Source organism: Eisenbergiella sp. OF01-20, assembly GCF_003478085.1.
GTDB lineage: Bacteria > Bacillota > Clostridia > Lachnospirales > Lachnospiraceae > Eisenbergiella.
On the sequence record NZ_QUES01000006.1, the window covers coordinates 1 to 115,343 of the forward strand.

Annotated in this window: 94 protein-coding genes and 1 riboswitch (1 of these 95 running past the window's edge); of the genes, 79 read left to right on the plus strand and 15 right to left on the minus strand. The window is 49.8% G+C overall.

Annotated features, from left to right (window positions below; genetic code table 11):
• Positions 1–229 precede the first annotated feature (229 nt).
• From DXA36_RS09705 to DXA36_RS09815, 22 genes are all read left to right on the plus strand, one after another.
• A complete protein-coding gene (locus DXA36_RS09705; RefSeq protein ID WP_118678596.1) occupies positions 230–1,645 on the plus strand; it encodes a family 43 glycosylhydrolase in 1,416 nt (471 codons plus the stop codon).
• Between the two features lie 26 nt (positions 1,646–1,671).
• Positions 1,672–2,766, plus strand: a complete 1,095-nt coding sequence (locus DXA36_RS09710) for an SGNH/GDSL hydrolase family protein (RefSeq protein WP_243114612.1) — start codon at positions 1,672–1,674, stop codon at positions 2,764–2,766.
• A gap of 302 nt (positions 2,767–3,068) precedes the next feature.
• Positions 3,069–4,148: a LacI family DNA-binding transcriptional regulator gene (locus tag DXA36_RS09715; RefSeq protein WP_330425011.1), complete on the plus strand. Its 1,080-nt coding sequence runs from the start codon at positions 3,069–3,071 to the stop codon at positions 4,146–4,148.
• 527 nt (positions 4,149–4,675) lie between these two features.
• Positions 4,676–5,596 carry an ABC transporter permease gene (locus DXA36_RS09725; protein ID WP_118678604.1) on the plus strand — a complete coding sequence of 307 codons (921 nt, stop codon included), beginning with the start codon at positions 4,676–4,678 and terminating at the stop codon, positions 5,594–5,596.
• 20 nt (positions 5,597–5,616) lie between these two features.
• On the plus strand, positions 5,617–6,540 hold the full coding sequence (locus tag DXA36_RS09730; protein ID WP_118678606.1) for a carbohydrate ABC transporter permease: 924 nt from the start codon (positions 5,617–5,619) through the stop codon (positions 6,538–6,540).
• A gap of 134 nt (positions 6,541–6,674) precedes the next feature.
• Entirely contained in the window at positions 6,675–8,474 is a 1,800-nt protein-coding gene (locus DXA36_RS09735; RefSeq protein WP_118678608.1) for an extracellular solute-binding protein, read from the plus strand.
• Positions 8,475–8,628: 154 nt separating this feature from the next.
• Complete coding sequence (locus DXA36_RS09740; protein ID WP_118678610.1) at positions 8,629–11,616, plus strand: endo-1,4-beta-xylanase; 2,988 nt, start codon at positions 8,629–8,631, stop codon at positions 11,614–11,616.
• A gap of 76 nt (positions 11,617–11,692) precedes the next feature.
• Positions 11,693–13,207 carry a glycoside hydrolase family 43 protein gene (locus DXA36_RS09745; RefSeq protein WP_118678612.1) on the plus strand — a complete coding sequence of 505 codons (1,515 nt, stop codon included), beginning with the start codon at positions 11,693–11,695 and terminating at the stop codon, positions 13,205–13,207.
• Positions 13,208–13,270: 63 nt separating this feature from the next.
• A complete protein-coding gene (locus DXA36_RS09750; RefSeq protein WP_118678614.1) occupies positions 13,271–14,791 on the plus strand; it encodes an alpha-N-arabinofuranosidase in 1,521 nt (506 codons plus the stop codon).
• 56 nt (positions 14,792–14,847) lie between these two features.
• Positions 14,848–16,377, plus strand: a complete 1,530-nt coding sequence (locus DXA36_RS09755) for a carboxylesterase/lipase family protein (protein ID WP_118678616.1) — start codon at positions 14,848–14,850, stop codon at positions 16,375–16,377.
• A 28-nt stretch (positions 16,378–16,405) separates the two neighbouring features.
• A complete protein-coding gene (locus tag DXA36_RS09760) occupies positions 16,406–18,406 on the plus strand; it encodes a glycoside hydrolase family 31 protein (protein ID WP_118678618.1) in 2,001 nt (666 codons plus the stop codon).
• Between the two features lie 100 nt (positions 18,407–18,506).
• Positions 18,507–20,231, plus strand: a complete 1,725-nt coding sequence (locus DXA36_RS09765) for a family 43 glycosylhydrolase (protein ID WP_118678620.1) — start codon at positions 18,507–18,509, stop codon at positions 20,229–20,231.
• 125 nt (positions 20,232–20,356) lie between these two features.
• Positions 20,357–21,538: a serine hydrolase domain-containing protein gene (locus tag DXA36_RS09770; RefSeq protein ID WP_207666352.1), complete on the plus strand. Its 1,182-nt coding sequence runs from the start codon at positions 20,357–20,359 to the stop codon at positions 21,536–21,538.
• Between the two features lie 57 nt (positions 21,539–21,595).
• Entirely contained in the window at positions 21,596–23,113 is a 1,518-nt protein-coding gene (locus tag DXA36_RS09775) for a GH39 family glycosyl hydrolase (protein WP_118678622.1), read from the plus strand.
• A 64-nt stretch (positions 23,114–23,177) separates the two neighbouring features.
• Positions 23,178–25,649 carry an alpha-L-arabinofuranosidase C-terminal domain-containing protein gene (locus DXA36_RS09780; RefSeq protein WP_118678964.1) on the plus strand — a complete coding sequence of 824 codons (2,472 nt, stop codon included), beginning with the start codon at positions 23,178–23,180 and terminating at the stop codon, positions 25,647–25,649.
• A 288-nt stretch (positions 25,650–25,937) separates the two neighbouring features.
• On the plus strand, positions 25,938–28,265 hold the full coding sequence (locus tag DXA36_RS09785; protein WP_182478995.1) for a helix-turn-helix transcriptional regulator: 2,328 nt from the start codon (positions 25,938–25,940) through the stop codon (positions 28,263–28,265).
• A gap of 214 nt (positions 28,266–28,479) precedes the next feature.
• On the plus strand, positions 28,480–30,144 hold the full coding sequence (locus DXA36_RS09790; RefSeq protein ID WP_118678626.1) for an extracellular solute-binding protein: 1,665 nt from the start codon (positions 28,480–28,482) through the stop codon (positions 30,142–30,144).
• Positions 30,145–30,233: 89 nt separating this feature from the next.
• Positions 30,234–31,187: an ABC transporter permease gene (locus tag DXA36_RS09795; protein WP_118678628.1), complete on the plus strand. Its 954-nt coding sequence runs from the start codon at positions 30,234–30,236 to the stop codon at positions 31,185–31,187.
• A 22-nt stretch (positions 31,188–31,209) separates the two neighbouring features.
• Entirely contained in the window at positions 31,210–32,076 is an 867-nt protein-coding gene (locus DXA36_RS09800) for a carbohydrate ABC transporter permease (protein ID WP_118678630.1), read from the plus strand.
• 28 nt (positions 32,077–32,104) lie between these two features.
• A complete protein-coding gene (locus DXA36_RS09805) occupies positions 32,105–33,523 on the plus strand; it encodes a sulfatase-like hydrolase/transferase (RefSeq protein WP_118678632.1) in 1,419 nt (472 codons plus the stop codon).
• Positions 33,524–33,534: 11 nt separating this feature from the next.
• Positions 33,535–35,226, plus strand: a complete 1,692-nt coding sequence (locus DXA36_RS09810; RefSeq protein WP_147366565.1) for an alpha-1,3-galactosidase-related protein — start codon at positions 33,535–33,537, stop codon at positions 35,224–35,226.
• Entirely contained in the window at positions 35,213–36,670 is a 1,458-nt protein-coding gene (locus DXA36_RS09815) for a sulfatase family protein (RefSeq protein WP_118678966.1), read from the plus strand. The genes DXA36_RS09810 and DXA36_RS09815 overlap by 14 nt, the downstream gene beginning before the upstream one ends.
• Before the next feature lie 52 nt (positions 36,671–36,722).
• On the opposite strand, the gene DXA36_RS09820 is transcribed toward DXA36_RS09815, so the two are convergent.
• The 3 genes from DXA36_RS09820 to DXA36_RS09830 all read right to left on the minus strand — a co-directional run bounded on the left by DXA36_RS09820 (position 36,723) and on the right by DXA36_RS09830 (position 40,806).
• The gene (locus DXA36_RS09820; RefSeq protein WP_118678968.1) at positions 36,723–37,229 is read right to left on the minus strand and encodes a nitroreductase family protein; all 507 of its coding nucleotides are present in this window, start codon (positions 37,227–37,229) and stop codon (positions 36,723–36,725) included.
• A gap of 121 nt (positions 37,230–37,350) precedes the next feature.
• Positions 37,351–39,540: a hypothetical protein gene (locus tag DXA36_RS09825; RefSeq protein WP_118678636.1), complete on the minus strand. Its 2,190-nt coding sequence runs from the start codon at positions 39,538–39,540 to the stop codon at positions 37,351–37,353.
• 369 nt (positions 39,541–39,909) lie between these two features.
• Positions 39,910–40,806 (minus strand): sensor domain-containing diguanylate cyclase, encoded by an 897-nt coding sequence (locus tag DXA36_RS09830; RefSeq protein WP_118678638.1) that lies wholly within the window; start codon positions 40,804–40,806, stop codon positions 39,910–39,912.
• A 210-nt stretch (positions 40,807–41,016) separates the two neighbouring features.
• Here DXA36_RS09830 and DXA36_RS09835 point away from each other — a divergent pair, with 210 nt between their 5' ends.
• The 6 genes from DXA36_RS09835 (at position 41,017) to DXA36_RS09860 (ending at position 49,529) form a co-directional block, all read left to right on the plus strand.
• Positions 41,017–41,940 carry a carbohydrate ABC transporter permease gene (locus DXA36_RS09835; RefSeq protein WP_118678640.1) on the plus strand — a complete coding sequence of 308 codons (924 nt, stop codon included), beginning with the start codon at positions 41,017–41,019 and terminating at the stop codon, positions 41,938–41,940.
• The gene (locus DXA36_RS09840; RefSeq protein ID WP_118678642.1) at positions 41,930–42,769 is read left to right on the plus strand and encodes a carbohydrate ABC transporter permease; all 840 of its coding nucleotides are present in this window, start codon (positions 41,930–41,932) and stop codon (positions 42,767–42,769) included. The genes DXA36_RS09835 and DXA36_RS09840 overlap by 11 nt, the downstream gene beginning before the upstream one ends.
• A gap of 56 nt (positions 42,770–42,825) precedes the next feature.
• Positions 42,826–44,217, plus strand: coding sequence for an ABC transporter substrate-binding protein (locus tag DXA36_RS09845; protein WP_182478996.1), 1,392 nt, complete (start codon positions 42,826–42,828; stop codon positions 44,215–44,217).
• Between the two features lie 67 nt (positions 44,218–44,284).
• On the plus strand, positions 44,285–45,964 hold the full coding sequence (locus DXA36_RS09850) for a response regulator transcription factor (protein WP_182478997.1): 1,680 nt from the start codon (positions 44,285–44,287) through the stop codon (positions 45,962–45,964).
• Positions 45,939–47,717: a cache domain-containing sensor histidine kinase gene (locus DXA36_RS09855; RefSeq protein WP_118678648.1), complete on the plus strand. Its 1,779-nt coding sequence runs from the start codon at positions 45,939–45,941 to the stop codon at positions 47,715–47,717. The genes DXA36_RS09850 and DXA36_RS09855 overlap by 26 nt, the downstream gene beginning before the upstream one ends.
• A gap of 183 nt (positions 47,718–47,900) precedes the next feature.
• Positions 47,901–49,529: a hypothetical protein gene (locus DXA36_RS09860; RefSeq protein ID WP_118678970.1), complete on the plus strand. Its 1,629-nt coding sequence runs from the start codon at positions 47,901–47,903 to the stop codon at positions 49,527–49,529.
• A 12-nt stretch (positions 49,530–49,541) separates the two neighbouring features.
• Here the strand turns inward: DXA36_RS09860 and DXA36_RS09865 are convergent, their stop codons facing one another.
• The 4 genes from DXA36_RS09865 to DXA36_RS09880 form a co-directional block, all read right to left on the minus strand.
• The gene (locus DXA36_RS09865) at positions 49,542–50,438 is read right to left on the minus strand and encodes a sensor domain-containing diguanylate cyclase (RefSeq protein WP_118678650.1); all 897 of its coding nucleotides are present in this window, start codon (positions 50,436–50,438) and stop codon (positions 49,542–49,544) included.
• A gap of 67 nt (positions 50,439–50,505) precedes the next feature.
• Positions 50,506–50,775 (minus strand): hypothetical protein, encoded by a 270-nt coding sequence (locus tag DXA36_RS09870; RefSeq protein WP_147366566.1) that lies wholly within the window; start codon positions 50,773–50,775, stop codon positions 50,506–50,508.
• Between the two features lie 267 nt (positions 50,776–51,042).
• On the minus strand, positions 51,043–52,806 hold the full coding sequence (locus tag DXA36_RS09875) for a sensor histidine kinase (protein WP_243114602.1): 1,764 nt from the start codon (positions 52,804–52,806) through the stop codon (positions 51,043–51,045).
• Positions 52,807–52,818: 12 nt separating this feature from the next.
• Complete coding sequence (locus tag DXA36_RS09880) at positions 52,819–54,315, minus strand: response regulator transcription factor (RefSeq protein WP_118678654.1); 1,497 nt, start codon at positions 54,313–54,315, stop codon at positions 52,819–52,821.
• 224 nt (positions 54,316–54,539) lie between these two features.
• Here DXA36_RS09880 and DXA36_RS09885 point away from each other — a divergent pair, with 224 nt between their 5' ends.
• The 7 genes from DXA36_RS09885 (at position 54,540) to DXA36_RS09915 (ending at position 63,145) form a co-directional block, all read left to right on the plus strand.
• Positions 54,540–56,267: an extracellular solute-binding protein gene (locus DXA36_RS09885; protein ID WP_118678656.1), complete on the plus strand. Its 1,728-nt coding sequence runs from the start codon at positions 54,540–54,542 to the stop codon at positions 56,265–56,267.
• Between the two features lie 151 nt (positions 56,268–56,418).
• Positions 56,419–57,360, plus strand: coding sequence for an ABC transporter permease (locus DXA36_RS09890; protein ID WP_118678658.1), 942 nt, complete (start codon positions 56,419–56,421; stop codon positions 57,358–57,360).
• Between the two features lie 67 nt (positions 57,361–57,427).
• The gene (locus DXA36_RS09895; RefSeq protein ID WP_118678660.1) at positions 57,428–58,315 is read left to right on the plus strand and encodes a carbohydrate ABC transporter permease; all 888 of its coding nucleotides are present in this window, start codon (positions 57,428–57,430) and stop codon (positions 58,313–58,315) included.
• A 20-nt stretch (positions 58,316–58,335) separates the two neighbouring features.
• Positions 58,336–59,823 (plus strand): alpha-N-arabinofuranosidase, encoded by a 1,488-nt coding sequence (locus tag DXA36_RS09900; protein WP_118678662.1) that lies wholly within the window; start codon positions 58,336–58,338, stop codon positions 59,821–59,823.
• A gap of 184 nt (positions 59,824–60,007) precedes the next feature.
• The gene (locus DXA36_RS09905) at positions 60,008–60,325 is read left to right on the plus strand and encodes a DUF6951 family protein (protein WP_118678664.1); all 318 of its coding nucleotides are present in this window, start codon (positions 60,008–60,010) and stop codon (positions 60,323–60,325) included.
• Between the two features lie 133 nt (positions 60,326–60,458).
• Positions 60,459–62,699, plus strand: a complete 2,241-nt coding sequence (locus tag DXA36_RS09910; protein WP_118678974.1) for an ATP-binding cassette domain-containing protein — start codon at positions 60,459–60,461, stop codon at positions 62,697–62,699.
• 68 nt (positions 62,700–62,767) lie between these two features.
• On the plus strand, positions 62,768–63,145 hold the full coding sequence (locus DXA36_RS09915; RefSeq protein ID WP_118678666.1) for a hypothetical protein: 378 nt from the start codon (positions 62,768–62,770) through the stop codon (positions 63,143–63,145).
• 135 nt (positions 63,146–63,280) lie between these two features.
• On the opposite strand, the gene DXA36_RS09920 is transcribed toward DXA36_RS09915, so the two are convergent.
• Both DXA36_RS09920 and DXA36_RS09925 read right to left on the minus strand, forming a co-directional pair.
• On the minus strand, positions 63,281–63,877 hold the full coding sequence (locus tag DXA36_RS09920; RefSeq protein ID WP_118678668.1) for a uracil-DNA glycosylase family protein: 597 nt from the start codon (positions 63,875–63,877) through the stop codon (positions 63,281–63,283).
• A gap of 181 nt (positions 63,878–64,058) precedes the next feature.
• Complete coding sequence (locus DXA36_RS09925; protein ID WP_118678670.1) at positions 64,059–64,655, minus strand: hypothetical protein; 597 nt, start codon at positions 64,653–64,655, stop codon at positions 64,059–64,061.
• 225 nt (positions 64,656–64,880) lie between these two features.
• Here DXA36_RS09925 and DXA36_RS09930 point away from each other — a divergent pair, with 225 nt between their 5' ends.
• The 10 genes from DXA36_RS09930 (at position 64,881) to DXA36_RS09975 (ending at position 74,001) form a co-directional block, all read left to right on the plus strand.
• The gene (locus DXA36_RS09930) at positions 64,881–65,888 is read left to right on the plus strand and encodes a DnaJ C-terminal domain-containing protein (protein WP_118678976.1); all 1,008 of its coding nucleotides are present in this window, start codon (positions 64,881–64,883) and stop codon (positions 65,886–65,888) included.
• A 222-nt stretch (positions 65,889–66,110) separates the two neighbouring features.
• Complete coding sequence (locus DXA36_RS09935) at positions 66,111–67,511, plus strand: MATE family efflux transporter (protein WP_118678672.1); 1,401 nt, start codon at positions 66,111–66,113, stop codon at positions 67,509–67,511.
• Positions 67,512–67,553: 42 nt separating this feature from the next.
• A complete protein-coding gene (locus DXA36_RS09940; RefSeq protein ID WP_118678674.1) occupies positions 67,554–68,138 on the plus strand; it encodes a nitroreductase family protein in 585 nt (194 codons plus the stop codon).
• A gap of 217 nt (positions 68,139–68,355) precedes the next feature.
• Positions 68,356–68,817: a LytTR family DNA-binding domain-containing protein gene (locus DXA36_RS09945; RefSeq protein WP_118678676.1), complete on the plus strand. Its 462-nt coding sequence runs from the start codon at positions 68,356–68,358 to the stop codon at positions 68,815–68,817.
• Entirely contained in the window at positions 68,817–69,536 is a 720-nt protein-coding gene (locus tag DXA36_RS09950) for a LiaF transmembrane domain-containing protein (protein WP_118678678.1), read from the plus strand. Before DXA36_RS09945 ends, DXA36_RS09950 begins: the two co-directional genes overlap by 1 nt.
• A gap of 159 nt (positions 69,537–69,695) precedes the next feature.
• The gene (locus DXA36_RS09955; protein ID WP_118678680.1) at positions 69,696–71,741 is read left to right on the plus strand and encodes a M56 family metallopeptidase; all 2,046 of its coding nucleotides are present in this window, start codon (positions 69,696–69,698) and stop codon (positions 71,739–71,741) included.
• 98 nt (positions 71,742–71,839) lie between these two features.
• Entirely contained in the window at positions 71,840–72,865 is a 1,026-nt protein-coding gene (locus tag DXA36_RS09960) for an NAD(P)/FAD-dependent oxidoreductase (protein WP_118678682.1), read from the plus strand.
• Between the two features lie 77 nt (positions 72,866–72,942).
• Positions 72,943–73,257, plus strand: coding sequence for a nucleoside triphosphate pyrophosphohydrolase (locus tag DXA36_RS09965; protein WP_118678978.1), 315 nt, complete (start codon positions 72,943–72,945; stop codon positions 73,255–73,257).
• A gap of 13 nt (positions 73,258–73,270) precedes the next feature.
• Positions 73,271–73,555: a hypothetical protein gene (locus tag DXA36_RS09970; protein WP_182478998.1), complete on the plus strand. Its 285-nt coding sequence runs from the start codon at positions 73,271–73,273 to the stop codon at positions 73,553–73,555.
• Positions 73,540–74,001, plus strand: a complete 462-nt coding sequence (locus DXA36_RS09975; protein ID WP_118678684.1) for a GNAT family N-acetyltransferase — start codon at positions 73,540–73,542, stop codon at positions 73,999–74,001. Before DXA36_RS09970 ends, DXA36_RS09975 begins: the two co-directional genes overlap by 16 nt.
• A gap of 252 nt (positions 74,002–74,253) precedes the next feature.
• On the opposite strand, the gene DXA36_RS09980 is transcribed toward DXA36_RS09975, so the two are convergent.
• Positions 74,254–74,688 (minus strand): helix-turn-helix domain-containing protein, encoded by a 435-nt coding sequence (locus DXA36_RS09980; protein WP_118678686.1) that lies wholly within the window; start codon positions 74,686–74,688, stop codon positions 74,254–74,256.
• Between the two features lie 419 nt (positions 74,689–75,107).
• Between DXA36_RS09980 and DXA36_RS09985 the strand changes: the two genes are divergently transcribed.
• The 19 genes from DXA36_RS09985 to hcp all read left to right on the plus strand — a co-directional run bounded on the left by DXA36_RS09985 (position 75,108) and on the right by hcp (position 92,655).
• Entirely contained in the window at positions 75,108–75,521 is a 414-nt protein-coding gene (locus DXA36_RS09985; RefSeq protein ID WP_118678688.1) for a C-GCAxxG-C-C family protein, read from the plus strand.
• A gap of 34 nt (positions 75,522–75,555) precedes the next feature.
• Positions 75,556–76,422, plus strand: a complete 867-nt coding sequence (locus DXA36_RS09990; RefSeq protein WP_182478999.1) for a metallophosphoesterase family protein — start codon at positions 75,556–75,558, stop codon at positions 76,420–76,422.
• Between the two features lie 35 nt (positions 76,423–76,457).
• Positions 76,458–77,489, plus strand: coding sequence for a suppressor of fused domain protein (locus DXA36_RS09995; RefSeq protein WP_118678692.1), 1,032 nt, complete (start codon positions 76,458–76,460; stop codon positions 77,487–77,489).
• Positions 77,490–77,503: 14 nt separating this feature from the next.
• Entirely contained in the window at positions 77,504–78,199 is a 696-nt protein-coding gene (locus tag DXA36_RS10000) for a flavodoxin family protein (protein ID WP_118678694.1), read from the plus strand.
• A 216-nt stretch (positions 78,200–78,415) separates the two neighbouring features.
• Positions 78,416–79,099, plus strand: coding sequence for a class I SAM-dependent methyltransferase (locus DXA36_RS10005; RefSeq protein WP_118678696.1), 684 nt, complete (start codon positions 78,416–78,418; stop codon positions 79,097–79,099).
• A 238-nt stretch (positions 79,100–79,337) separates the two neighbouring features.
• Positions 79,338–80,405, plus strand: coding sequence for a helix-turn-helix domain-containing protein (locus DXA36_RS10010; protein ID WP_118678698.1), 1,068 nt, complete (start codon positions 79,338–79,340; stop codon positions 80,403–80,405).
• Positions 80,406–80,446: 41 nt separating this feature from the next.
• On the plus strand, positions 80,447–81,286 hold the full coding sequence (locus DXA36_RS10015) for an NADAR family protein (protein ID WP_118678700.1): 840 nt from the start codon (positions 80,447–80,449) through the stop codon (positions 81,284–81,286).
• 31 nt (positions 81,287–81,317) lie between these two features.
• Entirely contained in the window at positions 81,318–81,908 is a 591-nt protein-coding gene (locus DXA36_RS10020; protein WP_118678702.1) for a type 1 glutamine amidotransferase family protein, read from the plus strand.
• A gap of 16 nt (positions 81,909–81,924) precedes the next feature.
• Positions 81,925–82,374: a GNAT family N-acetyltransferase gene (locus DXA36_RS10025; RefSeq protein ID WP_243114603.1), complete on the plus strand. Its 450-nt coding sequence runs from the start codon at positions 81,925–81,927 to the stop codon at positions 82,372–82,374.
• Between the two features lie 228 nt (positions 82,375–82,602).
• A complete protein-coding gene (locus tag DXA36_RS10030) occupies positions 82,603–82,824 on the plus strand; it encodes a hypothetical protein (RefSeq protein WP_118678706.1) in 222 nt (73 codons plus the stop codon).
• A gap of 377 nt (positions 82,825–83,201) precedes the next feature.
• Positions 83,202–83,429: a hypothetical protein gene (locus DXA36_RS33990; RefSeq protein ID WP_330425008.1), complete on the plus strand. Its 228-nt coding sequence runs from the start codon at positions 83,202–83,204 to the stop codon at positions 83,427–83,429.
• Positions 83,430–83,474: 45 nt separating this feature from the next.
• Positions 83,475–83,987, plus strand: coding sequence for a hypothetical protein (locus tag DXA36_RS10040; RefSeq protein ID WP_243114604.1), 513 nt, complete (start codon positions 83,475–83,477; stop codon positions 83,985–83,987).
• Between the two features lie 97 nt (positions 83,988–84,084).
• On the plus strand, positions 84,085–84,213 hold the full coding sequence (locus tag DXA36_RS33840; protein ID WP_279221544.1) for a hypothetical protein: 129 nt from the start codon (positions 84,085–84,087) through the stop codon (positions 84,211–84,213).
• Between the two features lie 129 nt (positions 84,214–84,342).
• Positions 84,343–84,669: a PadR family transcriptional regulator gene (locus tag DXA36_RS10045; protein ID WP_118678708.1), complete on the plus strand. Its 327-nt coding sequence runs from the start codon at positions 84,343–84,345 to the stop codon at positions 84,667–84,669.
• Complete coding sequence (locus DXA36_RS10050) at positions 84,666–85,538, plus strand: DUF1700 domain-containing protein (protein WP_182479001.1); 873 nt, start codon at positions 84,666–84,668, stop codon at positions 85,536–85,538. The genes DXA36_RS10045 and DXA36_RS10050 overlap by 4 nt, the downstream gene beginning before the upstream one ends.
• The gene (locus tag DXA36_RS10055; protein WP_118678712.1) at positions 85,531–86,253 is read left to right on the plus strand and encodes a hypothetical protein; all 723 of its coding nucleotides are present in this window, start codon (positions 85,531–85,533) and stop codon (positions 86,251–86,253) included. The genes DXA36_RS10050 and DXA36_RS10055 overlap by 8 nt, the downstream gene beginning before the upstream one ends.
• 237 nt (positions 86,254–86,490) lie before the next feature.
• The gene (locus DXA36_RS10060) at positions 86,491–90,084 is read left to right on the plus strand and encodes a response regulator (RefSeq protein ID WP_118678980.1); all 3,594 of its coding nucleotides are present in this window, start codon (positions 86,491–86,493) and stop codon (positions 90,082–90,084) included.
• Between the two features lie 171 nt (positions 90,085–90,255).
• Positions 90,256–90,942 (plus strand): DUF6070 family protein, encoded by a 687-nt coding sequence (locus tag DXA36_RS10065; RefSeq protein ID WP_118678714.1) that lies wholly within the window; start codon positions 90,256–90,258, stop codon positions 90,940–90,942.
• A gap of 120 nt (positions 90,943–91,062) precedes the next feature.
• Entirely contained in the window at positions 91,063–92,655 is a 1,593-nt protein-coding gene (gene hcp / locus DXA36_RS10070) for a hydroxylamine reductase (protein WP_182479002.1), read from the plus strand.
• Positions 92,656–92,706: 51 nt separating this feature from the next.
• Here hcp and DXA36_RS10075 read toward each other — a convergent pair whose 3' ends face one another.
• Both DXA36_RS10075 and DXA36_RS10080 read right to left on the minus strand, forming a co-directional pair.
• Positions 92,707–94,206, minus strand: a complete 1,500-nt coding sequence (locus DXA36_RS10075; RefSeq protein WP_118678716.1) for a carboxypeptidase M32 — start codon at positions 94,204–94,206, stop codon at positions 92,707–92,709.
• The gene (locus DXA36_RS10080; RefSeq protein ID WP_118678718.1) at positions 94,190–95,695 is read right to left on the minus strand and encodes a GntR family transcriptional regulator; all 1,506 of its coding nucleotides are present in this window, start codon (positions 95,693–95,695) and stop codon (positions 94,190–94,192) included. The genes DXA36_RS10075 and DXA36_RS10080 overlap by 17 nt, the downstream gene beginning before the upstream one ends.
• Positions 95,696–95,921: 226 nt before the next feature.
• On the opposite strand from DXA36_RS10080, the gene DXA36_RS10085 reads away from it, so the two are divergent.
• Entirely contained in the window at positions 95,922–98,708 is a 2,787-nt protein-coding gene (locus tag DXA36_RS10085; RefSeq protein ID WP_118678720.1) for a hybrid sensor histidine kinase/response regulator, read from the plus strand.
• Positions 98,709–98,854: 146 nt separating this feature from the next.
• Here the strand turns inward: DXA36_RS10085 and DXA36_RS10090 are convergent, their stop codons facing one another.
• Positions 98,855–99,874: a LacI family DNA-binding transcriptional regulator gene (locus tag DXA36_RS10090; RefSeq protein ID WP_118678722.1), complete on the minus strand. Its 1,020-nt coding sequence runs from the start codon at positions 99,872–99,874 to the stop codon at positions 98,855–98,857.
• A gap of 231 nt (positions 99,875–100,105) precedes the next feature.
• Between DXA36_RS10090 and DXA36_RS10095 the strand changes: the two genes are divergently transcribed.
• The 8 genes from DXA36_RS10095 (at position 100,106) to DXA36_RS10130 (ending at position 108,293) form a co-directional block, all read left to right on the plus strand.
• Positions 100,106–101,425: an extracellular solute-binding protein gene (locus DXA36_RS10095; RefSeq protein WP_243114605.1), complete on the plus strand. Its 1,320-nt coding sequence runs from the start codon at positions 100,106–100,108 to the stop codon at positions 101,423–101,425.
• A 91-nt stretch (positions 101,426–101,516) separates the two neighbouring features.
• Entirely contained in the window at positions 101,517–102,446 is a 930-nt protein-coding gene (locus tag DXA36_RS10100) for a carbohydrate ABC transporter permease (RefSeq protein WP_243114606.1), read from the plus strand.
• Positions 102,443–103,285, plus strand: coding sequence for a sugar ABC transporter permease (locus tag DXA36_RS10105; protein WP_118678724.1), 843 nt, complete (start codon positions 102,443–102,445; stop codon positions 103,283–103,285). The genes DXA36_RS10100 and DXA36_RS10105 overlap by 4 nt, the downstream gene beginning before the upstream one ends.
• Positions 103,286–103,314: 29 nt before the next feature.
• Entirely contained in the window at positions 103,315–105,063 is a 1,749-nt protein-coding gene (locus DXA36_RS10110) for a glycoside hydrolase family 13 protein (RefSeq protein ID WP_118678726.1), read from the plus strand.
• An 89-nt stretch (positions 105,064–105,152) separates the two neighbouring features.
• Positions 105,153–105,350: riboswitch (cobalamin riboswitch) on the plus strand.
• Between the two features lie 52 nt (positions 105,351–105,402).
• Positions 105,403–106,299: a cobalt ECF transporter T component CbiQ gene (cbiQ, locus tag DXA36_RS10115; RefSeq protein ID WP_147366568.1), complete on the plus strand. Its 897-nt coding sequence runs from the start codon at positions 105,403–105,405 to the stop codon at positions 106,297–106,299.
• A gap of 32 nt (positions 106,300–106,331) precedes the next feature.
• Positions 106,332–107,186 carry an energy-coupling factor ABC transporter ATP-binding protein gene (locus DXA36_RS10120; RefSeq protein WP_118678730.1) on the plus strand — a complete coding sequence of 285 codons (855 nt, stop codon included), beginning with the start codon at positions 106,332–106,334 and terminating at the stop codon, positions 107,184–107,186.
• Entirely contained in the window at positions 107,183–107,926 is a 744-nt protein-coding gene (locus tag DXA36_RS10125) for an energy-coupling factor ABC transporter permease (protein WP_118678732.1), read from the plus strand. The genes DXA36_RS10120 and DXA36_RS10125 overlap by 4 nt, the downstream gene beginning before the upstream one ends.
• Positions 107,927–107,966: 40 nt before the next feature.
• Positions 107,967–108,293 carry an energy-coupling factor ABC transporter substrate-binding protein gene (locus tag DXA36_RS10130; protein WP_118678734.1) on the plus strand — a complete coding sequence of 109 codons (327 nt, stop codon included), beginning with the start codon at positions 107,967–107,969 and terminating at the stop codon, positions 108,291–108,293.
• Between the two features lie 155 nt (positions 108,294–108,448).
• Here DXA36_RS10130 and DXA36_RS10135 read toward each other — a convergent pair whose 3' ends face one another.
• Both DXA36_RS10135 and DXA36_RS10140 read right to left on the minus strand, forming a co-directional pair.
• Positions 108,449–109,114 carry a hypothetical protein gene (locus tag DXA36_RS10135; RefSeq protein ID WP_118678736.1) on the minus strand — a complete coding sequence of 222 codons (666 nt, stop codon included), beginning with the start codon at positions 109,112–109,114 and terminating at the stop codon, positions 108,449–108,451.
• 60 nt (positions 109,115–109,174) lie between these two features.
• The gene (locus DXA36_RS10140; RefSeq protein ID WP_118678738.1) at positions 109,175–109,705 is read right to left on the minus strand and encodes a DUF402 domain-containing protein; all 531 of its coding nucleotides are present in this window, start codon (positions 109,703–109,705) and stop codon (positions 109,175–109,177) included.
• A 389-nt stretch (positions 109,706–110,094) separates the two neighbouring features.
• Between DXA36_RS10140 and DXA36_RS10145 the strand changes: the two genes are divergently transcribed.
• The 6 genes from DXA36_RS10145 to DXA36_RS10175 all read left to right on the plus strand — a co-directional run.
• Positions 110,095–110,652, plus strand: coding sequence for an HAD family hydrolase (locus tag DXA36_RS10145; RefSeq protein WP_279221545.1), 558 nt, complete (start codon positions 110,095–110,097; stop codon positions 110,650–110,652).
• Between the two features lie 107 nt (positions 110,653–110,759).
• Positions 110,760–111,134, plus strand: coding sequence for a hypothetical protein (locus tag DXA36_RS10150; RefSeq protein ID WP_243114607.1), 375 nt, complete (start codon positions 110,760–110,762; stop codon positions 111,132–111,134).
• 131 nt (positions 111,135–111,265) lie between these two features.
• Positions 111,266–111,763, plus strand: coding sequence for an NUDIX hydrolase (locus tag DXA36_RS10155; protein ID WP_118678740.1), 498 nt, complete (start codon positions 111,266–111,268; stop codon positions 111,761–111,763).
• 482 nt (positions 111,764–112,245) lie between these two features.
• Positions 112,246–113,889 carry an ATP-binding cassette domain-containing protein gene (locus DXA36_RS10165; protein WP_118678744.1) on the plus strand — a complete coding sequence of 548 codons (1,644 nt, stop codon included), beginning with the start codon at positions 112,246–112,248 and terminating at the stop codon, positions 113,887–113,889.
• Between the two features lie 60 nt (positions 113,890–113,949).
• Positions 113,950–114,993 carry a nucleotidyltransferase domain-containing protein gene (locus DXA36_RS10170; protein WP_118678746.1) on the plus strand — a complete coding sequence of 348 codons (1,044 nt, stop codon included), beginning with the start codon at positions 113,950–113,952 and terminating at the stop codon, positions 114,991–114,993.
• Positions 114,971–115,343, plus strand: the beginning of a protein-coding gene (locus tag DXA36_RS10175) for an AraC family transcriptional regulator (RefSeq protein ID WP_118678748.1). It continues 557 nt past the right edge of the window; 373 of the gene's 930 nt are visible here — the first part of the coding sequence; its start codon is at positions 114,971–114,973; its stop codon lies off the right edge, out of view. The genes DXA36_RS10170 and DXA36_RS10175 overlap by 23 nt, the downstream gene beginning before the upstream one ends.

A 115,343-nucleotide genomic window follows, 5' to 3' on the forward strand; every position in this document is an offset into this window, starting at 1 on the left:
TGCAGGGCAGCAGGCCGCACAGGGAAGCAGGGCCGGGGGACGCCAAACTTTTTATCTGCACCCAACAAATCGTAGAATAAATCAATTTTATGTGAGAATAAATCATTGCTTTGGGGAATGGGCTGTGAAAAAATAAGGACAAATATACAGGAAAATTTTTGCTGTTTCGGGGATAAGGGACTGCTGCTGCAGTTGCTGAGGCTCCGAAGCTGCGGATGGGAGCGGGAAGATGAAAAAACAAGCATTTAATCCTTATCTGCCGTCCTGGGAATATATCCCTGACGGGGAACCTTACGTGTTTAATAAGAGGGTGTATGTATACGGCTCTCATGATCGTTTCCGGGGGCATGCGTATTGCCTGAACGATTATGTTTGCTGGTCGGCGCCGGAGGATGATCTGGGAGACTGGAGGTATGAGGGAGTGATTTACCGAAAAACCCAGGATCCCTTTAACCCGGACGGGTATATGTGCCTGTACGCGCCGGATGTGACGGTGGGGCCTGACGGCAGATATTATCTGTATTATGTGCTGGATAAGGTGCCGGTAGTGTCCGTTGCGGTCTGTGATACTCCTGCGGGGGCGTATGAATTTTACGGATATGTGCATTATCCGGACGGGACCCGGCTGGGAGAGAGAGAAGGGGACGAGCCGCAGTTTGATCCGGGTGTGCTGACGGAAGGGGATACTACGTATTTGTATACCGGCTTCTGCGCTGTAGGGGATAAGTCAAGAAGCGGTCCCATGGGAACGGTGCTGGAGGCGGACATGCTCACGATAAAGGAAGGGCCGGTGAATATTGCGCCCAGCCAGCCGTACAGCAAAGGCAGCAGCTTCGAGGGGCATGAATTTTTTGAGGCGCCTTCTATCAGGAAGAGGGGAGATACCTATTATTTCATTTATTCATCCGTAGCCATGCATGAGCTTTGCTATGCCGTCAGCAAAAATCCCATGAAGGATTTTGTATACGGAGGAGTGATTGTAAGCAATAACGATCTGCATATCGATTCCTATAAGCCGGCGGGGAAGCCCATGTATTACGGCGGCAATAATCACGGAAGCATTGTGGAGGCCGGGGGACAATGGTATATTTTCTATCATCGCCATACGGACGGAACCAATTTCAGCAGACAGGGATGCGTTGAGCCTGTTTCCTTCCGGGAGGACGGCAGTATTATTCAGGCGGAAATGACCTCCTGCGGCGGGAACGGCGGCCCTCTGGCGGGAAAAGGGGAATATCCCGCATACATTGCCTGCAGTCTGTTTACCGGAGAGGAAGCGTTTACCACCGGAGCGCCGGGAGAGTGGATGGACTGCCGGTTCCCGAAAATTACCCAGGACGGCAGGGACGGGGATGAAGAAACGGGTTACATCGCAAATATGAGAGACGGCGCACATGCAGGATTTAAGTATTTTGCCTGTAAGGATGTCCGCCGGGTTGCCATCCGGGTAAGGGGCTACTGCAAGGGGGCGTTTGGAGTGAAAACCGCATGGGACGGGCCTGTATTGGGCTGGATTCCCGTCGTGTTTTCCAATGAGTGGAAGGAATATTCTGCGGATATTACCATACCGGACGGGGTGCAGTCTCTGTATTTTGTTTACCAGGGAGACGGCGGCGCGAGCCTGGCATCCTTCACGCTGGAATAAAAAAGAGGGGAATAGCTGTGCGGGAAATGAAAAACAGGACGAATTTACATGAAATGCTCAGGCCGGTCTGGAAGGGCGGGCAGATCTTCCGTGAGACTTTTGCCTGCGTGGAGGACGGGGGGCTTTGCAGTGCCCCGTTTCTTCTGGAACCGGAAGAGATAATCAAGGTAGAAAGCTATGATCAGACACAGTACTTTGAGGCGGGACGTGACTGGTATGTGGAGGCGGGCCGGCTGTGCCTTACCGGAGACAGCCGGATTCCCCATACCGGCTGGGAGACTTTTTATTACGCCTCTCTGGAAGAAGCGCAGAAAGGGCAGGATGGCGGAGCCGTAAAGCTGGATTTTGGTCCGGTGGCCGTATCGGACGGCAGGTTCCTGAACCTGAATGCCATAGGGAATCCGGAGTTTGTTACCCGCTGGCAGATTGCGGTTACCTATGAAGCGAAGGAGGAGTGGAAGGGATGGCGGCCCGTTTCCCGGATCGCCCGCCTTCCCCGTGTGTACGGAAAGTTAAAGCGGAAAGAAAAGGTACGCATCGTCCTGTACGGCGACAGTATTTCCTGCGGCTGTGACTGCAGCGGCCTGTATGGGCTGGAACCGGGGCAGCCTCTGTGGCCGGAGCTGCTTATGGAAAGCCTGCGGGACTATTATAAGACGGATATTGAATTCATAAATACATCAGCAGGCGGGAAGGATACCCAATGGGCCATAGAAAATGCCGCAGAGAGAGCGGCTTCCTATAAACCGGATCTGGTTCTTCTGGGCTTCGGGATGAATGACAGGTGCACAGGATCGGAATACCGGGAAAGGACGAAGTGCCTGCTGAATGCGATCCGCAGAGAATCGCCGCAAACGGAATTTGTCCTGATTGCCACCACCCTTCCCAATCCGCTGGCGGATACCGACCCCATGCATTTTTGCGCACACCAGGGAGAATATGCCAGAAGCCTGCGGCTTTTGTGCGGACAGGGTATTGTGCTTGCGGATGTGCAGGATGTCCAGCGGACGATGATGGAACGAAAGCGGTATCTTGATCTGACCGGGAATCTGCTGAACCATCCCAATGACTATCTGGCAAGGGTCCAGGCACAGGTTCTGGATACGGTATTGAAGCCGTGATAACGGTTCAGACCTGCCGGAACTGTTACAAGCCATGAAAGCAGTTCACACCCTGTTTTGGGACACGCAGCCATGACGGCACAGTCCTGAACGGGGTGCGAACTGTTTTTTTGGTTAGAGGTAAACAAATAACACACCTGGTTTAAGACTTAATTACAAAGAAAACAAAATGTTAAAATGAATAACACTTGCGTGCTGTGGTTAACAATGCTATAATTCCTTATAATTTACAGAAAAAGAGGACTGATGTGTAGAAAACTCTTTTTTATTTATGTTTATCGTTAAACGGATTTGCTAATTCCATAAGGAGAAGGTATTGTTTAAAAATGGTTACACTAAAGGAAATTGCCAGAGAATGTAATGTTTCGGCAACCACGGTTTCCAATATCCTCAACGGGAAACCCAAGGTGAGTGAGGAGACCCGTCTGAAGGTGCTGGATGTCGTGAAAAGAAGGGGGTATCAGCCGAATTATATTGCCCAGGGGCTGCGGAACCAGAAAACGAAAATGATCGGTATCATTGCGGAGGATATTTCCCAGTTCAGTACCCCGGGAATGATAGAAAGCATTATGTCATGCTGCGAAGAAAACGGGTATCGGACGATTGTACAGAACCTGCGTCTGTATGCCAGATGGCAGGAGTCCTGGTTCAATAATGAAGAAGCTTACCGTTCCGTGCTGGAGCCGGCTTTGCAGGAGCTTCGTTCCATTAAGGTGGACGGACTGATTTATGTGGCGGGCCATGCCCGGATTATCCATCCTTTTAAGGAGGAGCTTAGAATGCCTGCGGTGATGGCTTACGCGTATACGGATTCTCCCAGAGTACCCTCCGTGGTGATTGAGGACGAAAAGGGAGGGTATGATATGGTGAAATACCTGCTTTCCATGGGACATAAGCAGATAGGCATCATCGGCGGACGGCCGGATAATATCCATACGAAAAAAAGGCTTCTTGGGGCGCAGAAGGCTTTGTTTGAAGCCGGAGTTCCCTATAATCCGGATTGGGTCCGTTACGGTGCCTGGAACCGGGAATCAGGCTACGAACAGGCGGGGGCGATTGTGGATGCCGGGGTTTCGGCGATCTTCTGCATGTCGGATCTGATGGCCGGCGGTGTTTATGATTATCTGGAGGAACAGGGACTGAAGGCCGGCGAGGATATATCGGTTGCCGGATTTGATAATCAGGATGTGGCGGAATATTTCCGGCCGGCCCTGACAACCATGCGTCTGCCTCTGTCTGAAATCGGCCGGAAATCGGCGGAAATGCTTTTGGAGTGCATTGACGGAGAGACGGAAACGGAAGAAGTTTCCGAAAACCGTCCTGTTGAGATTGCGATTCCCTGTTCTCTTGTTGTAAGAAGTTCAGTGAAGAAGAAGCTTTAACAGGCAGGAAAAAAGGGATTGTATACCTACGGGCATACAATCCCTTTTTTGTTTCATAGAAAAGTTCGTCCTATGAAACAAAAACCTCCGGGGGATGCGCCATCCGCGCCGGGGAAATATGGCCGCGGAAGCAACGGCGATCCGTCGTGCGGGTCCGTCGATCCGGACGTTTGGTCCTTTGCAGAAAGAGAGAATGCCGGCCAAAGCGACTTTCCTGTTCCCTGTTTTTGAAAAGGGCAGTCAAAACGGTTACCAAGGAATCACAAAAAAGGGTTTATGTTTTTGGAACAATACAATAATATGTAAAACGATATACAAGTGTAATATGTTGGCGTAATTATAAATATACTACAAAAACAAAGAACTTATGGGTTTTAAAAATAATATATTTTGTGCTAAATGTATAAAAAAATGAAAATTTGAAAAGTTATATTGACATTTGATGGAAAACAGTTATATAATCCAACTAAGCAAAAGGTTTAACGATAAACAAGTATAAATAACTCTTTGGAGGAAGGGAGAGACGTATGCATCTTTTTCAGAATAAGAAAAAATGGAATTCTATCAAAATGTTCCTTTATGTACTGCCCTTTATTGTATTGGTCTTAATATTTTCCTATTACCCTCTGTATGGCTGGGTATATGCCTTTTTCGATTATAAACCGCCCAAGCCGTTCTCCATTCATGATTTTGTCGGACTGAAATGGTTTAAGTCCCTGGTGGAGAACCCGATTAAAATCAACCAGCTTCTGCAGGTTCTCAAGAACACCTTCGCTATGAGCGGCATTACGCTTGCGACTTCCTGGCTGCCAATGATATTCGCCGTATTCATGAATGAGCTGCGCTGCGTACCCTTCCGTAAATTTGTACAGACAGTGACCACGCTGCCTAATTTCATCAGCTGGGTGCTCGTTTATTCCGTAGCTTACAGCCTTTTCAACAGCACAGGTATGGCGAATACCCTGCTGCAGAATCTGGGGATCACCACGGAGCCGATTCTTTTCCTACAGTCCTCCGAGCATGTGTGGCTGACAATGTGGCTGTGGCTGACCTGGAAAAACCTGGGCTGGTCGGCCATCATGTACATAGCGGCAATATCCGGAATCGATGATGAAATGTACCAGGCGGCCAAGGTGGACGGCGCATCGCGGATGCAGATGATATGGTATATCACGATTCCCAGTCTCCTTCCCACTTACTTCGTCCTGCTCATGCTCAACATTGCCAATTTCCTTTCCAACGGAATGGAACAGTACTATGTATTCCAGAATGCTTTTAACAAAGAAACCATTCAGGTACTTGACCTGTACGTATACAATACCGCGATGGGAAGCGGCAGCTATTCCGTATCCGTTGCAATCAGTATGCTTAAGAGCGTAGTCAGCCTTATCCTTCTGTTCTTTGCGAACACCATGTCCAAGCTGATACGCGGCGAAAGCTTCCTGTAAGGAGACTAGGAGGAGAACAGATGAGCAAGGAAATAACCCGCAAAACCAAAATGCACCACAGCTTCGGCGATAATATGCTGGGCGCTGTCTGCTATATCCTGTTTGCACTTTGTGCCGTAGTTTGTATTTATCCGTTTTACTATATTTTTATCAATACCATCAGCGCCAATGATTTGAGCGCCAGGGGCGTGATTCTGTTTTGGCCCAAGGGTCTGCATTTCCAGAATTACATCAGCGCGCTTCGCATTGACGGGCTTTTCCAGGCGGCGAAAATATCCGTGCTGCGTACCGTTATCGGTACGGTGGGTACGGTAGGCGCTTCCGCATTCCTGGGCTTTATGTTCACCCAGGAAAATATGTGGCACAGAAAGCTGTGGTACCGGCTGGTGGTGGCAACCATGTATTTCAACGCAGGGATCATCCCCTGGTACCTGACTATGAGGAACCTGCATCTGACCAATAACTTCTGGGGATATATTTTACCGGCTGTTATTTCCCCGTTTTATATCATCCTGACCAAGACCTTTGTGGAGTCGGTTCCCAAGGAACTGCAGGAGGCGGCGCAGATTGACGGGGCCGGGATTATGAAGATTTTCTTCCGTGTCATGCTGCCGGTCATCAAGCCCATAATGGCAACTGTGGCGATTTTTTCTGCGGTAAACCAGTGGAACTCTTTCCAGGATACGCTGCTTTTGGTAACGGACACCAAGCTGTATCCGCTGCAGTTTATCCTGTACCAGTATCTGAACCAGGCAAGCTCCCTGGCGGGCCTTGCCAACACCAACAACAGCGCGTCCATGGCGGCGGCGGTGGCTACGAGCCAGACGCCCACCAGCGTGCGTATGACCGTAACGATTATCGTGGTTATCCCCATTATCCTGGTATATCCCATTTTCCAGAGATATTTTGTAAAGGGCATCATGATAGGGGCGGTCAAAGGCTAAAACATGTTTGAGAATAGCAGGGGAAAAGCCCTCTGTTATACATAGACCCAAAAGAAAGAAAACAAGGAGGATAAATCCTCTGTCTGCATAAGCGGGCAGACATTTTTCCTTCGGAAAAACAAGGAGGATTCAATATGAGAAGGAAACGTTTAGCATCCCTGGCTCTTGCGGCTGTAATGACGGCATCGGCCATTCTGGCTGGCTGCGGACAGGGCGAAAGCACACAGGCACCGGCAAACAGCGGCACCGAGCCTGCAGCACAGACAAGTGCCGGCGAAGAAGGCGGCACGGAAACAGCGTCCGCACAGGGAGCTGCTCCTGTGGTATCCCATGATACGGAGCTGACAATCGAGATTTATGACAAGGCAGCCAACTATCAGGGAATCCAGGCAGGCTGGTTCGGCAAGGTTCTTAAGGACAAATTCAATATCCAGCTGAACATTATCGCACCGCAGGTATCCGGTGATGCCAATTCTCTTTATCAGACACGTAGTGCGTCCGGAAATCTGGGAGATATCGTTATCATCGACAACTCCGAAATGCAGGACTGTGTGGAAGCCGGCCTGATTATGGATATCGGCGATATCATCGGCAGTTATGAGAACCTGACAAAGTACAAAGAGCAGATCGATCTGTTCAACGGAACCATGAACGGCGTGGAAGCAGGAAGCGTTTTCGCAATTCCCTGTAACATGAACAGCAACGGCCCCACTGCTTTTGTGGGAACGGAAGTTGCAAGTGCACCCAGGGTACCGTGGGATCTGTATGAAGGATTGGGATGCCCGGAACTGAAAACAACCGATGACCTGCTGAACATGCTTAAGGATATGCAGGATAAATATCCCACCAACGCGGCAGGGGACAAAGCCTTTGCGATTACCATGTGGAAGGACTGGGACGGCACAAGTATTGAAAATGCCAATCTGCTTTCAAACTGGTTCGGACAGCAGGTAAAGGAATCTGTCCTTCTCGGCAACGATAACACCATCATGCCTTTGACGGATAAAAACGGCGGCTATTACAAAGCACTGCAGTTTTTCTATAAAGCAAACCAGATGGGACTGGTGGATCCCGACTCCGCAACCCAGGACTGGACGACAGCCTGTGACAGCAAGATGAAGCAGAAGAGAGTATATCTGTTCTGGTATAACTGGCAGAATGGTTTCTGGAATACACCGGAGCATGGCGAGAGCCGTGAAAACTACATGTATACTCCCGTAGAAAAGCTGAACTTCTTCCAGATGGCGGATTCCTATTACGGCGACGGACGTGTATGGGGCGTAGGCTCCCAGGTGGATGAAGAGAAGAAATTACGGATTATGGAGCTGCTTGACTGGCTTGCTTCTCCGGAAGGGCTGACCTATCAGCACAACAGTCTGGAAGGCCTGATTTATACGGTAAATGAGGATGGTACTTATACACTGACCAAAGAAGGACAGGATCGTTTTACAGGAGATCTTCCGGTACCCGAAGAAATGGGCGGCGGCCTTTGGAGCGACGGTAATAACCAGATTAACCAGTGGATCGCAGGAAGTTCGGAAATGAATCCGGTGACCGGAGAGTATTTTGAGCCCAACTTATGGTCCTCTACCATAGAAATGAACCAGACCGCAACTACAAAGGAATGGTCTGAAAAATTCGGCGCTGTGAATGAAGTGGAATATATGAAGAATGCAGGCCAGCTGGGTATGGTTGCTAATGTAAATATCCCTCTCGCCAGCGACGATACCGATACCGCCCTGATCAGAAGCCAGTGTAAGAGCGTGGTATGTGATGCTTCCTGGCGTATGGTATTCGCTGCCAATGATGCGGAATTCGAGCAGATGTGGGATGATATGTGCACACAGCTGGAAGGCTTTGGCTGGAATGACCTGGTTGCCTTCGATACGGAAAAATATCAGGCTGTTATCGATGCGAGAAAAGCAGCGGAATAAGACGACATAACCAATAAGGCATAAGGAATATATAAGCAGTAAACATAAGTGGGGGGCTGGCGGATGTCAGCCCCTTTTTCTCGTTTTTAGAGTCAGTGTAACGGGGAAGGTACAAAACGGTTACGTATCCGCAGAAGCGGAGGGAGGGGTAATTATGAGTTTGAAAACAGTATATCAGCCGTATTTCAAAATAGGAGCGGCAGTTCCGGCAAAGGTGTTTGAAGATCACACAGCGATGGGGGAGCTGTGCCGGCAGTATGATTCCATTACCTGTGAAAATGAGATGAAGCCTCAGTTTCTGCTGGACGAAGAGGAAAACGGAAGCGATCCGGCCCGGTATGACCGCTGTCCTGCCGTATCCTTTCACAGCATTGGTAAATACCTGGATTACGCAAAGGAGCATGGGCTGAAAATGAGAGGCCACACGCTCGTATGGCATAACCAGACGCCGAGATGGTTCTTTGCGGCGGGGTACCGGAAGGAAGCGGACGCGCCGCTTGCGGACAGGGAAACCATGCTGGCGAGGCTGGAGGGATATATCCGGCAGGTGCTGGATTATGTACAGAGCCGGTATCCGGGCGTGATATATGCCTGGGATGTGGTGAACGAAGCGGTGGAGGACGGGGCGCTGCGCCGATCCCTCTGGACGGAAACCGTGGGAGAGGATTTTATCCTGCAGGCGTTCCGGTTTGCCAGAAAATATGCGGATCCATCGGCCGCCCTGTTTTATAATGATTATGATACGTTCCTGCCCTGGAAACGGGAGGTTATCTGTGAGCAGGTGCTTAAACCCCTGCTTTCGGAAGGGCTGGCGGACGGTATGGGAATGCAGTCCCATATGACCATGCAGACCCCATCTTTGGAAGAGTACGAGAAAACCGTCCGGACATTCGGGCGGCTGGGACTGGAGATCCAGGTGACGGAGCTGGATATCCATAACGCGGATCCGTCCCGGCAGTCCATGGAAGCCCTGGCGGAGCGCTACCGGGATATCTTTACCATACTCACACGCGCCAAAAAAGAGGGAATGGCGGATATCACCGGCGTGACCTTCTGGGGCATGCAGGATGATGACAGCTGGCTTACCGGATTCCGTAAAGAAAGAAGCTATCCGCTTTTATTCCAGAACGGGTTCCGGCCCAAGGCGGCTTACCAGGCGGTTCTGGGCGTACCCGGAATCGTGGAGTCAGATACCCCGGACCGCCTGCCGGGCGGGGAACGGTTTGCCTTCTGGGAGAAAACGCCGGTGTTCGTAAAAGAATATCATGTGAATAAGTCCCATCCCGGAGCGTCTGATGACAATGACGGCAGCCCGGAGCATCCCTTCGCCACCATACAGGCGGCCGCCAATCTGGCCGGTCCCGGTACGAGGGTATGGATCCACGGGGGTGTTTACCGGGAATGTGTCCGTCCGGTAAGCGGAGGAAGCAGCCCGGAAACTATGGTGAGCTTTGAAGCGTACGGAGACGGTGAGGTGATCATCAAGGCATCCGAAGAAACGAAGGATTTTCGTCCCAGCCAGGGCTGGAACCTGCTTTCCTTTGATGCACCGGAAAAGCTGCCGGAGGGGCTGCAGATCTGGGAAACCAGGCTGAATCCGGGTGATTTCCGGGGCTATAATCCCTTCTGTGCGGTGAATATCCTTCATGACCGCCTGTATATTGAATATGACAAGACGGATATGACCACCTACTTAAACCGCAGAGGCATGGTTTTCTGTGACGGAAAGCCCCTGCAGCAGGTGGCGCTGTACAACCAGCTGTCCCGCACGCCCGGTTCGTATTGGGTGGAGGCCAATGGACAGACCGTTCATTTCCGGCTGGAGGATGATTCGGATCCGGCGGTTCACTGCATAGAGCTGACCTGCAGGGAGCAGTGTTTTGCTCCTGATATCCCCTTCCTTTCCTATATTAAGGTGAAAGGCCTGACCTGTGCCCATGCGGCCACAGGTGCTCCCGTACCCCAGAGAGGGGCCATTTCCTGTTACAGGGGGCATCACTGGATTATTGAGGACTGTAAAATCGAATGGTCTAACGGTGTGGGGATCGATATCGGCAACGAATGCTGGCACCACAGCTTTATAGAAAACCAGATTATCGGGCATACCGTGATAAGGGGCTGTGAAATCCGGGATGCGGGCGTCTGCGGCATCGCCGGAATGTTTGCTACTGATCTTCTGATCGAAGACAACCGGATCGAAGGAACCGGCTGGCAGAAAATGGAACTGTCCTGGGAGGCGGGCGGCATCAAGGTACATAACAGCATAAACAGCCTGATACGCCGGAATGTATTTACGAAAACCTTCCGGGCCGATCATCTGTGGATGGATGTGGGAAATGAAAATAACCGGATTACCCGCAACCTGTTCCTGGACGGAATCGAGCAGAGGGAAGCTATTTTCATCGAATGCTCCAGAGACGGGATCAATCTCATAGACAACAATATTTTCTGGAATGTGGAGGGACGGTTCCAACAGGCGGATGTGCCCAACGAACCGGGTTCCACAGGCTGGTATAAGATGGAGGAACCGGGAGTTGTCAACGGCTATGCGGTATACGGCGAGGGTACGGACCGACTGCATGTGGTGAACAATTTTATCGGAAAATGCCGCAGCGCCGGGTACTTTGTCAAACCGGTCGCCTTCCGTATCGGCGCAAACAAAAGAGGGGGAACCTCCAGGGAGGCCAGGATAACCAACAATCTGTTCTATGACTGCGGGGAGGCCGCCATTAAGTTCCCCACCAGGGATAACGACGCCCAGGGCAACCTGTATGTGAAGATGCCGGGCGGGTATCTGCGGGTGCTGTATCCTGCACCGGAAAACTGCCTGGATCTGCAGGCTTGGCAGGAGTTTTACGGCTTTGACAGGGAAGGGCAGGAGGGCTTCTTTACCATCCGGGTGGATACGGAAAAGCTGACCCTGGAAATGGAAAAAGCGGATCACGTTCCCGGAGGCAGACATCACGGGACAGGAAGGCAGGAGTATACGGCCGATCCGGAAAAAGTGCTGCCTGTTAAGGCTTCCATGGAGACGGCGGACGATTTTTATGGGACGGCGCCGAAGGAACGCAGGGTGCCCGGACCCTTTGCCGTGCTGGAAGCAGGGCGTGTATACGATATTGACCCAAGAAAACATAACTAGTCAGATACCACGCGACAAAACAAAGTTCGCGGGAAACTGATTTGCCATGCAGAAAGCTGCAGAAGGAGAATGAGGGATGGAGGTTGTAAATCCGATTATCCGGGCAGATATGCCGGACCCGGATCTGCTCCGGGTGGGAGATACCTTTTATATGGTATCCACCACGATGTTTTATACGCCGGGGGCGCCGATCCTGAAATCAAAGGATCTGTGCCACTGGGAAATGGTATCCTATGTATTTGATATATTGGAGGAGAATGAAAGATACCGGCTGGAAAACGGCAGGAATGCTTACGGAAAAGGGCAGTGGGCTACCAGCCTGGCCCGTTACAAAGGCCGTTATTATGCCTGCTTTGTCAGCCATGACAGCGGCAAGACTTATATTTTCTCTTCGGAGGATATCGAAAAGAGCGGCTGGGAGCGGGCGGAAATCGGCGAGGTGTTCCATGATATGTCCTTCCTTTTCTGGGAAGGGCGTTGCTTTCTGGTATATGGGAACGGGGAAATCCGAATTGTGGAGCTGGAACCGGATCTGAGCGGGGTAAGAAAAGACGGCCTGCGCCGTACACTGTTTGAAACGCCGAAGGAAGGAATGCGGCTGCGCTGCGAGGGCTGCCGGGCGCTTATAAGAAACGGTTTTATTTACCTTTTCTTTATTGACTGGCCGGCGGACGGCGGACGCAGGGAAGTGGTATTCCGCTCCCGCAGTCTGGAGGGACCATATGAGTTCCGGGTGCTGATGGATGATGACTGCGGTTTTCCCGGGCACGGTGTGGCCCAGGGAACGCTGGTTGACACCGAAGCGGGAGACTGGTATGCCATGCTCTTCCAGGACAGAGGGGCGTCCGGGCGGATCCCCTTCCTCATGCCGGTCCGCTGGGAAGAGGACTGGCCCCTTTTGGGGATAAAAAGAGAGAAGAAAGAGGGCGGTTTCTTGTGGCGTATTCCGGAATGTTTTTCGGTTCCCTTTGCCCCTTATCCGGCCCGGCCGCTGGTAATCAGCGACAGCTTCCGCCATGAGGAAAACCGTCTGGCCCTTCCCTGGCAGTGGAACCATAATCCCATCCCCTCCTGCTGGTCCTTTACAAAACGGCCCGGCTGGCTTCGGCTGACTGTGGCCCGGACGGCCTCCGGGCTGAAGGATGCCGGGAATACCCTGACCCAACGGACGATGGAACCGGGCTGCAGCTGTGTCGTAACGCTGGATTCCTCCGGCATGAAGGAGGGAGATTATGCCGGGCTGTGTGCGCTGCAGGGACGATTCGGGCAGGTTGGCATCGCTGTGGAGAACGGCGCAAGATATCTTCTGTGCATACAGATGGGGGAGGGCGGTGAAGAAACGGAATACAGACAGCCGCTGGAAAATGCCGTGGTACAGCTGCGGATTGTGTTTGATTACAGGAACCGGATCGATCAGGCATCCTTTGCCTTCCGTATACCGGAAGAAGAATGGCAGACGGCGGGAAAGCCGCTGGATATGGTTTTTACGCTGGATATGTTTGTGGGATACCGGATTGGTATTTTCTGTTATGGGCTGCAAACATCAGGAGGACATGCGGATTTCCGCGATTTCTCCGTGCAGGAGCTGTAAGCAGGTAACAGACAAGGCAGGAGTTCGGTGGTCTGAACACTGCAGAAAAAGGAGAGGCAGAACATGATTACATTATATATTAACGAGAATAAAAAAACTGGCCATATTAATCCTGAAATCTATGGACATTTCAGTGAACATCTGGGAAGATGCATTTATGAGGGCCTTTATGTGGGGGAAAATTCCGAAATCCCCAATGTGAACGGGATGCGCACGGATGTGGTGGAGGCGCTGAAGGAAATGAAGGTGCCCGTGCTGCGCTGGCCGGGAGGGTGCTTTGCGGATGAATATCACTGGAAGGACGGTGTTGGGCCAAAAGCTGACAGAAAGAAAATGGTCAATACCAACTGGGGAGGTGTGACGGAGGACAACAGCTTCGGTACGCACGAGTTTTTCGAACTGTGTGAGCAGCTTGGCTGCAAAACCTATGTGAATGGGAATGTGGGAAGCGGCACCGTGCAGGAAATGAGCGAATGGGTGGAGTATATGACACTGGACGGCGTATCCCCCATGGCGGACTGGCGGCGGAAAAACGGCAGGGAAAAGCCATGGAAGCTGGATTATTTCGGTGTGGGAAATGAAAACTGGGGCTGCGGCGGCAATATGACGCCGGATTATTATGCCCAGCTGTACCGCAGATACCAGACCTATATCCGCTGCTATGACAAGTCCGCCCCCATATTCAAGATCTGCGGCGGGGCCAATGCGGACGATTATGAATGGACGGACAGGGTGCTTCATGAATGCTTCCGCAGTCCGGCTCCTGCGCAGGCACACGGCTTTATGGACGGTCTGTCCGTACACTATTATGCGGGCGTGGAAAAGGGGCTGCATAAGGGAAGCGCCACGGATTTTGACGAGTCCGTATGGTTTAACACACTTTCCCGGGCAATGAATATTGAAGAAGTGCTTATCCGCCACAGCGCGATCATGGATCAGTACGATCCGGAGAAAAAAATCGGGATGATGGTGGATGAATGGGGCTGCTGGCATGATGTGGAGCCGGGGACCAATCCGGGCTTTCTATACCAGCAGAATACCATGCGTGATGCGCTGACGGCAGGGGTGTCTCTGAATATTTTCAATAAGCACTGCGACCGGATCAAGATGGCGTGTATCGCCCAGATCGTAAATGTGCTTCAGTCCGTCATCCTGACGGAAGGGAAGAAAATGCTCCTCACCCCCACGTATCATGTATTCCATATGTATAAATATCATCAGGATGCGCAGCTTGTGGAAAGCTGGCTGGAGGGAACGGGAAAAATCGGCCTGCAGGATGAGGAGATGGTGCCCGACGTACAGGAATCCGTTTCGGAGGATAAGGACGGCGTGCTCACCATAACATTGAACAACCTGTCTCCGGAGGAAGAGCGGGAAGTGGAAGTGGTGCTCACCACAAGGAAGCCTGCCGAAGTGGAGGCAAGGATTGTACGGGGGAGGATGCAGGCGTATAATACCTTTGAGGAACCGGAAACAGTAAAGGAAGAAGCATTTACCCAGATACAGGTGACGGACAGGGGGCTTTCCTTTACCCTTCCGGCATGCAGCGTGATGATGATACGGGTGAAGCAAAACAAGGAGTAAAATCCTCTGCTCGCAAAGAACTCGCATTTTGCTCCGCAAAACAAGGAGGATTCGAGATGTTAAAAATTGTTAAAACAGAAAATGGTCTGGTGCGCGGTATCCCGGCGGCGGATCCGCGGGTGATTTCCTTTAAGGGAATCCCTTTTGCGGCGCCTCCGGTGGGGGATTTGCGCTGGAGGGCGCCCCAGCCTGCGGCGGATTGGGAGGGGATCCGGGACTGCCTGGAATTCGCCCCCATATCCATGCAGAGCACGCCGGGGCTGGATGAATCAAATATTTATACGAAGGAATGGAATGTGGATCCGGAAATTCCTATGGAGGAGGACTGTCTTTACCTCAATGTATGGACTCCGGCCCGGAGTACAAAGGATAAACTGCCTGTTTATGTGTGGTATTTCGGCGGCGGCCTGCAGTGGGGAAATCCGGCGGAGATGGAATTCGACGGAGAGCGCCTGGCGCGCAGGGGAATTGTGGTGGTGACGGTCAATTACCGGCTGAATGTGTTCGGCTTTCTGGCCCATCCCCAGTTGTGGGAGGAAGCGCCGGAGGCACCGGCTAATTTCGGGAATCTGGATCAGCAGTACGGTCTGTTCTGGACAAAGCGCAATATCGCCGCCTTCGGCGGTGATCCGGACAACATTACAATCGGGGGACAGTCAGCCGGCGGCGGAAGTGTGCTGACACAGCTGAACTGTCCTGCCAACAAGGGCTATATCAGCAAGGCTATTATTGAAAGCGGCATCTTTTATGATCCCTTCCAGGATAGGATGAAGCTGACAAAGGAACAGGCGCTGGCACAGGGAGAACGCTTCTTTGCATACCTGGGTGTCAGTACGCTTGCGGAAGCGAGGGCGCTTCCCGCCCAATTTATCCGGGATAAGAACGATGCCTTCGGCGCTTTCTGGGGAACCATTCCCGACGGCGTTTACCAGACCGATACCTATTGGAACAATATGGCGGCGGGCAGGCTTCTGGATGTCCCCATCATGACAGGTTTAACCAACAATGAGTTTTTCACCATGCCTCAGGCAGCGGATGAAAAGTCTCTCCAAAAGGAAGCGGAAGAAAAATTCGGGGACAGGGCACAGGATTTCCTTTCTTTAATCCATGCCGAAGCCGGAACGGAAGCGGCTAAGGAGAACGCGTACATAAGCTCTGTGGAGCTGGGAATCCGCAGGATGTGCCGCCTTCTGGAAAAAACAGGGGCAAAGCAGCCCCGTTATGTATATGAATTCGGTCCCTTCATACCGGGAGAGGATGATCCGGGGGCTTTCCATTCCTCCGATTTGTGGTTTTTCTTTGAAACGCTGGCGAAATGCTGGCGGCCTTTTACCGGGAAGCATTATGATCTTGCCAGACAGATGTGCAATTACTGGGCCGAATTTATAAAGAAGGGGGATCCTAACGGCCCGGATGCGGACGGGACGCCTATGGAAAAGTGGGATGCCTTTCTGACGGAAAAGCCTGCCGTCATGACCTTTTTTGAAAGCCCGGCCGCGCAGATAAAACCGGCGGGAGAGGTAATGGAATTTATTATGGATGCCGCTGACCGGGAAAAGGATGGTCCGGCCAGGGCCGGACTGTAGCCTGCAATTGCGCGAAGGAGGGAAAGCTATGGATTATATAACGCGGGACGGGAATGCCGTCTTGTTTGAAAATGCCGGAGAACTGCTGCGTATTGAACCGTGGGGGGAAAATTCCCTGCGGGTCAGGGCGGTGATGATGGGAGAGATTAAGGATACGGATTATGCCCTGCTTCCCCCGAAGGAAACGGAGGCTGATATCCGGATAGAGGATGGATATCACGCCGGCATTACGAATGGAAAAGTGACGGCGAAGCTGGAGGTTGACCAGTGGAAAAAACGCTGCCAGCTCAGCTTTTATAATCAGAAGGGGGAACTCCTTCTGAAAGAGGAAGGGCATGGGGGCGCGCTGAATAACCATTCCAGACACTTTAAGGCAAGGCTGGGCGGGGATTATGAACTGACGGTCACCTTCCATGCAAAGCCGGAAGAAAAGCTGTTCGGTATGGGCCAGTACCAGCAGGAACTTCTGGATGTCAAAAACTGCGTGCTTGAGCTTGCCCACCGCAATTCCCAGGCATCCGTGCCTTTTGTCCTTTCCGATGCCGGCTATGGCTTCCTCTGGCACAATCCGGCGGTGGGTAAGGTAATGTTCGGGAAAAACCTGACCCAATGGCAGGCGGAAAATACGGACCAGATGGATTACTGGATTACGGCCGGGGATACACCCGATGAAATCGAGAGCGCTTATGGCAAAGCAACGGGAACCGTTCCCATGATGCCGGAATACGGTCTGGGCTTCTGGCAGTGCAAGCTGCGCTACTGGAACCAGGAACAGCTTCTGAACGTGGCAAGGGAATACCACAGGCGAAACATTCCGGTGGACGTCATCGTGGTTGATTTCTATCATTGGCCCAAATGCGGCGATTTCCGTTTCGACGAAGCGGATTTTCCTGATCCGAAGGCGATGGTGGAGGAGCTGTGGGAATACGGCATGGAACTCATGGTTTCCATCTGGCCCCAGATCAATCTGACCAGTGAGAATTATGAAGAGATGCGCAAAAGAGGGCTTCTGATTAAAAATGAACGCGGCGTGGAGATCGCCATGCGTTTTGAAGGGGAGAATACCTTCTATGATGCGACCAATCCCAAAGCAAGGGATTATGTATGGAAGCTTTGTAAGAAAAATTATTATGATTACGGGATAAAGGTGTTCTGGCTGGATGAAGCGGAGCCTGAATTCTCGGTATATGATTATGATAATTACCGTTATTATATGGGACCGGTAACCAAGGTGGGCAATATCTACCCCCAGCTGTATGCCAGAACCTTTTACGAGGGGCAGATGGAAGCGGGGATGGAAAGCGCGGTCAACCTGCTGCGCTGCGCATGGGCGGGAAGCCAGAGATACGGCGCCCTTGTATGGTCGGGTGACATTCACAGCGACTGGGAAACCTTCCGCAGACAGCTTTGCGCCGGGCTGAACATGGGAATTGCGGGCATCCCCTGGTGGACTACGGATATTGGCGGTTTTTCCGGCGGGAATCCGAAGGATCCGGCGTTCCGGCAGCTTCTGGTACGCTGGTTCCAGTGGGGAACCTTCTGTCCGGTGATGCGGCTGCATGGAGACCGGGTGCCCCAGACGCCGCTTACCCATGCGGATGGATCCTCCACTATGCCCACAGGGGCGGACAATGAAATCTGGAGCTTCGGCGATGTCAATACGCCGATCCTGGAAAAATATATCCGTTTCCGGGAGAAAATGAGACCGTATGTGAGGGAATTAATGAAGGAAGCCCATGAAGAGGGCCGTCCCGTGATCCGTACCATGTTCTATGAATTCCCGGAGGACGGGAAATGCTGGGAGCTTCAGGATCAGTACATGTTCGGCGCAGATATGCTGGTTGCGCCTGTGGTTTATGAAAACGCCTGGGAACGGGAGGTATACCTGCCGGAAGGAACGGTATGGACCCTGATTTATGACGGAACGAAGTATGAGGGAGGCAGGACGGTAAAGGTGCCGGCGGATATCAGCCGGATACCTGTATTCCTTCGGGAGGACAGACACGCGGAGTGGATAGGGGAAATTTGATGCTTGGCATCTGCCGTACGGAGCAGGGGGAATATCACGGTAATCGTTCCGGCAGGTCAGGACTGTCTGAACGGTTGCCTGTCATGAAAGGAAAACAGACATGGGAGTGGATTTTGCAGAAAAAAAAGCCCGGATTATGGTATATACCCGGGAAACGACGGCGGAGGAATACCCGGACGGGCTGGCGCGGAGCATCCATCTTGCCTATAGCTTAGATGGGAAAAACTATGAGGCCATGAACGGAAATTACGGGATTTTGTTCGCCAAAGCAGTTTTGAGCGAAGAAGATACCATCTGTCCCAAAGGGGTAAGGGATCCCCGGGTTCTTTCTCTGCCGCAGGGAGGCTTTGTCATTGCGGCCGTCCGGGTCAATGAGGATGGAAGCGCAGATGGGGAAAGCGAAGGGAAGCTGCTGTATTGGACCACTGCGGATTTTAAGGAGTTTAAAGAACTGGGGCTGCTGGACTGCGGGCAGGCGGAGCTTTCCGGGCTTCCCTGTGTGGCATCGCTCCGGGAGGCGTCTGCGGACTCGCTGACGGCTTTTGACGGAAAACTTCCGGAAGGTGCCGTGGCAGGAAATGCGGTGGAGGTAAGCCGCAGCCTGTGTGACAGGGCGGCGCTTTGCTGGAGCAGACTTACCAGCGTGGGTGTACGGGTGCCGGAACGGATTATGGCCCGTAACGCGGGCGATGTGGAAGCCGTGCGTGCGGCTGTTATGTATTCGGACGGTTCCTCGGCGTTAAAGCAGGTGAAATGGGAAACAGGAGGGATTGATTTTAACAGGCCGGGGACTTACCGCATTGGAGGTACCGTGATAAATGAGCAGTATACGTTTCCCCTGGCCTGCGGCTACGGCGATCCCGTTATTTTCCCCTGGGAAGGACGATATTACTTTATTGCCACGGACGATAACCGGAATGATGTGGGCTTTTATGTAAGGGAGTCGGAGGATGTGGCCGGGCTTTTTAAGGAGGATACGAAACAGCACCTGATCCTTGCGTTGGATGAGGAGAGAGGTTTTGTGCAGACCTTCTGGGCGCCGGAATTTCATGTGATTGGCGGGGAGCTTTATATCCTGTTTGCGGTGAGCGGCACGAAATGGGGGCCTCAGTGCCATCTGATGAAGCTGAAAAAGGGCGGCAGCCTGACGGATCCCGAAAGCTGGGAGGATCCGGTAAGGATCCGGAGGATGGACGGCCGTCCGCTGACGGAAGACGGGATCACGCTGGATATGACGTATCTGAAAACGGGAAAGCGTTCCTATTATATCTGGTCTTACCGCAGGAATATCGGTACGGCGCTGGATACGGGTTCCATGCTGTATATTGCCGCTGTGGACGAGGCCGCTCCCTGGCAGCTTGCCAGTGAACCGGTTCTTCTTTCCAGGCCCCTTTACGGCTGGGAGAACGTGAATCATACGATCAACAATGAAGGGCCGTATGCGTTTACCGCCAATGATAAGATATATCTGACCTATTCGGGAGGGGCGGCGGACGGTTATACCTATGCGCTTGGACTGCTGACGGCGCCGGCCGGAGCGGATTTGCTGGATACCGGAGTCTGGAACAAAGCGGGCACGCCTGTTCTGTCTTACTATTCGGTGGAAGGCGAATACGGGCCTGGACATAATTCCTTTTTTACGGATGCCCAGGGGAACCTGATGATTGCCTATCATGCGGAGGATGCGCTGGATCACCATATCCGCTGTGACGGGATCCGCAGGGTGCATTTTACCATCCAGGGAGAACCGGTATTTGACATGTCGGCACAGCGGGATCTGGATCCGGCGCTTGCAGGAGTGGAGATGGAAGTCGTGGTGGGCTGAGGCTGAAAACGAAGCGGATTTGTACCGGACGGGCCTGCTGCCCGCGGGGAGGAATCCTGGTTTCAGGGGTAGAGGCTTTTCCAGGGGAAAATCTTTTCCCCTGGAAGAAAAGAGGGGGGAGTGCTTTGAGCATTACAACAATAGGAAAAACAGATTGTTTACCGGAAGAAGCCGGCTATGATTCCGGACGTATCCGGGCATTGAATGAACATTTCATCCGGATGATGGAAAGAGGGGAAATAGAAGGAGCCGCTTACTGCATTTCCAGATACGGGAAAGTGATTGCGCAAAACGGAATAGGGCTGGCTCATTATTATGACAAGGACGGTCCCATGCAGCCCGATACTATCCATGGGATTGCCTCTGTTACAAAGACCTTTACGGCGGTGGCCGTGATGAAGCTTGTGGAGGATGGCTATACCAGGCTTGATGTGAAGGTGGGCGATATTCTGCCCCAGTTTTCACAAAAGCCCTTTGACGGAATTACCCTGTTTCATTTATTAACCCATACCTCGGGGCTTTCCCCGGATCCGGGATGCTTACCCAATCCCTATTTTGTATCTCCTTGGCAATATATAGAGGAAGCGGCAAAAAACGGGAAGCCGGGAGAAGCGTTCGACTGGCTTACACCTGCCCTGTCCTGCGGAATGAGAAAACAGCCGGGTGAGGAATGGCAGTACTGCAGCTTTGGCTTTGCCGTGTTAGGTGCGGTGATTCAAAAACTCAGCGGGAAAAAGGCGGAGCAATATATAAGCGATATGATTTTATCCCCTTTGGGCCTGAAGGATACTTTTTTCCTGCCGGCGGAACCGAAAAAGCGGAACCGGATTCATTTTATTGATGAGCAGGAGAAGGAAGAGGTGGGAAGTGCGGTAAACGGCGGGGAGGAAGCCGATTCCTTCTGGCAGCAGGTCCCGGAAACGGGGGGAGGGCTTTTTTCCACGCCGGGGGATTTGATCCGTTTTGCAAACATGATGCTTGGAATGGGCCGCTTAGAGGAGGTCCGTATTCTGGGAAGAAAAACGGTGGAAAAGATGACTGCCTCCGCGCTTTCCCATGTTCCCGATAACTGCTGGGACGCCGGGGTGGCTGACCGAAAATACGGGATTGGCTTTGATCGCAGGGAAGGCCCCGGTTTTCTTTATTCGGAAGGGACCTATATGCATGAAGGCGCCGGCTCCTGTTCCCTGGTTATCGATCCTGCGGAGCAGCTTGCCGCCGCGTGGTTCGTGCCGTACCGCCCCGGAGAGTGGTATGCGGAGGGGTTATGGAACGTGAGCAATATTATCTGGTCCGGGTTGTTATAAAGTATTTGATGATATTGTGAGAACAGTTACATTTGGTAAAAGAAGGAGATATCAAAAATGGCAGAAACAATCTATACAGTAGAAAAGGATACAAAAGTACCGTTTAACAATAATGTGGCGTTTTGCGTAGGCACAGGCCGTATGGGTCTGGCGCTGCAGAAGGAATACCAGGAGCAGCTGGCCCTGGTGCAGGAGGAGATCGGATTTTCCCATATCCGCGGCCACGGCCTGTTTTCCGATGATATGGCTATCTATCAGGAGTACACAGACGAAAATGGGAAGAAGTATGCGGAATATAATTTTACCTATCTGGATCTGGTGATGGACAGCTATCGGAAGCTGCATATCCGCCCCTTCCTGGAGCTGGGCTTTATGCCGGAGAAAATGGCTTCCGGGGAGCAGACCGTCTTTTACTGGAAAGGAAATGTGACGCCTCCGGAAAGCTATGACGCCTGGTGCGCCCTGGTACAGGCCACGCTGCGGCATCTGATGGACCGCTACGGGGCGCAGGAGGTGACGGGCTGGCCTATCGAGGTATGGAACGAGCCGAACCTTCCCGGCTTCTGGAAGGATGCGGACATGGAGGAGTACTTTAAGCTGTTTGCCCGTACCTTTGCGGCGGTTAAGGAAGTGGACGAACGCTTCCGTGTGGGCGGTCCCGCTATCTGCGGCGTGGAGGACGAAAAATGGATCCGCTGCTTTATGGAGTTCTGCCGGAAGGAAAGCATACCGGTGGATTTCGTAACCCGCCATCATTATACGACGGAAGTACCGGAAAAGGACGGTCATTACGGCTATGTTAAGCTGAGGGAGCCGGAGGAGGGCTTTGCCAACCTGCAGACGACCAGGGATATCGTGGACAGCTTTGAGGAATTTCAGGGAATGGAAATCCATATTACGGAGTTCAACACCTCTTACATACCCAACTGCCCTCTGCACGATACTAACCAGAATGCGGCTTATATCGCCGGACAGCTTTCCAGGCTGGGGGATATGAACGAATCCTATTCCTACTGGACCTTCGGGGATATTTTTGAAGAGCAGGGCGTTCCTTTTACCCCTTTCCACGGCGGTTTCGGTCTGGTGGCAAACGGCGGGATCCCCAAGCCTACCTTCTGGATCTTCAAATTCTTTAAGGATTTGCAGGGAACCTGCGTACACCGTTCGGATGACGCGGTGGTGGTAAGGACAGAGGACGGCAGCTACAGAGGTATCGCCTGGAACCGGACGATGGAGGGATGCGGAGAGGACAGGGGCTTTACGTTCCGCCTGCCCATGGATGTTTCCGAAGAAAAGGAATACACAATTCTGAAAAAGACGGTGGACGAAGTGACCTGTAATCCGCTGAAGCTGTGGCATGCCATGGGAGAGCCGTCAAGCCTTACCGAAAAACAGAAAAAGCTGCTGAAGGAAGGCGCGCGCCCGTTTGTGGAAGCGGACAGGAAGAAGCTTACGGACGGAGCGGCGGAGGTCTGTCTGACGGTTCGGGAAAATGGAGTGGTTTATTTCGAGGTATCTGCGGTGAAGGCCGGAGGAGACAGAGGATATTGTTATAAAAGAGTGATTGGCAAATAGGCGGTATGCCGCAAGAGGAGATATACCGCCAAAAGGAGGCATGTTTCCAGGAGGGGACAGGTATATGGGCAAAATAACAGTTCGTACAGAAAAGAAAAGATTTCCGATCGCCCCCAATCTGTATGGTATTTTTTTCGAAGATATCAACAGAGCGGGAGACGGCGGGTTATATCCGGAGCTTCTCAGGAACAGAAGCTTTGAAGATTCCATTGAGCCGAAGGACTGCCGCACGGGGCAGGATGGCTATGCCCTCGTCAGCAGGGCCGGCTGGAGAGATGAATTTAATCATGGGGAAGGGCTTTCCCGGTGGGTCAGGAAAAACGGGACGCCGTATACTCCCATTCCGGCCTGGTACACAAATCACGCCCAGATGGCTCTGGACAGAAACGATACCCTGAATCCGCACAGACAGGTATCTCTCGCCGTTTCTTTTGAAGAGGGCGGCGAGCTGTATAATACCGGCTTTTGCGGAATCGCCCCGAAGGCAGGGGAAAAATATCTGTTTTATATGTTTGCCAGGACGGAGGTCCCGGTAAACATAAGGGTTTCCGTGGAAGAAGACGGGCACGAATTCGGAGGCATGGATTTTCTTCTGGAGGGCGGCGGCTATGTGCGGTATGACGGAAGCTTTACGGCGGAAGGGGACGGCAGGAACGCCAGGCTGGTTATCCGCTGCCCGGAAGGGGGGAAAGTGAATTTCGGCTTCTGTTCCCTGATGCCGGAGGGTACCTATATGGGACATGGCCTGCGCAGGGATCTGGTGGAAAAGCTGAGGGATATGAATCCCCGCTTCCTCCGTTTCCCCGGCGGCTGTATTGTGGAAGGTTTTTCCCCGGAAACAGCCATGCAGTTTAAAAATGTGGTGGGACCTGTCTGGGAACGGCCCGGACATCAGCTGATGTGGCATTACCGCAGCTATAACGGGCTGGGATTCCATGAATATCTGCAGCTGTGTGAGGATCTGGACATGGAACCGCTGTATGTGTGCAACTGCGGCATGACCTGCCAGGGAAGGTCGCCTGAATTTTTCGAAGGGGAAGAGCTGGCATCCATGCTTCAGGATACGCTGGATGCGATCGAATATGCCGTGGGTGACAAAACCTCCCGATGGGGAAGCCTGCGGGCAAAAATGGGGCATCCGGAGCCATTCCGCCTTACTTATATCGAAATCGGGAATGAAAATTCGGGTCCTGCCTATGAAGCGCGCTATCAAATGTTTTATGATGCCATCAGAGCACGGTATCCCCATATCCGCCTGATAGCCAATACGCATCTGGAAGAGCAGGGGCTGGGTGCGGATATCGTGGATGAGCATTATTACAGCACGGCGGAATTCTTTGCGGAAAATGTAAATTTCTATGATAAGTATGACCGGAATAAACCGAAAATTTTTCTGGGTGAGCTGGCGGTAGTCCGGGGCTGGGTAGGGCAGCTGTACGGGGCTTTGGGAGAAGCGGCCTTCCTGGTTGGCATGGAACGCAACCAGGATGTGGTGGAGCTGGCTTCCTATGCGCCGCTTCTTGAAAATGTGGATTACAACGCATGGTTCCCTAACCTGATCCGGTTTAATAACCGGGAAAGCATAGCGATCCCAACCTATTATGTCTGGAAAATGTTCGGAAACAACCGCGGTGAGAATGTGGTGGAGGCGGATGTGGAAACCGGAACTTTGTACCGGCCGGTAAAGGGCATGGCCTCCCTGATGGGACAGGCGGGCCTGCGTTACAGAAATGCTTCCTGGAACAAAACGCCTGTGGGGATTTCTCACGAACTGATGGGAAGAGTGAAGGAAGAAGAGAGAGTTAGCCGTATTCTGCCGCCGGATGAAGAACAGAGGGCGGAGGCGGAAACGCTTCACCGGGTGGATAAGGACAGAGTCTTTGTCGTATTTGGGGAAGAGCATGTTACCTCCGGGGTTTTTGACATCGATATCTATGCGGAAGAGGGAAGGGAGATCTGCCTGGGCGTATACAGCGGCCGTATGCCGAAGGAGGTCTATATGGCAGATGAAACCCATCCGCCGAAAGAATGGAATGCAGCCAATGTGAAGCCCTTTCTCTGGACGCTGGAAAAGGGGATAAGCACCTTCCGTGAACAGAAGTTTCCCAGTGACAGGAACCTGGATGAGGAGCGTAAGGCAGAGCTTCGTTACGGGGAATTTAACCATTTCAGGTATGAGGCGGATGGAAAGCAGATGAAGCTGTATGTGAACGGAGAATGCATCCATCAGGTGGATGTGCCCAGCTTCCCCTCTTTATCGTCCGTAGTCTGTGACTCTCCCAAAGAGGTGATTCTCAAGATAGTGAATATGTCGCCGGAGGAGGACGCGGTGGAAATTTCGCTGGACTGTGAAGTGGAGGATGCCTATGAGGTCACTCTGCTCACCGGTGAAAAGCAGGCGGAAAACAGCTTTGAGGAACCGGAAAAGGTACATGATGTGGTACAGAACCATTCGGGGGCATCGTCCCATTTTTATTACGGGGCGCCGGCGTACTCGGTGAATGTGCTAAGGCTTGCTAAAATACAGGTGCAGTAAGGAAGTGTGGATCAGGGCTGCTGCCGGAATTAAAAAATTCCGGCAGCAGCCCTGAAGTTTTTTTGTAAAAAGACCGATAAAAAACATAGAAAGAGAACACAAAAGCAGGAGCGGTAACCGGCATTCATTACAATTGGGGAGACACCGCATATAAAAAATGGTACAATAACCCTGATACAGCCGCCTGCGGAAGAGATACTGCTTACCGCATATCCGTAAGGCGCGGCCGCATCCGGATTGGGGGATGATGAGTTTGGCGGCGGGCTGATGAGAAGGGAGGGGGAAAGGGTGAAGATAAAGCATCCATGGTATATGACGCTTTTGCAGTATTATATTCTGATATTGCTGGTGCCAATGTTTGTAATCCTGTTTTTGGGGCTGCTCAGCATCTACCTTGTAAGATCCGAAGTGATAACGGCCAACAGAATTATCGTGGAACAGTTCCGGCAGGAAATCAGTACAAAGCTGGAAGAATTTCAGCAGTATAATATTTTTGTCCAGCAGGAAGAGTCTTTGATCAGCCTGGAGCTGAAGGACGGACGTCTGGATGCCCTGCAAAGGTATCAGCTGATTCAGATGAATAAGAATCTTTCCAAGGTCATACTGACGAATCATATGGTTGCGGACTATCTTATTTATATGCCGGATCAGATGCTGATATATTCGAATGGCTACTATTATGTGAATGACATGGAAGACTACAGGATGGAAGCCCTGTTTACAGAGATTCCGGATTACCAGAATCTGTTTGAAGAAACGTATCATTCGGCGTTGGTGACCATCTATCAGGATCAGCAGATTAAAGATATTCTGTACATTGACACGATGAAAGGCGCTTTATATAAGAATAAAGGGTATCAGTTTATCCTGAGGCTGGATTTGGAGCGGTGGAATCAGTTTATCTCACAGATTTTCAGCAGCAGTGAATTTACCTTTGCCGCCATTATAGATACGGATACGCAGGAGCCGGTATACGTCAGTGATCCGGTATTTTATCAGACATTACAGGATAAGGGCATCCGTACCTTTGAAAACGGGGAGTATTTATCCGTGCAGCATCACAAAGATTATTACTGCTATGGCCTGGAGGGAGAGAAAAATAAGCTGAAATATGTCCTGCTGATGAATACGGGGGAGATTTTTAAAGCGACGGATAAAATGAATATGCTCATTATGGCAAGTTTCCTGTTTGCCATAGGGACAACGATACTGATATTCCGCGTTATCCGGCTGAAGGAGTATAATTCAATAGCAACCACCATTGCGTTGCTGGATGAAGAGAAACTGTCGGCTTCGGGGAACAATATTTTCGGTTCATTTTATTCGATTATTTCAAAACTGCTGACGGATAAAAAAAGCCTGGAGCGGTCCATGCATAACAGCGAGGAATATCTGCAGAGGTATTTTTTAATGAAGCTGCTGATGCAGAAGACGGAGGACAGGAAGGCGTATGCGGATATTCTGGAGAGTTACCATGTTTGTTTTGCGTACAGCTGCATCAGGGTGCTGCTGTTTTACCATGTCCCGCAATTGGAGGAGATTGATACACAGTCCGTTTGTGAGGAATTTCATTTGGCTGTAAAAAGAGAAATGGAAGCGAAATATGGCGCGGATAAAGAGATGTATTCGCTGTGGATGAACGGTATGCTTGTTTTGATCCTGAATTATGATAGTTTGGCTGAGGAGAATTCCGTCCTGATAAATAAATTGTATCATTTCAGAAAGAAGCTGCAAAAGGAAGGGATAATATGTACGCTGAGCAGGGAAAAGGAGAACTTCCAACAGTTAAAAAACGCATATGATGAGGCCATGGAGGCTATGGAACAGTGCCTTCTGGAAACTATCAATTTTAAAGAATATCATGAATACCCCAAAAGCCCTTATACAAAGCATGGTAAATATTATCAGTATGAAGCAAATTTCAAACGCGCCCTGGAGGAAGGAAGCTTCAGGAACGCAGAGGTGATTCTGAATAATATGTTTGTGCTGCTGAAGGAAAGCTTTTTCAGCAATCCTTATGATGTTAAGTGTAAATTATATGGGATCTTCAATATTATTATGGGGGAGCTGTCCGTCAGGCCGGAGTACAGCGAAGAGCTCAGGTTTGCTTATGATAAATTAAAGGAAGAACAGAGCATACCGGGGCTGGAGCAGAACATTGAGGACATACTGCACTTTTTTGCGGATACCGAAGATCGGGAGGACGCCAATAAAAACGGCTTTAACCAGAGGGTGGAAGCTTATGTGGAAAAAAATTACGCACAGGTTTCGTTGTCTGTCGGGATGATTGCAGATACCTTTGGCCTTGAAATGTCGAGCCTGTCGAAGCGTTTTAAAAAAGAATGGGGAATCAATATTTCCGATTATATCCAGATGGTGCGGCTGAAAAAGGCAAAGGAAATGCTGCCGAATGATAAATATACCATAAAGATGATTGCAGAGCAGTGCGGTTATGTGAATTCCGACGTGTTCATCCGGGCATTTAAGCGCTATGAAGGAATTACGCCCGGTAAATACCGGAGCCGTATCAAAATCGGACATTGTCCGGAGGGGAAACACCCGGAAAACCAAAGTATCCGTGATGACCGGGAAAATAATGACGGCGTAGAAAAATAAGACGATGTGCAAAAAAAGACTCGGATTTGAGCAGAAAAACTCACTTAAATCACGAAGTCTTTTTTTCTGTATCGTCATATTTTGAAATTTGTGTATTTTCAGAGGAATTGTTATCCGGTGATATCTATGATACCGTTTGTATATGACGTGGACGTCCGTTACGTTGAGCCAAACAAAAACAGGTACCCTGAAAATGAAAAACAGGAGGTAGTTTATGAAGCTGAAAAAGTGTATTGCCATGTTACTGGTATTTGGGCTGCTGACCGGGGCGGCTGCGTGTGCAAAGGAACAGAACAATGGGGCGGAACCCACGGCAGCCGGGGAAAAAGCTGCGGAAACGGTACAGACGGAAGAGGCGGCAAAAGAAAATACCGGCGAGACAATCAAGGAATTTTCGTACTGGCTTCCGCTGCATCCGGTAACAGCCAAGGCTGTTACGGATCTTAACGATCATCCCGGCGCGCTGCGTCTGGAGGAACAGACCGGAATCCATGTGGACTATATAAATCCGCCGGTAGGACAGGAACTGGAGCAGATGAACCTTCTGCTGGCTTCAGGAACCAATATGCCGGATCTGTTCCGGTTTGATCTTGTCACCAATTATCGCGGCGGCGTGGAAGGGGCGCTGGCGGACGGGGTGATTTTGGACGCCACCAAGCTGATTGAAGAGAATGCACCTAATTTTATGGGATATATCAACAGCAACGAGGATCTGAAACGGGGCGCTTATACGGATAATGGGGTGCTGGCTTATTTCGGGGCGACCATACCCGGAGATGAGATGCGGGGCCTGCCCTTTAATGGGCCGATGGTAAATAAAACCATGCTGGATAAAGCGGGTTTGGAGGTTCCGGTTACGATTGCGGACTGGGAAGAGATGCTGGCAGCCTTTAAAGATATGGGAGTTCAGATACCCTTCAGCTTTGGATGTGACAATCAATTCGGCGGTCTGGCAGGCGCTTTTTCCGGAGCGTATGGAGTGCCGGCGGGCTCCCAGTTCATGAATGAAAACGGAACGGTAAAATTTGGCCCGCTTCAGGACGGTTATAAAGAGTTTTTGATTACCTTCCATAAATGGTATGAAAACGGATGGCTGGATCCGGATTTCCTGTCCAAGAAGCAGGGGAAGGAAGTACGTACGGATTTTGATGCGGGATTGATGGGAGCTTCTGTTTTACACATAAACAGCGTACTTTCCGCACCGGCTATGTCGGTACAGAAAGGCAATGAAGAAGCGGTGGCCATACCGGTGCCTTATCCTGTACTCAAGGAAGGAGACAGAACCCATTTCCGTCACCACGTAAAGGATTTTAATGACACCAGCTGCTTTATTTCTTCCACAGCGAAGGATCCGGTAACCATAATCAAATGGGTGGATTATTTGTACAGCCCGGAAGGAATCCTTGAAATCTCTTGGGGACCCAAGGGGGATGAACGGTTTGAGGATACCTACTACATAGACGAAAACGGAGAGAAAAGGCAGACCGATTTTGTGACAAAGAATCCGGATGGCCTGACCATGGATGAGGTTTTGAGACAATACCTGTTACGTGATACGGCTATGGTCTGGGATTGGGAAAACCAGTCTCTGATGTATGAAGACCCCAGGCTGCAGGCGGGATGGTCTGTTTGGGGGGATACGGCAGATTTTGATTATGAGATGCCCCAGACGCTTACGATGACAGCAGAGGAAAATGACGAATACAGTAAAATCATGGGCGATGTTAAAACCTATGTAAACGAAATGTCGGCGAAGTTTATCATGGGGATTGAACCGCTTGACAATTACGGCACATTTTTAGAGACTCTTGAAAAAATGAATGTCAGCAGAGCAACCGAAATTCAGCAGGCAGCTTTAGATCGTTATTTGGAAAGATAATTTTAAAGCAAAAGGCGTAAAATACCGGAAAGGATGTGTATGGATTTTACGCCTTTTTTCTAAATAATGTCAGGAAGGCTGGGGTGAGCATGATAAGAGAAAAGAAACGAAAAAAGGCAGGGCAGAAAGGCGGGGGCTTTCTGCACAAAATTGTTATGGATTACAAAAAGCATACGATTATTTATTGGATGCTGGTGCCGGTGATTTTATATTACATTCTGTTTCATTATGTGCCGATGGGAGGGCTGGTAATTGCCTTTAAGGATTATCGGCCGGCCAGAGGGATTCTGAACAGCGCATGGGTGGGGCTTGAGCATTTCAGGACTTTTTTTTCCAGTTATTACTTTTGGAGCCTTCTGAGAAATACCCTGACCATAAGCATTTCGTCTTTGGTTTTTGGCTTTCCGGCGCCGATTATTCTGGCAATCCTGATCAACGAGCTAAGACAGAAACGATTCAAAAAAATGGTTCAGACCGTTACTTATATGCCCCATTTTATATCTACGGTAGTCATTGCAGGTCTGGTGGTGGATATGGTTTCCACGGACGGCGTTATTACAAACATACTGGCTTTTTTTGGCATGAAGCCGCATAATCTGCTGACGGTAGGGCGTTTATTTGCCCCTATCTATGTACTGAGTGATATCTGGCAGAACATAGGCTGGGGAACTATCATCTATCTGGCGGCGCTGACTGGTATTTCCATGGAATTATATGAAGCCGCGGAGATAGACGGAGCGGGGCGTTTCAGGAAAATCATCAATGTTACGCTTCCCGGAATCACACCTACCATCGTAACCCTTTTGATTATGAGGGTGGGGGCGATTATGACAGTGGGATGGGAAAAAATTGTGCTGCTGTATAATCCGGCTATTTTTGATCAGGCGGATGTCATTTCTTCCTTTGTATACAGGAATGGTTTGCTGAATGCAAATTACAGCTATTCTGCGGCGGTGGGCCTGTTTAATTCCATCATCAATGCCATTTTGCTTTTTCTGGCTAATTTTGTCAGCAAAAAGCTGAACGAAACTAGTTTGTGGTAAAGCACGGAAAGGCTGATGAGTGATGAAAAAGAAAATAGCAATATTCGATATTGTACTGATAGTATTTTTGACTGTTTTGTGTGTTATCACCATATACCCGGTAGTGTATGTCCTGTTTGGTTCCCTCAGCGACCCTCTGCTTTTGGAACATCAGAAGGGGATTCTATACAAACCCCTTGGATTTTCCCTGGAGGCATACAAACTTGTTCTTAGGAATCCCTCCATTGCCACCGGATACCGCAACACGTTGTTTTATGTATGCGCAGGAACTGTAATTAATATGCTCATGACCATACTGGGCGCTTTTGCACTTACGAGAAAAGACTTATATATAAAAAAGTTCGTCCTGATTCTCGTTATTTTTACCATGCAGTTCGGAGGCGGTCTGATTCCCACTTATATTGTTGTGAATAAAGTGCTGGGAGAGTCGGTTTGGACACAGCTTCTGCCGGGGGCTGTGGCGACGGCTAACCTGATAATTATGAGAACGGGATTTATGTCAATTCCGGACAGCCTGGAGGAGTCGGCAAAAATAGACGGCGCCAGTGACTGGTCCGTACTTACCAAAATAGTACTGCCGCTTTCCAAATCCACCCTGGCGGTCATCGCCCTGTATTACGGAGTGGCACACTGGAATCAATGGTTCCAGGCGTCTGTTTATCTGCGGGACAGGGAGCTGTTCCCCCTACAGCTGTTCCTCAGAGAGATTTTGCTGCAGAACCAGGTGGAGGAGACTGTTGTGGGCGTGGCGTCCGGTCTGACGGCCAATATGGAGGATGTGGTGAAATATGCAACGGTTATGGTGGCAATCGTACCGGTTCTGTGTGTTTATCCGTTCCTGCAGAAATATTTTGTAAAGGGAGTTATGGTTGGAGCGGTGAAGGGCTGATGCGGCATGAAAGCGGGAGGAGAAAGGGATGGGAAAGAGTGAAAAAGAGGAAAACAGGAGATCGCGTCCGGACATTCTTTTTCTGATGACGGATGAACAGAAGCTGGATACCTTTGGGTATAATAACCCGGTGGTAAAAACCCCCTGCCTGGATGCGCTGATTAAGGACAGTATTTTTTTTACCAATGCATACTGTTCAAATCCTTCCTGTATTCCGTCCCGTGCTGCGATTGCCACCGGAAAATATCCCACGGTATGCAGATGCCCCACCTATATCTCCAGACTGCCGGAGGAGGAAACCACCTTTATGACCGGACTTCAGGAGGCAGGATATTGGACGGCATCGGTGGGAAAGCAGCATTTCGCACATTCCCGGATCGCCCACGGCTACGATTTTGAAATAATTGTGGACGGGCATTCCCCTCTCGGGGTCCCGGAAGAAATCGCGCCCTATCTTGATTTTTTGAAAAAAGAGGGGGTTGACGGGCGGGAATGCAGCGATGCCAGCCTGATTCTTGGCGGAACGTGGAAGGAGAAGGAGAGCTGCCATATCGACAGTTTTGTGGGGCAGGAAGGGAAAAAATGCCTGGAGCATTATCTGGATGGGAAGGAAAGCGGGGAGAGGCCCTGGTTTGTAACCATTTCCTTTCCCGGACCGCATATGCCCTATGACTGCGAGGGTACTTCCTATGCCGGTAATTACCGGCTGGAGGATATGGACAGACCGGAATCCGGTGAGGCTGATTTAAGCCGGAAGCCGCCCCATTTCAGGAAGCTGAATCCAAAAGCTTATATAGACCGGTATCCGGACGAGCTGTTTCGCAGGACGAAGCGTTCCTATTATGCGAATATGTCGCTGATTGACGGCCAGATCGGTCAGATTGTCAGGGTTTTGAAGGAACGAAACCGGTATGACACGACAATGATCATCTATACCACGGATCACGGAGATTTCATGGGAGAATTCGGAATGGTATCCAAGGCCCAGTATCTGAGTGAAAGCCTGATGCATGTTCCCTTGTTTGTGAAGCCGCCTATAAAGGGGTTTGCAGGATATGAGGTGCAGGATTATGTCACGAATATTGATATCGCCTCCACCTGTCTGTGCGCTGCGGGGGCTGCCGATAAGCTGACTGCGGATATGGAAAATCATCCTTACAGCCGGTATTGGACAGGGGAGCCGGTGGAAGCGCGCGGCTATATTTTTATGGAAGCCCACAATATGAAGGCAGTGATTGAGAACGGAATTAAAACTATTTATTACGCCGAACGTGATTATGGGGAATTATATGATTTAAGTAAAGATCCGCTGGAGCGGGTAAATCTGTGGGAAGATGAAAACTATCAGGCATATAAGGCAAAAGCGCTGGGAAGGATCATTGACCGGATGTTCCGGTTTTTACCGGAAGCTTCTGTAAAATGGAATACGAATGCACCGGATATTTAGGGGGGATGATTTTGAGACAAATCAGTATTACGCCGGAAGTTATCAGAAATTCCAAACTGCAGGATGCGGCGGCCTGTATCAGGGAAGTATTGGAGAATGCGGAGGATGACACCCGTATTTTATTTGAGAACGCAGACTATGATTTGAAAACCGGATATGCGTATCAGGATACCTTTTTTATTTCAAACAATGATTCAGGAGTAAAGAGCGCGGCATTTTATGTAACGAATAAAAAGAATATCATCATAGACGGCTGCGGTTCACGGCTGCATGGCATAGGCAGGATTCTGCCTTTTTACATAAGCGGATGTGAAAATGTTGTGATCCAAAATTTTGAAATCGATTATAAACGTCCGTTTGCCAGTCAGGGAAAAATCCTGGAGACATCACCGGATTCGGTAACTTTAAAAATAGACCGTTCGGAATTTCCCTATGTGGTTCGGAATGGGACCATCCGGTTTACCGGGGAAAACTACGACAGCAGCTATGTGCTGGGAATGCTGGAATTTGAAGAAAAGGAAAAAAGACCCGCGGCGGATGTCTTTGATTACGGGGTGGACGCAGGCCTGTGCGCCCGGGAAGTGCAGGAGGGGATCGTGGAACTGGCTTACCCTTTTTCCAGGCAGCCGTCGGCAGGAAATATCCTTACCATAAAGCATGAAAAGCGTCTGGTTCCGGCAATCGTGATAGATCGGTGCGAGAAGGTGCTGGTGGAGGATGTATGGATCAAACATGCGGGAACAATGGGGATTGTTGCGCAGCTGAGCAGGGATATTACCGTGAACAGGGTTGGAATTTATCCGGATCCTTGTTCACAGCGGGTTTTTTCCGTAAATGCGGATGCCCTGCACTTTGTGAACTGCGGGGGGACGATTACGGTGCAGGACGGCAGGTTTGAAAGTATGTTTGATGATGTTATCAACGTACACGGTAATTATCTGCGGGTGGACAAAGTGCTTGATGAACGGCATATTGTTGTGGAAGTCCCACATTTTCAGCAGGAAGGATTTTTCCCTGTAAGGAGGGGAAACCGGATAACTGTCTGTGATCAGATGTCAATGCTTAAGCAGGGGCAGGCTGCAGTAAAGGAATTCCGGGCTATCAATAAAAAATATGGGGAACTGGAATTGGAGGAGCCGTATCCTTTTCAACAGGGGAAGAGCTGCTGTATCGATCCGTCCGACTGGTATCCGGAGGTGGTATTTCGGCGAAACAGATGCGGAAGGAACCGGGCGAGGGGGCTTATTCTTACCTCGGAGAAGAAAATGGTGATAGAAGATAATGAGATAGACAGTGAAGGCTCCTGTATAAAAGTGAACAGCGATATGAAAAACTGGTTTGAGTCCGGTGCGATCAGTCAGCTGGTGATCAGGAACAACCGGCTGATGAGACATAATCAGGTCAATTGGGGAAAAGCCGTCATTGATGTGGATCCGGGAATGTGCAGGCTGGAGGAGGACAGAGCGTTTCACGGAGAAATAATCATCGAAAACAATGACATTTTTTTGAAAAACACCCCGCTTTTTTGGGGATACAGTCTCAGGAAGCTGATACTGCGAAACAACAGGATCTGTCTTGAACAGGGGGCGGTTTCGTCTGAGGCGTCGGATTATGTTTTAACCCATCATGTGGGAAGCGTCCGGACGGAAGGGAACACATTCTGTGAAAGAAGGGAAACAGGGGGCGGGAATGAAAAGACCTAATATATTATTTGCACTGGCGGATGATGCGTCGCATTTTGGATTCTATGGGCATGAACTGGTGGACACGCCGTGTATCGATCAGCTGGCGCGGGAAGGCGTGGTGTTTCATAATGCCTTTACCACCAATCCCAAATGCGCGCCGTCCAGAGCCAGTATTCTGACAGGATGCCATACGTGGCAGCTGGAATCGGCCTGTACGCATTTCTGCCGGTTCCCGCCGTCCAGGCTGCTGTATCCGGATCTGCTGGAGGAAGCCGGGTATCTTGTGGGGTTTACCGGAAAGGGCTGGGGCCCCGGAGATTACATAAATACAGGATATCAACGGAATCCGGCGGGAACCGAATACAATGAAAAAACACTGCAGCCGCCGGAAGGAACCTGTATTTCCAATACGGATTATGCAGCTAATTTTGCAGCTTTTCTTGCAGACAGGAAGCCGGAACAGCCGTTTTGCTTCTGGTATGGCTGCAGGGAACCGCACCGGGCCTATACGGAAGGCGAGGGCATCCGATATGGGAAGGATCCGGATAAGGTGAAGATACCTATGTACCTTCCTGATTGTGATACGGTTCGGCGGGATTTTTGTGATTATGCCTATGAGATCGACTGGTTTGACAGGCAGCTTTATCGGATGGTGCGGCAGGTAAAAGAGATAGGAGAATATGAAAATACCATCTTTGTTGTTACCTCGGATAACGGCTGTCCCTTTCCAAGAGTTAAGGGGCAGATGTATGAACAGGATCTTCGTCTCCCGCTCAGCATCACCTGGACCGGTGCGGTCAAAGGCGGGAGGCAGGTTTCTGATATTGTAAGCTTTATTGACTTTGCCCCCACCTTCCTGGAGGCGGCAGGCGTCAGCATACCGGAGGAGTTTTGCGGAAAAAGTCTGATGGATATTCTGGGAACGGATAAGGAAGGAATCGTGAATCCGGACAGGAACAGGGCTTTTATGGGAAGAGAGCGGCATGATATGGGACGTTATCAGGATAAAGGCTATCCTGTGCGTTGTATCCGCACGCCCCGGTATCTGTATATCCGCAACTATCATCCATGGTTATGTCCCGCCGGGAATCCGGAAACAGGCTATACCAACTGTGATCCCTCTCCTACAAAAAGGGAAATCCTTCACCGGCATGCAGAAAACGAGAATATGTACTATAATCTGTCCTTTGGATTACGGCCGGCGGAAGAGCTGTTTGACATTATAAAAGATCCGGAATGTATGGAAAACCTGGCGGAAAACCCCAATTATCGGTCGGTAAAGAAACAGCTGAAACAGGAATTGGACGACGAACTGCTCAAAACAGGGGATCCGCGCATCAGGGGAGAAGGCGATATCTTTGATACCTATGCATACGTGGGGAATCCGCCTCATAAATGGAGCCTGCTGGAGGAAAACTATAATGCCTGGCTGCGTGAGGAGCAGAAGAAGAGAGGCAGGTAAAGTGATTACCAGGCCTTCGGTGTGAACGGACCGAAGGCCTGGTTTTATGCAATCACAAATAGGTTACCTTGCCTTCCTCATAAAATCCCCTGGCCGCCGGCTCCTCATCCGCTTCTCCTACTGCGATGACAGCTAACGGCATACTGGAAACGGAAAGAAGCGCCTGCAGCTGCTTTACCCGATCCATTACCGGGTAACAGCCGCACCAGCAGGTTCCATAACCAAGCTCCCGGGCCTGGAGAAGCAGGTTCTGGATGGCGGCTCCGCAGTCCTGGGGCCAGAAGCCGGGGCAGATGGATTCCTGCAAATCGGGCCTGCCGCAGACAACGATTGCCAGGGATGCGGTCTTTAACATCTGCGTATGAGGGTGGATTGCCGTGATTTTTTCCTGTATTTCTTCCGATTCCACCACAACGAATTCCCAGGGACGGGTATTGCAGGCGCTGGGAGCCATCATAGCCGCCTCCAGCAGGAGCCGGATATGTTCTTTGGGGATAACACTCCCTTTTTTATATTTTCGGATACTTCTCCGTGAACGTATGGCATCTGAAGTGTTCATATGCGTTCCTCCTTTATTTTCGCAGACAGCGGGACGGACATCTCTGTGCTTCTGCCCGGCGGCTGCCGGATGACCCGCGGCCTGCGGCGGTTCGTTTACTTTATAAATATACGGCATGGAATCAGAAATAATGCTCATAAACCCGGTTCCGCCGCTGCAGCTCCTCGTCTCCAAGCTTCTGCGCCTCATCAATTTCATATACGCCGAAGGTTTCATAGAGACGTTCACAAGGCTCCGCTTCCACAAAGGTACACCAGGGCAGCCAGTGATACTGGCTTCTCATTTTCTGGGTGAAGAAATTGCCGCTTTCATGTCCCAGGCCGGGCATACTATAACCGCAGCTTCCGTCAATGTCATTGGACTGCCTTGTGTTCTTATGCAGGAACTCGGCAAAATCCAGATAATGGCTGTCCTTTGTCAGAAGATACAGCCTGTAATAGGTATAGGAGCAGGCGGCCATATAGACATCGGCGCCGCCGCCGATGGTAATAATGCTCTGCCCGCTGATGGAATACCGGTTGAAGGGGTGCTTGGGCCATGGAGTAACTACGGGGAAGGTCCAGGCATAGGTCCAGGTTTCGGTATAATCCGCGGCACCTACGGCCCCCTCCAGCCAGTGCAGATCTCCGGTCAAATCATAAAGGGACAGGAAGCCGAACAGGGCATAAATACCGGCTTCTTTGTCCTGGATATCCGTGTTGTCACAGGTGCCGCCCCGGTATTCCATATTCCGGTAAGCGTTTTCAAAGGACCATTCCCCGGCTTTCAGGGCGGCAGCCTTGTATCTCTCGTCACCGGTAACCAGATGCAGCTGAACCAGGAAACGGATCACGCTGGGGGTATTGGACTTGGAATCCATGCGTATGGAACCGTCGGTGTAATAAGCACGGTAGAAGCTGCCGTCGCTGTTCTGGATATTCACCAGCCAGTCGCCTGTTTTGATGCTAAAGTCCAGCCAGGAAGCCTGTTCCTCCCCGCGTTTATACAGGTAAACATAAGAATCCAGAATCGCCTCCACCCCGTCCGCGAGCATACGGGTATAGTGCGGATAAGGCTCAAACCCTTTTATGGTGGGATTGTAGCACATCTGGGGCAGACCGGATGGCGTCATGGCAGTCCTGACCCAGAAATCAAGGATACCGAACCCTTTCTGTCTGGCCTCCGGAAGATTTTCCCTGTCCCCGTAACGAAGCAGCAGTCCGCCGATTCCCGGCTGCTGCCCCACAAAGCCGAACTGGAAGGACACGGAAGAAATATCCATGTCAGGAAGCTGGCAGGCGAAAGGAAGCCCATAGGAATCACCGTACTTACGGGTATATTTATTAAAGATTTCCATGCAGTTGCGGTAATGCTGTTTATTGTCCACACAGAAAAGTCTGTCCCGTAATCGGCTGTAGGTAATGCGCCAGATATCCCGCATCATTTCCTGGAAGCTTTCATGGCGGCCGAAGTTTATGGCAACGGAATAAGACTGTTCAAAACCGGGGGTGACGGGATGGTTTATGCGCCGGAAGGTCATAACCTTATTCTCATAGTCCAGTCCGTCGTACACATTCTTCACAGGGGTCTGGCCGTCACAGCCAGGATATACATAATCAATGGAAAGACCGTCAACCGGTGTGGGGATATCCTTCCGGACTGCGTAGCCATAATACAGATAATTGAGAGTTCGGCTTTCGGGTCTGCTCATACCTACGGAACCGATGGTAAAACAGGGATCCGTGTTATTTTCCGACTGCTCGATATCCTGATTACGCATAGTCACGTCCGCAGCCCAACGGGAAAGGGACACCATTTCACCGCCGGCGGTATGATGCATGGCGAACAGAGGAAGGGCGCAGCGGGTTTCCAGCATCCAGAAATATTCGCAGTCCAAATCCTTCCCCATCCTGTCCGAGGGGGCAAATTCATTCTGTTTGTACCAGACGCCCGGTGCGAAGCATTCATAATCTTTGGGATTATCCGATGCGGTAAGGGTTAATGAAAATTTGCTGGAAAAGCCCAAATCATCTCCGGCTTCCACAACCCTGACACTGCGGCTTAAGCGGAACCCTTCCCCTTTCGTTTCATAAGTATCCGTAAAGGCAAAGGCGGAGCCGGAAGGCACGCGAAGCGTTCCTGAGGCAAGCAGCCGTCCGTCCGAACATTCTGCCGTTTCATAAGGCGCGTCATAAAATTCACTGACTGCAAATGGGGTCTTTACCGTAAGGAACATGGGACGTCTGTTGTAATACAGCAGCTCTTTGTCCTTATGTACCTCAATCCCTCCGTCCCGGAAGGATAAACGGTAATCCTGATAATGAATTTCCATGGGAAATACCTCCTGTAATCTATACTAAAATAGGAACTGTAATGACCGCAGAAAACGCAATTCGTATCCGTAAAAAACCATTACAGCGGGGTGGTGCCGCATGGCCTTTCTTCCGAATCCGTAAGGCGGCAAAACAATTGCTCTAAAAGTATTATAGTAGGGAAAGGCATTGGCCTCAATGGAGTATCTTAGCCGGAATGATACAAAAATGTATTATCTTGTCTTGCGGATCACGTTTTATGGGGGAGACACAATTACCGTGTGGTCAATGGGCCTTTCGAAATAGCCCTGCCGGACGATCGGGTACGCTTCCCCGGGACGTCCTTCCGGTATAAGAAGTAGGGAAATCCTTGCCTGATAAGGAGAAGATCAATCGGCGGCCACCCGGTTTTTTCCGTCCCTTTTCCCCTGGTACATAAGCTGATCTGCCCGTTCCAGGAGGGAGGCCGCCGTGTCGCCCCTGCGCACTACGGTTATTCCTACGGACACCGATACATGTAAGGCGGCATTTCCGTGGGGAACCTCTGTGTTTAAAGCAAGCCGCCGGAATTTTTCGCCGAGTATGGGCGCATCATAGTCGTTGGAGATGGAAAAGATACCCAGGAATTCTTCCCCTCCCCAGCGGCCGATCAGATCATTCCGGTTCATATTCTTTTTAATACCGGCAGCGATGTTAACCAGCACCTTATCGCCGGTATCATGTCCATATTCATTATTAAAATGGCTGAAATCATCAATATCTGCAAACAGAACGGCAAATAAACGGCCAAACCGCTGGTATTCATTCAGCTTATAGTCTAAAAAACTTTCCAGATACCTGCGGTTTGGCAGCTGGGTGAGAGCATCGTGCATAGCGATCCCGGAAAGGTGCTCCACCAGGTTGTCTTCATAGACGGTAGGGGAATTCTGTGAGAAAATTTCTATGGCGCCGATAATTTCCCCCTCCTTTTTCATAGGAAAGATATTCACCAGTATGGGGATCCGGTAGCCGTCCTTATGGCGCACAAAGACCCGCTCCCGGCGCTGTTTCCCGTCAATGATGGTGGCGAACAGCGGACATCCGATGATACATAAGGGCCTGCCGTCCTCATCGATATGGTTGAGCTGGTTATCCTGGCATTGTCTGCCCACTATCTCATCCGCACAGTAGCCTGTAATGTTTTCCGCCGCTTTATTCCAGAAGAGGATTCTGCGGTCCAGATCAACATAATAGACCCCGTCATTCAGGTTATTAATTATCGTAAGATACAATTCGTTCATTTCCATGTTATCCGCTCCTGTGTTCCGGTTGTTTTTCGGATGGTAAGCAATCTGTTTCTATACGTATCATCGGCAGAGAACGACCGGAAGATAAGGAAAAATGGAATGTCAATATAATCCACACTTTCAAAAAACCACATCGTTGTATCTCTGTCATCCTCCGGGTATGCTGTAACCATACGAAATAGAAATAGCAGATAGAAGAGGAGGAGTGGAATGGAGAGGAAAAATACGGCGGTCCGGCCGGGTAAAAAAAGCAGATACCGCCGGAAGGAGATTACGGCCGCCTATCTTTTTATAGCGCCCCAGATTATCGGGCTGATACTGTTTGTACTGGTGCCGCTTATCTTTGCGGTAGTGCTGTGTTTTTGTTCCTGGGATTTTATGAATACGCCGGAGTTCGTGGGCGGCAGAAATTTCTGGAATGTGTTTGTGTTTGACGGGGACGTCTTTTATAAAACGTTGCTGAATACGGCAATATTTATTCTGGGAATCGTACCGCTGACCATGCTGTTTTCCCTGGGGCTGGCCCTTCTGGCCAATCAGAAACTGCGCGGCCTGTCATTTTACAAAAGTGCTTTTTTTATGCCGATGGTAACATCAACGGTGGCGATTGCCATGGTCTGGTACTGGCTGTTTGCACCGGACATGGGGCTGATCAATTATCTGCTGGGGAGGCTTGGGATTGCCGGGCCGGGATGGCTGGCGGATCCGCTGTGGGCCAGGGCGGCGGTTATCCTTATGTCCTCCTGGTCAAAGATGGGATATTACTTCCTGCTGTTCCTGGCGGGGCTGAAAGGAATTTCCTCTGCCTATTATGAAGCGGCGGAAATGGACGGGGCATCCTTCTGGCAGAAGTTTAGGAGCATCACACTGCCTATGCTTTCCCCGGTAACCTTTTTCATATTTGTCATGCTGATGATTGACGCCTTTAATATGTTTGACCTTGCCTATATCATGACCCGGGGCGGCCCGATGTTTTCCACCTATTCTCTGGTCATGTATATTTACAACCAGGCGTTTCAGTATTTTGATTTGGGTTCGGCAAGCGTGGCAAGCATGGTCCTGGTGGTGTTCGCCGGATCGGTCAGCGCAATTCAGTTTATCGTATCAAAAAGGTTGGTGAATTATGACAATTAGCAGAAAGAAGCATATTAAAAATTTTCTGAGCCATCTGGTGCTTATGGCAGGGGCGGTTACCATGATATTCCCCTTTTACTGGATGCTGAAAACCTCCTTTTTAACGGACAGCCAGGCGTTGGAAATGCCGCCCCGGCTGTGGCTCTCCTTTCCTTTGTATTTCGGTAATTACAGGGAGGTTTTTGAACTGGCGGCCACAGGGAGGGCAATTGGCAACAGCCTGTTTATCGCGGTGGTATCTACAGCCGGTGTCCTTCTTACCAGTTCTCTTGCCGCATTCGCTTTTGCCAAGCTGCGGTTTCCGGGGGAAAAGAAGCTGTTCGGCCTTCTCTTTGCCACGATGCTGATTCCTTCACAGGTGACCCTGATCCCGCTGTATGTGGTTTTCAGCAAAATCGGCTGGGTGGATACCCATCTGCCCCTGATTGTACCGCAGATCATGGTGAATGCTTATGGAGTATTCCTGATACGGCAGTTTATGGTGTCGGTACCGGATTCTTACATAGAAGCGGCAAAGCTGGACGGAGCGGGTTATCTGCGGATATATGCAGGAATCATGCTGCCGCTGTGCAAGCCGGCATTGGTTACCCTGGGGATGTTTACCTTTGTGGGCAACTGGAATAATTTCGTGGGGCCTTTGATTTATTTGAATACCGAGGAGCTGTTTACCCTTCCTCTGATCATCAATTCGTTCCGTTCCGCCTATGCGGTTGACTGGGGACTTTTGATGGCAGGCTCCACGGTGGCTGTTCTTCCTCTGCTCCTTATTTATCTGTTTGCCCAGCGTTCCTTTATTGAGGGAATCGCCGCGACCGGATTGAAGGGATAAAATGGTTCTTTTAAAAAGAACCGCAACACATTACAATGTATCAGGAGGGTTTCATAATGAAAAGAATGAAAAAAGTATTGGTTTTCCTGACGGCAGGAAGTCTCGTTCTGGGGCTGTGCGGCTGCGGCGGCGCAAAAACGGAAACGCAGGGAAATGCGGCCGGACAGACGCAGGCTGCACAAAGCGGGGAAAGCAAACCGGCGGAAGCCGGAGAAAAGGTGGAAATCTCTTTTTCCATGGCAGCGTATTCCAATGAAGTGGATGGCTGGACAGCCATGATAGAGGAGGCAAACCGGCAGCTGGAGGCGGAAGGAAAGAATATAACGATTAAAATCAACAAGGTACCCTGTACCGGATGGCCGGAGTATTATCAGAAGGTGATTACCCAGATGGCCGGCGGCAGCGCGCCGGATATCGGAAGGATAGCCGAATCTTATATGCCTATGCTCATCGACAAAGGGCAGGTGGTGGATCTGACGGATTATATGGCCGATGATTTTGATATGAGCAAGTATTATGAAAAGACCTTTGAAAATTCCGCATATGTGGACGGACGTTATTACGGCCTTCCATCGGGGCTGAACTATTATCTGGTATATTACAATAAAGATATGTTTGATGCGGCAGGCCTGGAGTATCCGTCTGCGGACTGGAATAAGGCTTCCGGTTTCGACGATTACAGGGCCATGGCGAAAGCACTTACGGGCGGCGAAGGCGCGTCAAAAACCTATGGATTTGCCGCAGGCCCCTATATGGCTGCCGTGGGGATGTTCAATACTTCTTTAGGCGGCAACAATGTGTTTGATGAAGAAGGAAACCCGACCATGAATGATGCGGTCAGCAAAGAAGTATATGCCTGGTTTGACGAAATGCTGCGTACCGATTACAGCATGCCCCGTCCTACGGATACCAAGGTAATGGGCGCGTTCGATATGTTTAAGGCAGGGCGGCTCGGCATGATTCTGGATGGAACCTGGTGGCTGGGGGCTATCAAGGATATTACGGACTTCCGTGTGGGGATAGCAGCCATTCCTTCCGGTAAAGGAGAGGAAGCCTTCACGAGCCAGTTTGTGGATTCCTTTGTTATATTCAAGGGAAGTAAGCATGAGGCAGAGGCCTGGGAAGCGGTGAAAGCTATCATGAGCACCCCGGCATTTCAGGCGCTGGCGGAAACCGGCGTGGGCGGCGTGCCTGTGGCTAAGGATGTAGCCAATTCGGTAATCGACGAAAGTCTGGGAAGCGCAGTGGATGAAAATGGGAAAAAATGTGCCGAGGAAGGAATGAACCATACCGTCAAGGTGCCTTATAATTCCTACTATCAGGAGGCGGACCAGAAGGTGAACAATGTCATGGATGAATGGCTTCTTGGGAAAATAACTTCCGACCAGTTTGCAGAAAATGTACAGCAGATTCTGGTGGATTATGCGGCAAAGGATGCCGCCCGATAAAAGAACAGCTTCGACAGAAACCCTGCAGTCCGCAGGGCTTTTGCCGTCGTGTAACAGAGGGGATAGCATGCACAAGGTTTTGATTGTAGACGATGACTGGCTGATTCTGGAGGATATATGCAGTCTGATACGCTGGGAAAGCTGCGGCTTCCACACGCCGATGGCCGCGCAGAGCGCAAAAGAGGCAATGGAGATTCTGGAAAAGACGCCGGCAGAACTGGTGATAACGGACATTTCCATGCCTGAAATCAGCGGTGTGGAGCTGATCCGGCAGGCAAAGCAGCTTTACCCGGATACGGTCTTTGCGGTTTTGAGCAATTACGACGATTTCCTGTATGTCAGGGACGCTATGAAAGCAGGAGCCGTGGAATATCTTCTGAAATACGAAATAGAACCGGATAATCTGATTCCATTCCTGAAACAGATGGCGGGAGAAATACGGGCAAAAAAACAGACAGTACAGGAACGCAGACAGTTGCTTCAGATGCGTTTGGATGCGCAGCATGACCTGCGCTGTTTATTCTGGCAGCAGGTATACCGGGACCAACTGGAATACAGGCAGATGTATGACCAGGCGATCCGTCTGGATATTCCTGTAAAAGGAGGAGCCTGGATACCGGTTATCGCAGAGTTTGCGGATAGGGACAGATGGAAGGATATCGATGCGGTATGGGAGAAAACGGAAGCTGCTGCGGCGCGGGCCGGCGGGGATTGCAGAATTTACGGCGCTCCGGTCAAAGATAATCTTCTGTTCCTGGCAGTTTATATCCCGGAAGTGAGCTTTCTGCTCGTAACCAATCTGATGGCAAGGCTGCTGCGTATACTGCAGGAAAGTTTCCTCTGTGCGGATATCCAGGTTTTTTTGTGTGCGGGGAGGATCTGCATGCAGCTCAAGGAAATCCCGGAAGGCCTCCGGGGAATGCAGGAATACGCCCATATCCGGTTTTACAGAGGATACCGGACAATTATGGACAGCATTGCAGGACCGGCGGATGCAGGAAGGCATAGCAGGGCACAATTCCCGGAAGGGAAATCTGACAAAGGGAGATTCCCGGAAGGGAAATCTGACAAAGGAAGATTTCCCTTTGCGCAGTGGGAAGAACTCCTTTCCGCCATGATGGCAGGAGGCCCGGAGGAGACGGAAGAGAGGCTGGAGGATTTCCGAAAGGCCGTTTTCCGCCAGGAACCGCCGGAGCAGGAACTAAAGAGGGAGGTATCGGTAAAACTGCGCGTATTCCGGGACAGTATGGAAAAACAGGAGCTGCAGCTGGGCAGTCTGGAAAAAGCCGATACCTGTACCGGTTTTTTTGAACTGCTCACGGGGCTTGTCAAAGAATGCGGCCGGGCGAATATCATCCTGCATAAGATATCCAGAAGGGAAATACGGGAGGCGGCTGCCTATCTGTACCGGCATTATAAGGAAGCCGTCACTCTGGACCAGCTGGCGGAAAAGGCCTGTATGAGCCGTGCCTATTTCTGTAAGGTGTTCAAGGATGAGGTGGGCGTCAATTATACGGATTTCCTGAATCAAATACGAATCGGCCATGCCATGCAGCTGCTCCGAAAGAGCAGCCTTCATACAAGGGAGGTTGCCGACAGGACCGGATTTGCCGACTACCGGTATTTCTGCAGACTGTTTAAGCGGACGACAGGTAAAACCTGCGGCGAATTCCGGAAAAGCTGTCTGGAGGAAAGGGATTGTCAAAAAAAGGAGGGGGACGATGCGGCACATCAGCCTGAAGTATAAGCTGTCGGTTTTCCTGATTTTATTAACCCTGGCACCTACGCTGACCACAGGGATTTTTTCTTACCGGGTCCTGCTGAAATCGTTAACGGAAAATACCCGGAAAAGTGAAATGAGCATCCTGGAAAACCAGATGACCAATTTTGATCTGGCGATGCATAATTTCGAAACCATACTGCATGATCTGGTTACCTCCGAATCCACCCAGGGATTTCTCCAGTTCCGGAAGGAAAAGACAAGTGAAATCTATTATTCGGATTTGCTGCTTCTGACCTCCAAGCTGGATTCCCTGATCAGCCAGCGGGGGGATTCCCTGAAAATGGCAGCATTTTTATGGAATGACGGGGATTTGCCCCTGATAAGAGGGGACAGCTCCGGGATCAATCTGGCCGGGGATTATACCCGCCGGGAGCCTTTTTCCGGTTTCCTTCAGGCAGACGCATCCATTCACTGGAAGGTTTTTAACGAAAAGGAAGGGCCGGTTATCTACGCCTACCGGACGATTTATGAATCCTCCGCGAACGCCAATATCGGCGTGGCGCTGATTAATTTTTCCGCGGATTATTTCCGCGAGCTTCTGGCACGTACGATGGATAAGGGGGCTTTTTGTGTTCTTCTGGACGGAGAAGGCAGGATAGTGTATACGGCGGGGACTCCGGCTGAGGAGGACGAGCTCCAGGAGCTGCTTGGGCAGGAGTCGGCGGGAGGAATGCTGGACACAGACAAGGGAGTCGTCCCTGTTCCCCTGGCAGACAGGACTTATCTGGTAAGCTATGCCAAATCAGGCACCAATGGATGGAGATATCTTTATTTCAATCCGCTTGCCAATAGCAAGGAATCCATTCACGCCATAACCTGGGTGGTCCTTCTGGTGATGGTGATAACCGCGGTGCTTTCCGTCATTGCTGCAATGAGTTTATACCATTACCTGAATGCGCCAATCGGCCGTTTGAGCAGGGCCATGGCACATATGGAAAAGGGTTTACTGGACACGCGGGTGGATATTCCCAGGAAGGATGAATTAGGGCGGCTGGGAGACGGTTTTAATCAGATGTCGGAAAAAATAAGAGAATTGATCCGGGATATCGAGAAAGAACAGAACGAGAAAAGAAGGGCGGAAATCCGCTTCCTCCAGGCGCAGATCACCCCCCATTTTCTGTATAATACGCTGAATTCCATCAAATCCCTTGCCAGGCTGAAGCGTACCGAAGATGCCGCGGATATGACCACCTCCCTGATATCCCTGCTCCGTCTTGTAAACAGCGGGGAAGAGCTTATCACTCTGTCCCGGGAACTGGATTATGTACAAAACTACGCGGCTGTAATGTCCTTTCGCAGAAACCGGAACTTCCGGATTGCGACTGCGCTGGAACCGGGAACGGGGGACTGCAGGATTCCGAAGTTCTCCCTCCAGCCCTTTGTGGAAAACAGCATCATCCATGGATTTGCCGGGACGGAGAAAGAAACAGGGGAATACCGCATTAGCATCCATGCTTTTTTTAAGGAAGAACAGCTGTGCGTAAGGGTAGAAGACAACGGCAGGGGGTTCAGGCCGGAAGAGACTGCTGAAAAACCGGAGGAAAATGGGATCCGGTTCAGCCATGTGGGGATATCCAATGTGGAAGAGCGTATCCGCCTTTATTTCGGGAACCGGTACGAGATAAAAATAGAGAGCACACCAGGTGCGGGAACAACGGTTATTCTGACCCTTCCGGGGAGGGATATAGGGAACGGTTCCGGCAGGCCTGCGCAGTAACAAGGCAGTTTTGTCTGAGCGGTTACGGAAAAGAGGATACATGAGAAAATAGGACACACATTCCAAACCGGACACCCTATGGCCGGACGCCCGGAAATAATATACTTTACGTAAAGAACGCAAATTTGGCAGGAGCCAAGTTTGCGTAAAATAAGAAGGAAAACAGAAAGGAAGGTTTTTGCGATGCAGGATTTAAGCTTTACATTTCCCACCCCTCATTTTACCCTGAAGGGGATTGCATTTTCCGTCATGATTTATACGTTCAGGAACGCTTATGCCCCGGATGTCTCCGGAATGCGTATCAAACAGGGAGAGGAGGAACTTACGGCAGACATAAATGGTCTGTGTTACGCCGGAGGGCAGCTGAAAATGCCGGGATATGTTAAAATCCATGCCTGTGCCTGCGAGACGGGGATCCGGATAAAGGCTATGGCGCAGATTGCCGGCCATGAGGAAGACATACGCTGCATTAAGGTCACAGTGCATGGGATACCGGATGGAAAACTGATCAATCTGACAGATGCAAGGCCCAGGGAAATTCCGCCGGAAGGCCTCAACCTGAAATACCCGGAAGGCTGGCGTGATGTGGGGACCCCTCTTGTGATCCTTCAGGCGAAAGCGGGGGGCTTATACTATTACCGTTCGCTGGATAATCAGGTGCGGGATAAACGTTTTGTTTTCGTTCATACACAGCAGGGGCTTGCGGCAGAGCTGATTTTTGAGGAAAAGGCCACACAGATGTCAGGCAGGATAGAAACTCCGGAATGGGAAGTGGGACAGGGCGGAAGTATTGCGGACATCTATGAACCCCACCGGCTGCAAACGGAAAAGAACTACGGGCTGGTTCCCTGGGAAAAAAGGGCCGATGTGCCGGACTGGGCCAGGGAAATTTCCCTGGTTGCCGCCATACACTGCCAGCATTGGACCGGTTATGTGTTCCATGATTATGAACAGGTCCTGGAAAACCTGAAGAAGATCTGCAGCCAGGTGGAGGGACGGCGCGTGCTGGCATACCTCCCCGGCTGGGAAGGCCGTTATTACTGGAAATACGGCAGCTATTCGCCGGATGAACGTATGGGGGGAAAGGAAGGTTTCCTGAAATTATGCCGGGGAGCGAAGGCGCTGGGGGTTCATGTCATGCCTATGTTCGGTATAAACGTTGTGGGGAGCCATTTCGACAATTATGAAGAATGGGGACTGCCCTCCGAATTCCGGGGGCCGGGAGGCAGCCAGTACGGAGGCAGCGTGGATTGGGACGCATCCCGCCACTATGATCATGGCTCCAACCGCAGCCTGAATCCGGCGGCTCCCAGATGGCAGAACCGGCTGGTTGCCCAGGTGACGGGTCTGATGGATGAATATGGTTTTGATGCCGCCTTTTTTGACATAGCGGCGGTATGGATGAACGATCCCAGCCACAGCCTTTACGAAGGGATCCGGAAGCTGACGTGCCGCCTGAAGGAACATAATCCGGAGCTGCTTTTGGCAGGGGAAGGCTGGTATGACGGGCTTGCCGCCTGTATCCCGCTGCTTCAGTGCGGACATACGGATGGTGTCCTCCACTGGCATGATGAGGCCTATGCCCCAATGTTTGATACCTATGCCCGCGGGTTCGGGCACCTGTGTCTGGGCGATGTATCAAGGGGAAGCACCGGTGTCCATGAACTGGGTTATAATCCCATTCGGAGATGTCCCCTGCGCAAAGGGATTATCCCTACGATTACGATTGTAGACGGGACATTGGAGAAAGCGCCGGAGGAAGCCGCAGTTATATTTGAGGACGCGAAGCGGTATGCGCAGATGTTTTTATAATGCTGCTTTTTATCAGCCCGCGGCCACCCGGTTTTTCCCGCCCTTTTTCCCCTGGTACATAAGCTGATCCGCCCGTTCCAGGAGGGAGGCCGCCGTGTCTCCTTTGTGAACAACGGTTATCCCTACGGAAACGGAGACATGTAATGCGGCTTCCCCGTGGGGAACCTCTGTGTTTAAAGCAAGCCGCCGGAATTTTTCGCCGAGTATGGATGCGTCATAACCGTTGGAGATGGAGAAGATACCCAGGAATTCTTCCCCTCCCCAGCGGCCGATCAAATCATTCCGGTTCATATTCTTTTTAATGCCGGCAGCGATGTTAACCAGCACCCTATCGCCGGTATCATGTCCATATTCATTATTAAAATGGCTGAAATCATCAATATCTGCAAACAGCACGGCAAATAAACGGCCAAACCGCTGGTATTCATTCAGCTTATAGTCTAAAAAGCTTTCCAGATACCTGCGGTTTGGCAGTTTGGTCAGGGTGTCGTGCATGGCAATTTCGGAAAGATGTTCCACAAGATTGTCTTCATAGATAGTAGGTGAATTTTGTGAGAAGATTTCAATGGCACCAATGATTTCCCCGTCCTTTTTCAGAGGGAAGATATTCACCAGTATGGGGATGCGGTAACCATCCTTATGACGTACAAAAACATGCTCCCGGCGTTGCTTTCCATCAATGATGGCGGAGAACAGAGGACATCCGGTGATACATAAGGGCCTGCCCTCCTCATCGATATGGTTAAGCAGGTTATCCTGGCATTGTCTGCCAACTATCTCATCTGCGCAGTAGCCTGTAATAGTTTCCGCCGCTTTATTCCAGAAGAGAATTCTGCGCTCAAGATCAACAAGATACACCCCGTCAGTCATATTATTTATAATTGTAAGGTACAAATCATTTATTTCCATGTTTCTGCTCCTGTATTCCTGGCTTACTTGCCAAAAAAGTGTATGCTGTTTCTAAACGTATCTTCGTTTACCCCCGGAGGGCATTGATTTCCTCAACATTCGGCTCCAGCCTGAGTTCCTTGGCAACAGGCGAAAGGGGCAGCGCCTGAGACGGCGGTGTACGGGGGGTATCGGAGCAGGCGAATTGCCGGCTGAATTCCAGATTGGCCTGGATCAGATTATACTCCAGGAGAACCTGCAGGGTCTGGTTCAGGCATTCCGGTGTCTTGCAGTTTACTTCGCAGATATCTTTCAGCGAATGGGAGAGGTTAAGTATATCCAGTGAGTTAATTGCCATAGCCTGCTCCTGAATGTTATCCGTTTCTATATTGTATTGCTGGAAAAAGAAATATGTGCATGAATGACAGTTCATTCGTTACTGTTTACGCCCCCTGTGCCGCTGCCGTGTGGTTTTGCCTGCCCGTTTTCCCCGCCCGGCTTTTCCCGGGGATGGCGGCGCTGCAAGGTTCCTTCCAGGGGAACGACTTTAGTCGTTTGCGCTCTCGCTCGGCTAAAAACGCGGCAATACTAGCGCTGTAAAAAACGCAGCGTAAGGACTGGCGTTTTAAGATGGCTCCAGCGGCACCTTCAGCACGGTCAGCGTCCCTTCGCCGGCGCGGCTTGTAATGGTAAGACGGAAATCATTTCCATACAGCAGCTTCAGGCGGTCGTTTACATTTTTCAGCCCATAGCCGTTGGTTTTAATACGGAACAGGGAGGAAACGGTTTCTTCGTCCATTCCTATCCCGTTATCTTCTATCCGGATTATAACGTGCATGACGGAGGGAACATAGTCCGGTTCCTCCCTGTCAGGGCTTTCCCTCTCCACCGTAATAGTGAGGCATTTATCTTCCCGCAGACTGTTTTTCAGCCCGTGATCCAACGCATTTTCCACCAGCGGCTGAAGGATGAAGTTAGGGAAGGTGACCGGGGAAAGGGAATAATCAATGTCGTAGATGACTTGGATATATTCGCTGTAAGAAAGAAGCTGGATCTGGATATAGGCCTGGATATTCTGCAGCTCATTCTCCAGTGTGGTGGTATCCTTCCCCTTGTTCAGGGCCGTGCGGTAAAAGGTGGACAGAAGGATGACCATATTGCTGATATCGTCCTGGCCGGAGAGGATGGCGCGGCTGTTGATCAGGGACAGGGAATTGTATAGAAAATGAGGGTTAATCTGGGCGTACAGAATTTTCTGCTGGTAATTTTTCTTTTCCAGTTCATTTTTGAGGTTCACCTCAATATAATGATGGATTTGCCCCATCATACGGGAAAAGTTCCGGAAAAGGACACCGATTTCGTCCTTTCTGTTATCCTCCAGATCGACGGTGAGATGGCTCATATCCCCATTTCTCACTTCCCGTATTTTGGCGGTGAGCGTTTCGATGGGAGAGACAATGGAAACGGTGATGATAAGTACCATAATACCCAGAAAAACCAGAATGATCCAGCCGAAGGCATAGATGACCCCGGTGATGCTGTTCACATAGTCCACCAGGGAATCATAGGACTTGGAAAAATGAACCTGCCAGCCGGCGGCATGGATCTGGTTTGTCAGGAGCATATGGCCTTTGCCGGATCCGTCTGTCATGATACCGGAAATATCGGTTTTGGTATCAAGAGAAGCCGGTATCTCCACATTGGAAAAAACAAGGGAGCCGGCGGAATCGGTGATCACGATCCGGTAATCGCCCTCCGATACGGTATACAGCGGGGCAAATAAAGATTCATAGTCCACCTGCAGACAGAGATAATTCAGTGTCCTGTATTTGCGGGAATCCCCGATGAGCCTGGTGGAATACAGGCTTTTTTCACCGTCCTCTTCCAGGATGGTCCAGGTGGGGGAATACCGGCCGGAGACGAGGGAAAACCATTCCTGTCCGCTTAAGACGGAGAAGGACTGGATATAGCCGTTGTAGGGATGCAGATCGCAGGAGGAATAGATGGTCAGATTCAGAAGATCCGGGTGCAGGGCATAGTAGGTCTGGAACAGAGGCTCTATGGTATCCTGGTAAGCCTTGTACATCTGGAAATAATCAGTCCCGTATTCTTTGTTGAGCACCTCAAGGATGGAGGTGTTATTAAACATATAGTTGGACAGGTTGTTATAGGTTTCCAGCTTGTTTTCCATGTAAGTGACCGCCTGATCCAGAGCCAGTTCCGTGAGAGTCGTTTCACGTTCCAGGATCAGCTGGTTGGTAAAGCGGTTGGAAAGGGTGATGTAACACAGAAACGGGATGACACCTACCAGAATAAAAATAAAAAACACCTTATTGCGTATTTTCATATTAAGAAAGCGGGAGCGTAACGGGTAAAACATTCTGAACATGCCATCCTCCTGTCAAGGTAATTTGCTGCTGTGGTTCTGCCGGAAGCTTTCCGGCGTTTCGCCGTAGAAATCCCGGAAGCGCTGGCAGAAATAGGAGGTATTCCGAAAACCCACAGCCTCTGCAACAATATGTATTTTCATCTGTGTGCCGGACAGAAGCTGTGAGGCTTTTTTCAGCCGGTAATCATTAATAAATTTAATCAGGTTGCAGCCGTTTTCTTTTTTAAATATGGAACACAGGTAATTGGGGCTGAGATAGAAATGGGACGCGATCTCATCCAGGGTCAGCGGCTGTGAATAATTCTGATAAATATACTGGCGTATTTTCTCTGTTTTCAGCACCGGGGTATTTTCCCCGGAAGGGGCTTTCTGTATGGAGGCGGACAGACTGCGTATCATGTCCATCAATTCCAGGATGTTGGAGGAACGGAATATCTGTTCCGCCAGGGCATTCAGATCCCAGTGCGTGCCGTTCCCTGCCTGGCTGAGTACCTTTACCATTTCCGTAAAGCAGTATTTTACATAGATCAGTGACTGGGTTTTATCGTCCTTCAGGGAGTCAAAAATTTCTTCCAGGTGGGAATGGAAGGAATCGTAGTCCTGCAGCTTCAGATCATCCGCCAGGATATCCATGGATATATGCCCCGCGGCGGAATAGGTATGTCCCGGATCATTTGGAAGAAGAATGTTGCGGTCCGGGAAAAAGAAGCGGGTTTCTATTTTCTTTTCCAGACGGGAATAAACCGCTGCAATATGGGTGTTATCCGGGATTTCATCAAAGGTAATATAGCATTTCTGGTCATATTCTTCCTGTGCGGCCAGACAGATGGACTGGGCCGTTGCCAGCAGCCAGTTGTCCTTCAGCGGCTTTTTGATAAACAAAAGGCTTCTGGAGGGATACAGGTTCAGATAGTCGAAGGGAATGGAAAGAAGGTCCTTCAGCTTTTCCGGAAACTCCTCATTTACAGAACTGAAGAATTCCTTATCACATTCAATCAGGAGCAGGCTGTAGTAGGGATCCAGGTACTCGGTGAGACTGTCGGGCGCGGCCGTATGGTTGATGGCCTGCCAGAGAATATGGCTTTTTATGATACGGGTCTGGCGCTTCTGGTGCTTTTCCTGTTCCCGTCTTGCGTCGATGGAACGGAGAACCTTCCGTATCGTAGCTTCAAAATCAGAGGGGATGATGGGTTTCATCAGATAGTTTTCCACACCGATGGTAATAGCTGTTTTCGCATATTCAAAATCAGTAAAGCCGCTGAAAATGACGATTTTCGTATCCGGCGAAAGCCGGCGTACCTCCCGGGAAAGCTCCAGGCCGTCCATAAAAGGCATTTTAATATCGGTAAAAAGAATATCAATGTGCATGCCCTTTTTCTTCAGAAGAGAAAGGGCTTCATTTCCGTTCACTGCAGTTACGGCATGAAGGGGGAATTCGTATTTTTCTATCAGGAATCTGATACAGTCAATATCAAGTACAGAATCATCCACGATCAGGATTTCGTACATAAGTGTATACTCCTCTCTTTGGCTCCCAGGTATTGGTATGATTCTATACCATTTTTAAGGAAGAAAACAGTGGCATGAACAAAGTGGGTAATTTTGTGGCATGTATGATAATATCCTTTTATTTACCTGAAAAAAGAGAGGAGATACAATAGAAAACAGAAAGAAAAGGAATTCTATCGGCGCCGGTGAAAGCCTTACTTTTATGATAAAAAAGGAGGATTGTCATGAAGAGGAAAAAGATATTATCCGTATTGCTCGCAATGGGATTGACACTGTCGGCTCTGACCGGCTGTGGGGGAGGAAATTCACAGGAAGCCGCAGCGCCGGCGGACAGGGAAGCGGCGGCCGAACAGCCGTCGGCTGAAGCGCAGGCCACAGATGCGGCAGCAGGAGAAGAGGTGGATCCCTACGGGCCTGTGGGCGGCGAGGTGACAACTATACATATAGGAAGGGCGGAATCCGCTAACGTGACCTATGCGGACGGGGAAGATTCCCACAACAATTATATTGTGAAATATCTGCAGGATAATCTGAATGTGGAATATATTTATGATTTCTCCGTGGATGACACACAGTATGAAACCAAGGTTGCCATGGCGATCGCATCCGGGGATATGCCGGACGTCATGAATGTAACCTATACACAGCTGGTACAGCTGGTGAATGCAGGGGCGGTGGAGGATATGACAGATGCCTTCTATACCTATCGTTCGGAGGGGCTGACGAAATGCTTTGATTCCACCAACGGTATTTCCGAGAATCTGGCTACCTTTGACGGGAAGCTGATGGCGATACCGGATATCCAGCCGGGTATGGACGCGGTTCCCCTGGTATACATACGGGGTGACTGGATGGAAGAACTGGGACTGGAAGAGCCTGAAACGATTGACGATATCGTGGCAATCGCAAAGGCCTTTATGGAAAAGAATCCCGGCGGCAATGTGAATACCGGGATCGTAGGCTCCAAAGATATCGTACAGTCCGGCGGAGGCGCCTGGCATATGAACGGGCTTTTTACCGCATTCAATGCGTACCCCAAGATGTGGATCACACAGGAGGACGGTTCGGTGGTATATGGTTCCACGACGGAAGAAACCAAAACCGCACTCACGGAAATCCGCAAGCTGGTGCAGGACGGCGTCATTGACCCTTCCTTCGCAGTCAGGGACGGCGACCAGTGTGTGGAGATGATCAATAACGGACAGGCCGGCATCTTCTTCGGCGCATGGTGGTCCAACCAGTGGCCTATTGTATCCATGCTGGAAGGGGCGGACGACTCCGTATACTGGAATTCCTATCTGGCTCCCGTATCGGCGGAAGGCAAGCTGAACGTTCCCATGAAGAGCCCTACCAGCACCTATGTGGTGGTGAAGAAGGGCTGCTCCGAAGAAATCAAAGAAGCTGTAGTAAAGACAATCAATTATCAGTACGATCTGGATCAGGGACAGGCGGACGGCGTACGCCCCAACGGCATGGACGATCCCTTCTCCTGGCACTATTTCCCCATCAATGTCCTTCATTGTGATTATGATGCCAAAGAGAAGCAGATCCAGTCGGTTATGGACTGCATCGACGGCAAGGTGGCCTATGAGGATCTGAGCGGAGACGGCAAGACCTGGTACAACGGCTATACCACAGTGATCAACGACGGCTTCCGGAAAGCGGCGGATACCAATATCACCACGGCAAACGGCTGGGGCTGGGCGAACGGCGCATGGACCGTCCAGAAAAATGCGGATCAGCTGAACCAGGTATATGCGGCCACCTACGCAGACAGCCCCTCTATGGAATCCCTTTGGGGGACACTGAAAACCCAGGAGGATGAATTCTTCCTCCAGGTATTGACCGGCGACGTTTCCGTGGATGCGTTTGACAGCTTTGTGGAACAGTGGAAAGCGTTGGGCGGTGATACCATCACCCAGGAAATCAACGATATGGTTAAGGCACAGTGAAGCACAGCCTGATAAAGGCAGATCCGGGCTTTTACCGGCCGGATGCGTTAGCGGTTCAGGCTGTCTGAACCGTTAACGGAATGGGAACCGGACGGCCATAGGTATTCTGCCGTCCGGTTTTACTGAATATAAGGGCAAAGAGAGGACATCTATGAAAAAGCCAATCAAACAGCAAAGAAAAGGGAGCGGCGGCCGTAAGGTTACCATCAAACAGACCTGGCAGTACCATCTGCTGATGCTTCCGGGTTTTCTGATCCTGTTCATCTATACTATCATACCATTTTTCGGAAATATCATGGCATTCCAGAATTTCCAGCCGATTACCGGCTTCCTGAAATCCAAATGGGTGGGGCTGGATAACTTCAGACGTATGCTTATCCTTCCCGATACCGGACGTATTTTCATGAACTCCTTTACTATAGCCGTGGGGAAACTGGTGCTCACCATGGTCCTGTCCATGGTCTTTGCCATATTGCTGAATGAGATAGGCGGCGTAAAGTTCAAAAAATCGGTTCAGACAATCTGCTTTCTGCCTCATTTTCTTTCCTGGGTTATTCTGGCGACTATTTTCAAAAATCTTCTTGATACCAACGGAGTGGTAAACCAGATGCTTATGAATGTGGGGATCCTGAAAGAGCCGCTTATGTTTCTTGGTTCCAACAAATTTTTCCAGGGCGTGATCATTGCGACGGATGTATGGAAGGAATTCGGTTATGGCGCGATCATTTTTATCGCGGCCCTGATGGGGATCAATCCGGAATTATATGAAGCCGCGGATGTGGACGGCGCGGGAAGGCTCGCCAAAATATGGCATATCACCCTGCCCGGCATCCGCGTGACCGTTGTGCTCGTAGCCACCCTGAATATCGCCAATATACTGAATGCAGGCTTTGACCAAATCTATAATATGTACAGTCCCATCGTATACCAGAGCGGAGATATCATTGACACTTATGTCTATCGGATGAGCTTTGTGAATGCCCAGTATTCCCTGGCGACAGCGATCGGCCTGCTGAAATCGGTTATCAGCTTTATCATGATCGTAACGGCCCACGGACTGGCTAAAAAATTTGCAAACTACCGGATTTTCTAGGGGTTGGAAGGAACGGACTTTCAGCCGCTATGCAACAGCTGTTCTCCGGCAGCGGAAAAGAGGATATATGAAAAAATATAAATCATGGAAAAACCAAGCATTCGATGCTGTGGTTCTGGTGCTGCTCCTATTGTTTGGCTTAAGCTGCCTGATACCGATCATGCATGTGGTGGCACTGTCCTTAAGCAGTAAAAATGCGGCTCTGGCGGGCAGAGTGTACCTATGGCCTGTGGAGCTGTCCTTTTCCCCTTATAAGGTGCTGCTCACAGATGCCAAATTCATGCAGGCGATGTGGATATCCATACAAAGAGTGGTGCTGGGCGGCGGGCTGAACCTGGTTCTTACGGTGATCACCGCCTTCGCCCTGTCCCAGGATGAGAAGGATTTTCCCGGACGTAAGGTCTATATGTGGTTTCTGATATTTGCCATGATGTTCGGGGCAAGCCTTGTGCCCTGGTACTTTATTATCAAGGCCACCGGCCTGATGGACTCCATATGGGCGCTGGTCATTCCCGGGGCGCTTCCGGTATACAATACCATCCTTCTGATGAATTTCTTCCGCAACCTGCCCAGGGAAATCAAGGAATCGGCGCTGCTGGACGGGATCGATCCGGTCCAGATGATGATGAAGATCTGTGTGCCCCTGGCGCTGCCCGCCATAGCCACGGTAACCGTGTTCTCCGTTGTGGGCCACTGGAATAACTTCTTTGACGGGCTGCTGCTCATGAATACGCCCAGCAATATGCCCCTGCAGAGCTATATCCAGACACTGACCAATTCGAATATCGATGTTTCCAGCTCCTCCCTGACGGCGGAAGAACTGGAGGTACTGACTTCATTGAAAACCTTCAATGCAGCCAAGGTTGTGGTGGCGTCACTGCCTATCGTCATTTTCTATCCCTTCATGCAGCGGTTTTTTGTGTCCGGTCTGACGCTGGGATCGGTGAAAGAATAACAGAGAGGAAAGAGGAACAAGTGAAAAAACTTTATTTACTGTTTCCAGAGGAACTGGGAACCATTGCACCGGAGATATACGGCCATTTCGCAGAACATATCGGAGGCGTCATTTATGATGGCATGTGGGTGGGAAAAGATTCCCCCGTGGAGAATACAAACGGCTTCCGCAAATACCTGATTGATAAATTCAAAGCGATACACCCTCCGGTACTCCGATGGCCGGGAGGCTGCTTTGCGGAAACCTATGACTGGCGGGACGGCATCGGAAGCAAAAGGCCGGTACGCCCCAACTGGTGGACGAACTGGGATGGAAGATATGAAACAAACGAAGTGGGGACCCACGAATTCATGGATTTTTGTGAACAGGTGGGAACACAGCCGTACTTTGCGGCGAATCTGACTTCTGTCTCTCCCCTCCATATCCGCAGCTGGATGGACTACTGCAATTCCCCGGAGGGGACAACCAGCCTCGCAGACGAACGCGCACAAAACGGCCATCCCGCCCCCTTCGATGTGAAATACTGGGGAATTGGCAATGAAAACTGGGGCGGGGGAGGCAACATGACTCCGCAGCATTATGCCCATGAATTCAGGAGGTTCTCCTCCCTGGCGGATAACATGCAGAACGAGAAGGTGCTGATCGCCTGCGGCCCCAACGGGGATGATTATGCCTGGACGAAAAATTTCCTGGAAACCATGGACAGCTCCGAAATGCATATGCACGGCCTGTCCTTGCACTATTACTGCGGATTTGCCGGGGATCCGGTGGACTTTACCCGGGATGAATGGTATCAGCAGATAAAACAGGCACTCCGTATGGAAGAGATACTGAAGAGACACTGGAGCATTGTGGAAGCCTATGGCATGCAGGAACATGCAAAGCTGGTGATAGATGAATGGGGCTGCTGGCATCCGGACGGTTCCGGCCCCAGCAGGGGATATAACCTGTTTGAACAGCAGAACACCATGAGGGATGCGGTTGTCGCGGCTCTGACGCTGAATATTTTCAATAACCATTGCGGGAAGATTCTCATGGCGAATGTGGCACAGCTTGTAAATAATCTGCACGCGCTGTTCCTGGCATCGGGAGAACATTGTATCGTAACCCCCACATACCATGTTTTCGATATGTACAAAGGGCACCAGGGGGCTGCAGCTATCCGTACGGCGGTGGAAAAGGAGCGGATTCCCTTTATCGGCAGGGAGGAAAAGGAAGAGGAAATTGAGAACCTGTCCGTATCGGCTTCCTATAAAGACGATTTGGTAACCATAACCATTGCCAATTTATCCGCACAGCAGGACGCTTCGCTCTGCCTGGCACCGGTTGGAAAACAACTGGAAGGGACAGCACAGATGCAGGTGCTTGCCGAGGAGGATTATCATGCCCATAACACCTTTGAAGAGCCGAACCGGGTGACGGTGCGCACACAGAGTGTGGATCTGAGCCGTGAGTTCGCAGTGCCAAAGGCCGGGGTCGTAACAATGGAAGCAAGAATTGTAAAGTAAAAGGAAAAAAGATCCTATCGTAAATCTAAAAAAATTTATAGATTACCAATAAAATTACAAGACAGATATCCCATAAGGCTTATCATGAAGGGAGAAGATCGAGATCGTAACCGTTCAGATAAGTCCGAACGTGTGCAGAAGATTTATTTTTTGAAATAAGAATAACAAAAAGGAGAAAAGGAAAATGACAACTGTACAGATTCAGCCGGGTATCTGCGGATTTACAACAAAAGTGGAGGCGGTATCCGAAGATCAGGAAGAAGTAAAAATAACAGTCCAATCAGGATGTGAAAGCGTCCGGAAAATGATGGAAGAACTGGGGGATATGTTTGACGCATTCGAGTTTTGCCTTGTGAAACCGGGACATGGCCCGCTGTTTGAATATGCGGGAGAACATTTCCCGATTCATGCAGCCTGTCCGGTGATTGCAGGAATTATTAAATGTGCGGAAGTGGAATGCAGGCTGGCCCTGCCTGCGGATGCACAGATAAAGTTTCTGTAAACACAAAAGGTGCGGACAAAACGCAGCAGAAAATGTCAGGAATGGTTTCCTGTAAGTACGTATAATGAATGATTACAGCAAACGATTCAAAGCGGACGGGATACGCGCAGTTCCCGGGAAGGAAGAGGAAACCATGCCTGATATCATAGTCAAAGGACTCACACAGAATAACCTGAAAAACATCTCATTTACTATCCCCAAGGGGAAAATCACCGTATTCGCCGGGGTATCCGGATCCGGGAAATCCAGTATTGTATTCGATACCCTCGCGGCGGAAGCACAGCGGCAGATGAATGCAACCTACCCGGCCTATGTGCAGGGAAGGCTGCCCAAGTTCAGAAAACCCCATGCGGAGCTGATCGATAATCTGACGGCTTCCGTCATTGTGGATCAGGCTCCTCTCGGAGGGAATGCCCGTTCCACGGTGGGTACGATCAGTGACCTGTATTCCGGCCTTCGCCTTTTGTTTTCCAGAATCGGGATACCCGGCGCCGGGACATCCTCCTGTTTTTCCTTTAATGACCCCTCCGGAATGTGTAAGACCTGCTCCGGCCTTGGGAAAATAGCCGAAATCGATATGGAAAGCCTCCTTGAACCGGAGAAATCATGGAACGAAGGCTGTGTCAGGGACTCTCTTTTCAAACCCGGAACATGGTACTGGAAGCAATATGCACAGTCCGGCCTGTTTGATCTTGACAAGCCGATCCGGGAATATTCCAAGGAGGAATACCATCTTCTTCTGTACGGTTCCCGGATTAGAGGCGGGGAAACGGAAAATCCGAAAGTGACGGGCCTGTATAACAAATATAAGGACACCTTTTTAAACCGGGATATCAGCGGAAAAAGCAGGCATACCCAGAAAAAGGCGCGGGAACTGATCACAGAAGCCGAATGTCCTGTCTGCCGCGGGAAACGTCTGAATGAAACCGCGCTCGCCTGTAAAATCAATGGATTTTCCATCGCGGATCTGTGTGATATGGAGCTTACCCGGCTGCGGGAGACCCTTTCCTGCATTTCCGATAAAAATGTGGATCTTGTAGTACAGAAACTGATGGACGGGCTGGACCGTATGATAGAAATCGGCCTGCCCTATCTGCACCTGGGCAGGGAATCCTCCTCCCTTTCCGGCGGGGAAGCGCAGCGGCTGAAACTGGTGCGGTATATGGGAAGCAACCTCACCGGTATGACTTATATTTTCGACGAACCAAGCATCGGGCTGCATCCCAGGGACGTTTACCGCATGAATCAGCTGTTGATCCGGCTGAGGGATAAGGGAAACACCGTTTTGGTGGTGGAGCATGACAAGGATGTAATATCCATTGCGGATCATGTAATTGAGGTCGGACCGCAGGCGGGAAGGCAGGGCGGAGAAATTGTTTTTTCAGGAAGCTATGAAGCGCTTGCCAGTGCGGATACCCTGACAGGACGGGCGCTGCGCGCATCCCTGCCGGTAAAACAGCATCCCCGGAGGATGACAGGGAGCCTGCCGGTACGCCAGGCCTCCCTCCATAACCTGAAAAATATAGATGTGGATATCCCGCTGGGCATTATGACTGTTGTGACAGGAGTGGCAGGTTCCGGGAAAAGCACGTTGATTACGAAGATATTTGCGAAGAAATACGCGGAAGAAACCGTTTTAATCGACCAGGGTCCGATAACCGCAACGAACCGTTCCACGCCCGCCTCTTATCTGGGTTTCTTTGATGAAATCAGAAGGCTTATGGCAGAAGAGAACGGAAAAGAAGAAGGGCTGTTCAGCTTCAATTCCGCCGGAGCCTGCCCGGCATGTGCCGGAAAAGGGGTAATAGTGACGGAACTGGCATTTATGGATCCTATCGTTACGGAGTGTGAAGCCTGCGGCGGAAGCCGGTACAGCAAAGAAGCGCTGGCGTGCACCTGCAAGGGAAAGAATATTGTGGAGATTTTGAACCTGACGGCCTCCGAAGCCATGACATTCTTCGACAATCCTAAAATCACACGGCAGATAAAACTCCTGGAACAGGCGGGTCTGTCCTATCTTACGCTGGGACAGCCGCTCAGTACCCTGTCGGGAGGGGAGCGGCAGAGACTGAAGCTGGCAAAGAACCTGGGGAAGAAAGGGAATATCATTGTGATGGATGAGCCTACCACAGGGCTGCATCCCTCTGATATCCAAAAACTTCTCAAGCTGTTTGATACCATCGTTTCCAAAGGAAATACCCTCCTTGTCATTGAACATAATCTGGATGTGATGAAGCAGGCCGACTGGATTATTGATGTCGGCCCCGATGGAGGCAAGAACGGAGGGGAAATTGTATTCACGGGAACACCGGTGGATATGATTCTGCATGCGGAAACGCTCACGGCGGAAAGCTTGCGGAAAATATGTTCCTGAAACGGCTGCTTCCTGTTATAATGGATTTGTGCTTGAAAGAAAAATAAAAAAGAGGGGGAACAAACAGCATGCTGCAGTCAGGGGATTCTAAAGAATATAAACGGTTATATGCACAGTTCATTAAAATGCCGGATGACAAATTAGCCCAAATCATCGAACCGGAAAATGGTTATACAGATATTGCTATGAAAGTGGCATCGGATATTTTACATTCCGACAGGACGGTATTAGACCAAAATACAGCAGAACAGGAAGCGGAAGAGAATACAGTAGAGCAACAGAAGGCGGCAGAAATGCAAAAGCCGGATAAAGAAGATATGTTCCTTGGTTTATGCAATGATATCCATACGATAAAAAATATCCTATTGTTTTTCCTTATCCTCACATTGGTAGGTATGCTGTATGGATTCTACACGGTTTTTGTGACAATTCCCAATCTGTTTTAACAGGCAATAGAAAACGGTGATATGGCGGTAACTGCAGGTTTCGGCCTGGGGACAAAACGGTTCGCGTTTTCTGCGGCGAACCGTTTTGCCTGCTGCCGGTGCGGAGGTATCCGGTTCCTGGTAAATCCATGCTGTTTACTGCCGGACCAGACGGGCCATTTCGGCAATGTCCGCGGAAGCCATTTCTACTTTGGATTTCTCAATTAAAATATTGCCGCCCGTCATAATATAAGAAGGCATTATCCGGATATTCCCATAGTAGATTTCACTGCTTCGGAGCTTATAGGTAGAAACGGCAGGGACGGCATTTTTCTTTGTCACTTTTTTGGCGATCATGTTGAATGCTTTTTTTGCAACATCTCCCATAAGCATAATCACTTTTAAATCCGGGAACAAGGCAAGTTCCTGTTCCAGATAGGGCAGACTGTTCTCAATACTGCTTTTTTCAACCGCATAACCGGATTTGGGCGTTTTCACTGCGTTTGTAATGTAGATGCCCATCTGCAGGATGTCCTGTATATCCGTTACCGGAAGCCCTGCTTTCTGAAAAAGAGGTATTGTTGTCGACAAATAGTCCGCATCGGCCTTTCCGTAAAAATCCTGGGAAGGATCGGCCGGAACGACCTCATTTATCATGACGGCCTTGATTTTCAACGGGTCGATGTCTAAATCATATAATTGAATTTCTTCCTTGCTACCCACTGCCTTTTCTAACTCTTTCCGAATATTCATTTGTATGCTCCTTTGTAATAATTTAATGATACTGTTTGTTTCTTAATTAACACTTCCTATTTCCATTAGCGGCAGATAATACCTTCTATAGTCAGCATTATAAACCATAAAACCTGACACGTTATGTCAGGTTTTACCAGGTAATAAAATTCCGTCTCTGCGGTTGCGAACCCGGTATTTTTTATCCGCACATCGCTTTTTTTATTTTCTCTTTTAATTCGGTAACGTTCAGCACATCAGTTATTTTATATTCTCTGGCGATTGCCTCCAGTTTTTCCGCCCGCCTGTCCATGTCACGGACGGAACAGTTTCTGCAGCAGCCTTCAAAAAACAGGTTACAATGAAAATAGCCATGCTTTTCTTCTCCGCAGCAAGTACTTCTGCTGCAATTTTCGGGAAAAGATAATATAAAATCCTTTGCAAATCCTCTTTCCCAGGAAATCACGGTAGCCTGCATCTCCGTCCATAAAGACTGTTTGTCTTTTTCAATATCGAACTCATATTGCAGAAGATGTCCCATTTCATGTGCCGTTATCGACATCAGAAGATGCTTTCCATAGCGGCTTGAGGCATTTTCTGGTACGATAATATGATTCACCGGATCGTATTCGGCAAAAAAGCCGTGTTTTCTTAACGCCAAATACACCTTTCCCTTTAATTCAGGGTAGTTCTCCAGTACCGGTTCCACATAATTTACGGCATATTGATACAACGCTTCCTTGCGTTCCGGCTTGCTTTTGTCACACAAATAGCCCCATCCCCGATCAAGCATTACCATAACAGCCACCTCTTCTCCTGCTGCCAGTATACCATTATAAAAATCCGTTGGCAATCCAGGGTCCGGGTATCTGTATTGTCTGCAATACAGGCCTGTGAGACGGTAAAAATTATAGATTTTACCTATTGATCAATCTGTTTGCGTGTGTTATATTACATATATAACAAATATAATTATAACCTTGTGTTGGTCAGGCGCTAAGGAAAAGGACGGAAGGTGATGACTATGGCAGCCAAAAAAGATTATTATGAAATCCTTGGGATAGATAAAAATGCAGACGACAATACCATTAAGAAAGCATACCGGAAGCTTGCGAAAAAATACCATCCGGATCAGAATGCAGGCAATGTGCGTGCAGAACGGCAGTTTAAAGAAGTGACGGAAGCATATTCCGTCCTGAGTGATCCGGAAAAGAAAAAGTTATATGACAGATTCGGCCATGCCGCCTTTGACGGATCCGCGCCGGATCCGGGCGCTTATACGAAGAACGGGCCGCAGGGCGGAGGATACCGGGAATATCATTTTGAACAGGGGAATATGGATGATATTTTCGGCGATATTTTTGGTGACATGTTCCGGCAATCGAAAGGAACATCCGGCGGCTTCTCCTATCATGGTTTCGGAGAGGACGGTTTTACCGGGAACGGCTTCGCCGGCCGGGAATATCGTAGGAAGGGGCAGGATTTACGTGCACAGGTGGAAGTCACCTTTGACGAAGCGGCCTTTGGCTGTGACAAAATCATCAGCCTTCAGAATGCGGACGGACAGATGCAGTCCCTGCAGGTTCATATACCGGCCGGCATTGAGGACGGAAAGAGCGTAAGGCTTCGGGGAAAAGGGATGCCGGGCCTTGGAGGCGGAGAGCCGGGAGATCTGCTTCTTAAGGTAAAGGCGGGCAGCAGGCCCGGCTTTGAGCGCAGGGGCATGGATCTGTATTCCACGATATCCATTCCTTTTACCACGGCTGTTTTGGGCGGAGAAGTTCCGGTACAGACACTTTCCGGGACGCTTATGTGTAAAATCCGGGAAGGAACCCAGTCGGGAAGCAAGATTCGGCTGAAAGGAAAAGGTATTGTATCCATGAAAAACCCCAACGTACATGGGGATCATTATGTAACCGTACAGATCCAGGTGCCTAAAAACCTGAGCCGGGAAGCAAAAGAAAAATTAAGAGAATTTGAAGAGGCGTGCGGGACAAACCGGCGCGGCGGGAAGAAGGGGAGCGCCGCATGACGGAATGCACAGTACTGAGTGAACAATAACTTTAAAATTTCTTTCCTATCTATTTTGTTACTAATGTCTGGTATGCCCATTCAAATTGTGCTATTATTATTTATAACGGCAATTATCCGGCTGGCAGGGGAAGCATTTTCTCCTGCCAGCCCGTTCTTATGCGGACGTCTTGATTGTCCCCATGAGAAGTAAAAAGTACATGGAAAGAGGATGAGGGTAACTATGGAAGCAATGGCACAAGAGGAAGCGCGCAGACAGGCGCATTATGAAAAAATGACACAGACGCCGGTTCCCAAACTGGTAACCACGCTGGCGATCCCTACGATTATAAGCATGATGGTATCTGCTATTTACAATATGGCGGATACCTTTTTCGTGTCCCAGCTGGGGACAAGCGCGGTAGGGGCGGTGGGAATTGTGTTTTCCCTGATGGCGATCATACAGGCAATCGGATTTACCCTGGGAATGGGAGCCGGGACTATCGTATCCCTGCATTTGGGGGCGAAGGAACAGGAAAAGGCGACCTGCGCAGCCAGTACCGGGTTCTTTACCGCTATTGTGCTGGGCCTGCTGCTGACGGTGCTGGGTTCCCTTTTTGTAACGCCGCTGATGCGGCTGCTGGGAGCCACGGAAACCATCCTTCCCTATGCAAGGGATTACGGACAGTATATCCTGCTCGCAGCGCCTATCATGTGTGCATCCTTCGTGATGAACAATATTTTCCGCTGTGAAGGGAAATCCGTGCTGGGGATGCTGGGAATCGGTACCGGCGGTATCCTTAATATCATCCTGGATCCTATCTTTATTTTCGGTTTTGGCCTGGGGACGGCGGGAGCGGCCATTGCGACGGCATTGAGCCAGACGGTGAGCTTTCTTATTCTGCTCATTTTATTCTTAAAAGGAAAAAGTGATGTACGTCTCCGTATTACCATGGTTTCCAGGAAGCTCAGGACCTACGTGGATATTTTTACAACAGGGATGCCCACCCTTTGCAGGCAGGGGCTTGCCAGCATTGCTTCGGTAGCTTTAAATGTGAATGCGGCTCTATACGGGGATGCCGCCGTGGCTGCTATGAGTATCGTAGGAAGGCTCATGTTCTTTATGTTTTCCGCGATGCTGGGCTTCGGACAGGGCTTCCAGCCGGTGGCCGGTTTTAATTACGGGGCTAAAAAATACGGCAGAGTCCATGAAGCCATACGCTTTACCTCCATTGTCGGTACTGTGGTGATGGCGGTGTTCAGCCTGGTTATTTTTATTTTTGCCCCACAGATCATGATGGCTTTCCGGAAAGATGATGCGGTGGTTATCGAACTTGGAAGCTTCGCTTTGCGGGCGCAATGTCTGGTCATGCCTTTCTGCGGGATCACCACGACCGCGAATATGGCGCTGCAGAGCACCGGGCAGTCCGGAAGCGCCACCTTTCTTGCCATGTGCAGGCAGGGGGTCTTTTTCCTTCCTTTGATTCTTGTACTGCCCCGTTTTTGCGGTGTTTTGGGGGTTCAACTTGCACAGCCCCTGGCAGACGCATGTACAATGGCGGCATCGGTGCCGTTTTTGCTGCATTTTATGCACAAGCTGAAGGCCATGGGGGGACAGGAAGGGAATAATCTCTGCGGAGAATGACCGGTGTCCTGTATGAGATAACCACAGGGGAAGGAGCTTGTCATGCTGTATGCTGTTGAAAACCGGAGGAGTATCAGGAAATACAGAAGGGACGACGTACCTGTTGCTGCGATTGAGGAGATTGTACGGGCCGGGATGCTGGCACCGTCCTCCAAAAACAGGCAGCCCTGGAAATTTATCGTAACCGGCGGAAAGGAAAAGGAAGGCTTCCTTTCCGCTATGGCTGCAGGGATGGAACGGGAAAAAGTACAGCCGCTTCTTCCCGGAAGCGCCGGTTATCTCAAAGGAGCGGAAAATACCCTGCGGATTATGGAACAGGCGCCGGTCCTTATTCTGGTGGTCAATACCCTGGGACTGGATGTTTGTGCCGCCGCTTCCCCGGAGGAACGTATATTTGCGATCTGCAATGCGCAGTCCATAGGAGCCGCCGTTCAGAACATGACTCTTACAGCCACGCAGATGGGGCTGGGAAGCCTGTGGATATGTGATACCTATTTTGCTTACAGGGAATTATGTGACTGGGCGGGAGGCGATCTGACTGCGGTGATGGCTGTGGGGTATGCACAGGAGTCACCGTGGCCTTGGCCGCGGAAGGGTATGGCAGAAGCCGTGGAATGGCGGTTATAGGCAATAGAAGTATCGGTAAGGGATATGGGGAGAGCCTGCTCATGATGTATGAGTGGGCTTTCTTTTTTTGCAGGTTTCAGGTGATATCTGAAAACGAACCTGTTGCTTCCCAAAGTTAACCTCTTGCTTCTTTTCTATTTACGAATCCTTACGTATCTGTATAATGATAACTATCAGCAGGGCAAGAAAACAATGGAGTAATGCGAAAGGTGAAATTATGAGGGTCAGAATCGAAATCGAACCGGAACTGACGGAGGACGAAGTGATTATCCGGTGCAGGCAGGTAGAGGAGCATATCCTGAGACTCCAGCAGATAGCGGTGGATACCGGGCCGGGAGACTGCTGCATCGCTCTGCAGTGCGGAGATACCAAATATTATGTCCCGCTGGCAGGGATCTTGTTTTTTGAAACGGAAGGGAAGCAGGTACAGGCCCATACGGCCGATAAGCTTTATCTGACGGACCGTAAGCTTTATGAACTGGAGGAAAGTCTCCCGGGAAGCTTCATGCGGATATCCAAATCCACCATTGTTAATCTGGATCCCATTTATTCCATAACAAGGAACCTGACGGCTTCCAGTATTGTGGAATTTTATGAAACTTCCAAAAAGGTTTATGTTTCCCGCAATTATTATAAAGCCTTAATCGAGAGGCTGGGAGAGAAAAGGAGAAAAATATAATGAAAAGAAAAAATGTGTTTTGGGGATTATTGTTTTTGCTGGGAGCTTTTGCCGTCCTTGCTGGCAGGCTGGGGGTTTTCAGAGGCGTGGGTTTTTGGTCGGTCCTGTTTTCCATCGGTCTGTTAGGAGTGCTGGTAAATGGCATAATCCACAGAAGCTGGGGCACAATCCTGTTTTCTGCGGCATTTCTGGCAATTGTAAACAGCTCATTGCTGGGGATTGAGAAGCTGGTTCCCTGGCCGGTGCTGGGAGCGGCCCTTCTTGGGACAATCGGGCTGAATATACTGTTCCCCTCCAGGCACCGCCACGGGCATTATATCTGTGCCAGGGGAAATAACGGGGAAGTTGGTGAAGTGGAGTACCATGAGGAAGTGGGAAACGACGGATCGGAACAGGTAAACTGTGAGGTAAGTTTTCATTCTTCCGTGAAATACATCCAGTGTTCCCGGCTGAAAAGTGCCGATTTGAGCAGTTCCTTCGGCGGTCTGACGGTTTATTTTAACAATGCGATGCTTCAGGATCATGCGGCTCATGTAAAAGTGGATGTTTCCTTCGGCAACATGGAGCTTTATGTACCCGTGGGATGGCGCGTGATCTGCAATGTATCCTCCTCCTTCGGCCATGTGGAGGAGCACGGCTTCTGCAGAGGCGACGAAGCCGAAATGCTTACGATAGACGGGGATGTTTCCTTCGGAACTTTGGAAATATACTATATTTAAAAACAGAGGCAGGCGGACTTCCATTTTAATGATGCCCGCGCAGATAGTCAGTACCAGGATTGACAGGAGAGGTTTATTCTGATAAACTCATAATAGGTTTATTGGAATAAACCTTTTTGCTGTTGAAGGAATACCGGGAAATGCTAAGGGGGTGCCCGCATGGAACTGATGCTGCATATGTGGAGCGGCTTAAAAAAGGCTGTGGATACATTATACCCATTATTCTGCCAGGTGGTTGACTGCAGTTTACGGACGGGGCTGGCTGCCCTGGTTATTTGGATACTGCGAAGGAGCGTGCTGAAAAAAATGCCGAAGAAAATCTGCTGCTGGCTGTGGCTTCTTCTGTTTCTGCGGCTTTTGTTTCCCTTTTCGTTTGAAAGTTCCTGGCAGTTTCCTATAATAGGACCATCCCTTTCCCTGACTGAGGATATCCTGCCGGATGAGGCAGGGAGAGACCCCCTTTTGGCAGAAGCGGAAAAAGAGGACACAAAGAACGCGGCGGATTCCAAAGGGAGTATGTCAGGTGCCCTCTTGGCAGGTACGGAAGGCAAGACAGGGAACACGGGGCAGGAGGCCGGCGTCAAAGGGCGGATGCCCGGATACGGGAGCGTAACAGCAAAGTTTCTGGCATCCTTTTCCCTGAAAGAAACAGTACCGTTCCTGCCCGCCGTCTGGCTTCTGGGAATGGTTCTCCTTTTTGGAAGTATGTTGATCCGGGGCGCCCGCCTGAAAACCGGTTTGCGGACTGCGGCCGGTAAACCCGGAACCGGCGGGGATGTACGGATAAGTGCCGGGATTGCAGGTCCCTTTGTATTTGGTATTTTCAAACCTGTAATTTACCTTCCTCCCGGTCTGTCGGAGGAAGAGGAGGAAATGATCCTGGCCCATGAAAGGGCGCATTTGAAAAGAAAGGATCCCTTAGTTAAGCTGGCCTGTTTTACCGCAGCCGCTATCCATTGGTTTAATCCCCTGGCATGGCTCAGTTTTCGGCTTATGACCCGGGATATGGAGATGGCCTGTGACGAACAGGCGCTTGCGGATGCCAAAAAGGATATCCGGGTCGCTTATTCCAGAGTACTCCTGTCCGTCTCCGTGAAAAGGAGCGGCCTGCTGCTTCCGGTATCCTTTGGTGAAAGCGATACGAAGCGGCGCGTTAAAAATGTGCTTCGCAGACCACATATGACTCCGGGACGATGGGGAATAGCTCTTGTAATTTTGGCAGCAGTGGGAGCAGCCCTTCTGCTTTCCGGAATCCGTACGGAAAATACGGCCGGTTCCGGGCCGCTCCCGGTTCCTGCGGAAACACAGACCGCACAGGAAACGGCGTCCGGGGAAGAAAGCCGCGGAGAAGAAAAAGAGGATAACCAAACAGAGAAGAAACGACAGAGCCTGACGGAGGAGAAAGAACGTCTGCAGAAGGAAATAGCGGGGATAACAGGGGAATTGGAAGCATGGAACCTGCAGATGGATGCCCTTCTTGAACAAATGGAAAAAGCGCCGGAGGATGAAAAAGAGGAATGGATCCTGCGTTATAATAAAAAAGCGGAAGGGCAGCAGGAACTGTACAATCAGCTGGCCGGTCTGGAGACAGAGCAGAAAATGATAAAGGACCAGCTGCTGGAGCTGGATATATGGGAGGCTACAGGCCGTAACCTGGTTCAGGAGGAACGGGAACGCCTGGAGGCCCTGCCGGAGGATTTGCATGCAGACAACGCGTCGGAATATGGTATTTATGTGTCCCCGGCAACGGGCGAAAAAGATACACTCCGGCAGGCATTGTGGAATTTTTATGTAAATACCGGCTTCGGCAAAGGAACCCTGCCTTCTGTACCATATCAGCCGGAGCCTCTGGAATCCGCCGATTTAGCAGAAGATGCGGTAAGTACAAAGGTGGTCGCGCAAACAATCCTCATCGGCCAGCTTACCACAGAAGGCGACATGATCCTTATTTCCGTCAAATGCTGGGGAAAGGGTTATCTGATCCTGACAGACCAAAGCCGTGACAAATGGAAGGAAACGGATACGGAAGATATAACAGTTTCCCATGCCGGATACCTTAACTGGCTCCGGGATGAAGAAACCGGTGCGGAAAACGTTGTGGCTTCCGACCTGGGAAACCTCACCTATAAACAGCTGTCGGAAAGCATGCTGCGCAGTAACATGGAAGCTCACATTCCCTATACCTTCCTGGCATGGTTTTCATAATTTCTTTCGCTATCCCTTGCTGATATTCCACGGATGAAATATAATAAGCTAATAAGATATCCTGCAGACCAGAAAGCGTAAGAAAAAGGAGCAACCAAATGTTCGATTGCATCATTATAGGCGCGGGGCCGGCCGGCTGTACCGCTGCCGGAAGATTAGCGGAGAAAGGGCGGAAGGTTCTTCTTGTGGAAAGATGCAGGCTGCCCCGGTACAAGTCCTGTTCCGGTGTCCTGATAAAGAAATCCATGGATTTCGTGAAGCTTTATATCGGGGAGGAAACCCCGGTTCATACGATGTGTGCCCCAGAAGAAAACAGGGGGATGATTTTTACAAATGATTATGGAAAAGAATACCGGTTTGAACAGGAGGGGCTGAATGTATGGCGCAGCAGCTTTGATAATTGGCTTGCTGAAAAAGCGGTGGAAAAAGGGGTACAGCTTCGGGACGGAACAATGGCTGTTTCCTGTGAAGAACAGGAGGATTCTGTATCCGTTATCCTGCATGGTGAAAAGACATACACAGAAAAAGCAAAATATGTCCTGGACTGCGAAGGTGTTACCGGAGCGGTGAAAAGAAGTCTGTTGGGGAAAAACAACGGATATATTACCACCTTCCAGACCTTTAACCGGGGAAGCATTGACCTGGATTACCATTATTTCTACGCGTATCTTCAGCCTGAACTATCCCAGTATGATGCCTGGTTTAATGTGAAGGATAATCTTCTCGTTCTGGGGGTGTCGGTCAAGGAAGCCGATAAAATTAAATCCTATTATGAGAAATTTCTTTCCTATATGAAAAAAGAACACAGCCTGTACATAGAGGAAGAGACGAAAGCGGAGAAATGGCTTATGCCCCATATCCGGCCCGGCTGCGGGGTGGATTACGGAACAGGCCGCATTTTGTTCGCCGGTGAAATCGCAGGCTTTCTCAACCCCATGGGGGAAGGGATTTCCGCGGGGATGGAAAGCGGGTATTGGGCGGCGGAAGCGGCGGCAGCCCATTTTGAACATCCGCAAAAGGTGCTTGACGCCTATCAAAAGGGAACGGCTTCCTTACAAGCCTATATGCAGCGGCAATGGAGCTTTGTGGGAGGGATTGCCGGAACCTTCCGGGAAATGGAATGATGGGGATAGAGGGATTCCGGAGAATAGAAATCTCCCTTCAGGAGTTGGGAGGACAAAGGAAACAGGAGGTATGTTCCATGAAGACAGAGTATCATAAATTAGTCCGTGACAGAATACCGGAGATGATAAAAAAGCAGGGGGAAACACCGGTTTTGCGTATCTTGGAAGAAGAGGAGTACCTGGAGGCGCTGGACAGAAAATTAGAGGAAGAAATCCGGGAATATCAGGAAGATAAGTCACTGGAGGAGCTTGCCGATGTTCTGGAGGTCATCCTTGCTATCTGCAGGGCCAGAGGTTATTCGGAGCAGGAACTGCGGGAGAAGTACCTGAAAAAGCATGCGGAACGGGGCGGTTTTGAGAAAAGGATATTTTTGATTTCCAAGGAATCCTGAGGACGGGCGGAATATGCCGATAGACTGTACCGGTGAACACATACTCCATGGTCAGGAGGTTTCCGGACTGGGGAATGCCAGACAGGGGATTGGCTATGGTAAAAATAAATACCGTGGGTCGAAACAGCCGTTCTTTATCAGAAATACCTACAGGTATGTATTCCGGCTTTTTGCGCTTGACTGTTTTCTGGAGCTGGATAGTTCAGCGAGGAAAAGGGAACTGGAAAAGGCGTTGGAGGGACATATACTGCCGGGAGGGTCAAATGCCGGGAGGGGGAGGGCATGTCAATTGTTTTAGAGAAAGCATGTATAAAGGATGCACAGGAAATTTATGAGTTACAGACAGAATCTTTCGCTGCTTTGTTGAAGCAATACCAGGATTATGATTACAGTCCGGGTGCGGAGAAACTGGAACGCACTATACAGAGACTGCTTGAACCGTTTACTGATTTTTATTTTATTTCTCTTTGCGGAAAGCATATCGGTGCGTTACGTATTTGTGATTTTGACAAGATATGTAAGTTAAAACAGATTTTTATCCTGCCCAAATACCAGGAGAACGGTTATGCACAAAGTGCAATCACTATTGCCGAAAACTACTACAAAAAGGCAGAAAGATGGGAACTTGACACGATTTTGCAGGAAAGAAAGCTATGTTATTTGTACGAAAAAATGGGTTATAAAAAAACAGGAAAAACCAAACATGTGAAAGAAGGGATGGATATCGTATTCTACGCAAAATGAGAATATCAAGCACATTTTTATTTCGTTGGAACTGTTCCTTACCATCCTATTTTATTGCAAAAATCCATCTTGGACCGCCTCCGGCTACAGGATGGATTTCTGTATTCTTAAATCATTTGTGCAGTAATCGGGCTTACCGCACCGTAGTTACGTTTATTTCCGCGGACAACGAGCCAAACGAACGCGCTTGCAGAGAACTGAAAGTTCTCTTGTTCACTTGACTCCTGTGGGCAGTTCTTACTCTCAATCATTTTAAGTAGAGCTTCCTGTTACGACGGAGATGAGTTCCAATATTTCCTGCATAAACAGAAGATGTCCCCACAGGGTAACACGGACCTTGTTTTCCTGTTCCAGATATTGGGTATACATGGTTGCGTTTTCATAGCTTTCCGGCTTGCCGTTCAAAGCGGCTGTAAGCAGATTGATGATCCGTATTGCCTCGTCCGCTTCATCAATCATAATATCGGCAACACAGGAAATATTTACTTTATTTTGTTCTTTTTCTACATTCTTAGATTCTGTTAACTCTGTATTTTCCGTGAATGCACGTAAATCATGTTCCGTCACACGCCAGCTTTTTCCTACTTTAGCAGCCCGTAGTTTACCTTCCCGGATATATCTTTGAATTGTTTTAGGATGGATAGTAAGCAATTCAGCTATTTGTTCGACTGTATAATACTTAATCATTACCTGTTGCTCCTAAAAATAATGTTTTCAGTAATTATAAGTAATAATAAGGAATGTGTCAAGACCATTTTCGGATGCAGATAAAAAAATTTGGCATCACCAGCCCCTGCATCCCTGCGGAGCCTGCTGCCCTGCAAGGATTCCTGTAAGGGGCGTTATAAGCACGCCGGTTCTTGGGCTGCGTCTTTTGCAGCCTTTGTACCGCTGCGTGATTATCCGAGCAAAAGCGTCCCCTGGAAGGAACCTTGCAGGGCAGCAGGCTCCGCAGGGATGCAGGGGCTGGTGATGCCAAATTTTTTTATCTGCCCCCCATTTTCTGCTATTATTGTGATATCGGAATGAGTGTGTTAAGATAAAACCTATAATACGCCGGTTCAGGGAGAGAAGAACATTTCCCTTCAGGCAGGAGGAAAGCCGCCATGACAATAGTTGAGAAACGGGTCCACGAACTATATTGGGATAAGAATGTGAATTGTGCAAGGACAACACTTCTTGTTTTAAGCGAGCTTCTTCCGATATCTCTTAAGGAGCAGACCCTGCATGCGGCCATCGGGCTTCATGGTGCAGGAGGCTTCCGCGCCCAATGCGGCCTGGCGGAAGGCGGTCTGATGGCAATAGGTATGTATTACAGCTCCTTGCATAAAGAGGAGGAAGCTATTGTATCCGCTTGTTACCGTTATGCACAGGAATTTTCGGATATCTTTGGATCCCTACGGTGTTTTGAACTGCGTCCGGGAGGCTTCCGGCCGGAGGATCCGCCCCACAAATGTGAAAAACTTACCTGTGAAGCGATTGCCTTTACCTATAATTTTATTGTGGCACATCAGGGATAACGCATCCGAAAATGCGGCAAAAGGGGATGACGGAGTGGAAGAAACGATTTCAATAGCGGTTTTCAGTGATATACACAGTAACCACATTGCGCTTGAGGCCTGTGTTCGGTACATAGAACAAAGAGGAATTAAACGGATTTTATTTTTGGGCGATTACGTGAGCAACTGCGCTTATCCTCAGAAAACAATGGATCTCATTTATGAACTGAGAGAGAAAAAACTGTGCCGGTTTATCCGGGGGAACAGAGAGGAGCTTTTGCTCCGGCATGCCAACGGTGCAGCGGACGGGTGGAGAATCCCTTCCACGCAGTCCGGGGCAATCCTCTATACCTATAACAATTTAAGAGAAAAGGATATCGATTTTTTTGCCGGGATGGAAATAAACGGTTACATGGATGGCATAGGTTTTCCGCGGTTTGCCTATTGCCATGGATCCATGACAAGTGCGGATGGACTGACGGACAGGGAGCAGGCAGAGGCTTTTTTTGAAAAAAATGACGTGTCTCTCCTTGTCTGCGGGCATACCCATTTTCCCGGCTGCTGGAAGTATGGGAAAGGAAAGGTGATTAACCCCGGATCCATAGGAACGCCTGTTAACAGGCAGGGGACGGCAGAATTTCTGATTCTGCATGGAAGCAGGGAGGGCTGGTCGGAAGAATTCGTCACAGTCCCGTTTGATAGAAAAACGGTGGCGGAGGAACTGGAGGAAAGCGGATTGCTGGAACAATCTCTTATGTTCGGCCGGATGATTCGGGATTTGCTTATCCATAAGATTGACAGGTGGGAGGACTTAATGGCCCTTGCAAGAGAAAACTATATGGCTGCTACAGGAGAAGGCGGAGAGTATGTCATACCGGAGGAATATCTGGAAGCGGCCGCCAAGGAAATGGGAGTCCTGTAGACAGAACATGCAGCTGAAAGGAAAAGGAAAAAAGGATGAGTGAAAAAACGGAAGGCTTTGACGCTATTGCGGAAATTATGAAACAACAGTATCCGGAACAGAACGGCCTTTATTACGGTACCATGCTTCCTTACATGTTGGGAGGGAAAGATCCCCTGGACGGTGTGGAAATCTGGAAAAGTGAGGATGGCATGCCTCATTGGCACTATGTTACCTATGGCTTTACGGAGCTGTACGATAAAGAAAGCGACGATCCGGATACCAGCGGCTATGGTTTTGAACTGACTTTCCGGCTGGAACGGGGAGTGGAGGAGGAGGCTCCCATATGGCCGGTGAACCTTCTCCAGAATCTGGCCCGGTATGTCTTTTCCTCGGGGAATGCCTTCGGAGCAGGACATCATCTGGACTGCAACGGCCCTATAGCGCTGGAGGAGGAAACCCAGCTTACGGCACTGGCATTCCGTATAGATTCTCAGCTGGGGGAAATGGATACGCCTAACGGTCATATGATATTCCTGCAGGCAGTGGCTGTTACCAGGGAGGAACTGGAAGCTGCGATGTGCTGGAATGTGGAGAAGGCCCTGACGGAGATGGAAAAAAAGATACCTCTCTGTATCACGGTTTTAGACCGGCCTGCCCTGATGGAGGACCGGGATTTCCGGCAGGCCTGGGAAGAAGGGATGGAGGCGGACGGATCATCAACCGGTTTTCTTTTTGTGGAAAAGGGAGAAATTGTGCCGGGGACTGACCGCAGTACCCTTATTTTAGGAACGGTCTGTACCAAAACCCTGCCCCTCATGCTTAAGGCCCGGGTGGGAAAAGGCCGGGAGCTGTATCTCCAAAGCCGGGAGTCTGTTTTTTCCTTCCGGCCTGGTCTGCAGTCCAAAATAGAGAAAGACGGAGAGTGTTTCCTGCTGACACTGACAGAACAGTCGCTTGCGGAGCTGTGCAGCCTGCTTTTGCCCCATGACGGCTGCTGGCAGCTCTCATCTATGCCCCTGACCCTGCAGCTGGTACCTACAGAAATAAAGGATCCGGACGGCAATGTAACGGAAGTGCTCCGGTAAAAAGGATGGGATAAATGAAAATTACGGTTATTAACGGAACCCCCGTAAAGGGAGTTACTTATTTTATGAAAGAACAGTTCCTGGACTATATGGGAAACGAACACCAAATTACGGAATTTTATCCTACGGATCTACCGGAATTCTGTGTAGGCTGTAAAAATTGTTTTGTGAACGGGGAAGAAAAGTGCCCTCATTTTAAGAAGACAGATCGTATCTGGAACTCATTTTTATCCGCCGATATCCTTGTTTTTGCCTATCCGGTCTATGCCCTGCGGGCGCCGGCGGCGGTGAAATCCCTGCTGGATCATTTGTGTGTGCACTGGATGGTGCACCGTCCGGATGCAAAGTTGTTTGAAAAAACAGCAGTGATCATAACCAACAGTGTGGGAGCACCCAACGGCTCTGCACAAAAGGATGTGAAAACCAGTCTGACCTGGATGGGAGTGTCACGGATATATACCTGCGGAGCCGGCATGATGGGAGATATTTTTATAGACAAAATGTCCCCGGAGCATAAAGAAATGCTGCGGAAAAAAATGAAAAAACTTGCGGGAAAAACAGCTTCGGCTGTTCCGTGTCGACGGATGAGTTTAAAAACCGCCCTTCTGTTTGCTATGTGTAAAGCACAGCATAAAATGGTGCTCAAAGGGGAGACGGTACCAAGCCTGGACAATGCGCATTATCTCCGTCAGGGATGGATAAAGAAGTAACTGCCGTCAGCAGCGGGAACAGAAGGGGAGTAAACTCAACCGTTCTCCCCACCGGATGTATCAGGCAGCGAAAGCTGTTTTACGGAGTTATGAGGAAATAAGAAAAACGGTTTTATTTGATAAGATTATGGAATTAATTGATCAAACAGCAACGGATCCCGCAATGATTGAAACCTGCGGACATGCGGTTTATGTGGGATATAAGGGGGAATAAAAGTGGAAAACTACCTGCATACCATAGCCGGTTCCTATGACAAAGCCATTGAACTGGGCAGACAGGGGATTGACCTGTATCAGGACCTGCCCGCGTTTATTACCCAGGACCCGGATTATCCCGGGTGGAAAGAACAGGCCGCGGGGGGAGACAGCAGCCGTAAAGAAATCAAGGATTATCTGGCCCCTGAAAAGGGTATGCAGTTCGTCGATCTGGGATGCTGTCTCAACCTGATGTTTTACGGATATGACAAATGGCCGTCGGTATATAACGGGGTGGATATCAGCAGCAAAACGATAGAGCTGCTGAATGACTATACCGCAAAAAGACATATTACGACAGGTTCTCTTGTCTGCGCAAGCATACAGGAAACTCCTTATGCTGACGACCGCTTTGCTATCGGTGCCTGCATCGGTGTCCTGGAATATTTTGAAACGGCTTTTGTAAAAGAAGCGCTGCGGGAAATCCACAGGATTATGAAACCGGACGGCCGGTTTGTGCTCGATATTCCCGATTCCGGCGACCCGATCGGCAGGCTTATGGGCCGGATAGAGGCATATTTAGGCAGGCCGGACAGATTTGATATGACGCCTTCACAGTTTGAAGAGCTGCTTCGGGATTATTTTATAATAGAAAAGGCGGAGGAGGGGCCTATGCGTTTGTATTATCTGAAATGTGTCAAATGAAAACTCCTTTATGGAGGATATGACATATGGGCTTAAAATATATGGATATTGGTATTAATTTACCGGTATAACATCTGTGAAAATAACCTCCGGTTAAGATTTCCTGCTGTTTCGTTAACTGCGCCTCCATTGTGAAACTGTGAATACACAGCTATACTTTGAGTATCAAAATTAGAATAAGTAACTGCGAAGGTACAGAACAGTTACCAGAATAATAAGAAAAGGAGTTTATGCTGTTATGAATAGTAATTTAGGAGCACGCATTGCAGATTTGCGCAGGGCAAAAGGAATGACGCAGGAGCAGCTGGCCGGAGCGGTAGGGGTATCGGCGCCGGCGGTGAGCAAATGGGAGACTTCCGCCTCATGCCCGGATATTTCCCTGCTTTGTCCCATTGCCAGGGCGCTGGATACCAATGTGGATACGCTGCTGCAGTTCGAAGAGGGCCTGTCCCAGGAACGTATCAGCGAACTGGTCAATGATTTGGTGGAGAAAGCCAGGGCAGGGAACCGGGAAGAAGCGGAAGCAATGCTGCTAAAGCAGCTCCATACCTATCCTTCCAGCAGTGCCCTTAAATACAATGCCGCCACGGTATTGGATTTCTTCACCATGATTTTTCCCATGGAACCGCCTGAAAAAAAGGATGACTGGAGAAAGCAGAAGCAACATCTGCTGGAAGAGGTGCGCAGTTCGGGAAATTCCCAATACTGGCAGGGTGCTGTGTACGGATTGGCGGCTATTGCCATACAGGATGAAGAACTGGAAAAAGCGGAACTCCTCCTGAAGGAACTGCCGGAAAACAGTACGGAGGCCACTTTGTTTTGGACACAGCTGTATCTGAAGAAAAAGGAGCCGGAAAAAGCACTGGAGGTATCCCAGCACCGTCTGTATGACCTGGTGCGCCAGGTCCAGTTATGCCTGACAACGATGATGAACGGGGGAATGATAACCGATAATGATATAACATTGGAAATCTGTGAGGTATATCACCAGCTGGAAACAATTTTCGGTGTGGGAGGAGGCGTGAGCGAAGGCTTTTTTGTGGAGGCATACAGGAGAATGGACAGGCCGGAGGATGCACTGAACAGTCTGATTAAGATGATAGAGGCTTCTATTGGCCCCATAAAGGAACCCAATCCGCTGCTTTTTTCACCTGCCATTCAGTTAAATCCGGGACAGTCCGCAACAACCCCGGAACTGAAACAGATATTATTAAACGGGATTATGACAGACGAATTCTTTGCCGGTTATCTGGATCGGGAAGAGCTTCAGGAGGCGATAGAAAAATTACGGCAGGATATCAATTAGTCCTCCGCCGGTTTGGGGCAGGGAGGAAAGTGAGGATAAGAATGGAGAAAAAGGGAATGGCCCCCTTATGGCTTAAGTATCCGCAGATACCCAATGGAAGCATTGGATGGCGGATGGGATACGGGGAAGCCTATGGTGATAAATTTTACGGATGGTTCCATACGTTGGACAGTGACGGACAGAAAGAATATAACAGAAAATTTCCGCAACCCGTCTGCTGGAGCCTGTCCGAATACAATCTTATGCGGCACAATACATTCTGGACCTATCAATGGCACAGGAATTCCGGCCCGCCTTATACTTTGGAAAAGCTTCAGGAGGAGAGGGAAAACGGCTGCGTAAGGGAAATTGTTTTTTTCTGGGGCCATCACCCGGGAAAAGAGGAAAAAACAGGTAAAGAGTGCTTCAGCCAGTGGTACCAGGCGGCTTTCCATGTAGGGCACCTGTCCTACTGCTGCATGGAGCAATACCTGATGTCCGGGAAAGCCAGGCTTTTTGGCGATGAGGAAACCAACAGGGAAATTATGGATGCAACATCCCCTTCCGAAATCAAGCAGCTGGGACGAAGGGTAAAGGGATTTGACGAAGCGGTTTGGGAAAGGTTCCGGCTTCCCATAGCGTTAACCGGAAATTACTATAAATTTTCCCAGCTCAAAAGCCTGCGTACCTGCCTTCTTGCCACCGGAGACTGTATTTTGGCGGAGGCAAGCCCTGATGACCGCATATGGGGGATTGGTATGGATCAAAACGAAGCCGCCGGAACAGACAGCAGTCAGTGGAGAGGAAGGAATTTACTTGGGTTTGCGTTGATGGAAGTCAGGGATGAAATCAGGAGGCTGCGCAGGTATGAGGACGAAGTGGATTTCGGGGACGCAGAATAGTTTAGCAGCAACTTAAGTTTATGGAGAAATTATGACGGAAAATAACAGGAAAAATGAAATACTGGTCCTTTTAACAGATCGCTGGTGCGACTGGGAAGCTTCCTATGCGATTGCGGTAGCGGAAGCCTTTGGCGGCTACGAAGTAAAGACGATTGCGATAGATAATGTACCTGTAAAGTCAATGGGCGGCATCCGGGCCAATATCGATTACCGAATCCGGGATTACCAAAATTTTGACAACACCGCCATTGCTATTCTGCCCGGCGGCCTTTCCTGGGAAGAAAACGATTACGAAGAGATCACCGCATTTATAAAGAACCTTGCAGAAAAAGGAATAACGATTGCGGCGATCTGCGGAGCCACGACTTATTTGTGCCGACATGGCTTTTTAAATCATGTGAAGCATACGGGTGACAGTGCGGAGCTGTTCCAAAGCCAGGAAGGGTATACCGGACAGGACTTATATGTACCGGCCCAGGTGGTGGTTGACGGCGGTTTTATTACCGCAAACGAAACGGCCGCCGTAGAATTCGCCTATGAAATCTTTAAGCTGCTGCAAGTTGACAGCGAAGAAGAGATGGCGCAGTGGCTGGATAACTTTAAATACGGCGCTGTCCGCTAGAACAGAGGAGATACAAGTGCAGTACATTAGAAAAGCGACGGTGCAGGATGCATCAAGATTAGCTGAAATATTGGTTTTTACTAAGAGGATGCATTACAGGCCCATATTCCAAAATGACAAAGTTTCATTTGGTCAAATACAGGTTCTTCCTTTGGCACAGGAATTTATTGCAAATACAGAAAAGTTGGAGAATATCTGGGTATATGATGATGAATTCGTAAAAGGATTGATTCATATAGAAGGGGATTGGATTCAGGAACTGTATGTGGACTATTTCTTTCAGAATAAAGGGATCGGGGCAATGCTTATTGCTTTTGCGATCCGGAAATTTGATGTCCGTCATTTATATGTACTTGAAAAGAATACCAGGGCAATCCGGTTTTATCAGGGTTTTGGATTTTCACTGACACAAGAACGCCGGATTCAAGAAGGGACAACAGAGTTTATTGTAAAAATGGACAGGTAAAATCCGTTTTATCCCATGAAGGAACCAATAAACCGGATCCCTATATATTGCTGGCAAATGACTTACGAAACGAACAGACCATTTTTACAGAAAGAGAGAGAATAAGAAGCTATGAACATTATATTTCGAATTTGCATTGGCTTATCCATGGGTGTGGTGAGCGGGTTCCTGGCTGGTAGCTTAAAGTTTGGCCGACATAAAAGCATCTCCCCTTTACGCAGGGAAAAAATGAAAAAAATAGCGGACAGGTTTGCTTTTATTCTAAAATATATTACCTTTCTTCTGCTTTGCCTGGGATTTATCTGGTGCATCTATTTCCTTATCCTGGGTGCTGTCGTGCCGCAAAAGACCGATTATGCCAACAGTATGTCGGAGTTGATTGTCTGTGTTCTGACCGTGATATCTATTATATTTGCGTTCATTGAGTTTTCAAGACGCACAAACGATTAAATGGTTCCACCACCTGATTTATGTGAAGATTATTATTAGCCGCTTTGGAGAAGCTTGGAGCTTCCCGTCACTCCAATAATAAGTATTCTGCTATTGGTTTGGGCTTCATGTGCCGCTGCTGTTCATTCCCCTGCAAAGCGTATTCGCAGCATGGTAATCACCTCCATGATCAACGAATGGTAAGATTGCATGGGAGTAATCCAAAGCATCTCCCAATATAGAAAAAGTCGGTAAATCTGTACGCTGGAAAACGCGATTTATATAGAGGTAAAGAATGATGTTTCCTTCCTGTTTGATTCACAAATGAATCTATACGAACATCAGTCTTCCTTCACCCGAACATGCCGCTGCGGGATCTCTTTTATATCGCCAGGCAGTTGGAGAAGTATACGCTGGGAAAGAGCCTGTATTCCAGCAAGTTACGGAAAATCCCCGTTCCCCGGTTTGTCGTGTTTTATAACGGGACGCAGGAGCAGCCGGAAAGCCGGATATTAAAGCTGTCCGATGCATTTGAAAAGAAGATCCCGTCCCCCGAGCTGGAAGTAAAGGTAACGTTGCCCTTAACCGTTCAGCAGGTCTGCGCATTTACTGCGCTGACCGTATGAAAGTGATTCAAGAGTGCAAAAATCCCATCGCCGCAGGCGATTTTAATGGATTTTGCACATAACTGTGAAGATACTGAACAGTTAACGATGCTTAATATTAATTTGGGGAAAAACCGGGAGCTGATGGAGAAGTGCAGGACCCTGAGGGAATACTGTATTTTTGTGGAGCGTATCCGGGGATACGCCAAAGAGCTGGAGATTGCGGAGGCCGTGGAGCGGGCGGTGACAGAATGTATCCGGGAAGATATTCTTGCGGACTTTTTATCCGCACAGAGGGCGGAGGTTATAGCCATGTCAATCTTTGAGTATAACAAAGAAGAAATGAAGAAAATCCGGGCCGACGAATTCCGTATTGGAAAGGATGCCGGCAAAACAGAAGGGAAAGCAGAATATGTGCTTGATCTGCTGGAGGATCTGGGAGAAATCCCGGTCGGGCTGCGTGAGAGAATCCTATCGGAAACCGACCTTAGTCTTTTGAATCAGTGGCATAAGCTGGCGGCAAAAGCCGGAACGATACAGGAATTCATAGGAAATGCAGGATTGACGGATATCCTCTGAATCTTAGTATACATGCACGCCTCTATCATGTGTTCTGTCCCCCGGCCCTTCCTGTATGCATAATGCTTACAGGAAGAGCCGGGGGACAGCACCGGATTTGCATCACCCGCAGACGGCCATCGAACAGGCGGATCAGCTTCTGGTGGCGGAGGGCGGACGGAACGCCTGGAGGGGGACATATGAAGAGCTGATAAAACAAGACAAGAGACAGCCGGAAAAAAGATGACGGGAAGAAGTACCTGTGCAGACAGGTATTTCTTCCTGTTTTTTTTTGTCCCAAATGGTATTTTGAAAATATTAGTACTTGACATTACATAGTAGTGCGGATATGATACTTGTAAAGGGAGATAATGCGATGAATGCACAGTTTAAAAAAGGAGTTCTGGAGCTGATTGTCCTGGAATCTGTCAGACAGAAGGATATGTATGGCTATGAGCTGGTGGAAGAAGTCTCCAAGGTGGTGGATGTAAATGAGGGGACCATTTATCCGCTTCTCAAGAGAATGACCAACGAGCATTATTTTGAGACATATCTTCGGGAATCCACGGAAGGGCCGCCCAGAAAATATTATCATATCACCGCGGCAGGTATTTTGTACCGTGACGGCCTGGAACGTGACTGGAATGAATTCAATCAGAAGGTATGCGCATTCCTGGAGGAACAGAAAAGAGGGAGAGAATGAATAAGGCGGAATTTTTACATATTTTACGGGACAGGCTTTCGGTTCTGGACGAGAAGGAGCTGGAAGATATCCTGAGCGAATATGAACAGCATATTGATATGAAGGCGGCAGGGGCGATGACGGAAGAATCGGCCATTGCAGATTTTGGCGATATCGGGGAGCTGACCGCCCAGATACTGGAAGCGTATCATGTACGTGCGGATTTTGCACGGGAGAAGGAGATTCGGGAAAAGGGGCCGGGGATGATGGATACGGTCATGGTTACAGGACGGAAAACCGCCGCTGCCTGCAGAAGGGGAGGCAGACGGTTCCTGCAGGGTCTGAAAAACAGCGGCCTGGCTGTTCAGAAATGGATAAAGAAATGCGCCGCCGCCGTCCGTACTCTTTTTTCCCGTAAGAAAGGGCAGGAAGAGAGAACGCAAGATACGGTTGTGAAACAGAAAGAGATACCTGAGAGAAAAAAGCTTCTTCTTTTCGGGAGCGGGAAACATAAGGAGAAACGGGATACAATGGAGAAAAAGAACAGAATCACTTTATTTTCGATAATTGGCATGATATGCAGGGGGTGCTTCAATGCGGTGCTGTGGTGTGTGAAGCTGGTATGGAATCTGTTCTGTACCGGAACAGGTATCCTGATTGGTGCTATGGCCTGTGCCTGCATTTTTATGCTGGGGACACTGCTTGTCCTGCTGACCATGGGATATCCCCTTGCGGGGGTGGTCCTGGGAGTCCTGGGGCTGACCATGTGTACCTGCAGCATGACGGTTTTGTGTTTTACTTTGATCGTGAAAAGGAAAAGACAGGAAGGAAATACGGCGGGGCCGGAAGAGGCGGGAACAGACGAAGAGGAGGAAATAGTTCATGCGTAGGATTCATGTGATTTTACTTGGAATTTTTATGACAGGCGTTTTACTTGGCGGTATCGGAACCGGCATCGCTTTTGGGGAATACAGTACCATGGAGTATGGAGGAACAGTGATGCTGGGAGAGGAGTATCTGGTGACAGGAGAACTTATTTATGAGTTCGAGCCTGTACCGGGAGAAAAAATTGCTGTCAATCCAATCAATTGGGGCAGGACCTATGGAAAAAGTGCCCTGGAAATGGATGAAAGCCTTCCTATGGGGACTATCTGCTATGATGTCACATATAACAGTAAGCTGACGATCCCCAACCTTTACTGTTGGGAGGAGGAGAATCCGGAGAGCGTTTATGCCGGAGAAACTTCAGAAGAAGGAGCATACGGGGAGAATGAAGGGGATGCAGAAAGCAGCCAAATCAGTATAAATGAAGAAACCGTTCCGGTTGAAGAAGCTGCTCCGGAGAAGGAAAATGTCCCGGATGAAGAAAGCGTCCCGGATGAAGAAAGCGTCCCGGAAAAAACGTCTGTGATCGTGGGCTATCTGGAGATTCACACCAATTATATTGGAAGTGAGTTTGAACTTCTGATGAAGGACAAAGATAATATCCTGCAAAACCTGAAGCAGAAAAAGATTAATTCTTATGAGACTGCCTATATTACGGATGTGAAAGTCCGGGTGAATCCTGATATGATGGAGTATATAGAAGACCGGACGATGTATTGAGAAAATGCAGCAGGCCGCACAGGAAAGCAGGATCAGGTGACGCCAAACTTTTTTTTGCACCCTCCTGCAAGAATCTCCGTTGAGTTCTGAAGGGATCAATGGTATACTTAATTGGATTGTGGCTCCAGGAATGCCGGTGCCCCGCCGCTTATGCAACGAACGAAGGTTGGCGGGGCTTTGAAGGCCGGAATGGAGCAGGAATACCGATGCCCGGAAAAACAGGGGAGAGAAAAGCAGATGGATAGTGCAAATACGGTCAGAGAAACCTTGCGGGATTTTCTGCAGTCATGGTTTGAACAGCGTGATCCGGAGAGGACAAGTGGATTCCTGTCGGAGAATGTGGATTTTGTAGGGACGGGCTGGGACGAATCCGCCCGGGGAAAAGTGCAGATGAGGGAGTATCTTCTGCAGGATATCAGGGAAATACCGGAGCCGTTCCATTGCCAATGGTCTGTTATTCATGAGCAGGAGGTCATGGAAGGGGTATATAGCCTGTCTATTGATTTGACCTTGAAAAATACCCTGTACAGCTGGTATCTGCGCGGCTTTTTTATTCTGGTGAGGGAAGAGGAAGGACAGTGGCGGATAAAAAGCTTCCATGTTGCGGAACCTGGAAGCAGCCAGCGGGAGCAGGAGCATTATCCCCGGGCGCTGGTAATGGAGAATCTGGTGAGACAGAGGCAGGAGCTTCTGAATGAATCTCTGCCCGGCGGAATGATGGGAGGATATATCGAAGAAGGGTTTCCTTTTTATTTTATCAATAAACAGATGCTGGCTTATCTGGGATATGAGGACGAAGAGGAATACATAAAAGATATAGACGGTATGGTCAGCAACTGTATGCATCCTGACGACCGGCAGAGGGTGGATGATGAAGTGGCCGCCCAGATGGAAGAAACAGGCAGCTATGTGGTGGAATACCGGATGAAAAAAAAGGACGGCTCCTACATCTGGATCCATGATCTGGGAAGGCGGGTGACGACAGAGGATGGGCGCCAGGCTATTTCTTCCGTATGCCTGGACATTACCGTACAGAAAAATGCGCAGCAGGAAGTGATGAACCTGTACAACAATATCCCGGGAGCCGTATACCGGTGCCGTTATGATCAGGATTTTTCCATTATAGACGCCAATGACGGCCTGTTTGAATTCCTGGGCTATACCCGGGAAGAATTTGCCGCCATGGGGAATAAAATGGCGGCGGTTATACATCCGGAGGATCTGGCGGCGCTCCCGTCCGCGCTGCATGAGCAGCTGGAGAATGGAAATACCGTACACACCGAAAACCGGCTTCTCTGCAAAGACGGCAGTGTAAAATGGGTATCCGTCAAGGCACAGCTGTTTTATGAATGCAATAACGAACCGCATTTTTATTGCGTATGCGTGGATATCACGGAGGAAAAGCAGCTCCAGAGACATGTAAAAGAGCTTTATGAACAGGAACTTGCCTATTTCGTGGAGCTTTCTTCTTCAGAAGGATGTCTGCAGGGGCGGGTGAATGTGACCAAAAACAAGGTGGAGAGCTATCTTTCCAGCGCGGAAGAGGCGATCGCCAGCGCGGGGGATTCTTATGATGAAACCATAGAAAATCTGGCGGCATCCGCCGTGGATGCGGAGTACGGGCAGAATATCCTCTGTACCCTGAACCGGAAAAAGGTGCTGCGGGATTATGCGGCGGGAAAGGTGAACTACCATTTTGAATTCCTCCGCCGGAACAAGGTGGGAGGGATTTTCTGGGGCAGTACCGGCTTCCGCTCCTGCCTGAACCCGGAAACCGGGGATGTCATGGCCTTTTTCTATACGAAGGATATAACGGAAGCGAAGCTGCAGGAGCAGCTGCTGGATACCATCGCCGATTTGGATTACGACGCGATTGTGGAAGTTGACATGCTCAGGGGAAGGCGCAGGGTGTTCAATTTTAATCCGGAACGCAGAAATACCATTCCCATGCAGTCAGAATACCATGAGGCCGTTAAAGAAATGGCAGGCCGTTTTATGGAAGCGGAAGCAAGGAAAGAATATGTGTCCAAAATGGATTTCGGGTATATGAAAAACAGGCTGGATAAGGAGGATTCCTACAGCTTTGTGGTGGAGATGAAGGAAGATGACGGTTCTGTCCGGGTGAAGCGGTACCAGATTTTCTATATCAGCAAGGAGCTGAAGCGGGTCTGTGTGGCGCGTACGGATGTTACGGATGTCGTGTTCAATGAGCAGAGGCAGAAGGAGGCGCTGGCTTCGGCCCTGGTTGCCGCGGAGCAGGCCAATGCGGCCAAATCCGATTTCCTGTCCCGTATGAGCCATGAAATCCGCACCCCCATGAACGCTATAATCGGAATGACGGCTATTGCCGCCCAGGCCCTGGATAATGAGGAGCGGGTGGCTGAATGTATATCCAAAATAGGGATTTCTTCCCGTTTCCTGCTTTCCCTGATCAATGATATCCTGGATATGAGCCGTATTGAGAGCGGAAAAATACTTCTGAAAAACGAAAAGATACCTGTTGAGGAATTCCTTAATGGGATCAATGCCATCTGCTATTCCCAGGCGGCGGCAAACAATGTGGAATATGAATGTATTGTTGATCCTGTGCTGGATGACTATTATATGGGCGATGCCATGAAGCTGCAGCAGGTGCTCATCAATATACTTGGAAATGCCATCAAATTTACCAGAGAGGGAGGCAAAGTCACATTTTCCGCAGCGGTGCGCAGCAAAACCAAAAATGATGCGGTGCTGCGATTTGTTGTCAATGATACGGGGATAGGGATGGATGAGGCCTATCTGCCCCATATTTTCGAACCTTTCTCCCAGGAATCCACAGGGACCACCTCCCTGTACGGCGGGACCGGTCTGGGGCTTGCGATATCCAAAAGCATTGTGGATCTCATGGACGGAAAGATTACCGTACGTTCCATCAAGGGGATCGGAACGGAATTTACCGTGGATGTGAAGTTAGGCGTTACAGAGGAAGAAAAGCTGCGCCTCCATCAGAAAAAGCAGGAAAATCATTTCTCCGATCTGAAAACGCTGGTGGTGGACGACGATGTGGCAGTCTGTGAAAGTGCGGTGGTTACGCTCCGGGAAATGGGGGTTACCGCCGAATGGGTGGACAGCGGACGCAAAGCGGTGGAGCGGGTCAATGAGCTTCTGTTGCAGAAAAAATATTTTGATATGATCCTTATTGACTGGAAAATGCCGGATATGGACGGCATTGAAACGGCCCGCCGGATACGCAGGCTTGTGGGGCCGGAAGTGACGATTATTATCATAACGGCTTATGATTGGAGCGCAATCGAACAGGAAGCGAAACTGGCCGGCGTTAATCTGCTGATGAGCAAGCCCATGTTCAAATCCTCCCTGGTATCCGCTTTCAGCAGGGCGCTGGGGGAAAAAGAGGAACAAAACCATACGGAGGAGCAGGCGGCAGTTTATAATTTTTCCGGAAAGCGGGTACTTCTGGCGGAGGATAACGCCATCAATACGGAGGTGGCGGTGATGCTTCTGGAAGATAAGGGCTTTGTGGTGGAAACGGCGGAAAACGGCCTGCGCGCCATGGAACTGTACAGCAAGTCCCGCGAAGGCTATTATGACGCCATTCTCATGGATATCAGGATGCCGCTGATGGACGGTCTCACCGCAGCGGCAAATATCCGTCATCTGAGCAATCCGGACGCGGAAAGGATCCCTATCATCGCCATGACCGCCAACGCGTTTGATGAGGATATAGAAAAGAGCAAGGCTGCGGGAATGAATGCCCACCTGGCAAAGCCGATAGATCCCAAACGTTTATACCAGACCTTATACAAGTTTATTTATGCGGAAGAGGACTGACGATCCCCCGGGCGGCTGTTTTTGCCCCATGGTGGAAGGCCTTGTACCAGAGGAAAGGCCTTCCCCGCGGAAACCGCGCGGGATATATTTTTCTTGACATATAAATATTACAATTGTAAGATTTAGACAGATGACTATAACACCACGGAGAAAACAGGGAGAGTGAAGAACATGAAGAAGATAGAATGGCCCGGAAGGCCAAAAGGGCTTTTGCTCCTCCTTCTGGTCCTGTTTGTAACGGCGGCATTTTTGCTGAAGGACGATAAAGGCTATATCCCTGCAACGGAGGATGCCTGGGAACCGGCGGGCACAGGAACGGAAAGCACGGACAGCCGCGGGTTTCAGGAAGTGAGCCGGCCCTCCGGCGGCGCTGCCGTCAGCCTTCTGACGCAGGAGGAACAGGCCCGGCTGCAGGAAACGGTGCTGGAGGCGGCAAAAGCGTGCCGGGATCTTTATGCCGGATGGCTGACATCCCGGAAGGAAAAGGAGAGGGATGCTATGGTTTCCCTTTCCAAAGAGCAGCAGGAGGCTGTCGTGTCCCGCCTCGGTTCCCTTGGGCTGGTGGCTGCTGCCGATAACCGCATCCGGATCAATAAGGAAAAAGCGGAGGAATTTTACGCCGATTATGAGGAGGGGAATGATGCCCTTGTTACGATTTATCAGGTCTGTCCGGAGGGGGATATCCGCGTAATGACCTTAGTATGCCGCGACGGCGGCCTGCAGGCCCGGTATACGGAAATTATATGGAAGGAAGGGGGAATCCCTGAAATCCGGGAAAACGGATGCAGGGATCTCACAGAAATCAAACGGACGGAGAAGGGATATCTGCCGGATGTCGTGCCGGCACCGGAACCATAATTTTTTTTCTGTTGTTATAACAACGGAATTATTAAAAAAAGCCATGTATACTGTCACTCATAGAACAACAAAAGGATTCCCGGCTGCAACAAATGCGGGACTTGAAAAGGAGAGTGGCTTATGGAAAACAAAATGTTCTGCTTCCAATGCGAACAGACGGCAGGCTGTACCGGCTGTACCGGCAAGGCGGGGGTGTGCGGAAAATCGGCACAGACAGCGAAGCTTCAGGATGCGCTTACCGGTGCGTTGATCGGACTGGCACGGGCCTGTTCCAACAATTCCGGGACGGATAAAACGGATTCCCTGATCCTGGAAGGCTTATTTACCACCATCACCAATGTGAATTTTAATGACGAGACGCTGCGCAGTCTCATCGGACGCGTGAGGGCGGAAAAGGCGGCCATTGTGCCGGGCTGCGCGGGCTGTGCTTCCCCCTGCGGTAATACGGACGATTATGACATGGATCGCCTGTGGAATGCGCAGGAGGATATCCGTTCCCTGAAATCCCTGATTCTGTTCGGGATCCGCGGAATGGCCGCATATGCGTATCATGCGGAGGCACTCGGCTATAGAAGCGGAGAGGTGAACGCCTTTTTCTATAAGGCGCTTTCTGTGCTGGCAGAGGATTGGGGGATGGAGGAACTGCTTCCCGTCGTGATGGAAACCGGAAAAGTCAATCTGGCCTGTATGGAGCTTCTGGATCGGGCCAATACGGAAACCTACGGCACGCCTGTTCCGGCCAGAGTCCCCCTTACCGTGGAGAAAGGGCCGTTTATCGTAATTACCGGGCATGATCTCTATGACCTGCACCAGCTTCTGAAACAGACGGAGGGCAAGGGAATCAACATCTATACCCACGGGGAAATGCTGCCGGCCCATGCATATCCGGAACTGAAAAAATATACCCACCTGAAAGGGAATTTCGGTACCGCCTGGCAAAACCAGCAGAAAGAATTTGCCGGTATCCCCGCGCCTGTCCTTTTTACCACCAACTGCCTGATGCCTGTAAAAGAAAGCTATGCGGACCGGGTATTCACCACAGAAGTGGTTTCGTACCCGGAAATGGTGCATATCGGCAGGGATAAGGATTTTACGCCGGTTATTGAAAAAGCGCTGGAGCTGGGCGGATATAGCGAGGATACGGAATTTACCGGAATCAACGGCGGGAAAACGGTGCTCACCGGGTATGGGCACGGTACCATATTGGGAGCCGCGGACAAAGTGGTTGAGGCTGTGAAAAACGGCGCCATCCGGCATTTCTTCCTGGTGGGAGGCTGTGATGGGGCGAGGCCGGGCCGGAATTATTATACGGAATTCGTTAAACAGGCACCGGAGGATACGGTGATACTGACCCTTGCCTGCGGGAAGTACCGGTTTAACGATTTGGAGCTTGGATCCATCGGAGGGCTTCCCCGCCTGATGGATATGGGCCAGTGCAACGACGCCTACGGCGCCGTCAAGGTTGCCTGTGCCCTGGCGGATGCCTTTGGCTGCAGCGTCAATGAACTTCCCCTGTCCCTGGTCCTTTCCTGGTATGAACAAAAGGCGGTCTGCATCCTGCTCACCCTGCTGCATCTGGGAATTACGGATATCCGTCTTGGTCCCACGCTTCCGGCCTTCCTCTCCCCCAACGTGCTCCAATATCTGGCGGAGCACTATCATATCGCTCCCACCACGACACCGGAAGAAGACCTGAATACTCTGCTTAGGTAGGCGGATAACAGAGCAGTGTCTGCCCCTGTGCACAGCCTGTGGAAAACCGGATCAGAAGCCGTAAATCCGGCTGTATTTGGAACGGAAATAATCCAGAAGGGGTTTGGCGGACACTTCGCCGCCGCATACCCTCCGTATGACCTCACGGGAATTGTACATACTTCCGTAGCGGTGGATTTTTTCCTTCAGCCATGCAGTGATTTCCTGTATCCGGCCTTCCTCCAGAATGCAGTCCAGGTTTCCCAGTTCCTTTTCTATCTGGTTCAGGAACATACCGTCATAGACGGAACCCAGCAGATAGGAAGGGAAATAGCCGAATGAGCCTTCCGACCAGTGCATATCCTGCAGGATGCCTTCCGCATCATTTTCCGGACGGATGCCAAGCAGTTCCTCCATCTTGTCATTCCAGAGGGCGGGCAGCCGGTCTGTGGGCACGTTCTCCTGAAAAATGGCTTTTTCCATTTCATAGCGGAGAATTATGTGCAGACAGTAGGTCACCTCGTCGGCTTCCGTCCGTATGAAGCTGGGATGGACATCGTTGATTGCCCGGCAGAAGGTGTCAAACGGAATGGCTTTGAACGGGGGAAGCAGTTCCCCCAGCTTTCCGTAAAGAGGAGTCCAGAACGCGGGCGTCCGGCCGAGTATATTTTCGTAAAAACGGGACTGGCTTTCGTGCAGGCCCATAAGGTTGACCTGTTCCGCGGCGGTATTTATATAGGCGGAATCGATGTTTTGTTCAAAAATAGCATGGCCGCCTTCGTGGATGGCGCTGAACATGGAGGAAAGCGGGAGCGTCTCATTATAATGGTTGGTAACCCGGATGTCCCCGTGGCACAGTCCGGTAGTGAAAGGATGCTCGCTTTCCGCCGCCGCTCCGGCGTCAAAATCGAAACCAATGTAGGACAGAAGCAGATCCTGCACTTTTTTCTGGGCCTCTATATCATAGGTGCCTTTCAGAGAGGCCAAATCCGGTCTGCCGGCGGCCCTGATAGCAGACAACAGCGGCAGGAGGCCGTTCTTCAGTTCCGTGAAAACAGCGTCTATGGCAGCGCTGTCCATCCCTTCTTCATACATGTCCAGAAGGACCTCATAGGGATCCTTATCCGGCTCCATGTAGCCGACATATTCTTTTGTCATCGCGATCATTTTATCCAGGCTGGGGGCAAAGAGGGAAAAATCACCGGCCCGTTTTGCTTCCTCCCATACCTTTTCCGAGCGGCCTGATGTGGTAATGTAGTCCGTGTAAAAATTCTGGGGGACACGCTGGAAACGCTGGTAATCCCTGTAATTGCGCCTTACGGTCACCTGCATGGCTTCATCCAGGCCGGCAAAGACCTCCGGCCTGGAGAGTTCACGCAGCATGCTGCCGTATTCCTCCGCCGTGGAAAGCCGGAAGGCTTCGGTAGAGAAAAAACCAAGGGCCTCCAGCTTGCTGTCGATGCTCTTTTTCGGGGCGGCAGTCTGCAGATCCCAGCTGATAAGTGCGGCCGCCTGCTCATACTTTCTTATTTTCTTGAGATATTCTTTTACCTGTTCACATGTCTGATTCATAGATTCCTCCTTGATTTTCCGCGGTAACCGACGGGATATTTGTTCCAAATCCGGTTATTTCCTCCGCTCCTTTGACCCCGATTTCCATAAGGGTTTGTTGGGTGGAGGCAAAGTTGTTTTCAAATAAAACACGGCAGGCCTGTGCCAGCGTACTGCTTTCGGGGGAAAGGCACCCCTCCCGTATGGAGGCTGCCATTGCAGGCCAGCCGGGCACGGTTTCCTCACCGGTTTCTTCGAGACGCAGGATACTGCCGTACAACAGCTGATGGGTGAGCCGGCTGTAGATTTCCCGCAGGGAAAGCAGGGGGCTGTAATGGACGACAGCCTGTAAAAGCATGCTTGTCGTGCCGACCATTGCCTTCTTTTGGTCTTTTCCTCCCGCGGTTTCATAAAGCTTATGCAGGGTATCGGCAGGAATATGGGGAAACGTATGCCGTATGACCGGCTCTGTCAGGATAGCCAGCAGCTGAAGGGCTTCCAGAAAACATTTCATGTTGTCATCCAGGGTCAATTCCCTGAGCTTATGGGGAATGGACGAATCCCCTTTCTTACTGACGCGGGTGCCTATGCCGTTGAAAGTTTGTGTGACACCAAGCCGGTTCAGCAGATGGATGGTACGGCGGATGGTAATTTCAGAAACGTGGTAAATGTCTGCCAGCACCGCGCCTTTGGGAAGCAGGGTCCCCACCGGATATACACCCTGGTTGATTTTGCAGATGACATCTATGGCAATTATATCACAGTACCTCGTACGTCCCTTGTGCGGTTCCCAGACAAAAGGGACCCGGGAATCCTCCGGCGGAAGGGAAGGAAGGTTTGCAAGATAACTTATAATGGTATCATAGAACAAGCTGCTCATCTGCTCCAGGCGACTGAGGCATTCCTCCCGGCCGTATTCCCCGCAGTGTCTCATACAGTCATTATAACTGTCCGCCAGAGTCCGCCACAGCAGCAACGTTTCTTCCTGTCCGCAGGAGGAAGAACAGATATCAAGGAAAGCGCTTTCCGCAAAACAACTAACATCGTAATACAGGCTTAAGACCGAATGGCTCCTCATGATATGCAGGGACTGTTCAAACAGGGTAAACAGCTCTTGGGCCGTGCCGGCAGCAGGTCCTTTCTCCGGAAGAGGGGAGGAAATTTCATTTCTCATGCCGCGTATATTGTGAAAACTGATAGCGGGGGAAATCAGCTTCAGGCATTTGCACAGATCCAGAAGCGCTTCGGCCCGTTGGAAAAAAACAGGGCTTCCCAGGTAATCCTCATAAGGCTTTGCCAGGACGACGGTGGCTTTCCCGCGGCAGAGCCTGATAAGACCGTCTTTTTCCAGCATTTTAAGGGCTCTCTGGGCAGGACAGTAGGAAACCTGATAGCGTCTTGCTATTTCCTTTGCGGATGGGAAGCGTTCTTCCTTATCATAAAAACCGAGCTGTATTTTTCCGGCCAGGCTGCGGTAAATGGTTTGTTCCTGGCTGTTATAGTTTGACATTCGTGTGTATCCTTTCTTCCCTGCAGACGGTTTTCCGGCCGGATTGCGGGATAGGGAAGTTTATTCCGGTAATTTCTAATTTATAATACCATATAAACAGCCTTTTGGGGATGAAAATATTGTTTGTTTTATTCCCTTTATCAGATATAATATGATATAGTATAAAATGATTAAGGTATGAAAAACAGAAGCTGCATACCGCACAAATAATACAGGTGATAAAAATATGGAAAACAAGAAAAAACAAAACCAAACAGGCACTGCCAAGTTAGCCGGGACAGCGGCATGTCCGGGAATTCTGGAAGGGCTGGCGGTGGGCGTGATCGGCTGTCTGCCGGACGAGGAGCTTACATTCCTCTGGGGGAATACTTGCTTTTACAGGAGTATCGGATATTTACAGGAAGAATATACAGACAGGTTTGGCAGCCTGCGCGACTATTTTGCCGGCGATGAGGAGTCGTTTGCCACTGTAAAGCGTGAGGTGTCAAGGCTGCAGGAAAACGGCGGGAAGGGGCTGGAGCTGTCTGTAAAGCTGCCGGGAAAAGAGGGCGGCTATGGCTGGTTCCGGTTATCCGGAAGTCTTTCATCCGCACAAGGAGAACCGGTATTCCAGGCGGTTTTTACAGAGGTGAGCGGCCTGGTGGGAGAAAAGGAAGAGCATCTTGCGCTTTACCGGCAGAACCGGCAGTATTTTGGCTGGATGATGGATACCTATGTGGGGAATGTATACATAAGTGATATGGATACCTATGAACTTCTGTACCTGAACCGGAATTCCTGTAAAACACTGGGATGCCGGGAAAGCAGCGTGCTGGGGAAAAAATGCTATGAGGTTATCCAGGGCAGGACGTCTCCCTGTCCCTTCTGTACGAACAACCGGCTGCGGGAGGATGCCTTTTATGAATGGAAATTCTATAATCCGCAGCTGGAACGTACGTTCATGATCAAGAACCGCATCGTGAACTGGGAAGGGCACCGGGCCCGGATAGAGCTTTCCCATGACATGTACAGCGCCGAGTATAAGCTGGCACAGAAGGATCAGGAAAGAGATGCGCTGCTGCGTTCCATTCCCGGAGGAATTTTCCGGCTGGATGCGAGGGACGGGAGCACCATTCTGTGGTACGGCTGCAGCTTCCTGGATCTTATCGGATATACCGGAGAACAGTTTGCGGACGAGCTGCATTCCCAATGCGCGTTTATCCATCCGGAGGACAGGAAGCGGATGGATGAGCTGCTGAAGGAGGTAAAAGGGAGCGGAACGAATACGGTGACGGAAATCCGCATTCTGACCCGACCGGGGAAAACACGTATTCTTACGGTTACCCTGAGCTATGTGAGCGAAGAGGAAAGCTGGGACGACATTCCTTCTTTTTATAGCCTTGTCATTGATGTCACAGCCGACCGGGTGGAACAGAACCGGCAGCGCAAGGCGCTGGAAGAGGCGTATGAAGCGGCCCGGGTAGCCAACGCCGCAAAGACGAATTTCCTTTCCTCCATGTCCCATGATATCCGCACGCCTATGAACGCCATCATGGGCATGGCCATCATCGCCCAGGCGAATCTGAATGCTCCGGAAAAAATACATGACTGTCTGGATAAAATCAACCTGTCAGGCAGGCACCTGCTCAGCCTGATCAATGAAGTCCTGGATATGTCCAAAATCGAGAGCGGGAAAGTGGACTTAACTTATGAAACGGTATCTTTCCCGGAGCTTCTGCAGGACGTGATGGATATGTGCCGGCCGCTTCTGGCGGAAAAGCATCAGGAATTCATGATCAGCGCTTCCCGGGTGAAGCATGAAAAGGTTATTTCAGACGGCGGGCGTTTGCAGCAGATTTTTATGAATCTTCTGTCCAACGCCATCAAATATACGCCGGAAGGCGGCTGCATCAGCCTTCGTATCCGGGAAATGTCTTCTCCGGTGGAAGGCAAGGGACAGTATGAATTTGTCGTCACGGATAATGGAATCGGGATTTCGGAAGAGTTCCGGGAGCATATCTTTGAACCTTTCTCCCGGGCGGAGGATTCCAAAATCAGCAAAATCCAGGGAACGGGGCTGGGAATGGCCATTACGGACAACATCGTACGCATGATGAACGGGACGATTGAGGTGGAAAGCAGGCTGGGGGAAGGAAGTGAGTTCGTCGTATCCCTGCCACTGGAATTATGTGTGGAGGAAGAAGCGTGCGACAACAGGCTGGACGGCCTGCCGGTGCTTGTTGTGGATGATGATCCGATTGTATGCGAGAGTGCGACCGCATTGCTGAATGAGCTGGGTATGCGGGGCAGCTGGGTGCTTTCCGGCATGGAAGCTGTCTGCTGTATCGTACAGGCCCATGAGAACGGGGACGATTTCTTTGCGGTGATTCTGGACTGGAAGATGCCGGGAATGGACGGGCTGGAAACGGTAAAAGCCATTCGGGGAAAGCTGGGACCGGACGTACCCATTATCATTATCTCCGCCTATGATTATTCCGATATTGAAGAGGAATTCAAGCGGGCGGGGGCGGATGCCTTTATAACAAAGCCTCTTTTCAAATCCAAAATGCTTCATGTCCTGCAGCTGTTCTGTCAGAGCCTGCATACGGATACGGCACCGGCCCATCCGGTAAAAAGGCCGCATCCGTCACTGGAAGGGAAAAAGCTTCTGCTGGTGGAGGATAATGAGCTGAACCGGGAGATTGCGGAAGAACTGCTGCAGATGCAGGGGCTTCATGTGGATACGGTGGAAAACGGGCAGCACGCCGTGGAGCAGTTCCTGCGTACGGAACCGGGAACCTATGCCTGCATCCTGATGGACGTACAGATGCCGGTTATGAACGGATATGAAGCAACACGGGCGATCCGCTCCCTGGATCGGGAGGATGCGGGGCATATCCCCATCATTGCCCTGACGGCCAATGCCTTTGCTGCGGATATGGGTAAGGCACGCAGTGTGGGGATGAGCGATTATATTGCAAAACCTATCGATATGGGGAATCTGGCGGAGACCCTTCAGAAATGGATAAATTAATGCGGTAACCGGCAGCCTGTTGAAAAGGAACCGGAATAATCCGGGATCCCTGTTTATGGCGGCCCTTCTCCGGGGAGGGACGCCTTAACAGGGATCCCGGACTTTTTATGCCATGCCGGAAAAAGGCGTCGGATACGGAAGCCGCCCTATACCGCCGGCACGGTGGATTGCCCCTGCCTGAGTACGGGCAGAGTGGTATAGGTCTGCACCAGCAGCGAGGGATTGTCCAGTTTGCGCAGCAGCATTTCAGCAGCCTGGACTCCCAGATCGTACACGTCAATATCGATGACAGTAGGCGCCGGATCGATGATGGAAGAATAAGGATAGCTGTCAAAGGTGAGGAATGCGGCTTCCTCCGGAATACGCAGCCGCCTTTCCCGGAGCGCCTTGACTACGCCAAGGGCTAGCGTATTGTTTTCACAGATGAAGGCCCGGGGAGGTACGGGCAGAGAGAGAACACCGAGCGTCTGGCGGCAGGCATCCTCCCGGGTGGAATCTGTATAACGGATATATTCGTCGGGGATCCGGTAGCCATAATCGTACATGCCGCCCAGGAAACCGTTCAGACGCTGGGTGGATATATGATCCGTGCGCCGCTCACCGATGAAGGCAACTTTTTCATAGCCGCATTCCAGCATATGCAGGGCGGCAAACTGTCCCGCCAGGCCGTTGTTCGTATCGATCCAGCACATACGGCTTCCCGGGCCCGGGTGGCCGATATGGATGTGGGGAAAACGGCTTTCCGCAAGCAGCCTGGCAAGCTGCGGAAACGTACAGGAGCCGTGGATGAGAATACCGTCCGCGATTCCTTTCCCGATCAGGCCGCCGAGATACGTCTGCGGGTCGCCTGCTTCCGGAAAATCCGCCAGCATCAGCGTGTAGCCTTGCTTAGCCAGCGTATGGCGGACGCCGCAGAGGATGTCGAACATATGCGGGTTACGGTATGCTTCCTCTTTTTTCAGGCTGGATAAGAAAAGGATATTCCGGGAAGCGCCTTTTGCAAAGCTGACAGCCCGGGCATTGGGGGTATAATGCAGTTTCCGGATCGCCTCGCGCACCCGATCGCAGGTTGCGGGGGAAATGGAACTCCAGTTATTGAGCACCTTGGAAACGGTGGAAGTGGAAACACCGGCTTCCTTTGCGACATCACGGATTGTTACGGCCATGGGTACCTCCTTGTGAAAAAGTGATAAGTTTAAAATTATAGTATAGCGGTTTCCTAACAAAGTCAACGGAGTTTATGGAAAATGATAGAAAAAAGGGTTGATTAATGGTATAAATGACTTAAATAAGTGGTGCGCACCATTATTTGGAATGAATTAAGGCATTTTAAGCATTTGCCTGAGAGAACAGAATATTTTAATTAGGAAAGCGGTTTCGTAAAAGGAGGACATAGAATGAAAAAGTTATGGTGTTATCTTCTGACCGGGGTAATGGCGGCAGGGCTGCTCACGGGCTGCGGACAGAAAGCGCAGACAGGAACGGAACATACGCAGACGGGGGATACGGCGGCAGGGCAGACCGAAACTTCCCCCCGGTCGGAGGAAGTCCCGCAGACAGAGGCTTCAGCCGGGGAACCGGGAGAAGCGGTCATCCTCACCGCATGGCATGATAATGATGAAGCCATGATGAATGCGCTGGCAGATGTGGTGAACCAGGCGCTGGCAGGGGAAAATATCACGCTGCAATTCGAAAAGAAAAGTGATGTCACCGGACAGATAAAACTGTACGGTACGGATGCCGAAAACGGCCCGGATATGTACCTGTTTGCCCATGATTCCCTGGGAAGCTTTGCTGAAATGGGAGTTCTGGAGCCGGTGGGAAACCTGATTAGCGCAGAGCAGGAAGCGGATCTGATTCCCATGACCGTTGAAGCGGCAACCTACAAGGGAGAGCAGTATCTGATGCCGGTTTACTACGAAACGGTACTGTTTATGTATAACAAGGCCCTGTGGGAGGGCGAAGTGCCTTCCACCACGGAAGAGCTTTACGAGTATATGACGGCCCATACCGATACGGCAGCCGGAACCTATGCGCTGGTAAACCAGCATTCCAACACCTATAATGTGGCGCCTTTTATCAACGGGTTCGGGGGCTTCGTGATCGATAAGGAGGGAAATCCGGGTCTGGATGCACAGGCCACAAAGGATGCCGTGGCATATAACCGGAAGTTCGCCATGCTGCAGGCCGACGGGGATTATAATACGGTGACCGCATTGTTTAACGAAGGAAAAGCGGCAGCCATCATAGGCGGTCCCTGGCTGGTGTCCGGAATCCGGGAAGCGGGCATTGATTTGGGGATCAAAGCCCTGACGGATTTTACGCTGCCTGACGGAAACCCCTTGATCCCATATTCCGGGGTACAGTGTATCGGCGTATTGAAATACGCGGCTGAAAATAAAAAAGATGCGGTTTCAAAGGTGCTGGAGGTCCTTGCCGGGCCGGAAGCAGGTGTTGTACTGGCAAAGGGCTTCAACTGCGCGCCCGCCAACAGCAAAGCCTACGACGATCCGGAGGTGGCATCCAATGAGATGATTCTCGCTATGAAGCAGAGCGCTGAAAAAGCGGTTCCCATGCCGAACATACCGGAGATGAGTGTAATGTGGGGACCGGCGGAAGCCCTGCTCGCTGCCGTTAACAAATCCGGAGAGGATGTGGACACGGCTGCTGAGAAATACCAAAAGGAGGCTTTGACCGCCATCCAGGATATGAAATAAACAGGGAAACTTCGTATATTTCCTGATCAACCGTAACCGTTCAGCCGGCCGGCTTATACCGGCCGGAGCAGCAAAAAAGGGGGAGAGAAACGTGAAGAAAGGCAGGCAAAGTGTTACGCCGAGGGCTGCGGTGCCGATGAAAAAAGTGATCCGTCCCTGGGGCTACAGCCTTCCGGCCATGATATTGATTGCTATGATTGTGCTGTTCCCGATTGTATATACAGGCTATATTTCCTTTACAAATATGAACCTTTACCACTGGACGGATTATTCCCTGATCGGTGCAGATAACTATAAAAGAGCCCTGCTCAAAGTGGATTCCGGTTTTTTGGCCGCCCTTGGGACCACACTTGTGTGGACAGCCGTCAATATGGCACTGGATACGGCAATCGCTTACGGGCTTGCCGTGGCCCTCAATACGCGGGGGCTGAAGGCCCGGCGTATATATAAAACGCTGCTCATCTTTCCCTGGGCGATGCCGGCCTATGTGTCTATACTGGTATGGCGGGTAGGAATGTATAATACGGAATTCGGGCTGCTTAACAAGCTTCTGGTAGCTTTTGGCTTTGGGAAAGTTGACTTTTTATCCAGAAATGTGCCCGCCTTTTTCTCCTGTATGGTGCTGAATCTCTGGATGTCGCTTCCCTATATGATATTGATGATGGACGGGGCGCTGCAGGCAATAGACCAGAGTATGTATGAGAGTGCGGTGCTGGACGGGGCCAATCTGTGGCAGAAAAACCGGTATATCACCATCCCCTCCTTACAGAAAATCATGGCGCCCGTGGTGATCATGACGACTTTTATCACCTTTAAGCAGTTTGATATTATATATCTCCTGACCATGCAGAAGGGTTCCGTGACCGGTGCCACGCTGCAGACCATCATCACCTATGCGCATCAGAATGCATTTGTATCCAATAATTATGGATTATCCGCCGCCGTATCCATGATCATTTTTGGTATCATCATTCTGTTTTCTTTCCGGACAAACAGGATACAGAAGGAGGATAAGGGATGAAACGATCTGCAAAACGAACGATTGGCCTTGTACTTTTAAACCTGTTTTTCATCGGAATCTGTCTGATCGGCCTTGTGCCGATCCTGTACGCCTTTCTGCTTTCCGTAAGCGGGGGGAGCGGGGCGCTGACCACAGGGCTTTCCCTTCTGCCTGATACCTTCACACTGGACAATTACCGCAGCATCCTTGTGGAGAAGCCCTTTTTGAAATGGCTTTCCAATTCCGTCATACTGAGCGTGGGAACGATGGTGCTCGCCATGGGAACAAGCGTTACGGCTTCTTATGCCTTCTCCCGGTTCCGCTTTCCCGGCAGGGCGGCCGCCATGCAGGTGCTGCTTCTGCTGAACGCCTTTCCCCAGATTTTGTCCATGTTCGCAGTTTTCAGGCTGTTTAAACAGCTGAACCTATTGAATTCCCATGCTGGGCTGATCCTTATCTATTCCGGGAGTATGTGTATTTTTTCCGTTTGGAACATGAAAGGATATTTTGATTCGATTCCGGTGGAGATTGAAGAAGCATCCAAAATTGACGGGGCGGGTAATCTGACGCTGATAGCGAAAATAATACTGCCGCTTGCCCGCCCTGCTATTATCGTGACGGCGGTCATGGTATTGATATTTGTCTGGAATGAATATTTGTTTGCCACCACTTTTATGCTGCGGGAGGAGAGTTATTCCCTGGCAGGAGGCCTGTATCAGCTTCAGGCAGACGATTACAGCCGCAGCTGGCCGCTGTTTTCGGCAGCAGCCATTTTAGTGTCGGTGCCTATCCTTATTCTTTTCTTCTGCATCCAGAAGTATATGGTGTCGGGACTGACTGCAGGCGGCGTTAAAGGCTGATTATCAACGAGTAGGTAGGAGGATATCAAATGAATAGAAGTGCGGTTGCGCACATCCCGGCGTCCCAATACGCATTCGCCCGGTCGGAAGATACGTTTACCGTCCGGCTGCGGGCGGCGAAGGGGGATCTGGATTTGTGTACGCTTTTTTACGGGGACAGGGCATGTCCGGATTCACCGGTACGTTTTACGTCTGCAGACATGCAGCGGCGTTACAGCGATGAGCTGTTCGATTTTTTTGAGGGGACTATCAGCCCGTGCCCCCGCCGGCTCTGTTACTATTTTAAACTGGAAAAAGGGGAGGAAAGTATCTGGTATTATGCGGACGCCTTTCATACGGACATGCCGGATCTGGTGATGGAGGACGGCTTTGTGGTTGAGGGCAGGAGTGAATACTACCAGTATCCCTATATTCTGCGTTCGGAAATCAGTAAGGTGCCGGAATGGTTTCTTCACGCGGCGGTTTATAATATTTTCCCGGACAGCTTTGCGGATGGGAAAGCCCGGCTTAGCGGCGTGGGACAAGAGCGGAAAGCACCTCACGGTACGGTGAGTAAAAGCCGTCTGGGAGGCACCATTAAGGGCATCATGGATAATCTGGATTACATTCAGGATCTGGGCTTTACCTGCCTGTATCTGAATCCGGTTTTCCAGGCAGGGGAATATCATAAATATGATATTGTGGACTATTTCCATGTGGATCCCTGCATGGGTACGGATGCGGATTTCCTGGCCCTGACCGATGCGGTGCATGACAGAGGGATGCATATAATCATTGATGGCGTATTCAACCACTGCAGCTGGTATTTTCCCCCGTTTGAGGATGTGGTGGAAAACGGGGAAAATTCTCCTTATGCGGGGTGGTTTTACGAGCTTTCCTTCCCTGTGGTACGTCCCCGTGATGGCGGACGGCCCGGATATGCCTGCTTTGCCTATGAACCTAAAATGCCGAAGCTGAATACGGCAAATCCCGAAGTACAGGAATATTTTGCCCGGGTGGGCCGCTATTGGATCGAACGGTTCCATGTGGACGGCTGGCGGCTGGACGTGGCAAACGAGGTGGATAAGAATTTCTGGCGCCGCTTCCGTGCGGCGGTGCGCGAAGCGGATCCGGATGCCGTTTTGATTGGGGAGGTCTGGGAAAATGCCCGGGACTGGCTGAAGGGTGACCTGTTTGATTCCGTTATGAACTATGATTTCCGAAAACACTGCAGGGATTTTTTCGCACTGGAAAAAACAGGGGCGGATGAATTTTTGTGGGGAATGACCGATATGCAGCTGCGGTATCCGTTCCAGGTGACTGCCGGACAGCTGAATCTGCTGGACAGCCATGACGTCGCGCGTTTCCTGGGATTGTGCGGGGGAGACTATGGCCGGTGGCAGGCGGCTTTTCTGTATCTTTGCATGGCTCCCGGCGTGCCTGGCGTTTTTTACGGGGATGAAAAGAAAATTACAGGGATCCGGGAAATGGAATACAGACAGGGAATGCCCTGGGAAGCGGATCATACCGATTCGGAACGTTTTGTGAAAGAAGTCCTGCGCATCCGCAGGGACTGGATAGCACCGGAGGATGAATGGCGGGCTGTCTATGGGGGACACAAAGACAGGCTGCTGGTGTTTGAAAGGTACGGCGCACATACGGTGCGTGTGATAATCCATTTGGGCGAAACCCCTGCCGACGCGGAGCGCTTCCTGCACGGCGGGCAGATTCTCCTCCTGAAAGGGGCGGTTTCCCAGATGCTGGAAAAAAATGGATTTGCCGTATTATTGATGCAATAAACTTTTGCAAATTAGCATTGAACATTTCTCTTCTTAATGGTATACTTTGGGAAATGAAATTTGCAGTTACCAAGAAGGTACTGTATTGTTATAACATAGGATAAAAAGGTGCCCGGTGCTGCCATATGGCGCATCGGGATAATAGGGAACCGGGTGGGAATCCCGGACGATCCCGTCGCTGTAAGAGTGTAGTATTTTCCAGCCGCCAGGCAGTCACTGTGGAAATGGGAAGACGGAAAATACGGAAGTGCTTAAGTCAGAAGACCTGCCTTTTTATCAGGCTTTATAAGAACTGCGATGGACAGGTACTTATGAATCAGCTCCTTTGGGGGCTTATTTGTGTCAGCTGTTTGTACACGCAGAGAGGAATATCTGTGGTACAGGCAGTTTTTTTATTTCCGCGGGAAACCTGCCGGGAGAAACGGCGGCGCATCCAAATCCGGGAAGGAACCTGTACGACAGGAATGGGAAGAAATGAAAATTGACTATTATGCATATCACTCAGGCATGAGCGGCTGGAACGCAGGAGGGAAGCTGCTGCTGGCCGTGGGGACGCTGTGTCTGACCATAGCTCTTGATAAGCCGGCAGTCTCTCTGTTTGTCCTGCTGACCATGAGCCTGCTGACGCTGGTTAAGGGGAGGATCCCCGGGAAAGCTTACCTGCATTTCCTGTCCGTTCCCCTGGCCTTTGTGATCGTCAGCGGGACGGCTATTGCGGTGGAATTCGGAAAAAGTCCGCTGGGGGATTGGAACCTGCGGGTATTCTTTTTCTACCTTTGCTTATACAGGAGCAACATCCTGCTGGCGGGAGCCGTGTTCCTGAAGGCTATGGCGGGAATCAGCGCGCTGTATATGCTGTCCCTTTCCACACCGGTGAATCAGCTTGTGCTCGTCCTGCAAAGGCTTCATCTGCCTTCCCTGCTTGTGGAGCTGATGAATCTGATATACCGGTATATCTTTATTTTAATCGACGCCGCGGATCAGATGCAGACGGCGGCAAAAGCCCGTTTCGGTTACGGCAGCTTCCGGCAGTCTGTCAGGAGCTTTGCGCTGGTCGCGGGTAATTTATTCCTGGTATCCCTGAAAAAAGCGGGAACCTATTACGACGCCCTCCTTTCCAGGGGCTACGAAGGCCGGCTGGAATTTTTGACGGAAGAAACGGCGCCGACCGCAGGACAGATGGTATTTACGGGAGCCTATCTTCTGGCAGTGCTGCTGCTGGGGCTTGCGGTATGACCAGATAAAACACCTGGCAGGAGGATGACAGGATGAGCGACGAACAATTGCTGGAAGTAAAGGCTTTATCTTTTTCCTATGAGGAAGAGCCTGTGTTAAAGGATATCAGCCTCATGGTCCGCCGGGGCGAAAAAATCGCGGTGATGGGTTCAAACGGAGCGGGGAAATCCACTTTTTTCCTGAATCTTAACGGCGTTTTACAGCCGGATACCGGAGAGATCTATCTGAACGGGCGTAAAATCGGGAAAAAGGAGGTGGGGCTGCTCCGCAGACAGGTGGGGTTTGTTTTCCAGGATGCGGACAGCCAGATCATCGCCTCCAATGTGCGGGCGGAAATATCCTTCGGTCCCATGAACCTGGGGCTGGACAGAAAAGAGGTAATCCGCCGGGTGGACAGCGCCGTTTCCTATCTGGAGCTGGAAGCCCTGCAGCAGCGGGCGCCTCACTATCTCAGCGGCGGGGAAAAGAAACGGGTGAGTATCGCGGATATCCTGGCGATGGAGCCGGAACTGCTCATCTTCGATGAACCTATGGCAGCGCTGGACCCGGTGAATGCACAGAAGGTGGAAGCCATTCTGGGAAAGCTTCATCGGGATGGAAAGACGCTGCTGATAGCGACCCATGATGTGGATTTCGCCTGGCGGTTCGCGGACAGGATCCTGGTATTATGTGACGGGAGACTGCTTGCGGACGGGACACCGGCTGAAATATTCAGACAGACTGCAGTGATGGAACAGGCGCATTTGACGAAGCCATCTATCATGGTGATCTGGGATGCCCTGATACAAAAAGGGCTGGCAGCGGAGGATAGTAATTATCCCGTAACCCCACAGCAGGCAGCGCAGAGAATTGCAGCCTGCACAAATGAGAGAGGAGAGAAGGAATGACAGAGAAACAGAAGAAGGTATTAAAACTGAGCATTGCATTTGCGGTATCCTTTGCCGTATATCCTGCGGCAAACGCCATGCACATCATGGAGGGGTACCTCCCTGCGGGCTATTGTATTGCATGGGGCGTGATTTGCCTGCCCTTTCTGGTAAAGGGCTTTTTCAACATCCGGAAACAGTTCCGGGAAAACAAAAAGGCCATTACCATGCTGGCTATGGCCGGCGCTTACATTTTCGTCCTGTCCGCACTGAAAATCCCATCGGTAACGGGAAGCTGCTCCCACATGACCGGAACCGGGCTGGGAGCGATATTATTCGGGCCCAGCACGGTGAGCATCCTGGGTATCATTGTCCTTTTATTCCAGGCGATCCTTCTGGCCCATGGAGGCCTGACCACCCTGGGGGCGAATACCTTTTCCATGGCGATTGCAGGCCCTTTTGCGGCATACGGGATTTATCTGCTGTGCAGGAAATGCAGGGTGAATAAAATGGCCGGCATTTTCCTGGCGGCTTTCCTGGGCGATCTGTTTACCTATTGCGTGACCAGTATCCAGCTGGCCCTGGCATTTCCCAGCACACAAGGCGGTGTTTTTGCCTCCGCACTGGAATTCCTGGGCATTTTCGCCCCTACCCAGCTGCCTCTGGCTGTTGTGGAAGGCATTTTAACCGTATTGATTATGATGGCGCTGGAAAACTATGCGAAGCCGGAACTGAAATCCATCGGCTTTTTTAAGGCGTAACACAAAAAAGTTGCGCGAAAGCGCGCAGATAGGAGCAAAGATGAAAAAGGATACCAAAATCGCTGTTGCATTGATTATTCTTGCCGTTTTAATCGTAGTCATCCCGCCTTTTGTATTAAAAGGGGCGGAATTCGGGGGATCCGACGATGCGGGAAGCCAGAAGATAGAGGAAATCGCCGGGGATTATGAGCCGTGGTTCACACCGGTTTTCGAAACCGCTCTGGACGGAGAGATTCCGGGGGAAATCGAAAGCCTTCTGTTCTGTGTCCAGACCGCTATCGGTGTGGGAATCATCGCTTTCCTGATGGGCCGGATGGTGGAACGCAAAAAATGGAGCCGGGAACAGGAGCTGGAAATGGGACGGTAATATAACAGGTCGATAAAAAAGAGGGAGGCGCTGCCGGGTTTATATCCCGCGGCGCCTCTCCTTGGTTCCGGTTCTCCCCCGGCGTCTTTTACACCGGCAGAATAGATCTTTAGTGCCTATTATATTTTCATCTGTTATAGAAGCGAGAAGTTTCATTATTTACCTTTTTCCATAGATAAGACAGCCAAAGGCAAAGCATTTATAAATATTACATTTGGCTCTGTTATTTGAATCATAAAGAAATAATCAGTATTGCGCATTTTGTCAAGCTTATATTCCTGTTCTTCTGTAGCAGAATCAGTTGACAGTTTGGAATAATAATCATATATGATGTTCCACTGTGCATCATCCATATAAATAAAACGTGATGACTCCGGATAATAGAATGTAGTATTTGTACTGCCCGAAGCATCCCATTTTACGGAATGGCCGATATCTTTATATTGTTTAAAAACAGCTTCTTCTGTCTCTTCCAGAGAATAATCAGCAAACGTAAATTGAACACCATAAAGGCCGACAGGTACTGAAAAATCAGTAATTATAAAAAATCGTGTTTCAGAGCTGGTTCCAAAAACAGTCTCGATTTTTTTATCCGTATAAAATACTTGTGTTGAATTTATCTCATGATACAAATATTCAGGCCTGGCATTCGTTTCGGCTATGATATCTTCTTTGCTGCTTCCCCACTTTAACGTTTGGCTTACCATAGGAAAATCATACGTGTTATCCGGGCGATTTATGAAAAGGCAGCATAATAACAAAACTGCAGCAGCAGCTACAATACCAATTATGATTTTGCGATAAGTTTTATTCTTTTTCATAATCCTAATTTTATACCTGTCCCGTTAAACATCCTTATTTGGGAAACAATCTATGTTGTTTCATTTGACTAATCCATAACACTTTCTTGTATATTCTGTGAGCGAAGAAACATTACTTAACAATCCTCGCTGCAATCTATGACTTGTTTCCATTGCAAGATCAAATTGCTTTTGCGTAATATCCTTTTTTGATAAGGCGTCCTCCAGTTCGTCCATATCATCAACTATAATTGTGCCGTTCGGATAAACTACAAGATCCAAATATAAGTCATCAAAATAAGGGACTCCATCTGCATCAATTCCTTGTCCTGCTATCATATCTATATACCATAAAAGAACTTTTCCATTTTCATCCATCATAGCTGTTATACAATACCAATCATTCTGAGGCAGTATCGACAGCCATTTTCTTCCTTTGTCGCAGACGGCAATATTTTCTCCATCGAACTCCCAGATTTGTGTCTGACTTACCTCTTTAATATTTATAAGTCCAATATAACCATTCAATAATTCCGAATTTACCATTTTTCCAAACATATCTTTGGAAATAATACATTTCCACTCATCATATGATAACCGACTTCTTTTCAAACGCTTCACCTCACAAATACCAATGTATTGAGGTGACAGCTCAGGAATGCTGTCCCCTCATCTATATTATAGCTCACACCGGTAAACGGAACAACAAAAACCGAAACCACATGCGTATGTGAATACAGGGTGTGAAATTTGGGAGAAGGATGATATAATTCAATTGGCACAGGAATCGGAGATACGAACCACAGCCTTCGGTTTATTGGGCCGGTAAAATTGTAATTATTGGAGGAGAAAAGAGTAATTCCGGGTTTGCGAGATATATAATTTAAGGAGACAGGAAGATGTTAAAAGCTATTATTTTTGATTTTGATTATACACTGGGTGATTCTACAAATGGCATTATTTTAAGTGTAAACTATGCTCTGTGAAAAATCGGTTTCAGCATAAAAGATGAGAAAGAAATAAAGAGAACAATTGGGTTATCATTAAAGAATACATATACAGCATTAACAAGAAAGAGTAATGAGGAAGAGGCAGAGCTGTTTGCCAAATATTTTAAAGAAAAAGCAGATTTAGTTATGGTAGAAAATACAGAATTGTATAGTGATGTAAAAGAAGTGCTTCGAAACTTAAAGAGTGAGGGTTATAAAATCGGTATTGTAACAACGAAATTTCATTATAGGATTGAACAGATATTAAATAGATTCAATGCCCTTGATTTGGTTGACTTAATTGTTGGGGCTGAAGATGTAAATATTGAAAAACCGAATCCGGAGGGGTTGCTTTGGATGGTTGGCAATTTACAGTTGGAAAAAGATAATATACTATATGTTGGAGACAGTCTGGTTGATGCAAAGACAGCAGAAAATGCACAAGTAAAGTTTGCAGGTGTATTGACGGGGACAACCAGGAGGGATGAACTTAATTTATATAAAAATGTTTATATAGGCGAACATATAAAAGATGTCTATTATTTTATAAAAAGCAATAGTGAAGTTTAGCAATTTTCCGTTCGCAGGAAAATGGGTATTGAAGCAAATCGGTCCGGAACCAGGACTGATAACAGAGCCGATTCTTAAGAGCGGTTATAATTATCTTATGATAGAGAATGAATATTGAAATTCGCAGACTGTCACCCGATCTCGCGGAGGATTATGCCCATTTTTTTAACGTGACGCTCCATAATGTCAAAACAGATGGAAGCAAATGCTATTGTGTGACCAGGTGCAATGCAAATGAGAACTGTCATTTTTGTATCGATTATCTGCGCTCTTTCTGGCCCATAGAGGAAACCCGTGCGGACATCAGGATTAAACCCGTATTTTGCTTTGTGATTGCACTGCAGATGCAGAGGATGGGCATAGAGCTACGCAGCTGCTGGAACATGTCTGCCTGGATGCGGCAGATGATGGTTTTGATTTTGTCGAAGCTTATGTTGATAAGATTAGTAATGAAACAGACGACGATTTCAGAGGGTATCTAAGGATGTATGAGAAAAGCGGGTTTCAAAAACATGCAGGACGGGAAGGCAGGATAGTAGTGCGGAAAGCATTAAAATAATAGAAGAAAACAAGGGATTTTTAGTAGGAATGTCTGCGAGAGGAGTGAATTTACGTGGATAATACAGGTTGGGTTATGCCCACACATATCATTGCAGGTGCCGGAATTGTAAGAAACGGGAAGGATGAAGTCCTGCTGGTAAAGACACATAATGCAGGGTGGGTATTTCCGGGTGGACAAGTGGAGGTTGGGGAAAACGTAATTGATGCTGTTAAAAGAGAAATCATGGAAGAAGCAGGAATTGATATTGATGTGGAAGAGGTATTTTGTATTTCTTCCAATACCGGAAAGTACCCTGGCTACAATGGGATAAAAGAAATTCCGACCAAAATTATGCTTGATTTTATTTGCAGTGCTAAGGGAGGAATTCCCAGGCCATCGGATGAAAATTCGGAATCCATGTATGTCCCGGAAGATAAGGTATTGGATTTAATTCAGGCACCGGCAATTATCGAGCGGTATAAAGCATATCTGGAGTATGCGGGCAGGCCTGTATATTTGGAGTATATAACAAATCCAACTTTTCAATTAAAGGTAAAAAGGCTGATTTAAACGGACATCTGAGCTGCTGTTATTGATAAAAAAACAGGAGAAGCCTGAGGCAAAGATTCTTGACAAGCGGAAAAAGAACGGCTATACTCACCCTTATAAGGCAGTAAAAGTATATAAGAGGTTGAGACAGATATGAGATTGCGTAAATAAGGACTATTCAGTAACTGATACAAACAGATTTGCTTTTCCGGCGGGGGCATGCGGCAGATAAGTACTCTCCGGGAAAGCGGTTTTTTGTGTGTTACGGATGGTCTTTTTTATGCCTGGAGCGGCTTGTCCGCATATCTGTGTCTCAGGCTCTTTTTTTGTTGCCAGAATATACCGCGGTTGGCGGGAGAACGGAGGGATTGGAATGCTTATTTATAGCAGATTAAGAAAAACGGAAGCGTTGTGGGAAGCGGGCGTTCCGGTATGACCGGCAGCGGAAAGCAGCTTGCTGTAAGTACGCCGCGGCAGCCGCCGGAAGGAAAGGGAGGCTGTATATGTCGAAAATATTGATTCAGGATATGAGTTTTTATTATGAACCCTGTTATGTTCCTGTGTTTGAGCGGGTTAACCTGGTGCTGGACACGGACTGGAGGCTTGGTCTTGTCGGCAGAAACGGACGTGGGAAAACCACTTTTTTAAAGCTGCTGGAAGGAGAACGGGAGCCGGTACAGGGAAAGATTGCAAAAAGTGTTACCATGGAGTATTATCCTTATAGGTACGAAACGGCGTATAAGAAAACGATGGATGTATTAAAGGAGATTATCGGCGGCTTTAAGAGTATGGAGGATGCGATGGAAAGGCTTCTGCTCCGCCCCGGAAAGGAAGCAATGGAACGCTGTGCCGATATCCGGGAAGAATACGGGGAAGCGGGAGGCTATCAGCTGGAGGCGCGGATCCACAGGGAGCTTTTCCGGATGGGTTTGCCGGAGGAACTGCTGGACAGGGATTTTGAGGTGCTTTCCGGCGGGGAGAAAACAAAAATGCTCATGCTGGCTCTGTTTTTAAGGCCCAATGCCTTTGTCTTGCTGGATGAACCCACAAATCACCTGGATATCCGGGGAAAACAGGATATCGCCCGGTATCTGAAACAGAAAAAGGGATTTCTGGCCGTTTCCCACGACAGGCAGTTTTTGGATGAGGTCACGGATCACATCCTGGCGATAAACAAGACCGATATCACCCTGGAAAAAGGGAACTATTCCGCCTGGAGGGAAAACACGGACAAAAAAGAGGCCTTTGAACGGCGCACCAAAGCACGTCTGGAAAAGGAAATAGAGATTCTTGAGAAAAATGCCGTTGTCCGCCGTAACTGGGCAGGTATCGCGGAAAAGGAGAAGAACCCGTATAAAACCAATAACCGGGGAAACAGCTCCCGGGCTGCCAAATTCATGCGTCAGGCTAAAACTGCGGAGCAGGAAATCCGGGATGCGGCTGCGGCGAAAAAAGAACTTTTAAAAAATTATGAAACCGTTCCTCCCCTGTGTATTTTTAACAAAGAAGGAGCAGAGCGGGAAGAGGGGCGGCCGGTGCTGCAGCTGGATAAGCTTACCTTCGGTTACGGTGGGATGCCTTTATTCCGTTCTTTTTCCCTGGATATTTCAGCAGGGGACCGGATATGGGTAAAAGGATCCAACGGCTGCGGAAAGAGTACCCTTCTCAAGCTTATCAAAGGAGAGCCGGAGACGAAGGCCAGGAAAGCGGAGGAAGATACGGTGATTGCTTTTTCTTATCAGGAGCCGCTGTGGCAGGAGGGCTGTCTCCGGGATTGGATTTCGGATCCGGGGCAGTGGGAACGCTTCCTGTTCCTGTGCAGCTGTCTGGATATCCCGGAGGAAATGCGGAAGCGCCCATTGCAGACCTACAGCAGCGGGGAGAAAAGAAAGGTTGACGTGGCAAGGGCTTTGTCCCAAGAAAGCGCTCTCCTTCTGCTGGATGAACCTCTGAATTATATGGATATATATTTCCGGGAACAGCTGGAAAAGGCTATCCTGGAATGCAGACCAACCCTCGTTTTTGTGGAGCATGATGAACGGTTCGGCACCCGGGTTGCGACCCGCACGATAGATCTGGATCAGGCAGCCGGTATTCCAGGCAGGGCGGACGGAGCGGAACGGACAGCAGGGGAAAAAAGCAGATAGACCGTATGCCGGAAACCGGATGAAAAGCCGGAAGGAACCAGGATAGAAAGGCAGTATAAAATGAAAGATTTTAAGGCCCTGATACAAACAGGAGAATATGATTTCTTAAGAAAAGAAGAAAAGCTGGGGAGGAATCTCATCCTCCTTGGCCTGGGAGGAAGCTATGCCTACGGGACATATCAGGAAAACAGCGATATCGATTTCCGGGGGATAGCCCTGAACCGGCCCTCGGATCTTCTGGGGCTGACTTCGTTTGAACAGTATGAGGATGATAACACGGATACCGTGATATATTCCTTTAACAAGATGGTGAAGCTGCTGCTGGAATGCAATCCCAACACCTGTGAAATCCTGGGCCTGGAGGAAGAACAGTATCTGATAAAAACCGATCTGGGGCAGGAACTTCTGGATCGGAAGGCATTGTTTCTTTCCAAAAGGGCCGCAAAATCTTTCGGCGGCTATGCGGGCGCCCAGCTGAGGAGGCTGCAGAATGCCATTGCCAGGGATGCGCTGCCCCAGCAGGAAAGGGAGCGGCATATCCTGAATTCCGTCAGGAACGCGCTGGAGGATTTTGAGCGCCGTTATGGCGGCTTTTCGAAGGGAAACATACATCTGTATATCGATAAAGCGGAAAATCCGGAGTTGGAAACGGAAATCTTTGTGGATGCCAGCTGCCGGCATATGCCTTTGCGGGATTATGAGAACATGTGGTCGGTGATGCACAATGTGGTCAAAGACTATGACAAAATCGGAAAACGGAACCGGAAAAAGGATGATAACCACCTGAACAAGCATGCCATGCATTTGATCCGCCTGTTCATGATGGCTGTGGATATTCTGGAAAAAGGGGAAATCATAACCTGCAGGAGGCAGGAACTGGATTTGCTCCTTAAAATAAGAAGCGGAGGTTTCCTGCGGGAGGATAAAACCTTTGTGCCGGAATTTTACGATATTCTGGAGGACTACGAGAAAAGGTTGGAAAAGGCTTCCCGGGAAAGCAGCCTGCCTGATAATCCGGATATGGAAAAGGTAGAGGAATTTGTGGAATATGTGAACCGGAAGGCGATAGAAGGAGACTACCTTGAAGGTAATACATGGTATTGAATTAAAGCCCGGAAGCCGGGAGGAGCTTCTGCCGGGGTATTCGGCGGAATTTCCCTATATTGCTTCCTTTGTGGAATTGGATAAATATGCGGGAAGACAGGCGCCGTGGCACTGGCATAAGGATGTGGAGCTTTTTCTGATTACCCAGGGGGAAGTGGAGTACTATACGACCGGGGGAAAGAAAATCTTCTGCGCCGGAATGGGAGGGTTTGTGAACGCAAATGCCCTTCATATGACCAAAACGGGGGCAGGAAGCCAGAGGGTGACCTCCTTGCTGCATTTGTTTGATCCCCTGCTCATAAGCGGGCAGAAAGGAAGCGCCATCGATCAAAAGTATGTGCTGCCCCTGA

What these genes read in the sequence shown, in the direction of transcription:
- DXA36_RS09970 (WP_182478998.1), top strand. Translation starts at nt 73,271, where the DNA reads ATGCCGATAGACTGTACCGGTGAACACATACTCCATGGTCAGGAGGTT.
- DXA36_RS09725 (WP_118678604.1), top strand. Translation starts at nt 4,676, where the DNA reads ATGCATCTTTTTCAGAATAAGAAAAAATGGAATTCTATCAAAATGTTC.
- DXA36_RS10015 (WP_118678700.1), top strand. Translation starts at nt 80,447, where the DNA reads ATGGAGAAAAAGGGAATGGCCCCCTTATGGCTTAAGTATCCGCAGATA.
- DXA36_RS09980 (WP_118678686.1), bottom strand. Translation starts at nt 74,688, where the DNA reads ATGATTAAGTATTATACAGTCGAACAAATAGCTGAATTGCTTACTATC.
- DXA36_RS09880 (WP_118678654.1), bottom strand. Translation starts at nt 54,315, where the DNA reads ATGTACGAAATCCTGATCGTGGATGATTCTGTACTTGATATTGACTGT.
- DXA36_RS10095 (WP_243114605.1), top strand. Translation starts at nt 100,106, where the DNA reads ATGAAAAAGTTATGGTGTTATCTTCTGACCGGGGTAATGGCGGCAGGG.
- DXA36_RS10010 (WP_118678698.1), top strand. Translation starts at nt 79,338, where the DNA reads ATGAATAGTAATTTAGGAGCACGCATTGCAGATTTGCGCAGGGCAAAA.
- DXA36_RS09940 (WP_118678674.1), top strand. Translation starts at nt 67,554, where the DNA reads ATGCTGTATGCTGTTGAAAACCGGAGGAGTATCAGGAAATACAGAAGG.
- DXA36_RS09930 (WP_118678976.1), top strand. Translation starts at nt 64,881, where the DNA reads ATGGCAGCCAAAAAAGATTATTATGAAATCCTTGGGATAGATAAAAAT.
- DXA36_RS09845 (WP_182478996.1), top strand. Translation starts at nt 42,826, where the DNA reads ATGAAAAGAATGAAAAAAGTATTGGTTTTCCTGACGGCAGGAAGTCTC.
- DXA36_RS10065 (WP_118678714.1), top strand. Translation starts at nt 90,256, where the DNA reads ATGAAGAAGATAGAATGGCCCGGAAGGCCAAAAGGGCTTTTGCTCCTC.
- DXA36_RS09925 (WP_118678670.1), bottom strand. Translation starts at nt 64,655, where the DNA reads ATGGTAATGCTTGATCGGGGATGGGGCTATTTGTGTGACAAAAGCAAG.
- DXA36_RS09840 (WP_118678642.1), top strand. Translation starts at nt 41,930, where the DNA reads ATGACAATTAGCAGAAAGAAGCATATTAAAAATTTTCTGAGCCATCTG.
- DXA36_RS10120 (WP_118678730.1), top strand. Translation starts at nt 106,332, where the DNA reads ATGAGCGACGAACAATTGCTGGAAGTAAAGGCTTTATCTTTTTCCTAT.
- DXA36_RS10130 (WP_118678734.1), top strand. Translation starts at nt 107,967, where the DNA reads ATGAAAAAGGATACCAAAATCGCTGTTGCATTGATTATTCTTGCCGTT.
- DXA36_RS09855 (WP_118678648.1), top strand. Translation starts at nt 45,939, where the DNA reads ATGCGGCACATCAGCCTGAAGTATAAGCTGTCGGTTTTCCTGATTTTA.
- DXA36_RS09975 (WP_118678684.1), top strand. Translation starts at nt 73,540, where the DNA reads ATGTCAATTGTTTTAGAGAAAGCATGTATAAAGGATGCACAGGAAATT.
- DXA36_RS09820 (WP_118678968.1), bottom strand. Translation starts at nt 37,229, where the DNA reads ATGAACACTTCAGATGCCATACGTTCACGGAGAAGTATCCGAAAATAT.
- DXA36_RS10150 (WP_243114607.1), top strand. Translation starts at nt 110,760, where the DNA reads ATGAATATTGAAATTCGCAGACTGTCACCCGATCTCGCGGAGGATTAT.
- DXA36_RS10040 (WP_243114604.1), top strand. Translation starts at nt 83,475, where the DNA reads ATGGATTTTGCACATAACTGTGAAGATACTGAACAGTTAACGATGCTT.
- DXA36_RS09960 (WP_118678682.1), top strand. Translation starts at nt 71,840, where the DNA reads ATGTTCGATTGCATCATTATAGGCGCGGGGCCGGCCGGCTGTACCGCT.
- DXA36_RS09835 (WP_118678640.1), top strand. Translation starts at nt 41,017, where the DNA reads ATGGAGAGGAAAAATACGGCGGTCCGGCCGGGTAAAAAAAGCAGATAC.
- DXA36_RS09750 (WP_118678614.1), top strand. Translation starts at nt 13,271, where the DNA reads ATGATTACATTATATATTAACGAGAATAAAAAAACTGGCCATATTAAT.
- DXA36_RS09755 (WP_118678616.1), top strand. Translation starts at nt 14,848, where the DNA reads ATGTTAAAAATTGTTAAAACAGAAAATGGTCTGGTGCGCGGTATCCCG.
- DXA36_RS09780 (WP_118678964.1), top strand. Translation starts at nt 23,178, where the DNA reads ATGGGCAAAATAACAGTTCGTACAGAAAAGAAAAGATTTCCGATCGCC.
- DXA36_RS09995 (WP_118678692.1), top strand. Translation starts at nt 76,458, where the DNA reads ATGAGTGAAAAAACGGAAGGCTTTGACGCTATTGCGGAAATTATGAAA.
- DXA36_RS09850 (WP_182478997.1), top strand. Translation starts at nt 44,285, where the DNA reads ATGCACAAGGTTTTGATTGTAGACGATGACTGGCTGATTCTGGAGGAT.
- DXA36_RS09790 (WP_118678626.1), top strand. Translation starts at nt 28,480, where the DNA reads ATGAAGCTGAAAAAGTGTATTGCCATGTTACTGGTATTTGGGCTGCTG.
- DXA36_RS09745 (WP_118678612.1), top strand. Translation starts at nt 11,693, where the DNA reads ATGGAGGTTGTAAATCCGATTATCCGGGCAGATATGCCGGACCCGGAT.
- DXA36_RS10080 (WP_118678718.1), bottom strand. Translation starts at nt 95,695, where the DNA reads ATGTCAAACTATAACAGCCAGGAACAAACCATTTACCGCAGCCTGGCC.
- DXA36_RS09950 (WP_118678678.1), top strand. Translation starts at nt 68,817, where the DNA reads ATGAAAAGAAAAAATGTGTTTTGGGGATTATTGTTTTTGCTGGGAGCT.
- DXA36_RS09905 (WP_118678664.1), top strand. Translation starts at nt 60,008, where the DNA reads ATGACAACTGTACAGATTCAGCCGGGTATCTGCGGATTTACAACAAAA.
- DXA36_RS09795 (WP_118678628.1), top strand. Translation starts at nt 30,234, where the DNA reads ATGATAAGAGAAAAGAAACGAAAAAAGGCAGGGCAGAAAGGCGGGGGC.
- DXA36_RS09825 (WP_118678636.1), bottom strand. Translation starts at nt 39,540, where the DNA reads ATGGAAATTCATTATCAGGATTACCGTTTATCCTTCCGGGACGGAGGG.
- DXA36_RS10125 (WP_118678732.1), top strand. Translation starts at nt 107,183, where the DNA reads ATGACAGAGAAACAGAAGAAGGTATTAAAACTGAGCATTGCATTTGCG.
- DXA36_RS09710 (WP_243114612.1), top strand. Translation starts at nt 1,672, where the DNA reads ATGAAAAACAGGACGAATTTACATGAAATGCTCAGGCCGGTCTGGAAG.
- DXA36_RS10055 (WP_118678712.1), top strand. Translation starts at nt 85,531, where the DNA reads ATGCGTAGGATTCATGTGATTTTACTTGGAATTTTTATGACAGGCGTT.
- DXA36_RS09890 (WP_118678658.1), top strand. Translation starts at nt 56,419, where the DNA reads ATGAAAAAGCCAATCAAACAGCAAAGAAAAGGGAGCGGCGGCCGTAAG.
- DXA36_RS10170 (WP_118678746.1), top strand. Translation starts at nt 113,950, where the DNA reads ATGAAAGATTTTAAGGCCCTGATACAAACAGGAGAATATGATTTCTTA.
- DXA36_RS10075 (WP_118678716.1), bottom strand. Translation starts at nt 94,206, where the DNA reads ATGAATCAGACATGTGAACAGGTAAAAGAATATCTCAAGAAAATAAGA.
- DXA36_RS09920 (WP_118678668.1), bottom strand. Translation starts at nt 63,877, where the DNA reads ATGAATATTCGGAAAGAGTTAGAAAAGGCAGTGGGTAGCAAGGAAGAA.
- DXA36_RS09765 (WP_118678620.1), top strand. Translation starts at nt 18,507, where the DNA reads ATGGGAGTGGATTTTGCAGAAAAAAAAGCCCGGATTATGGTATATACC.
- DXA36_RS10090 (WP_118678722.1), bottom strand. Translation starts at nt 99,874, where the DNA reads ATGGCCGTAACAATCCGTGATGTCGCAAAGGAAGCCGGTGTTTCCACT.
- DXA36_RS09955 (WP_118678680.1), top strand. Translation starts at nt 69,696, where the DNA reads ATGGAACTGATGCTGCATATGTGGAGCGGCTTAAAAAAGGCTGTGGAT.
- DXA36_RS09730 (WP_118678606.1), top strand. Translation starts at nt 5,617, where the DNA reads ATGAGCAAGGAAATAACCCGCAAAACCAAAATGCACCACAGCTTCGGC.
- DXA36_RS09815 (WP_118678966.1), top strand. Translation starts at nt 35,213, where the DNA reads ATGAAAAGACCTAATATATTATTTGCACTGGCGGATGATGCGTCGCAT.
- DXA36_RS09885 (WP_118678656.1), top strand. Translation starts at nt 54,540, where the DNA reads ATGAAGAGGAAAAAGATATTATCCGTATTGCTCGCAATGGGATTGACA.
- DXA36_RS09830 (WP_118678638.1), bottom strand. Translation starts at nt 40,806, where the DNA reads ATGGAAATGAACGAATTGTATCTTACGATAATTAATAACCTGAATGAC.
- DXA36_RS09775 (WP_118678622.1), top strand. Translation starts at nt 21,596, where the DNA reads ATGGCAGAAACAATCTATACAGTAGAAAAGGATACAAAAGTACCGTTT.
- DXA36_RS10020 (WP_118678702.1), top strand. Translation starts at nt 81,318, where the DNA reads ATGACGGAAAATAACAGGAAAAATGAAATACTGGTCCTTTTAACAGAT.
- DXA36_RS10135 (WP_118678736.1), bottom strand. Translation starts at nt 109,114, where the DNA reads ATGAAAAAGAATAAAACTTATCGCAAAATCATAATTGGTATTGTAGCT.
- DXA36_RS09935 (WP_118678672.1), top strand. Translation starts at nt 66,111, where the DNA reads ATGGAAGCAATGGCACAAGAGGAAGCGCGCAGACAGGCGCATTATGAA.
- DXA36_RS10165 (WP_118678744.1), top strand. Translation starts at nt 112,246, where the DNA reads ATGTCGAAAATATTGATTCAGGATATGAGTTTTTATTATGAACCCTGT.
- DXA36_RS09870 (WP_147366566.1), bottom strand. Translation starts at nt 50,775, where the DNA reads ATGGCAATTAACTCACTGGATATACTTAACCTCTCCCATTCGCTGAAA.
- DXA36_RS09915 (WP_118678666.1), top strand. Translation starts at nt 62,768, where the DNA reads ATGCTGCAGTCAGGGGATTCTAAAGAATATAAACGGTTATATGCACAG.
- DXA36_RS09735 (WP_118678608.1), top strand. Translation starts at nt 6,675, where the DNA reads ATGAGAAGGAAACGTTTAGCATCCCTGGCTCTTGCGGCTGTAATGACG.
- DXA36_RS10050 (WP_182479001.1), top strand. Translation starts at nt 84,666, where the DNA reads ATGAATAAGGCGGAATTTTTACATATTTTACGGGACAGGCTTTCGGTT.
- DXA36_RS09740 (WP_118678610.1), top strand. Translation starts at nt 8,629, where the DNA reads ATGAGTTTGAAAACAGTATATCAGCCGTATTTCAAAATAGGAGCGGCA.
- DXA36_RS10110 (WP_118678726.1), top strand. Translation starts at nt 103,315, where the DNA reads ATGAATAGAAGTGCGGTTGCGCACATCCCGGCGTCCCAATACGCATTC.
- DXA36_RS09875 (WP_243114602.1), bottom strand. Translation starts at nt 52,806, where the DNA reads ATGTTCAGAATGTTTTACCCGTTACGCTCCCGCTTTCTTAATATGAAA.
- DXA36_RS09760 (WP_118678618.1), top strand. Translation starts at nt 16,406, where the DNA reads ATGGATTATATAACGCGGGACGGGAATGCCGTCTTGTTTGAAAATGCC.
- DXA36_RS09705 (WP_118678596.1), top strand. Translation starts at nt 230, where the DNA reads ATGAAAAAACAAGCATTTAATCCTTATCTGCCGTCCTGGGAATATATC.
- DXA36_RS10085 (WP_118678720.1), top strand. Translation starts at nt 95,922, where the DNA reads ATGGAAAACAAGAAAAAACAAAACCAAACAGGCACTGCCAAGTTAGCC.
- DXA36_RS10105 (WP_118678724.1), top strand. Translation starts at nt 102,443, where the DNA reads ATGAAACGATCTGCAAAACGAACGATTGGCCTTGTACTTTTAAACCTG.
- DXA36_RS09895 (WP_118678660.1), top strand. Translation starts at nt 57,428, where the DNA reads ATGAAAAAATATAAATCATGGAAAAACCAAGCATTCGATGCTGTGGTT.
- DXA36_RS10060 (WP_118678980.1), top strand. Translation starts at nt 86,491, where the DNA reads ATGGATAGTGCAAATACGGTCAGAGAAACCTTGCGGGATTTTCTGCAG.
- DXA36_RS10000 (WP_118678694.1), top strand. Translation starts at nt 77,504, where the DNA reads ATGAAAATTACGGTTATTAACGGAACCCCCGTAAAGGGAGTTACTTAT.
- DXA36_RS09965 (WP_118678978.1), top strand. Translation starts at nt 72,943, where the DNA reads ATGAAGACAGAGTATCATAAATTAGTCCGTGACAGAATACCGGAGATG.
- DXA36_RS09800 (WP_118678630.1), top strand. Translation starts at nt 31,210, where the DNA reads ATGAAAAAGAAAATAGCAATATTCGATATTGTACTGATAGTATTTTTG.
- DXA36_RS09805 (WP_118678632.1), top strand. Translation starts at nt 32,105, where the DNA reads ATGGGAAAGAGTGAAAAAGAGGAAAACAGGAGATCGCGTCCGGACATT.
- DXA36_RS09945 (WP_118678676.1), top strand. Translation starts at nt 68,356, where the DNA reads ATGAGGGTCAGAATCGAAATCGAACCGGAACTGACGGAGGACGAAGTG.
- DXA36_RS10030 (WP_118678706.1), top strand. Translation starts at nt 82,603, where the DNA reads ATGAAAAAAATAGCGGACAGGTTTGCTTTTATTCTAAAATATATTACC.
- DXA36_RS09860 (WP_118678970.1), top strand. Translation starts at nt 47,901, where the DNA reads ATGCAGGATTTAAGCTTTACATTTCCCACCCCTCATTTTACCCTGAAG.
- DXA36_RS09985 (WP_118678688.1), top strand. Translation starts at nt 75,108, where the DNA reads ATGACAATAGTTGAGAAACGGGTCCACGAACTATATTGGGATAAGAAT.
- hcp (WP_182479002.1), top strand. Translation starts at nt 91,063, where the DNA reads ATGGAAAACAAAATGTTCTGCTTCCAATGCGAACAGACGGCAGGCTGT.
- DXA36_RS09910 (WP_118678974.1), top strand. Translation starts at nt 60,459, where the DNA reads ATGCCTGATATCATAGTCAAAGGACTCACACAGAATAACCTGAAAAAC.
- DXA36_RS10045 (WP_118678708.1), top strand. Translation starts at nt 84,343, where the DNA reads ATGAATGCACAGTTTAAAAAAGGAGTTCTGGAGCTGATTGTCCTGGAA.
- DXA36_RS09865 (WP_118678650.1), bottom strand. Translation starts at nt 50,438, where the DNA reads ATGGAAATAAATGATTTGTACCTTACAATTATAAATAATATGACTGAC.